98 protein-coding genes and 1 pseudogene (2 of these 99 cut by a window edge) are annotated in these 115343 nt (G+C 59.0%); 45 read left to right on the top strand and 54 right to left on the bottom strand.

All coding sequences use genetic code 11. The features are described from left to right. The 3 genes from EA473_RS08470 to EA473_RS08460 all read left to right on the top strand — a co-directional run. On the top strand, positions 1–1034 hold the 3' portion of the coding sequence (locus EA473_RS08470) for an MFS transporter (protein ID WP_124195226.1). It extends 301 nt beyond the left edge of the window; only the last 1034 of its 1335 coding nucleotides appear in the window; the start codon falls outside the window, past its left edge; it ends in the stop codon at positions 1032–1034. Positions 1035–1486: 452 nt separating this feature from the next. Then, positions 1487–2989, top strand: coding sequence for a globin-coupled sensor protein (locus EA473_RS08465; protein WP_124195225.1), 1503 nt, complete (start codon positions 1487–1489; stop codon positions 2987–2989). A gap of 94 nt (positions 2990–3083) precedes the next feature. Continuing rightward, positions 3084–3539 carry a universal stress protein gene (locus tag EA473_RS08460; RefSeq protein WP_124195224.1) on the top strand — a complete coding sequence of 152 codons (456 nt, stop codon included), beginning with the start codon at positions 3084–3086 and terminating at the stop codon, positions 3537–3539. Between the two features lie 84 nt (positions 3540–3623). Here the strand turns inward: EA473_RS08460 and EA473_RS08455 are convergent, their stop codons facing one another. Further along, positions 3624–4022 (bottom strand): hypothetical protein, encoded by a 399-nt coding sequence (locus tag EA473_RS08455; RefSeq protein WP_124195223.1) that lies wholly within the window; start codon positions 4020–4022, stop codon positions 3624–3626. A gap of 82 nt (positions 4023–4104) precedes the next feature. After that, entirely contained in the window at positions 4105–4530 is a 426-nt protein-coding gene (locus tag EA473_RS08450) for a universal stress protein (protein WP_124195222.1), read from the bottom strand. A 138-nt stretch (positions 4531–4668) separates the two neighbouring features. On the opposite strand from EA473_RS08450, the gene EA473_RS08445 reads away from it, so the two are divergent. The 3 genes from EA473_RS08445 (at position 4669) to EA473_RS08435 (ending at position 8221) form a co-directional block, all read left to right on the top strand. Continuing rightward, complete coding sequence (locus tag EA473_RS08445) at positions 4669–5184, top strand: universal stress protein (protein WP_124195221.1); 516 nt, start codon at positions 4669–4671, stop codon at positions 5182–5184. Between the two features lie 768 nt (positions 5185–5952). Then, a complete protein-coding gene (locus EA473_RS08440; protein WP_124195220.1) occupies positions 5953–7194 on the top strand; it encodes a glycosyltransferase in 1242 nt (413 codons plus the stop codon). Positions 7195–7312: 118 nt separating this feature from the next. Further along, complete coding sequence (locus EA473_RS08435; protein WP_124195219.1) at positions 7313–8221, top strand: universal stress protein; 909 nt, start codon at positions 7313–7315, stop codon at positions 8219–8221. A 24-nt stretch (positions 8222–8245) separates the two neighbouring features. Here EA473_RS08435 and EA473_RS08430 read toward each other — a convergent pair whose 3' ends face one another. Together EA473_RS08430 and ppsA are read right to left on the bottom strand one after the other, a co-directional pair. After that, a complete protein-coding gene (locus tag EA473_RS08430; RefSeq protein ID WP_124195218.1) occupies positions 8246–9220 on the bottom strand; it encodes a sugar phosphate nucleotidyltransferase in 975 nt (324 codons plus the stop codon). Between the two features lie 169 nt (positions 9221–9389). Then, positions 9390–11666 carry a pyruvate, water dikinase gene (ppsA, locus tag EA473_RS08425; RefSeq protein ID WP_124195217.1) on the bottom strand — a complete coding sequence of 759 codons (2277 nt, stop codon included), beginning with the start codon at positions 11664–11666 and terminating at the stop codon, positions 9390–9392. 194 nt (positions 11667–11860) lie between these two features. Between ppsA and EA473_RS08420 the strand changes: the two genes are divergently transcribed. Continuing rightward, positions 11861–13261, top strand: a complete 1401-nt coding sequence (locus EA473_RS08420) for an ADP-dependent glucokinase/phosphofructokinase (protein ID WP_124195216.1) — start codon at positions 11861–11863, stop codon at positions 13259–13261. 261 nt (positions 13262–13522) lie between these two features. Next, complete coding sequence (gap, locus tag EA473_RS08415; protein ID WP_124195215.1) at positions 13523–14584, top strand: type I glyceraldehyde-3-phosphate dehydrogenase; 1062 nt, start codon at positions 13523–13525, stop codon at positions 14582–14584. On the opposite strand, the gene EA473_RS08410 is transcribed toward gap, so the two are convergent. Both EA473_RS08410 and EA473_RS08405 read right to left on the bottom strand, forming a co-directional pair. Next, positions 14581–15960 carry a sulfatase family protein gene (locus tag EA473_RS08410; protein WP_124195214.1) on the bottom strand — a complete coding sequence of 460 codons (1380 nt, stop codon included), beginning with the start codon at positions 15958–15960 and terminating at the stop codon, positions 14581–14583. The genes gap and EA473_RS08410 overlap by 4 nt on opposite strands. A 183-nt stretch (positions 15961–16143) precedes the next feature. Continuing rightward, on the bottom strand, positions 16144–16587 hold the full coding sequence (locus tag EA473_RS08405) for a pyridoxamine 5'-phosphate oxidase family protein (protein ID WP_124195213.1): 444 nt from the start codon (positions 16585–16587) through the stop codon (positions 16144–16146). 458 nt (positions 16588–17045) lie between these two features. Here EA473_RS08405 and EA473_RS08400 point away from each other — a divergent pair, with 458 nt between their 5' ends. Together EA473_RS08400 and EA473_RS08395 are read left to right on the top strand one after the other, a co-directional pair. Beyond that, positions 17046–17435 carry a DUF7344 domain-containing protein gene (locus EA473_RS08400; RefSeq protein ID WP_124195212.1) on the top strand — a complete coding sequence of 130 codons (390 nt, stop codon included), beginning with the start codon at positions 17046–17048 and terminating at the stop codon, positions 17433–17435. Beyond that, a complete protein-coding gene (locus EA473_RS08395; protein WP_243645213.1) occupies positions 17428–17742 on the top strand; it encodes a HalOD1 output domain-containing protein in 315 nt (104 codons plus the stop codon). The genes EA473_RS08400 and EA473_RS08395 overlap by 8 nt, the downstream gene beginning before the upstream one ends. Here EA473_RS08395 and EA473_RS08390 read toward each other — a convergent pair. Both EA473_RS08390 and EA473_RS08385 read right to left on the bottom strand, forming a co-directional pair. Further along, positions 17666–18346 (bottom strand): IS6 family transposase, encoded by a 681-nt coding sequence (locus tag EA473_RS08390; protein WP_124195211.1) that lies wholly within the window; start codon positions 18344–18346, stop codon positions 17666–17668. The two genes, EA473_RS08395 and EA473_RS08390, sit on opposite strands and share 77 nt — an antisense overlap. Positions 18347–18610: 264 nt before the next feature. After that, a complete protein-coding gene (locus EA473_RS08385; RefSeq protein ID WP_124195210.1) occupies positions 18611–18889 on the bottom strand; it encodes a HalOD1 output domain-containing protein in 279 nt (92 codons plus the stop codon). Positions 18890–19091: 202 nt separating this feature from the next. On the opposite strand from EA473_RS08385, the gene EA473_RS08380 reads away from it, so the two are divergent. Further along, a complete protein-coding gene (locus tag EA473_RS08380; RefSeq protein ID WP_124195209.1) occupies positions 19092–19568 on the top strand; it encodes an Lrp/AsnC family transcriptional regulator in 477 nt (158 codons plus the stop codon). A gap of 182 nt (positions 19569–19750) precedes the next feature. Then, positions 19751–20104: a DUF7344 domain-containing protein gene (locus EA473_RS08375; RefSeq protein WP_124195208.1), complete on the top strand. Its 354-nt coding sequence runs from the start codon at positions 19751–19753 to the stop codon at positions 20102–20104. Positions 20105–20296: 192 nt separating this feature from the next. Here EA473_RS08375 and EA473_RS08370 read toward each other — a convergent pair whose 3' ends face one another. From EA473_RS08370 to EA473_RS08350, 5 genes are all read right to left on the bottom strand, one after another. Continuing rightward, positions 20297–20545, bottom strand: coding sequence for a hypothetical protein (locus EA473_RS08370; protein ID WP_124195207.1), 249 nt, complete (start codon positions 20543–20545; stop codon positions 20297–20299). 206 nt (positions 20546–20751) lie between these two features. After that, positions 20752–21177, bottom strand: a complete 426-nt coding sequence (locus tag EA473_RS08365) for an ester cyclase (RefSeq protein ID WP_124195206.1) — start codon at positions 21175–21177, stop codon at positions 20752–20754. Between the two features lie 267 nt (positions 21178–21444). After that, positions 21445–23973, bottom strand: a complete 2529-nt coding sequence (locus EA473_RS08360) for an efflux RND transporter permease subunit (RefSeq protein ID WP_124195205.1) — start codon at positions 23971–23973, stop codon at positions 21445–21447. 4 nt (positions 23974–23977) lie between these two features. Continuing rightward, a complete protein-coding gene (locus tag EA473_RS08355) occupies positions 23978–24379 on the bottom strand; it encodes a hypothetical protein (RefSeq protein WP_124195204.1) in 402 nt (133 codons plus the stop codon). A 177-nt stretch (positions 24380–24556) separates the two neighbouring features. Then, complete coding sequence (locus tag EA473_RS08350) at positions 24557–25468, bottom strand: ArsR/SmtB family transcription factor (protein WP_124195203.1); 912 nt, start codon at positions 25466–25468, stop codon at positions 24557–24559. Positions 25469–26179: 711 nt separating this feature from the next. Between EA473_RS08350 and EA473_RS08345 the strand changes: the two genes are divergently transcribed. The 3 genes from EA473_RS08345 (at position 26180) to EA473_RS08335 (ending at position 28243) form a co-directional block, all read left to right on the top strand. After that, the gene (locus tag EA473_RS08345) at positions 26180–26935 is read left to right on the top strand and encodes a sugar phosphate isomerase/epimerase family protein (RefSeq protein WP_124195202.1); all 756 of its coding nucleotides are present in this window, start codon (positions 26180–26182) and stop codon (positions 26933–26935) included. 185 nt (positions 26936–27120) lie between these two features. Then, a complete protein-coding gene (locus tag EA473_RS08340) occupies positions 27121–27612 on the top strand; it encodes a pyridoxamine 5'-phosphate oxidase family protein (protein WP_124195201.1) in 492 nt (163 codons plus the stop codon). Between the two features lie 169 nt (positions 27613–27781). Beyond that, positions 27782–28243, top strand: coding sequence for a universal stress protein (locus EA473_RS08335; protein ID WP_124195200.1), 462 nt, complete (start codon positions 27782–27784; stop codon positions 28241–28243). Positions 28244–28349: 106 nt separating this feature from the next. Here EA473_RS08335 and EA473_RS08330 read toward each other — a convergent pair whose 3' ends face one another. Further along, positions 28350–28775 (bottom strand): universal stress protein, encoded by a 426-nt coding sequence (locus EA473_RS08330; protein ID WP_124195199.1) that lies wholly within the window; start codon positions 28773–28775, stop codon positions 28350–28352. 168 nt (positions 28776–28943) lie between these two features. Further along, on the bottom strand, positions 28944–29429 hold the full coding sequence (locus EA473_RS08325) for a universal stress protein (protein ID WP_124195198.1): 486 nt from the start codon (positions 29427–29429) through the stop codon (positions 28944–28946). A 527-nt stretch (positions 29430–29956) separates the two neighbouring features. Here EA473_RS08325 and EA473_RS08320 point away from each other — a divergent pair. Beyond that, entirely contained in the window at positions 29957–32782 is a 2826-nt protein-coding gene (locus tag EA473_RS08320) for a cation-translocating P-type ATPase (RefSeq protein ID WP_124195197.1), read from the top strand. 80 nt (positions 32783–32862) lie between these two features. Here the strand turns inward: EA473_RS08320 and EA473_RS08315 are convergent, their stop codons facing one another. The 4 genes from EA473_RS08315 to EA473_RS08300 form a co-directional block, all read right to left on the bottom strand. Continuing rightward, on the bottom strand, positions 32863–33222 hold the full coding sequence (locus tag EA473_RS08315; protein ID WP_124195196.1) for a hypothetical protein: 360 nt from the start codon (positions 33220–33222) through the stop codon (positions 32863–32865). 56 nt (positions 33223–33278) lie between these two features. Then, positions 33279–33929 carry a hypothetical protein gene (locus EA473_RS08310; RefSeq protein ID WP_124195195.1) on the bottom strand — a complete coding sequence of 217 codons (651 nt, stop codon included), beginning with the start codon at positions 33927–33929 and terminating at the stop codon, positions 33279–33281. 74 nt (positions 33930–34003) lie between these two features. Continuing rightward, a complete protein-coding gene (gene fer, locus EA473_RS23055) occupies positions 34004–35251 on the bottom strand; it encodes a ferredoxin Fer (protein ID WP_124195194.1) in 1248 nt (415 codons plus the stop codon). A 487-nt stretch (positions 35252–35738) separates the two neighbouring features. After that, a complete protein-coding gene (locus tag EA473_RS08300; RefSeq protein WP_124195193.1) occupies positions 35739–36092 on the bottom strand; it encodes a winged helix-turn-helix domain-containing protein in 354 nt (117 codons plus the stop codon). Between the two features lie 209 nt (positions 36093–36301). Between EA473_RS08300 and EA473_RS08295 the strand changes: the two genes are divergently transcribed. The 3 genes from EA473_RS08295 (at position 36302) to EA473_RS08285 (ending at position 37910) form a co-directional block, all read left to right on the top strand. Further along, positions 36302–36553: a hypothetical protein gene (locus tag EA473_RS08295; protein ID WP_124195192.1), complete on the top strand. Its 252-nt coding sequence runs from the start codon at positions 36302–36304 to the stop codon at positions 36551–36553. 151 nt (positions 36554–36704) lie between these two features. Then, positions 36705–36956: a hypothetical protein gene (locus tag EA473_RS08290; RefSeq protein WP_124195191.1), complete on the top strand. Its 252-nt coding sequence runs from the start codon at positions 36705–36707 to the stop codon at positions 36954–36956. A gap of 459 nt (positions 36957–37415) precedes the next feature. After that, the gene (locus EA473_RS08285; RefSeq protein ID WP_124195190.1) at positions 37416–37910 is read left to right on the top strand and encodes a cupredoxin domain-containing protein; all 495 of its coding nucleotides are present in this window, start codon (positions 37416–37418) and stop codon (positions 37908–37910) included. Positions 37911–37979: 69 nt separating this feature from the next. Here the strand turns inward: EA473_RS08285 and EA473_RS08280 are convergent, their stop codons facing one another. Continuing rightward, on the bottom strand, positions 37980–38621 hold the full coding sequence (locus EA473_RS08280) for a dienelactone hydrolase family protein (protein WP_124195189.1): 642 nt from the start codon (positions 38619–38621) through the stop codon (positions 37980–37982). A gap of 99 nt (positions 38622–38720) precedes the next feature. Here EA473_RS08280 and EA473_RS08275 point away from each other — a divergent pair, with 99 nt between their 5' ends. Next, positions 38721–39359, top strand: a complete 639-nt coding sequence (locus tag EA473_RS08275; RefSeq protein WP_124195267.1) for a phosphoribosyltransferase — start codon at positions 38721–38723, stop codon at positions 39357–39359. A gap of 304 nt (positions 39360–39663) precedes the next feature. On the opposite strand, the gene EA473_RS08270 is transcribed toward EA473_RS08275, so the two are convergent. Both EA473_RS08270 and EA473_RS08260 read right to left on the bottom strand, forming a co-directional pair. Next, positions 39664–40569, bottom strand: a complete 906-nt coding sequence (locus EA473_RS08270; RefSeq protein ID WP_124195188.1) for a glycosyltransferase family A protein — start codon at positions 40567–40569, stop codon at positions 39664–39666. Positions 40570–40944: 375 nt separating this feature from the next. Next, complete coding sequence (locus EA473_RS08260) at positions 40945–42252, bottom strand: hypothetical protein (protein WP_124195186.1); 1308 nt, start codon at positions 42250–42252, stop codon at positions 40945–40947. A 128-nt stretch (positions 42253–42380) separates the two neighbouring features. Here EA473_RS08260 and EA473_RS08255 point away from each other — a divergent pair, with 128 nt between their 5' ends. Then, positions 42381–42986: a metal-dependent hydrolase gene (locus EA473_RS08255; RefSeq protein WP_124195185.1), complete on the top strand. Its 606-nt coding sequence runs from the start codon at positions 42381–42383 to the stop codon at positions 42984–42986. 52 nt (positions 42987–43038) lie between these two features. Here EA473_RS08255 and EA473_RS08250 read toward each other — a convergent pair whose 3' ends face one another. After that, positions 43039–44523, bottom strand: coding sequence for an AMP phosphorylase (locus tag EA473_RS08250; protein WP_124195184.1), 1485 nt, complete (start codon positions 44521–44523; stop codon positions 43039–43041). Between the two features lie 312 nt (positions 44524–44835). Here EA473_RS08250 and EA473_RS08245 point away from each other — a divergent pair, with 312 nt between their 5' ends. Both EA473_RS08245 and EA473_RS08240 read left to right on the top strand, forming a co-directional pair. Continuing rightward, positions 44836–45303, top strand: a complete 468-nt coding sequence (locus EA473_RS08245; protein ID WP_124195183.1) for an Hsp20/alpha crystallin family protein — start codon at positions 44836–44838, stop codon at positions 45301–45303. A 32-nt stretch (positions 45304–45335) separates the two neighbouring features. Next, positions 45336–46682, top strand: coding sequence for a TIGR00341 family protein (locus EA473_RS08240; RefSeq protein ID WP_124195182.1), 1347 nt, complete (start codon positions 45336–45338; stop codon positions 46680–46682). Positions 46683–46780: 98 nt separating this feature from the next. On the opposite strand, the gene EA473_RS08235 is transcribed toward EA473_RS08240, so the two are convergent. From EA473_RS08235 to EA473_RS08220, 4 genes are all read right to left on the bottom strand, one after another. Further along, on the bottom strand, positions 46781–47611 hold the full coding sequence (locus EA473_RS08235; protein ID WP_124195181.1) for a universal stress protein: 831 nt from the start codon (positions 47609–47611) through the stop codon (positions 46781–46783). A gap of 216 nt (positions 47612–47827) precedes the next feature. After that, positions 47828–48247 carry a universal stress protein gene (locus tag EA473_RS08230; RefSeq protein ID WP_124195180.1) on the bottom strand — a complete coding sequence of 140 codons (420 nt, stop codon included), beginning with the start codon at positions 48245–48247 and terminating at the stop codon, positions 47828–47830. Positions 48248–48446: 199 nt separating this feature from the next. Beyond that, entirely contained in the window at positions 48447–48851 is a 405-nt protein-coding gene (locus EA473_RS08225) for a universal stress protein (protein ID WP_124195266.1), read from the bottom strand. Positions 48852–48979: 128 nt separating this feature from the next. Then, complete coding sequence (locus tag EA473_RS08220) at positions 48980–49405, bottom strand: universal stress protein (RefSeq protein ID WP_124195179.1); 426 nt, start codon at positions 49403–49405, stop codon at positions 48980–48982. 298 nt (positions 49406–49703) lie between these two features. Between EA473_RS08220 and EA473_RS08215 the strand changes: the two genes are divergently transcribed. The 3 genes from EA473_RS08215 to EA473_RS08205 all read left to right on the top strand — a co-directional run bounded on the left by EA473_RS08215 (position 49704) and on the right by EA473_RS08205 (position 53262). After that, entirely contained in the window at positions 49704–51266 is a 1563-nt protein-coding gene (locus tag EA473_RS08215) for an ABC1 kinase family protein (protein WP_124195178.1), read from the top strand. Positions 51267–51668: 402 nt separating this feature from the next. Then, positions 51669–52508 carry a DUF4397 domain-containing protein gene (locus tag EA473_RS08210; protein WP_124195177.1) on the top strand — a complete coding sequence of 280 codons (840 nt, stop codon included), beginning with the start codon at positions 51669–51671 and terminating at the stop codon, positions 52506–52508. Positions 52509–53040: 532 nt separating this feature from the next. Then, a complete protein-coding gene (locus tag EA473_RS08205; protein ID WP_124195176.1) occupies positions 53041–53262 on the top strand; it encodes a hypothetical protein in 222 nt (73 codons plus the stop codon). 107 nt (positions 53263–53369) lie between these two features. On the opposite strand, the gene EA473_RS08200 is transcribed toward EA473_RS08205, so the two are convergent. Continuing rightward, the gene (locus tag EA473_RS08200; RefSeq protein ID WP_124195175.1) at positions 53370–54458 is read right to left on the bottom strand and encodes a BMP family ABC transporter substrate-binding protein; all 1089 of its coding nucleotides are present in this window, start codon (positions 54456–54458) and stop codon (positions 53370–53372) included. Positions 54459–55590: 1132 nt separating this feature from the next. Between EA473_RS08200 and EA473_RS08195 the strand changes: the two genes are divergently transcribed. Both EA473_RS08195 and EA473_RS08190 read left to right on the top strand, forming a co-directional pair. Next, a complete protein-coding gene (locus tag EA473_RS08195) occupies positions 55591–56433 on the top strand; it encodes a M55 family metallopeptidase (RefSeq protein WP_124195174.1) in 843 nt (280 codons plus the stop codon). A gap of 355 nt (positions 56434–56788) precedes the next feature. Next, the gene (locus EA473_RS08190) at positions 56789–58129 is read left to right on the top strand and encodes an MATE family efflux transporter (RefSeq protein WP_124195265.1); all 1341 of its coding nucleotides are present in this window, start codon (positions 56789–56791) and stop codon (positions 58127–58129) included. A gap of 731 nt (positions 58130–58860) precedes the next feature. Here the strand turns inward: EA473_RS08190 and EA473_RS08185 are convergent. The 6 genes from EA473_RS08185 to EA473_RS08160 form a co-directional block, all read right to left on the bottom strand. Beyond that, complete coding sequence (locus tag EA473_RS08185) at positions 58861–59916, bottom strand: ABC transporter ATP-binding protein (protein ID WP_124195173.1); 1056 nt, start codon at positions 59914–59916, stop codon at positions 58861–58863. Further along, positions 59913–61028: an ABC transporter ATP-binding protein gene (locus EA473_RS08180; protein WP_124195172.1), complete on the bottom strand. Its 1116-nt coding sequence runs from the start codon at positions 61026–61028 to the stop codon at positions 59913–59915. Before EA473_RS08180 ends, EA473_RS08185 begins: the two co-directional genes overlap by 4 nt. Before the next feature lie 6 nt (positions 61029–61034). Then, on the bottom strand, positions 61035–61952 hold the full coding sequence (locus EA473_RS08175; protein ID WP_124195171.1) for an ABC transporter permease: 918 nt from the start codon (positions 61950–61952) through the stop codon (positions 61035–61037). A gap of 1 nt (position 61953) precedes the next feature. Further along, positions 61954–63024 carry an ABC transporter permease gene (locus tag EA473_RS08170; protein WP_207890158.1) on the bottom strand — a complete coding sequence of 357 codons (1071 nt, stop codon included), beginning with the start codon at positions 63022–63024 and terminating at the stop codon, positions 61954–61956. 113 nt (positions 63025–63137) lie between these two features. Further along, positions 63138–64574, bottom strand: a complete 1437-nt coding sequence (locus EA473_RS08165; protein ID WP_124195170.1) for an aldehyde dehydrogenase family protein — start codon at positions 64572–64574, stop codon at positions 63138–63140. Positions 64575–64643: 69 nt separating this feature from the next. Then, positions 64644–65951 carry an ArgE/DapE family deacylase gene (locus EA473_RS08160; RefSeq protein WP_124195169.1) on the bottom strand — a complete coding sequence of 436 codons (1308 nt, stop codon included), beginning with the start codon at positions 65949–65951 and terminating at the stop codon, positions 64644–64646. A gap of 855 nt (positions 65952–66806) precedes the next feature. On the opposite strand from EA473_RS08160, the gene EA473_RS08155 reads away from it, so the two are divergent. The 3 genes from EA473_RS08155 to EA473_RS08145 all read left to right on the top strand — a co-directional run bounded on the left by EA473_RS08155 (position 66807) and on the right by EA473_RS08145 (position 72372). Then, entirely contained in the window at positions 66807–68258 is a 1452-nt protein-coding gene (locus EA473_RS08155; protein ID WP_124195168.1) for an amidase, read from the top strand. 347 nt (positions 68259–68605) lie between these two features. Then, on the top strand, positions 68606–70204 hold the full coding sequence (locus EA473_RS08150; RefSeq protein WP_165875234.1) for a thiamine pyrophosphate-binding protein: 1599 nt from the start codon (positions 68606–68608) through the stop codon (positions 70202–70204). A gap of 413 nt (positions 70205–70617) precedes the next feature. Continuing rightward, positions 70618–72372 carry an ABC transporter substrate-binding protein gene (locus tag EA473_RS08145; RefSeq protein ID WP_124195166.1) on the top strand — a complete coding sequence of 585 codons (1755 nt, stop codon included), beginning with the start codon at positions 70618–70620 and terminating at the stop codon, positions 72370–72372. Positions 72373–72698: 326 nt separating this feature from the next. On the opposite strand, the gene EA473_RS08140 is transcribed toward EA473_RS08145, so the two are convergent. After that, on the bottom strand, positions 72699–74018 hold the full coding sequence (locus EA473_RS08140; protein ID WP_207890157.1) for an amidase family protein: 1320 nt from the start codon (positions 74016–74018) through the stop codon (positions 72699–72701). Between the two features lie 425 nt (positions 74019–74443). Here EA473_RS08140 and EA473_RS08135 point away from each other — a divergent pair, with 425 nt between their 5' ends. Continuing rightward, positions 74444–75160, top strand: a complete 717-nt coding sequence (locus EA473_RS08135; RefSeq protein WP_243645217.1) for an HpcH/HpaI aldolase/citrate lyase family protein — start codon at positions 74444–74446, stop codon at positions 75158–75160. Between the two features lie 124 nt (positions 75161–75284). Here the strand turns inward: EA473_RS08135 and EA473_RS08130 are convergent, their stop codons facing one another. Continuing rightward, positions 75285–76088 (bottom strand): HpcH/HpaI aldolase family protein, encoded by an 804-nt coding sequence (locus EA473_RS08130; protein WP_124195163.1) that lies wholly within the window; start codon positions 76086–76088, stop codon positions 75285–75287. A 287-nt stretch (positions 76089–76375) separates the two neighbouring features. On the opposite strand from EA473_RS08130, the gene EA473_RS08125 reads away from it, so the two are divergent. Together EA473_RS08125 and EA473_RS08120 are read left to right on the top strand one after the other, a co-directional pair. Further along, entirely contained in the window at positions 76376–77608 is a 1233-nt protein-coding gene (locus EA473_RS08125) for an aminotransferase-like domain-containing protein (RefSeq protein WP_124195162.1), read from the top strand. A 116-nt stretch (positions 77609–77724) separates the two neighbouring features. Then, positions 77725–78711, top strand: coding sequence for a C-terminal binding protein (locus tag EA473_RS08120; protein ID WP_124195161.1), 987 nt, complete (start codon positions 77725–77727; stop codon positions 78709–78711). Between the two features lie 531 nt (positions 78712–79242). Here the strand turns inward: EA473_RS08120 and EA473_RS08115 are convergent. Next, positions 79243–80016 (bottom strand): IclR family transcriptional regulator, encoded by a 774-nt coding sequence (locus tag EA473_RS08115; protein WP_124195160.1) that lies wholly within the window; start codon positions 80014–80016, stop codon positions 79243–79245. 235 nt (positions 80017–80251) lie between these two features. Here EA473_RS08115 and EA473_RS08110 point away from each other — a divergent pair, with 235 nt between their 5' ends. Next, positions 80252–81472: an FAD-dependent oxidoreductase gene (locus tag EA473_RS08110; RefSeq protein WP_124195159.1), complete on the top strand. Its 1221-nt coding sequence runs from the start codon at positions 80252–80254 to the stop codon at positions 81470–81472. 252 nt (positions 81473–81724) lie between these two features. Here EA473_RS08110 and EA473_RS08105 read toward each other — a convergent pair. Then, positions 81725–82682 (bottom strand): annotated as a pseudogene (locus tag EA473_RS08105) (IS630 family transposase). Positions 82683–82827: 145 nt separating this feature from the next. After that, positions 82828–83277 (bottom strand): PaaI family thioesterase, encoded by a 450-nt coding sequence (locus tag EA473_RS08100; protein ID WP_124195158.1) that lies wholly within the window; start codon positions 83275–83277, stop codon positions 82828–82830. 159 nt (positions 83278–83436) lie between these two features. Between EA473_RS08100 and EA473_RS08095 the strand changes: the two genes are divergently transcribed. After that, positions 83437–83850 (top strand): universal stress protein, encoded by a 414-nt coding sequence (locus EA473_RS08095; protein ID WP_124195157.1) that lies wholly within the window; start codon positions 83437–83439, stop codon positions 83848–83850. 48 nt (positions 83851–83898) lie between these two features. Here the strand turns inward: EA473_RS08095 and EA473_RS08090 are convergent, their stop codons facing one another. The 15 genes from EA473_RS08090 to EA473_RS08020 all read right to left on the bottom strand — a co-directional run bounded on the left by EA473_RS08090 (position 83899) and on the right by EA473_RS08020 (position 102280). Further along, complete coding sequence (locus EA473_RS08090; RefSeq protein WP_124195156.1) at positions 83899–85071, bottom strand: MFS transporter; 1173 nt, start codon at positions 85069–85071, stop codon at positions 83899–83901. A gap of 77 nt (positions 85072–85148) precedes the next feature. Next, positions 85149–85946, bottom strand: coding sequence for an enoyl-CoA hydratase/isomerase family protein (locus EA473_RS08085; RefSeq protein WP_165875233.1), 798 nt, complete (start codon positions 85944–85946; stop codon positions 85149–85151). Positions 85947–86209: 263 nt separating this feature from the next. Continuing rightward, the gene (locus tag EA473_RS08080; RefSeq protein ID WP_124195155.1) at positions 86210–86980 is read right to left on the bottom strand and encodes an IclR family transcriptional regulator; all 771 of its coding nucleotides are present in this window, start codon (positions 86978–86980) and stop codon (positions 86210–86212) included. A gap of 118 nt (positions 86981–87098) precedes the next feature. Continuing rightward, on the bottom strand, positions 87099–87845 hold the full coding sequence (locus EA473_RS08075) for a CoA-transferase subunit beta (protein ID WP_124195154.1): 747 nt from the start codon (positions 87843–87845) through the stop codon (positions 87099–87101). Further along, a complete protein-coding gene (locus EA473_RS08070) occupies positions 87838–88752 on the bottom strand; it encodes a CoA transferase subunit A (protein WP_124195153.1) in 915 nt (304 codons plus the stop codon). The genes EA473_RS08075 and EA473_RS08070 overlap by 8 nt, the downstream gene beginning before the upstream one ends. Before the next feature lie 97 nt (positions 88753–88849). Continuing rightward, positions 88850–90838: a 3-hydroxyacyl-CoA dehydrogenase/enoyl-CoA hydratase family protein gene (locus EA473_RS08065; RefSeq protein ID WP_124195152.1), complete on the bottom strand. Its 1989-nt coding sequence runs from the start codon at positions 90836–90838 to the stop codon at positions 88850–88852. Between the two features lie 332 nt (positions 90839–91170). After that, positions 91171–93069, bottom strand: a complete 1899-nt coding sequence (locus tag EA473_RS08060; RefSeq protein WP_124195151.1) for a TRAP transporter permease — start codon at positions 93067–93069, stop codon at positions 91171–91173. A 68-nt stretch (positions 93070–93137) separates the two neighbouring features. Beyond that, positions 93138–94247, bottom strand: a complete 1110-nt coding sequence (locus EA473_RS08055; RefSeq protein ID WP_165875232.1) for a TAXI family TRAP transporter solute-binding subunit — start codon at positions 94245–94247, stop codon at positions 93138–93140. A 254-nt stretch (positions 94248–94501) separates the two neighbouring features. Beyond that, on the bottom strand, positions 94502–95653 hold the full coding sequence (locus EA473_RS08050) for an acyl-CoA dehydrogenase family protein (RefSeq protein WP_124195149.1): 1152 nt from the start codon (positions 95651–95653) through the stop codon (positions 94502–94504). Positions 95654–95867: 214 nt separating this feature from the next. Continuing rightward, positions 95868–97550, bottom strand: coding sequence for an acyl-CoA synthetase (locus tag EA473_RS08045; protein WP_124195148.1), 1683 nt, complete (start codon positions 97548–97550; stop codon positions 95868–95870). Between the two features lie 354 nt (positions 97551–97904). After that, complete coding sequence (locus EA473_RS08040) at positions 97905–98297, bottom strand: cupin domain-containing protein (protein WP_124195147.1); 393 nt, start codon at positions 98295–98297, stop codon at positions 97905–97907. Positions 98298–98446: 149 nt separating this feature from the next. Then, positions 98447–98827: a VOC family protein gene (locus EA473_RS08035; protein WP_124195146.1), complete on the bottom strand. Its 381-nt coding sequence runs from the start codon at positions 98825–98827 to the stop codon at positions 98447–98449. Between the two features lie 131 nt (positions 98828–98958). Beyond that, on the bottom strand, positions 98959–99921 hold the full coding sequence (locus tag EA473_RS08030; protein WP_124195145.1) for a fumarylacetoacetate hydrolase family protein: 963 nt from the start codon (positions 99919–99921) through the stop codon (positions 98959–98961). A gap of 223 nt (positions 99922–100144) precedes the next feature. Continuing rightward, a complete protein-coding gene (locus EA473_RS08025) occupies positions 100145–101431 on the bottom strand; it encodes an aspartate aminotransferase family protein (RefSeq protein ID WP_124195144.1) in 1287 nt (428 codons plus the stop codon). Positions 101432–101479: 48 nt separating this feature from the next. Then, positions 101480–102280 (bottom strand): enoyl-CoA hydratase/isomerase family protein, encoded by an 801-nt coding sequence (locus EA473_RS08020; protein ID WP_124195143.1) that lies wholly within the window; start codon positions 102278–102280, stop codon positions 101480–101482. A gap of 327 nt (positions 102281–102607) precedes the next feature. Between EA473_RS08020 and EA473_RS08015 the strand changes: the two genes are divergently transcribed. The 9 genes from EA473_RS08015 to EA473_RS07975 all read left to right on the top strand — a co-directional run. Then, a complete protein-coding gene (locus EA473_RS08015; protein WP_165875231.1) occupies positions 102608–104458 on the top strand; it encodes a hydantoinase B/oxoprolinase family protein in 1851 nt (616 codons plus the stop codon). Beyond that, positions 104455–106515 (top strand): hydantoinase/oxoprolinase family protein, encoded by a 2061-nt coding sequence (locus EA473_RS08010; RefSeq protein ID WP_124195141.1) that lies wholly within the window; start codon positions 104455–104457, stop codon positions 106513–106515. The genes EA473_RS08015 and EA473_RS08010 overlap by 4 nt, the downstream gene beginning before the upstream one ends. A gap of 208 nt (positions 106516–106723) precedes the next feature. Continuing rightward, positions 106724–107866 carry an acyl-CoA dehydrogenase family protein gene (locus EA473_RS08005; protein WP_124195140.1) on the top strand — a complete coding sequence of 381 codons (1143 nt, stop codon included), beginning with the start codon at positions 106724–106726 and terminating at the stop codon, positions 107864–107866. Between the two features lie 753 nt (positions 107867–108619). Then, complete coding sequence (locus tag EA473_RS08000; protein ID WP_341538989.1) at positions 108620–109141, top strand: acyl-CoA thioesterase; 522 nt, start codon at positions 108620–108622, stop codon at positions 109139–109141. Between the two features lie 258 nt (positions 109142–109399). Next, positions 109400–110155 carry an SDR family oxidoreductase gene (locus EA473_RS07995; RefSeq protein ID WP_124195139.1) on the top strand — a complete coding sequence of 252 codons (756 nt, stop codon included), beginning with the start codon at positions 109400–109402 and terminating at the stop codon, positions 110153–110155. Between the two features lie 194 nt (positions 110156–110349). Further along, positions 110350–111072: an SDR family oxidoreductase gene (locus tag EA473_RS07990; RefSeq protein ID WP_124195138.1), complete on the top strand. Its 723-nt coding sequence runs from the start codon at positions 110350–110352 to the stop codon at positions 111070–111072. Positions 111073–111191: 119 nt separating this feature from the next. Next, positions 111192–112916 (top strand): 2-oxo acid dehydrogenase subunit E2, encoded by a 1725-nt coding sequence (locus EA473_RS07985; RefSeq protein ID WP_341538988.1) that lies wholly within the window; start codon positions 111192–111194, stop codon positions 112914–112916. Between the two features lie 226 nt (positions 112917–113142). Continuing rightward, positions 113143–115149, top strand: coding sequence for an alpha-ketoacid dehydrogenase subunit alpha/beta (locus EA473_RS07980; protein ID WP_165875230.1), 2007 nt, complete (start codon positions 113143–113145; stop codon positions 115147–115149). A 16-nt stretch (positions 115150–115165) separates the two neighbouring features. Next, positions 115166–115343, top strand: partial view of an acyl-CoA synthetase gene (locus EA473_RS07975; RefSeq protein WP_124195135.1) — the 5' end (the start) only. The gene runs 1520 nt beyond the window's last position; 178 of the gene's 1698 nt are visible here — the first part of the coding sequence; it begins with the start codon at positions 115166–115168; its stop codon lies beyond the right edge, outside the window.

Below are 115343 nucleotides of genomic sequence, written 5' to 3'. Positions count from 1 at the left end.
CGCTCCCCGCCGTGACGGTCCTCGGTGCGACCCTGGAAGGAGGGTTCCTCGTCATGGCCGCAGCGATGGTGATCGTTGGGATCGGATTGGCCGTCGTTCACCCGGCCGGCTACCCGATGATCACGGACAACGTCGACGAGCGGAACAAGGGGAAGATCCTCGGCTTTTTCGGGGCCTCCTCGAAACTCGGCGACGCCGCGACGCCCGCTGCCATCGCCGGGTTGATCCTGGTGCTGTCCTGGGAGCAGATCATCCTCGCAATCGGGACGGCAGGCGTCCTCTACGGGATCGCACTCTACCTCGCACTCCGCAGCGACGAGTTCGAGACGATGCCGTCCGGGCAACGAACGGAGGGCGACGCGGGCGTGACGACGTCCGAGTTGGTCCGAGAGGAACGTCGAACCTTCCTCTATCCGATGACCGCGATTTACGTCTTTTTCGTCTCGAGTGGCGCGACGAGCCACGCCATCACCGCCTTTCTCCCGGCCTTTCTGGTCGCGGTGTACGCCCACTCGTTCGAGGCCTTCGGCGTCCACGTCGGCGCCGAGTCGGTGGCCAGCGGCTACTTCGCGCTGGTGTTACTCGCCGGTGCCGCGACGCAACTGTATCTGGGCGGGGTGACCGACGAGTACGACTCGCGGCTCGTGTTGGCCTGCTGTATGGGAGTCGCGACCGTCGGCATGGTGGCGCTCGCCCTCTTCGAGTTGCACCCGGCGACGCTGATCGCCGTGCTGTTCGTCCTCGGTGGCGGTCTCTACGGCGTCAACCCGGCTCGAGACGCGCTTATCAGCGACCTCACACCCCCAGCGTTCGAGGGGCGGGCGTTCGGCTACATCTTCACGGCCGCGACGCTGACCAGCGCAGCGTTTCCCACGCTCATCGGTTACCTCCTTGAGCATCTCGGGATGCGTTCGGGCTATCTCGTCATGTCGATCGGGACGGTGCTGGCGGTTGCCTGCGTCGCGTTGCTCTATTCCGATCGTGTCTACGTCCCGGAATCGGACCGTCGCACAGATCCCGAGGGATCGGACTGATACGGTCTGCTGTCGGCCATTTCTGGTGGTACCGTGACGTAGCGGTCCCACCGGTACATCGTCACAGCAACCCATATGAGAGAGGTCAGCGGTGATAACAACGGCTCTCGCGAGAGCGTGCGGACACTGGGAGAATCGCGAAACGTCGAGCGGGGACCGACGGGAGCCGCGAGCAATCGAAGGAAGTGAAAATCGCGGATACTGCGATCGGTGTGCAAACAGTTCGAGGTGGTGCCAGTGCCGTTCCAGGCGAGTACTGCGTTCGCGTCACGAACGGTTCACGAGATTGCACACCAGATCGCGGGACGAATCGGCGATCGGTGTGATAATCGTTTCAGTTGTTACTATATTTAGACCGTGACACCTTTCGACAAAGTGACTGTACTCGTTGATGTGTGTCCCGGCTTTCGGCCAGTGCTTATAACAGGCGATCAGCGATTATCATCTATGAGATGACAACCAGGGGCGAAGAGATAACCGCGGAAGTCAGACGAGACATTGACGGGGCGCAGTTGTGCAGTGAGATCGGTATCGACGAGGGGGAAATCGAATGGCGAAAAGAATTTACAGGGTTTGACTCAGCCGATCGCGAACGACTCGAGGAACTAGCGGGAGTGACTGAACCGGTTATCGACGACGCAGTCGACGAGTTCTACGACGTTCTCCAGGCGCACGACGAAACGGCCGAAATCTTCGATCGGTCCTCGAAAACAGTCGGCCAACTCAAACGAACGCAACGGGGATATCTCACCCAGCTTTTCGATGGGCAGTACGGCCGATCGCACTTCGAGAATCGGGCACGGATCGGACGCATCCACGATATCCTGGATCTCGGGCCGAAGATCTACCTCGGAGCGTACACCGTCTTTTACGAACACCTCATCGGGGCTATCGGCGACGATCTCAAAGCTGACGTTGCTCGGACACCGGACGGACGGGAGGACGGTTCGCTCGAAGCGACGGAAGCGATAGACGAAATGGAGTCTCGCGTCAAGTCGCTATTGAAGGTGATAACTCTCGACCAGCAGATGGCGATGGATACGTACATCCACTCCTACAGCCAGCGTCTGGACGCGGTCATCGACGAGCAAGACGAGTTGATGGAACAGGTCACCGACGAGATACAGGACCCGATGATGGAACTCGAGTCCTCGGTCGAGGACGTCGCGACGAGTTCCGAACGAATCAGCGAGGAGGCCCACGACCAGACCGAATCCATAGAAACGGTCGCCGGCGAAGTCGCGAACATGTCGGCAACCGTCGAAGAGATAGCTTCCACGGCCGAAGAGGTCGCATCGACGAGCGAACAGGCCGAACAGCGTGCAGCGGACGGTCGGGAGGCGGCGACCGAAGCGATCGAGTTGATGGAGACGATTGACGCGTCGACGGCGAACGTAGCCGCTGACGTCTCCACCCTGGAAGCCCGGATCGACGAAATCGACGAGATCGTCGAAGTGATCAACGATATCGCCGACCAGACGAATTTACTGGCGCTGAACGCGAGTATCGAAGCGGCACACGCCGGTGAAGCCGGTGACGGGTTTGCGGTCGTCGCCAGCGAGGTCAAATCGCTGGCCGAAGAGTCCCAGGAGTACGCGGGAGAGATCGAGCAACTGGTCGAAGACGTCACCGACGATACGGCCGACGCGGTGGCGAGTCTCGAGGAAACGACCCAACAGATCGATCGAGGTATCGAACAGGTGAACGACGCGATGAGTACGCTTCAGGACATCGCACACGCGGTCGAGGAGGCCTCGAGCGGGATACGAGAGGTTTCCGCCGCGACCGACGACCAGGCCGCAAGCACCGAGGAAGTCGCGTCCATGGTCGACGAACTCCTCGAGCAAGCCGACCACGTCGCCGAGGAGGTCGAACGCGTCGCCGTTGCGAACGAAGAACAGGCGACGAGGGTCAAAGAGATCGGCTCGTCAGTCAGCCGTCTCGCTGACGATTGACCCCCGCCGAGAGACGCCTCGACCGGACGCAGACAGCTTCGTACAGTATCGAGAGGGGGCCCATTTTTATACTCCGTGAGGACATCTCGAGTGTATGTACGAACGAATACTCGTTCCGACCGACGGAAGTTCCCACGCCGATGCAGCAGCGGATACAGCACTCGAACTCGCGTCGGCACTCGACGCGACGGTCGCCGCACTCTCCGTCGCCGAGACCGGTCCGCTCGGAGCCGTTTCGCTGCCCGGCGATACCGGAAGCGCCGAGGCGGTCCTCGGCGAGCGCGCAGACGAGTTCGTCACGCAGATCGCAGACCAGGCTCGAGAACGCGACGTCTCGATTACGACCGAGGTCCGTCAGGGAGTACCGGTTCGGGAGGTCCTCGAGTACGCCGAGGAGATCGATGCGGATCTGATCGTCATGGGAACGAGAGGGAGGGGAGGAATCAGTCGGATGATGCTTGGCAGCGTCACCGAAGGCGTGACCCGACACAGCGACTGTGACGTCCTCGTCGTCGGCCGAGACGGAAACGCCGTCTCGACCGCGCCGTGATCACTCCCGGCGAGTCCCCTTCTTCACGTCGATTCGCTCTTTTTGTCGTGGACTCGCCGAACATCGCAAACGCTTCGCGTTTGCTCAATCCCGGCGTGTGAGTGCGTTCGAACGGCGGCCGATCCCCCACCCGAACAACGCGAGGCCGGCGTAGATCCCGATCGCCTGGGGAACGTGGACGATCGGAACCGCCGCCGGAGTGAATCCCCACGCGTCGAGTCCGAGGCTCAACAGCAGCGAAACGAGCGCGATACCGAGGCCGATGTCCGCAGCGCGCATACTCGGGAGCGCACCCGGTGAAGAAAAGAGACGGCCGAGCAGATAGAACGTGACCGTGTACGGAATCCACCCGATCGCGAGATAGAGCACCGCCCGGTCGGGATCCGACGGGGTCTGTCGGGCCGCGAATCCGAGAGACGTAATCGTCGCCAACACGGCACCGACCAACAGGAGGTACACTCCGGTACGTCGGTTCGGAATCATCCTGTACACGTATGTATCAGTTGGCGTGATCAATATACCGATCGACGGTCCCGAGGACGTGTCGGCGCCGACCCGGAATCGGTTAACGAACGACGAGTACGGGAACCGGCGCTCGACGAACGACGGTTTCCGCCACGCTGCCGAGCAGGACCCGCGAGATTCCCTCTCTGCCGTGGCTTCCGATAACGACCGTGTCGTACGCCCCGTCCACAGTTTGCTCGACGATTGCGCGCTCCGGCTTTCCGACGACGAGTTCCGTATCCAGGGCATGGTCGTGTTCGTCGGCGATTTCGGTCGCCTCGTCGAGAATTTCCCGTCCGCGGTCGGTAGCCCTGTCCGGAGCTGAACGCCCCTCTTTTGACCCTTGAAACGCCGACCAATACCCCTCCGGCGCTGGAACGACGTACAGGGCGGTGATGTCGGCGCCGGGAAACGTGTCGAACGCGTACTCGAGCGCCTTCACCGACGGGGGCGAGCCGTCGTACGGAACGAGAGTTCGGTCGCTCATATCGAGTGGTACGCGATCCGTCGGTATAATACCCCCTCGGCGGTGGTAACCGCGATCGGTTCGCGGTTGGACCGGTACTGCGAGACAGGGTCCGTCCAGCCCCGCGGAGTTATTGACGAGGGCGTGGAGAAAGGACCCATGACGTTCGTCGTCCCCTTCGACGGATCGGAGCTCGCGGAAGCAGCCCTCGTGAGAGCACTCGAGTACGATCACGTCCTCGAGGAAGGTATCGTCGCCATCACCGTCGTTCCGGAACGCAAACGATACGCTCGAGAAAAAGGGTGGATCGACGAGGACGAGGCGTACGACGTCGATGCGGTCGTCGAACGGCTTCGAGAACAGGTTCGGGCCCTGGCCCCATCGGCGGCGTTCGAATACGAGCGGCTTCGCGAATTTCCCCCCGAAACCGAAATCGCCGGCCACATCGAACGACTGGCACTGGAACACGACCCGAGCGTCGTCTTCCTCGGCAGCGAGAACGTCGGACGTGTCGTCACGCCCCTGACGAGTGTCGGCGTCCACATCGCCGCCGATGACGCCTACGACGTCTTCATCGTCCGACAATCCGCGCCACCGAAAGTCGACGTGGTCGACCCCCACGCGGACTTCTATCAGACGACAGATTCGACTGGAGATGACGGTAATGACGACTGAGAAGGCTATCTGAGGAGGGCTATCGCCGCCAACCGGAGATCCCGAGGCCGACCGTCGACGGTACTGGTTTCCAGCAGTCAGTCCGAGACCGACCCGAGGGGTACTCGCCGTTTCGAGGAGTGTCGGCTTCGAGACCGGTGGCAGTGATCGATTTCGTATCGGTACGCACCCTGCCGGGGACTATCATTGGCACGGATACATCCAAATATCCGTACTGTCCGGTATCTGACATATAGATCACAATTGGGAAGCAGCGATCGTTGCCAGAACCTCGAGGGAAAGGCCCATTACATAAGTACCTGCGTAAATAGTGGATCCAGACCCGTCATATGACGGGAAGCGTTCCTGACGTGTCGGGTGCCACTATCGTGACAACCTGTGAATAATAACTCGCACTTCCAAGAGAACGGACTGATTGCAGTTAGGGATTATCGTAGGAGTTCATAGTTCCCCGCTGAAGAACCGAGACACAGTGTCGAAGGCCCGGTTTCGAGACCTCCGGGAGGCTACGATAATCCCTAAGTGATGGGAACGATGAACAGTACTCGACGTCGACGTCCCGATTGCTCACGCGCCGTGTGGGTGGGTTGTCCGAAGCAACGTACGACCCCACGTCGTTAACAGATGCCGTAACCGCCCGACCCAAGATGCAGTTTGTCCGAGACCCGACTCTGTTCTCCGGGTTCGACCGGAGAGTCGGCCCGATCATCGGTGATGTCTCCTGCCCCCACAACTGATACTACCGCTCGTGGTACGACGGACACGACGATGCACGCCCCATCACTCCCCGATCGAACGATCGAGGCCTACACCGACGTGACGGGCCACGGTCGACTCGAACGGCTCCGGTCACTCGCGGAAACGCTGGCCGACCGCCGGATACTCCACGTCAATTCGACCGCGACCGGCGGCGGCGTCGCCGAACTCCTCCGGTCGATCGTTCCGGTGTGTGAGGATCTCGAGGTCGGTACCGACTGGCTCGTCGTGGACGCCGACGACGACTTCTTCGAGGTGACCAAGGCGATGCACAACGGGCTCCAGGGCAGCGGACCCCCCCTGACAGGGGAAATGAAAGCGACCTACCGAGCGGTTACCGAGCGAAACGCTGTCGAACTCGACGAGGAGTACGACCTCGTCGTGATTCACGATCCGCAACCGCTGGGAATGATCGATCGGCTCGAGGAGACGATGCCGGACGCACCGATCGTCTGGCGGTGTCACGTCGACCTCACCGATCCGTCCGAGGAGTACCTCGCGTTCGTCTCCGAATACACGGACAGGGTCGATCACGCGATTTTCAGCCGATCGGCCTACGAAATCGAGATGGACGCCCCGACGACGATCGTCTACCCGTCGATCGATCCGCTGACGGAGAAAAATCGCTCGCTCGACGAGGGGACGATGGCGACAGAACGCGACCGGATGGATCCGCTCTCGTTCGACGCGCCGGTCGTGACGCAGGTGTCGCGGTTCGATCCGTGGAAGGATCAGTTCGGCACGCTCGAGGCGTACCGTCGCGCACGCGAGAGCGTTCCGGACCTCCAGCTCGCGCTGGCCGGGGGGATGGCCGGCGACGATCCGGAAGGGGAGAAGCTGTACGAGCAAGTCGCCAGCAAAGCGGTCGACGATCCGAACGTACACGTGGTGACCGATCTGCCCGATGCGAGGGTGAACGTCCTGCAGCGTCTGTCGGACGTCGTCGTCCAGAAATCGTTGCGCGAGGGGTTCGGACTGGTCGTCTCGGAGGCCCTCTGGAAGCGCACGCCGGTCGTCGGGTCGAACGTCGGGGGCATTCCGCTGCAGATCGAGGACGGGGAAACCGGCTATCTCGTCGACCCGGACGACGCCTCGGGTGCCGGGGACCGGGTCGCGGATCTCCTCGAGGACGATCGGCGTCGAGCGGAGTTCGGCGAAAACGCCCGAGAGCACGTTCGCGAGCGGTTCCTCTTACCCCGTCAGCTCGTCGATCTGCTCGAGGTTGTCGTCGACGCGCTGGATCGGTCGGGATGAGAGCGCCCCACCGTGGCGGACCGTCGAACGTCAGTGCGTCGAGCCGACGACCGAGAGACATCGAATCGCTCCCGTACCCCACACAACTATCCACTGCGGCGATGAAGACGTGACGGCTATGAGCCGGCCCATCGACTCGATACTGATACCCACGGACGATAGCGAGGGTGCCCTCGCGGGGGCGAAACGCGGAATTGCACTCGCATCGCGGACCGAGGCGGACGTACACGTTCTCTCGGTCGTCGACGTCCCCCACGACTCGGGAGAGCTCACCGACGCGGTCGACTCGCTCCGCTCGACGCTCGAGGCCGACGCGGAAGACGCAGTGGAAACCGTCGCGGAGATGGTATCCGCCCACGATCCGGATCTCGACGTGACGACGACGATCAAGCGAGGAACGCCGTTTCAGACGATCCGAGAGTACGCGAAGCGACGGGAGATCGACGTCGTCACCATGGGAACGAAAGGGCGGACGGGTCTCGACAGGGTCCTCCTCGGCAGCGTCACCGAGAACGTCCTCCGGACGGCGAGAACGCCCGTGCTCGCCGTTCCTCCGAACGCCGACACACCCGAGACCGGCGTCGGCGACGTCGCGTTCGACGACTTCCTCGTGCCGACGGACGGCAGCGACGGTGCTGCGATCGCGGCCGAGTGGGGCGTCGCACTCGCGAAACGACTCGAGTCGATGGTTCACGCGCTGTATTCCGTCGACACGAGCCGCGTATCGCGGGCGCAGGAGCCGGACGAAATGCTCGAGGCGCTCGAACAAAACGGAGAGGTGGCGATCGACGCGATTCGAGAACAGGCCGACGACGCCGGCGTCAGCGTCTCCGGGACGATCGCGACCGGCCCGCCGGTGGACGTCATCCTCACGGCCGCCAGCGAACGCGGCGTCGACCTGATCGTCATGGGGACGCACGGCCGAACCGGTATCGGTCAGTGGTTTCTCGGGAGCGTCACCGAGAACGTCGTTCGACAGACCGACGTGCCGGTGTTTTGCGTCCCGGTCAGTGCCGAGTCGCCGTAACGCCCCCCGCGATGCGCACCGCTATCAGCGCCGTGAATCGTTCGGAATCTGCGTGTACCCGCCGATCATCGCGCCGTGAAGATCGATCCCGCCGAGGGTTGCCCCCTCGTCGACGATCGAGCGGCGTACGGTCGTCGCCTCGAGCGTCACGTCCGGAAAGACTACCGCGCGTTCGATCGTGGCGTCGACGAGGGTCGCATCCGCCATCACGTGGACGTTCTCGCCGATCGTCGTGTTCTCGAGGGTCGCCGTCTCGTCGACGCGCGACTCGCCCCCGAGTCGCCAGGCGACGGCGTCGAGGTAGCTCTCCCGGGTGCCGATGTCGAACCAGGTTCCGTCGAACGCGTACGCGTAGGTCGGCTCTCGCGACTGGAGCCACTGGACGAACCAGCCCGGCTCGTCGGGATCGTTCCCCGCCTCGAGGTACGTCGGAAGGAGCGAGAGCGTCTCGCGTGGAAACGCGTAACAGCCGATGGAGACGCGCGTGCCGGCCGGCTCGTCGGGCTTTTCCTGGAAGTCGACCACGCGGTCGTCCTCGAGGTCGACGACGCCGTAGCTGGTCGCCCGTTCGGTCGAGCCGACGTCGTAGGCGGCGATCGTCGGCGCGTCGATTCGGTCGTAGTAGTCGAGAAAGCTCGCGATCTCGAAGTCGAAGACGTTGTCGCCGGCGATCACCAGCAGGTCGTCGTCTATCTCCTCGCGATCGATCAGCTGAGCCAGTGCGCCGACGACGCCGAACTTCTCGTCTTCTGCGCGCGTCTCTTCGATCGAGAGGCGCGGCTTCTCGTAGCCGCCTTCTGCGAGTTGCGCCTCGAAGTCGGGGGCGAACCGCTCGTTCGTGCTGACGTACACGTCCTCGATTCGCTCTTCCGCCTCGAGTTCGGCGTAGATGCGGTCGATGACGGTGGTCTCTCCGAATGGGAGAAACATCTTCGGCCGGTGTCTCGTGATCGGCCACAGTCGCGTGGCGTACCCGCCGGCGAGGACGACGGCGTCCATCGGCTCAGATCCCCTCCAGCAGATACGTGTCGGTGCTGTCGTCGGAACTCGCGTGAATCGCCATCCGGTTCGTGCTCATACGGATACGGGAGAGATCCCAGCCGTGACCTCCCACGCCACCAGTGGTAAACCTTTCATCGGTCCGCGGGTGCGATCGACGAACCGAGAGTTACGACTCCTCGAGTTCGGCGACGGTGAGCAGCGTCTCGACCGCGACGTCGGGTGACACCGAAATCGAATCAATCCCGGCGTCGAGCAGGAACTCGACGTACTCCGGGATCGTCGACGGCGCGTCGCCGCAGATGCCGACCGGTCGATCGTGCCGGTGGGCTTCCTCGATCAACGAACTGATCGACCGCGTGACCGATTCGTCGGTCTCGTCGAAAAGCGGCGCGAGCTGTTCGGAGTTCCGATCGACGCCGAGGGTCAGCTGGGTGAGGTCGTTCGACCCGATCGAGAAGCCGTCGAACAGCGCAGAGAACCGGTCCGCGAGGACGATGTTCGACGGCAGTTCCGCCATCACGTAGACGTCCATCTCCTCGCGCGAGAGGCCGTACTCGGCCAGCAACTCGAGGACGCGTTCGCCCTCCTCGGGCGTGCGACAGAACGGGACCATCACGACGACGTTGTCCAGTCCGACGTCCTCGCGGACCTGGCGCAACGCCTCACACTCCAGCCGGAACGCCTCGCGGAACTGCTCGTCGTAGTATCGGGAGGCACCGCGCCAGCCGATCATCGGATTCGCTTCCTCCGGCTCGTACTTCCAGCCGCCCTCGAGGTTGCGGTACTCGTCGGTCTTGAAGTCGCTGAGCCGAAAGAGGACGTCGTCCGGGTAGAACGCGGCTCCGATCTTCGCGATGCCGGTCCGCAACGCGTCGACGAATCGTTCCTCTTCACCGCGCTCGAGCAGTTCCAGCGGGTGGTAGCCGACGTGAGAGGTCACGATGAACTCCTCGCGTGCCAGCCCGACGCCGTCGACGGGTAGATTCGCGAGCGAGAACGCTCGCGCGGGATCGCCGAGGATCAGCTTCACGTCGGTGTCGGTCTCCGGGAGATCGTCGACCGCCTCTTCGGTGACGTCGTACTCGAGTTCGCCCTCATACACCCGCCCGACGTCGGTCGAACAGTCGACCGTGACGGCGGTGCCGTTCGCCAGCGTCCCGGTCGCGTCGCCGGTGCGAACGATCGCGGGAATGCCGAGCTCCCGCGAGACGATCGCCGCGTGGGAGGTCTTGCCGCCCCGGTCGGTCACGATCGCGCTCGCTCGCTTCATCACGGGAACCCAGTCCGGGTCGGTCATCTCCGTGACGAGAACGTCGCCCTCCTCGACCCGTTCCATCTCCCGGTGATCGTCGAGAACCCGAACGGGACCGGTCGCAACGGCGTTTCCGATCGCGATCCCCTCCAGTATCTCGTCGGCGGTTTCCTCGAGACTGTACGTTCGGAGGACGTTCCCCTCGGCCGCCCCGTGGACCGTCTCCGGCCTGGCCTGAACGACGAACAGCTCCTCGAGTTCGCCGTCGACGAGCCACTCGATATCCTGCGGGACGCCGAAGTGGTCTTCGATTCGGCTCGCGTACGTCGCGAGTTCCCGGATCCGGTCGTCCGAGAGCGCGAACTCCCCCTGGGCGTCTTCGGGGACGGACTCCAGTTTGGTTCCGCCGTTGCGCCGCACCATGCGCTGGGTCTTCCCGCCGAGTTCCTTCTCGACGATGCCGTTCGTCGGCTCGAAGACGACGTACCTGTCGGGGTCGACCACGCCCTGGACGACCGGCTCGCCGAACCCGTACGCCGCTTCGATGACGACGACCTCGTCGAAGCCGGTGTCGGGATCGAGGCTGAACAACACCCCGGAGGACGCCAGATCAGCCCGTCCCATCTTCTGGACGGTGCAGGCGAGTTTCACCGCGAGGTGGTCGAAATCGTTGTTCTCGCGGTAAGCGATCGCGCGGTCGGTAAATAGCGAGGCGAAACAGTGTTTGATCGACTCGAGCAGTTCCGTCGTTCCCGAAACGTTGAGGAACGTCTCCTGTTGGCCCGCGAAGGAGGCGTCCGGCAGGTCCTCGGCGGTCGCGGAACTCCTGACGGCGACCTCGGGATCGTCGATCTCTAGCCGACTTCCCAGCTCCTCGTAGCGCTCGACGATCGCGGTCTCGAGTTCCGCGGGCATCTCCGCGTCCGAGATCAGGCTGCGAACCCGCTCTCCGCGCCGCTGCAGGTCCGCGACGTCGTCGGCGTCCAGCCCGGCGAGCTCGGACTCGATCGCCTCGCGGATACCGGTCCGTTCGACGTAGAAATCGTACGCGCCAGCCGTCGTCGTAAAGCCCGGTATCACCGGGACATCGAGGTCTGCGAGCTCCCCGAGGTTCGCACTCTTTCCGCCGACGGACCCCGTATCGGCGCTGCTGACGTCCTCCAGCCATCGAACGAACGTGTGTCCTCCCATCGATCTATCGTGCTGACCACGTGGACGATAATAAGTCGGCGGGGGTCACAGAACAGACGGGTGCGGTAGTCACAGACCGTACGGGGCCCGGCGATCATAGACCGTACGGGCCACAGAACGTACTCCCGCATATCGGTGGAGTCTATCGAGGCACGCACAGCATTAACTCGCTGGCGCTGGGAGCACCCCGTGTCATGGCAGGCGATCACTCGCAGCTGGAGGCGGACGTACGGGCACTCGACGGACTGCCCGTGTTCGTCGCGTACAACGCGAACGTGGACGCGATCGTCCGGGTCGACGAGGACCTCGAGTCGTATCTCGAGCGGCCGCCAGACCCCGGCGACCGTCACCCGCCGAGTCCGCTGGCGTCGAAACGAAACCTCGCGACGGCGATCACGCACACGATGGCGGCCGGGCGGGGCGACGAAGTCGCGATGACCGACGAGTTCGCGGCGACGCTCGAGGCGGAGTTGAGCCCGGACAGCCAGCAGATGGGCGGCCAGACGGGGATCATGACCAACCTCGTCTCCTCGCTCGGTGGGGCCCCGATCACGTACACGTACCTGATCTCGGACAGACAGCTCTCGATGTTCGACCACCCCGACGCGGTGACGTATCCGATGGTCGAGGACGGCGAAGTGGAGTTCGTCCCGCTACGCGAGGCGGTCAACGCCGAGCGAACGAAGATCAACTGGGTGTTCGAGTTCAGAGTCGGCGACGAACTCTTCGACGTTCGAGCGATCGAAGACACCCGATTCATCGCGGCCTCGAGACCGCCGGAGTTCGACCTCGTCGCCGGCGACCTCGACGCGCACGTCGATCAGGTCGGCGAGGCCGTCGACGGGGCGTTGCTCGCCGGGTATCACAACCTCACACCCGACCACGTCGAGGAGGACTACGAGCAGGCACATCGGCACGCTCGAGACGTGATTCACCGACTCCGGTCGGGAAGCGAGGACGAACTGAAGATACACATCGAGTACGCCGTAACCCACGACGACGACTTGCGGGAGAGCATCTACGAGTGGATCCTGCCGGAGGCGAACGTCGTCGGCGCGGACACCCACGAACTCACCCTCCTCCACGAGGACGCCGGACTCGGCGTCGTCGACGCGCCACCAAGCGAGGAGACGCCGTTCGAACCCGACGAAATTCTCGACCATTACCGCATGCTGTCCGCGCTGCGTGAGGAACTCGGCGTCGACTGCGTCCGGTTACACGCGATGGAGTACCATCTCGCCGTGATGGACTCGTATCTCCCCCCGGCGGCAGTCGAGCGCGGACTGGAGTTCGCCGCCGTCAACGCCGCGACGAAGGCGGCGCTGGGTCACATCGCGTCAGCAGACGACCTCGAGACGGGGCTCGAGTACGAGCCCTCGGAGAACGGGAAAGAGGCGATCGAACTCCTCGCGGATCAAGTCGGCGAGACGGCCGACGGCGGCGTCCTCTACACCCCGACGGTCGCCGCCTGTCCCAACCGCGTCGTCGACGAACCCGCGGGAACGGTCGGCATCGGCGACATCGTCTCCTCCTCGAGTTTCGTTCTCGAACTCGCGGTCGCAAACGGCGACGAGGAGTCATACGGATCGCTGTGACGAGTTACTCGGCGCTCACACTCATACGGATTGCTGTCACTGTGTACCGGAGCGACCGGGCGCTGTCCCGCGGTCGCGCCGATAATGACTGACAGCAGTCCGTATCAAGCGGCCCACCGGTCGCAGGCACCGGTTGGCACGCCGATCGCGGGCACCGCTCGGCACACCGTCCCGTACGATCGGAGCCGTCTCGGTCCCGGGGCCAGAGCCATCTCGGTTCCGGGGCCAAGGACTTTACCGGCCGGTGTGGCCCAATCGGTTATGGGAACGTATTCCGATGACTCCAGCGGGTCGCTTCGAATCGGTCTGAACGGCTTCGGCCGAATCGGTCGAAACGTCCTTCGTGCATCGCTTTCGGACGAGCGCGTCGACGTGGTCGCCATCAACGACGTGATGGCCGACGACGACATGGCGTACCTGCTCGAGTACGATTCGGTCCACGGCCGACTCGAGGACGTCAAGCGAGAGGGCAACAGTTTGTTCGTCGGCGACCGAGAGATCCGCCTCCTCACCGAACGGGAGCCCTCGACGATTCCGTGGGACGATTTCGGCGTCGACGTCGTCTTCGAGGCGACCGGCCTGTTTCGGACGTACGACGAGGCGTCCGGACACCTCGAGGGCGGTGCCGACAAGGTGATCATCTCGGCGCCGCCGAAAGGCGAGAAGCCGATGCCGATGTTCGTCTACGGCGTCAACCACGAGACCTACGACGGTGCAGACGTCGTCTCGAACGCCTCCTGTACGACTAACTCCGTCGCCCCGGTCGTGAACGTCCTCGACGAGGCGTTCGGTATCGACTCCGGTTTGCTCACGACCGTCCACGCCTACACCGGCAGTCAGAACCTCGTCGACGGGCCGCTCGGGAAGCGCCGCCGCGGCCGGGCCGCCGCCGAGAACATCGTCCCGACCACGACCGGTGCCGCGATCGCAACCACCGAAATCCTCCCACAACTCGAGGGAAAACTCGACGGGATGGCGATGCGCGTTCCAGTCCCAAACGGGTCGATTACCGATCTCACCGTCGCCCTCGAAGCCGACGTCACGAAAGCGGACCTCGAAGACGCCGTCCGCAATGCTGCAGACGGCGACCTCGCCGGCGTCCTCGGCTACACCGACGAGGAGATCGTCTCTCGAGATATCGTCGGACTTCCGTTCGCGTCGTACGTCGATCTCGCGGGGTCGATGGTGCTCGAGGACGGTCTGGTGAAAGTACTCGCCTGGTACGACAACGAGTACGGGTTCTCGGCGCAGATGATCTCGCTCGCGACCCACGTTGCCGCGGAGTCGGGGATCATCGATACCCAACCGTCGACCACGCGCTAACGGACGTCGAATCGGTTGTCACCCGATTCGTGCGGCCACAACGCAATCTCGTCGTAGTCACCCGGCACGACGGGACCGTCGAGAAGCGGATCGTCCGTCGCGTCCATCCACTCGTAGAGTTCTCTCGAGAGCTCTCGTCTAACGTCCTGATACCGCGGTTCGTACACGACGTTGTCGTCTTCTTGCGGTGCATCGCGGAGATCGTAGAGTTCTTCGTACTGTCGCGCCGGAACGCCGTCGCTCTCTCGAACTTCGCGCCCGGATTCGCTGGCGAAGACGTCCGCCGGGAGGTACACTCTGGGGAGATGCCAGAAGTTTCGGATGTACTTGAATCGATCCGTCCGGATCGCACGGACGGGATTGTACATATCGTGCCACGTCATCTCGGCGAAGATGCGATCACGTTTCTCGTAGCTGTCGTCTTCGTCGTCGGTAACGAGCGCGGCAAAGCTTCGTCCGTCGACTGCGTCGGGAACGTCGACGTCGACGAGGTCGAGCACCGTCGGCAACACGTCGACGTTGCTGACGAGTTCGTCGTATCGCTCGCCGCCGTCGATGGCGTCGGGATACCGAAGCGCGAGTACCGCCTCGATTCCCGCATCGTAACAGGCACCTTTCGCTCGAGGGAACGCGATGCCGTGTTCGGTCGTGAAGATCACGAGCGTCTCCTCGTCGATACCGGCCGCGATGAGGGCGTCGATGATCGTCCCGACGCCCTCGTCGATCGCCGATACCATCCCGCGCATTTCCGCGAGATCCTGACGGATGCCCCGCCTGTCCGGCAGATACGGGAGCGGTCGAACCTCGTCGGGATCGTCGGCACCGTAATAGCCCGCGTCGAACCCGTATCGACCGTTTTCTTCTTCGACCCGATGACACTCGAAGAATCCGACCGACGCGAAAAACGGTTCGGCGTACGCCCCCGCCTCGAGAAACGAGGACACGACCGACGCCACGTTTCGAGCCCGGTTGGCCTGGTGGACCGCCGGCGAGACGCCCGGATAGAGGTTCCCTTCGGAGTGGACGTGATCGTACTCGAGTCGATCCGTATCCTGGGTGATGTGTTGGAGTCCGAAAAGGTGGGTCTCGTACCCGGCATCGCGGAGGTACTGGGGCAGGATTCGCTCGTCGTCGTGAAGCTCCCAGTCGCCGTGTGCGAGCCCCATGAGGCCGTTGACGTGGGGGACACACCCGGTCATGAGACTGCCTCGACTCGGCGAACACTGGGGTGCAGTCGTGAAGTGTCGTTCGAACAGCGCCCCATCGGCTGCGAGCGCATCGATCGACGGCGTTTCGATATCCATCCCGTAACAACCGAGGTACCGCCCGAGATCGTGGCAGTGGATCAGGAGAACGTTCGGTCGTGAATCGACCATGACTCCGGTCTACCACGGCGGGCGGGATAATTATGTTCCGCCTGATACGGATTACTGCCACTGTGTACCGGCGCACCCGCCGCCCAGGTCGCGGGTGCGCCGGCAATGACTGACAGTAAACCGTATGACAGACACTCACGGGCTGCCTGCGGTCTCTCCGGCAAACCGTGACAGCAATCCGTCTCACTCGGGGACGCTCTTTCGCCCCGTCAGCGTGTCCGGATCGAGGCGGAAGTCGTGGAACTCGATCTCGTCGCGTGGCCGGTCGAAGACGTCGACCGTCGGGATTCGAACCGCCCACATACCCTGTACCGCAACCGATTCGGGATGGGCGTCTGCCAGTTCCTCGAGCGTTCCGGTCGCAACGACGCTTCGCCAGCCGTCAGCCGTCTCGTCGTGCGTGACGAACGAAACCTGGTTCTCGATGAGAGCGTCCTTGGCGGTCCCCGGCGGAAACGAAAGCCGGAAGTAAAACGCCTCGTCCGCTGCATAATACCCGTACGATATCGGGAGCGATGCCGGCGGCTCGTCCGGTCCGGTCGCAAACGAGAGCACGCCAGTGCCACCGGTCTCGAGGAAGTCGTCGCGTTCGTCACCGGTCAGGGTCGTCCAGCGAAGCCCCGCCATAGCGTACAGCTACTACCGCGACGACGAAAAACCCCGGGGAGGACACACCTGCAATCAGGGTGTCATAGAACCGTTCGGATACTTGCTCTTGGGTACCTAATAACTGGTATGTGCAGGGGGAGCAGTTACCGAACCAGCTATCGATTTATCTGGAATGTGCCAAAAGTCGGCTGCTGAATATAGAGCATCAATGCAGTACGACGACTTCGTTTGTTTCATACCGAAAGTGGTGAACTATCTGCTCACTACACGTGCGAACTGAGCGCTGAGATTCCTGACAGTTTCATATGGTGTTCGGAGCGTCGTGCAAGATGTAAACTGAATATTTCGAAAGGCAGTTCAGTATATTGTTTGACTTATATGAGGTATGTGGCCAAAGAAGATGGGATTTTCATTCTCGGTAGTATGTTGTGTTATCGACTGGCAAGGCTGAAGAGGTTGGAGGGAAAAGGGATTGTATGTCTTTCAGCCCACCTAATGAGCAGAAATGGGCAGATCAATGGGATCAGTTATTTGACTGTCTTTCGGCCGAACCACGACGGGAGATCATTATTTCGTTGCGGGATGCGCCCCCGGATGAACGGCTTCCACTGCCTGACGCTGCAGAGTCGCCCAACCAATCAATGGAATCCGAAACGTTAGCCATCAAGCTACGACATCACCACCTTCCGAAGCTCGCCGACGCAGGATACGTTCATTGGGAGTCTGAACCGTTCTGTGTCCATCGTGGACCCAATTTTGCCGAAGCGGAATTCATCGTTGAGAAGGTGTTCGAATCGATAGAAGAGATCCCCGATTCCTTGCTCGAAAACTGTCGGGTTCTAGGGGAACTAGCTGCAGATGGCTGAGACTGACCTCGTCGTCAAAGTCGTCGAAGCGATAGCCAACGCGGATGGCGTGGATCAAGAAGAACTCGACCCGCTTTACACATACATCGACCCAGGAATGTTAGAGAATCTATCTGGGCGAGAAAAGGGCGAATGGAGCTTTACGTTCCAATATGCTGATTATCAAGTCACCATGACCCAGGACGAACAGATATTCGTTGACGGAGAACTGTATACCTCGGGGGCACTGTCTAGTTCAGCACCTCTTCGGCTGGTGTTCGGCCATTCAGCGCTTGATTCGGTCGATCGTGGTTGTAGTGGTGTCTGAAGCGTCTCAGCCAGCGGCGTGCGCTGGCTGGACTGCCCCGCCAGAAGGCGTGAAAGCGGTCGATTCGCATTGAGACTGTCTGAAACCACTTTTCGACGTGGTTTCGGTCGCTGTAGTTGAGCTGACCGCTCAATTCGTGGCGAGCGAGGGCAGTCAGATAGCCGCCTGCATCGACGAGAAACTCTGTCTCGGCAAGATCATGTTTCTCGGTGAGACGGTGCAAGAACGCCGCCGCGGGGTCAGTCCCGCGGCGGCTGTATACGTCGATCTCGAGCAGTAGCTTCGATTCTGTGTCGATCGCGGCGTACAACCACTTTTTCTCGCCGTCTACCTTGATTTGTTTCTCATCGACCGCGACCCGCGACGGCGCTGCCGTCGGCGGGTCGCTCTGTGCCGCCGAGAGTTTGTGTGTCCAGTTCCAGATTGCGCCGTGAGAACGGTCAATACCGAGTAATTCGAGCACTGCAACAACCTCCCGAACCGACAGTCCCATCGAATGTAGGCGCACCCCGAACACCCTGACGGGTGTCGGGGTGCGCTCGTTCTCCCAAACCTCATCACAATCCACATCTAAGGTCTCTCTGAGCAGGTTGGCGAGTTGCATAGGCACTTCTCGCCACCACCTGCTCATTCCTCAAACTCTCATCTAGACAGTGCCACCTCGGGCAAAGTGACGCGGTAGAAGATATGCGACCATACTTGATTCAATCACTTTGCTCTGGACCGGAATTCTTGCCAGGTTGAAGTCAGACTCTAAGTCCTGCACAGGTCTCCTACCAGTTAGGGGAAAGATCACAGCACGCATCGTTAGATTCTTCGCCTATACTGAACGTTCGACATTCCGAGGGAATTATTCCTCGAAGCTGGCTCACTGTTCGGCTACGGACTTGGGATTCTCCATCGATGCGTCTCCCTTCTGAGCCGAGACGCTCACTGTGGGCCCGTTCCGGATCTCAACTACGTAATCCAGGTACGTGAACTCAACCTTGACCTGGCTGGTGTTCGAGTCCGCATCCTCTTGAACGAGTGCGTCCAGTGCTTCTGGATTGACGACGCTGAACAGTGGTGGGGATAACTCGCTCGGCGAGACTCCCTCCTTCTGGGCTACCGCCTCGACCACCCGATACGACGGCGTATGGGATACCATCATCTACCGCTAGGCTGCGATGGTGTATATATGTTGGCTCGAAAATGCCGTTTTCGCAAATATCCCTCACAGATGTGCAAAAATCGCAGTTATCTGTTCGGGAAGGCAGTCTCAGTCCGTTGTCCTCGCCGTGTGAGACACCAAGGGTGGGATTCCCGCACTATGGACGAAGATTCATACAGACAGCGGGTCTGTATAACTCATGAGCGAAGTCGCACTCGACGACGTCGATCGCGGTATCCTGTTTTTGCTTCAGGAGGACGCACGGAACATCACGATCGCCGAGATTGCAGAGCAGGTCAACGTCGCTGCCAGTACCGTCCGCAACCGCATCGAAGATCTGGAAAAGACAGGCGTCATCGAGGGGTACTACCCGAAGATCAACTACGAGAAGGCGAACTACCCGCTGCACGTGTTGTTCGTCTGTAGCGCCCCCGCCGACGAGCGCGAAGAGCTGGCCGCCTCCATACTGGATCAGCACGGGGTCGTTGACGTCCGCGAGATGCTCACCAGCAAACGCAACATCTACGTCGAGGTCGTTGCCACGGACACCCGAGACCTGACCCAAATCACCAACGACCTCGCTAAGCGGGGCTTCAGTATCGAGTCCTCCGAAATTATCACCAACCACTACACCCGCCCCTGGGCGGAGTTCGAGTTCGAGAAAGACAAAGAGTAATCAGACCGGCAGACTGTCGAATTACTTGATGAAAGTGCAGAATTAGCGGATTATTGGGCGTGAAATGTGAAAATCCCTTCCCACGAGTTGCGTTTTCCCACAACTCTTTTGCGGATTGGCGCAAACTTCCAGAACGAGTCAGATGGGGCGGCGAGACAAGCCCATCTGTTCCTCGGCAACATATGACCGACCATTCATCACACGATACGACCGTTCAACGGGAGCGTGCCACGCTCGACGAACTTTTCGACGTCCTCAGCAAGCCCCCCCGGCGTCGCATCCTGACGGCGCTTGCCGACACGAATCCGAGCGAGGACGCCGAGTTCGTTCCACGGGACTTCGCCCCCAACGGGCGACGCGAGGACGTCTTGCCGAGGCTACACCACAGTCACCTCCCGAAGCTCGACGAAGCGGACTTTATCGAGTGGAACCCCCACTCGAAGACGATTACGCACGGGCCGAGCTTCGACGAGATCGAGCCACTCGTCGAGTTGATGATCGACCACGAGGACGAGCTTCCGGCAGATTGGCCGTAGATCGGAGCACGGTCGGCACTCACTGAACGAACTGATTGGTTACTGGCAGGAACACCATAACCGATTCAGAGGATGGGGTCAGGACGACGGGTTCGTTTGTTTCTCACTGAAACGGATGTGTCACCCGCTTAGTAGACCTGTGAACTGACCGGTGACCTTCAAAAGAGAAGAACGGTCGGACATAGACCTTGATTATTCAACTGATTCAAGAAATTCGTCCAACGTATCTGTGAGTTCATCAACCTCCTCTCCGTTGATTTCAGCCGAATACCGGACGATGAACACATCCTTCTCATCCGTATGGCGGGCCTTGTCAACTTGCTCAACGCCCTTCCAAATCCCTGTAACTTCAACTTGGCCGTGTTCGGCGTGGTCGTACGTTTCACCCCGATTCACGACCATATCAGAGTCAGAACCCGGCGGCTCGTCAGAATCATCCATAGACCCTATGATAGACACAGACGCTTGTCTCTGTTGGTGGATGCGGTATATTGTTCGCCTGCACTGATCGTTCACCACGTTCGTAGAGCGAACCGAAGCTTGTGAAACATTCGCGCTGTATATTCAGCAGAGACTGAACGTTTTACTCAGATTCTGTCAGAAGATGGCTGCTGAATAGAGAGGATATGCTCAGTAGCGGACTGATCTTAGCCGTCTGTAAGTCCAAGCTGGTCGAAGGACTCCTGTCGGTCGATGTACTCTCGGTGTTCTTTTATTTTACCATCTTCTATTTCAAATTTAGACATTCCTTTCATGTCGACTGTCCGTCCAGTCGCTGGGATTTCGTTGAATTCTCCCTCGTGGGTCATCGCATAGTTCACTTCAACCATTACTATCTCGTCACTAGCAAGAAGATCTATGATTTCCACCTGAACGTCGGGGAAGCCAGTCGTGACCTCGTGCATCCACTCTTCTAACCCCTCGTGTCCCTGTACCTCACCGTCAGGCATGCTTGGATGAGACACGACGACTGACTCCGAGACGAGGTCTGGTATCTTCGCGAAGTCCTGTTCGTTCCACATCTCTCCATAGTCTCTCACGAGTTGTTCGGTGTCTGGTTTTGCTTGTGCCATAGGTAGCCTGTCTCGCTACGTTGACCAAGCACATACCGTCAATTGGTGACGAATTTGTACAGGCTGCACGGGGAGCAACCGGTGAACGATATGCGCGTTGCATTCATTATTCTTTTCGTGATGGTTTGCTTAGATAAATTCAGAGGAGTGACCGATATAGAGCGTGTATCTCGCAGCGGTAGGCGTGCTGTTGGCCCTTATATTCGCGGCTGGAACGCTTCCGATTCGGATGTCAGCTGGCGAGAGAGGGAGTTACGGCCGTCCGTCTCAGTCCTGAGTGGACACCGCAACGTCAGAGTCTACGTCATCGACCGCCTGTTCGGTTCTCCCGTGGCGCGCCCACAGGTACAACAGACTCGGCAGGACAACCACGCTCGCGACAAACGCGGCGATCATCGCTAAGACGACCAACGTCGCGAAGTTCTGGAAGGACGGATCAGGGTGGATCAGCATGCCGACGAAGGCGGCGACCGAGGTCGACATGCTCCCGAGGAGCGCGCCGCCGGTGCCGGTGACTGCCGTCTCGAGGGCCTCGATGTCGGTTCGACCGCGGGCGCGCTCGTGTGCAAACCGGTCGCTGAGGTGGATTGAGTAGTCGATGCCGATGCCGATCACCAGGCTAACCAGCAGCGCCGTCAGGAAGTTCAGCGGGACGTCCAGCAGATACATCCCGCCAACGACGTACCCGAGGACGAGTGCGACGGGCATGGCCGTCAGCGCGCCGAGCGTGACGCTCCCATGTGCCCGCCGGTAGACGGCGACCAGCGTCAGGAACACCGCGCCCACGGCGAGGATCATCACGCGGACGATGCCGTCGGTGATCCGCTCGATCGCCGCATGCTCGGTGGTTGCCTCGCTGACAACGGTCGCCTCCAGGTCCCCGCCCTCGGCCTCGATCGCCTCACCGACCGCGAACAGGTTCGCGGCCCGGTCGCCGTCGATCGCCGGACCGTCGGCAGCCTGGGGCGGCCCGATCGCCCGCAACGACTGGTACTCGCCATCTTCGCGCTCGATCACCGCACTCGCCCGATCCGGGGCGACCTCGTAGAGGTGGTCGTACACCGCCTCGAGATCGCTGTCGGGGACACCGTCTCCGGTCGTGTCGGCGGCTTCGACCGTATCCGCGAACTCGTCGTTCTCGGCGGCGACCTCGTGGGTCACGGTCGTCGGCGTCTCGATGGTGTCGACGCGCCCCTCGGCGAAGGCGCCGCGATCGACGCCCTCGTCGACACCCTTCTCCAGAGCGTACAGCGCGTCGTCGTCGGTCACCGATTTCTCGACGAGGATCTGGACGCGGTCGCCCTCGTCGGCGGCGGCACTCCGGAACTGGTCGCCGACGTACTCCTGATTCGCCATCGCCTCGTTTTCCTCCCACCCCACCGGGCCGGGAAGCTCCTGCTTCCACTCGGCGACGTCGGGGTTTTCGGCGCCCATGGTCTCCTCGTCGAGGGCCGTCCAGGCAGCCGCACCGCCCGCCGCGACGAGGAGCGCGACGACGATTACGACGGGGGCCACTCGATGGGCCAGCGTCACCGTACTCGAGAGAGCCGGACCCACGTAGGACCCGGCGCCCAGCGGCCGCTTGCGGCGGTCCAGGCCGAGCCGCTCGAGAGCGTCGTCGATCGTGACCTTCAGCGCGGGCACTAGGGTGACGAAGATCACGAACGCGGAGACGACCCCGAGCGTGATCGCGATCCCGAGATTCCGCAGGGTGTCGACGGGATTGACGACGTTCGCCAGGAAGCCGATTCCGGCGGTGATCGTCACGAGTCCGAACGCGACCGTGACCGAGCGCAGTCCGCGCGCCATCGGGGGTCGAATCGCTTCGTCCGGTCCCCGCTCCTCGCGATACCGCGTAAAGACGTGGAACCCGTAGTCGATCGACAGTCCCGCGATCAGGACCGGGCCGATCACGACCGCGGGCCCGACCTCGACGCCGAGCCAGCCCAGGATGCCGAACATCCAGAGGATCGAGACGAGCACGCCCGCGAGCCCGACGACCACGTCGACGACGTCGCGGTAGGCGAAGGCAGCGACTGCGAGGATCAACACGAGAACGACCGGGAGGACCAGGAAAACCGTGTTCTCCATGCTGGTCTCGGACATCTCGTCCATCGCCGGTTCGCCGAGCGTGAAGAACTCGGAGTCCTCGCGGTCGGCGGCCGCGTCGGCCAGCGCGTACTGCGCGTCGGCGGGCGCCCCGCCGTCCTCGGTGGACGCGAACGCGAACACGACCTGCGTGCTCTCGGCCTCGGCGGTGCCCGGTTCGTAGTTGTTGGGCACCAGCACCTGGGCGCGGGGATCCTCGGCGAGCGTCGTCTCGACGAGGGCCGCGACCTCGTCCTCGTCGGCCGCCTCCAGGGCCGCGATCTGCTCGTCGATGCTGGCGTCGGGATCGTCGGCGGCCTGCGTCCCGACCAGTGAGGCGACGCTCAGGGTCTCGTCGTCGGTCCGAGCGTCCGCGACATCGTCGTCCTTGGCGACCGTCTGCTTGTACTCCAGCGTCGCGATCAACGCGTCCGCCGAAAGGGCGTTTCCACCTTCGCCTCGCACGTAGACGGGGAAACGTGCAGTCGGTTCCTCATCGTTCGCGTCGATGTCGTAGTTCGCCTGAATGTACTGTTCCGCTTCATCGACGTCGGTCTCGACGGCGCCGGCGAAGCCGCCGTCGCCGCCCATCTCGGCGTTCGTGATCCCGACGACCAGGCCCGCCGTGAGTACGAGGGCGAGGAGGACGACCAGATAGTTGTGCGTCGTTACGACGTCGGCAGTTCGATCGAGTAACGTTCGTAGCATGGTGTTAGCGTTCGCTGTCGGTCGTTCGCTGTCGATACGGCTCGTCGAGCGCTGCGACGGCGAGATCGTGGATCGCAGCGCCCGCGTGGGCAACCTCCAGTACGATCGTCGCCTTCCCGTCGGCGTCGGAGACGCGAACGATCAGCTCGTCGGACCGTTCGGTCGCCGACTCGACGCCGGGGATCGCCTCGAGGTCCATCGAGGGGACGCGATCGACCCGCAGCCGGACGGTCGCCTCGTCGTCGACCGTTCGTCCGTCGACCCGCTGGACGTCGATGAGTTCGCCGGCCTCCAGCACCCCGACACGGTCGGCGATTCGCTCCAGTACCGCCGGACGCCGCGACGCGACGACGACCGGCCGGCCACCGTATTGCTTCGTCAGGTCGTTCATCTCGAGTGCGCTCATCGCGTATCCGAACGTCACCCGGACTTCCTCTTAAGTATTATCGAAGAAATGACATATATCGCATCCAATTCAAAAGGAGCGTTGAGTAGATCCGGCGGTATTCTGAGCGAGTGACTCGGCCAATCTGCTCTTGGGCCGAAATCACTCAACAGCTATTGAGTAGGAAATTCGAAAAGATCAGTGATCGCCGACCGAGTCGCGTCGCACGCGCTCGGCACGCTCGACCGAGAGGTCGTCGTCGACGAGCAGTCGGAGGACGTTCTCGCCGACGCGATACGTCACTTCGTACGCGTCTGACGCGAGGCGTTCGGTGGACCACCGCTCGTCCATGACGCGCGGCACCATCTCGAACGTGCTCAGCGACGTGGTGTCGACACCATGATCCCAGTGGAAGGCGATCGAAGCGGGATAGGTGGCGAGCCATACCGACAGCGGGCCGTTGAATCTGGTCCAGCAGCTCTGGCAGCGTGCGATCGCGACGAACCGGAGCGGCTCGGGTGCAACGTCCTCGACGTCCCTGACCTCGATATCGTTGCTCCCCCCGCAGATCGCACAGACCCCGTCGCGGAACTGCTGAAAGTAGCTTGCAGTCCGCGTCTTCACGCTCTCGAGCACGGCGTCGTCCCCTCGATCCGTTACCTGCGCCGGGGTCACGGGGATGTTCCCGAAGCACCCTCCACACTCCTCACACCGGTGGAGCAACATCCTGTCCTCGACGTCCGTCACGAGCGCCTCGGCGTCACAGTGCAGGCAGCCCCCATCGGTCTCGAATGGCTCGAACTCGATGTCGCCTGCGTAAGCACCCGCGAGATACTGCCTGACGATCGCCTCGCCGGCGTAGGTAAACTTCCAGCCATCGTCGGTGTGCCGGAGGTACGTCCCGTCGAGTTCCTCGAGGTGATAGGAGAGTCGCGACGTCGAGTCGACCTCGACTCGATCGTACAGCGCCGAAAAGGACAGCTCCGGCATCGACCCGCCCGGTGAGAGCCCCTGCTCGTCCAGGGCCTCCGCGAACGCCCGCAGAATCGCGATCCGTGTGGGATCGGACAGCGTGCCGAAGGCCTCGGCCGCTGCCTCCTCGTCGGGCATATCGACCACGTTCGTGAACCACCAGTATTATGCTTCGGGTAGTACACCCGGAACCCACTGGTCGTTCTTCTGAACCGTCCTAACCGAGCCGATGGTCGCAATCGCCGATCGTCGTGTCGTACGGACGCCGTTCGAGTTCTGGCTTGGTGCCATCACGTCGGTCTTGCTCGAGCGGGTACAAGTATTGTTATAATATTCACATATCTGCTCCAGTACCAGTCTATCGCCGGAATGACCCGTACGTCCGGTAACGTAGGCCTATATACTTCATCTCATCCGCAGCGGTCGGCACCCGTGGAAGGAAAACTACCGGGAGTATAGTTCGGGTGGGTGTGTGCAATCTCTTTCATCCACACTGACCGTTCAGTCTCCCGCGTCGATTGGCCCCCAGTCCGTACGACATTCGCGCTGTATATCCAGCACGATATTCTGAATATCTCTCAGTCCTGATTAGACGAGTCAGCGTTCTACAAGCAGATATAGTGGACGAACATTCCAGGATTCCTGTACCGATGTACCGGCACACCCGCCGCCCGGATCGCGGGTGCGCCGGAACTGACGGACAGTAAACCAATCATACACCGACCGCCGATCCGTCTGGCGATCAGGTGTGGGATGACGTGCAGTGGTTACTATCGTGCGGTGTCGATTGACGCCACCTGGACGCCGATCGACGCCGTCTTTAAGAGCGGCGCGTCTCGTAAACTGCGTATGGACTGTGGTCTCACCGTCGGCGACTCGCTCGATCGCATGGCGCAGACGATCGACGGGTTCGATCTGGCCGAACTGTCGCTGGGCGAAGGCGTCGACACCGCCGAAATCGACGCCGACAGACTCGAGACGATACTCGACGACGCCGGTGCCGACCTCTGCGTCCATCTCCCGTTCAAGCAGGTCGTCGTGACGCCGGTGCCGGAAATCAACGAGGCGATTCTCGACTACCAGACCCGCCTGCTCGAGTGGGCCGGTTCGGTCGGCGCGAGGAAAGCCGTCCTCCACGGGACGGCCCGGAATCCACACGATACGGATCTTCGACCGCTGTTCGCTGAGCAACTCGAGGCGATCGCGACGGCTGGCGAGGAGTTCGGCGTCGAACTCGTCGTCGAGAACGTCGGTCACCAGAAACAGGGGCTCCCGCTTTCGGTCCTCGGAGATCTCGCCCGCGAGACCGGGACCGCCGTCTGTTTCGACGTCGGGCACGCGTATATGGAAGACGGCGACGACGGCGTCGATCGGTTTTGCTCGCGCTACGGCGACCTCGTCTCACACGTCCACGTCCACGACGCGCGAAGCCGGGGCGATACGCACATCCCGATCGGAGCCGGCGAGATCGACTACGACGTCGTCAGGAAACACCTCGCGGGGTTCGACGGAACCGTCGCGATCGAGGTGTTCACCGACGACCTCACGCTCCTCCGTGACACCGCGGATCGGGCACGTGCCTGTCTCGAGGGAGAGCCGAGCTAACGGCCGACGGCTTTGCGGTCGACAGCCCGTGATACGGATTACTGTACCTGTGTACCGGCGCACCCGTCGCCCGGGTTTCGGGTTCGCCGGTAATGATTTACAGTAAACCGTATGATAGAAACACGTGCCGAGTCGAGAGAGCGGTGTGCGAATTATGACCCTCGGTCGCGTGTGATACGGTAGGGATGACAGTCGACGAACTCACCGATTACGGCCTGGAACGGATGGACGACGACGATATCGAACGATTTCTCGCGACCAAAAGCCTCGGCGTCCTCGGGCTACCGACCGATGGGACCCCCTATCTGCTCCCGATGTCGTACGGGTTCGACGGGGACTCGCGACTGTACTTCGTGTTCGTCGTCGGCCCCGAGAGTCGAAAGGTCGATCTCACCGAACGGGCGGAGACCGTCAGCTTCCTCGTGTACAGTGCGGAGACGATGTTTCATTGGCGAAGCGTTCTCCTGACAGGGGCCCCTCGCCGTCTGTCCGAAGACGAGCAATCGGCGGTGACGGACGACGAGATGCCGACGTGGCGACCGGAGTTACTCGAGACGGCGAGCGAAACGGAACACGTTCGGATCTACGAGTTGACGGTCGACGAGTGGACGGGACTCCGACACGCGATCGAACCGCCGACGTACGCCCAGCGGTCCGCTCGAGCGCCATCGGAGTGAGTACACCACCCCGTCGCAGTCACGACAGCCATCCGGATTGTGGCGAACGAACGCCTCGAGGCGGGCGTGTCCGCGACGTCCGTCCCGCCTTCCACCGCCCTCGGAGGCGGTCCGGGTCCGGTCCACCCACCGGATAGGATTTTACGACTGCATGGGGTAGGAGTCGACGATGACTCACAACGTACTCGTTCCAGTCGACGGGTCGCCGCTGTCGATCCAGGCGCTCGAGTTCGCCCTCGAAGAGTACGACGACGCGTCGATCGTCGCACTCCACGTCCTCGATCCGTCCGATCCGGGCTACAGTTCGACAACCGAGGTCGACGTGAGGACCGAACCGGCATACGGCTCGGAGGAGTGGTACGAGCGGGCGGGCGAGGAAGAAGAACGGATCTTCGACGAGGCCCGCGAGGCGGCGGCCGAATACGACGTGGAGATCACGACGGACGGCGTCGTCGGCGAACCGGCGCGCGAAATCGTCGACTACGCCGAGGAACGAGACGTCGATCACGTCGTCATGGGGAGTCACGGTCGGACGGGAATAACGAGAGTACTTCTCGGAAGCGTCGCCGAGATGGTCGTCCGCCGGTCGCCCGTCCCCGTCACCGTCGTCCGCCACGAAGGTGACCAGTGACCGGCAGTGGATGGGGGGATCACCAGCGCAGCAGTTCGGTCGAAGGGGAAAGCCGCAGCGATCGAAGCCGGAACGGCGACGACGACTGTCTCCGGGGGAGCGATCGTCAGCGAACGACTGTCACCGGTACGTCCGCGCGCTTGACCACGAGTTCGGCCGTGCTCCCCATTCGAAGCCCGGGAGCACCGCTTTTGCCTCGACTCCCCATCACGATCTGGTCGGCGTCAGTCTCCTCGACGGCGGCAACGATCGTCTGGGCCGGCGAGCCGACACCCGTCTCGGTCTCGATCGTCACCTCGTCGACCTCGAGGGATGCTCGCGCGTCCTCGAAGAGCGCCGTCGTGCTCGATCGCTGGTCTTCGAGCCACTCGTCGGTCAACGGCGGTAACTGCTCTTCCCCGGGAGTCACCTCGAACGGATCGATCGCGTGAAAGAGGACGATTCGGGCGTCAGGAAAGGTTTCGATGGCGTACCGGAGCGCGGTCTGTGCGGAGGACGAACCGTCGTGCGGGACGAGAATCGATCGTGGCATCAGGTTCTGTGTTCGTGGCGGGTACTCCTAAAGCCACCTCCGAACGGACGGCGCATCTAGCCGACGCGTCGAGACGGCCGCGATGTCTGATTGTCAATCGGTCGCCCGCCAGTCCTGCTGTCGACCGGTAACGACTCAGAACGGACCGTCTGAATCGGGAGGGTGTGATTAGGCCTCGTCGACGTCGACGTCGTCGTTTGGCCCGGGAACGACGACGACCGGAACCGAAGCCGTCCGGACGACCCGGTCGGCCGTACTCCCCAGCAGTCGTCCCACACCCGTCTGCCCCGTCCGCCCGAGGACGATGAGATCGATATCGTGATCCTCGGCGTACCTATCGATCTCTCGAGACGGTCGACCCCGTCGGATGGCTCCGCTCACGTCGACGTCGTGGTCCTCGTAGGCCGACGCGATATCCTCGACGAGTCGTCGCTTGAGCTCCTCGAGTTCGGAAACGAGCGTGCTGTCGAACCGAAACGGAGCGTCGGTCGTATCGGCGACGGCGAGAACGTGGACGGTCGGTGCGTCGACACCCTCGGGAACGCCTTCGGCGATCGCCAGAGCCCGGACAAGCGCTTCCTCGGCAGCGGGACTCCCATCGGTCGGAACGAGGATCGAACGGATTGAATCGTCAGTGGGGGGAGGTGAAGCCATTCGAAACCGTACGCCGAACTTCCACCTGCAGTCGGTTAGCAGTTTGTATCCGCCACCACTCTGACCGGCAGTCCGACGACCGCTCGACCTGCTCCGTACGGTCCGAATAACGGGCGATACGATCGTCATGCTGCCGATTTCGAACAGTGCGGTTCGAACCACACACGACGTCGGGGAGTGAACGCGGCGAACGACGGACACGCCACAGTCGATGGGGTTCGCGGAATTCTCTCGGTTCCGGAGGGGGTGGGTGGGTGTCGCCTCCGGAACCGATCGGTCAGGGACGGAACCCGTTGCTGGGGGTATTAAGGAACGGATCGTCGTACGAGTCGCCACATGACCGCGCAGAGCGCTGGCATCGCCAGCACGGAGGTCGGTGGACGTCTCGGTTTCCGGCTGAGAGCGTCGGCAGAGCGGAGGACGGACGAGCGTCCGCAAGACGGCAAACTGAAAGGGCGGTCAGTTCGGGACGGTTCCGTCCGACGAAGCTGAGCGACGGCCAACCGATCGAGATCGAGATCACATCCGTGTCACAGTCAGAACGAGACCAGGAGCCGGCGCGAAGCGACCGACCCGAATCCGCGACGGAAAGCGAATGGCACTCACAGCCACTCGAGGCCGTCTACGCGACACTCGAGACATCTGAGGAGGGGCTGGACCCGTCCGAAGCGCGCACCCGCCTCGAGCGGGAAGGGGCGAACGAGATCGAAGCGGGAGAAGGGATTACGCCGCTACAGATCCTCCTCGAGCAGTACAAAACCGCGCTGATCTGGGTGCTCATCGTCGCGGCTGCCGTGATGGCAGCGGTCGGTCACACGATCGACGCGGCGGTCATCGCCGGCGTGGTGATTTTCATCACCGTCTTCGGCTTTCTGCAGGACTACCGCGCCGAACAGAGCATCCAGGCGCTCAAGGAGATGTCGACGACGTACGCGCTCGTTCGCCGCGGTGGCGAAAAGACCGAGATCGACGCCAGAAAGGTCGTTCCGGGGGACGTAATCTTCGTCGAGTCGGGCGATATCGTCCCCGCCGACGCTCGCTTGATCGAAGAATCGAATCTGCGCGTCGACGAGGCGGCGCTGACCGGCGAGAGCGTCGGCGTTTCGAAGGAAGTCGGAGAGGTAGACGAGGAGACGTCGCTGGCCGAACGCGAGAACAGCCTCTACAAGGACACCGTCGTCGAACGCGGCTCCGGAACGGCGGTCGTCGTCGAGACGGGTCCCGAAACGGAGATCGGCCAGATCGCGACGGCGCTCGAAGGAGCCGAAGAGCGCGATACCCCGTTTCAGGCGGAGATGGATCGCCTCGGGAAACTCATCGCGCTGGGCGTGATCGGCGTCGTCTCGATCATCGCGATCACCGAACTGGTGATCGGCGATACGCCGGCGTTGCAGGTCTTTCTGACGGCGGTCGGCATCGCCGTCTCGGCGGTTCCGGAGGGGCTCCCGGCGGTCGTCACGCTCTCGCTCGCGCTCGGGGCACGTCGGATGGCCGAGAAGAACGCACTCGTACGGAGACTGCCGATCGTCGAAGCCCTGGGATCGGTCGACGTCGTCTGTACGGACAAAACGGGGACGCTCACCGAAGAGGAAATGACGGTTCAGCGGATCGTCGCCAACCGCGAAACGTACGACGTGACCGGCACCGGGTTCGACGTCGACGGCGAGTTTCGCCGTAACGGCGAACCCGTCGACGTCGACCGGGTCGCCGAGGTTTTGCGCTGCGGGATGCTCTGTAACAACGTCGACCTCGGTACCCGCGAGCGTGACGGCGACACCGAACCGACGGAAGAAGGATCCGAAGAGCGGGAGCGAACCTACCTCGGAGATCCCACCGAGATCGCGCTGTTCGTCGCTGCACAGAAAGCCGGGTTCGATCACCGCGAACTCGCCGACGAGTACCCCCGTCTCGGGGAGGTCGAGTTCACCTCGGCGCGCAAGCGGATGACGACCGTCCACGAGACGCCTGGCGGAGAGCCGACCGCCTACATGAAAGGCGCACCCGAGACCGTCCTCGAGCGGTGCGACCGAGAACTCGTCGACGGTGAAATCGTCGAACTGACGGACGACCGACGGCGAGCGATCGAGGGACGAACCGAGGAGTTCGGTGAGGACGCCCTCCGCGTGATGGGGTTTGCCTACCGGCCAGACGTCCCCGACGCACAGACGCGAGAACCCGACGAAGACGTAGAACGGGAGATGGTCTTTCTCGGATTACAGGGAATGCTCGACCCGCCTCGTCCCGAGGTTCCGAACGCGCTCGCGGGCTGTCTCGACGCCGGAATCAACGTCGTGATGATCACCGGTGATAACGCCGTCACCGCACGAGCCGTCGGCGAGGACGTCGGGCTCCGGTCGACGACGGTGATCACGGGGCCCGAACTCGAGGGAATGAGCGACGACGAGCTACGGGACGTCGTCGACGACGTCGACATCTTCGCGCGCACCTCGCCGGATCACAAGACGCGAATCCTTCAGACGCTTCAGGGCAAGGGGCACACGGTGGCGATGACCGGCGACGGGGTCAACGACGCGCCGGCCGTGAAAAACGCCGACGTCGGCGTCGCGATGGGGATCCGCGGGACGGACGTCACCGAGCAGGCCTCCGACATCGTCCTGCTCGACGACAACTTCGCGACGATCCGAGATGCGGTCGAAGGGGGACGTCGGATCTTCGACAACGTCCGCAAGTTCGTCAACTATCTGCTGTCTGGTAACGGGGGCGAAGTGACGATGATCTTCACCGGGACGCTCGCCGGCCTCGGACTCGTTATCACGCCGATTCAGGTCCTCTGGATCAACGTCGTCACCGACGGCATCCCCGCGCTCACGATGGGCGTCGACCCCGCGGCCGAAGACGTCATGGATCGCGATCCCCGGCCACCGGAGGAAGGCGTCATCACCGAGCGGATCGTCACGTCGATCGTCGGCATCGCGATCTTCATGACGATCTGTCTGCTCCCGCTTTTCACTCTCAACTACTTCGGCGAACTGATCCCGGGCTACGACGTGACCGGTGCGCTGCTCGGCTGGAGCCCTGGCTACGAGGTGGGACGCGACCTCGCTCAAACGATGGTGTTCACCGGGTTCGTCGTCTTCGAAATCGTCCGCATTCAGGCGATCCGGTACCGGTACGGGCTCGGATTGTTCTCGAACCGGTGGCTCGTGCTGGCGGTCGCCGTCGCAGTCACGCTCCAGCTACTCGTTCTCTACACGTCGACCGGTCAACTCCTGTTCGACGTCGAACCGCTCCAGTTCGTCCACTGGCTGCAGATCGGACTCGCCGCGGTCGCCTTCGCGCTTCTCATGGCGATCTTCGTGAAGGTTCAGGATCGGTACTTCGAGCGGTACTGATACGGATCGCTGTTGGTCAATACCGGCACAACTGCAAGAGGGCTCACGATTGCGGCGGCAAATCAGTGCGGGAGACTGTATCAGTCGGCGGCCGCTCTCCCGTAGACGTCGTCGGTCCGCAGTTCGTACCACTCGAACTCGAGTTCTGCCAGTAGTTGCTGAAAGATATCACGCGAGGTGATCGACGACCGGCCGCAAGGGCCCGATCGTCCAGATCGGTGGAACGCGGGGCCACCGTCGGTAGCCGCCTCGATCTGCCCGATCCCCAGACATCGGTGTTGCTCGCGGTCGGGAATGGCGGGGGACTCGACGTCCTCACGCTGTCGGTTCCGCAGGTCTACAGCGTCGGCTACCCGGTTATCCAGGACCCCCTCGTCCGCGCGTTCGCCCTCGAGGGCGTTCTGGCGTTCGGGGTCGCGAAGATCGTCGCGACTCCCCACGATCGGGGTCCTCAAGCGGGGGTAGAGATCGACTCGAGGCGGTTGTTCGGAGCGGATTACAGATCCGGTGGATACTCACCGGTCTGCCGGTACTCGGAGACGACTGCCACGAACGCGATCACGTGGAGCGCGACGACGATGACGATCATCGCGAGGTAAAGCAGGTGGAGCGGATCGTCCGAGGGAAACCCTATCTCCTCGTACGGACGGAGATACGCCCGGTCGTAGCCGTGAACGGCCACGAGCCAGAAGATGACGTACGTGCCGTGGCTCTGGTGCCACTTCCAGGCTTTCGGGCCGAGATAGTCGTAGGCCTTGTTGTTAGACGTAAACGCCAGGACGATCGCGATGAGGACGGCAACCATGGCACCGAACGCCCACGGACTCATGTCGACGAGGTAACCGACGACGTCCCAGTCGCGGGCCCAGAAGACGAACAGGACGTGGACAACGGACCAGATAGCGAACCAGATCCCCAGCTCCGACCGCCAGTTCACGGGGAAGTTCCCGGAAAATCGACGCCTGATCTCCGGCCGAACGCGCACAAGCGGGCCGATAACCATCACGAAGAACAGGATGAAGAAGGGAACGGCAGCGACGACTCGCTGTCCGCCGTATCCGACACCCCACAACAGGACCGCCACGACGATGCTCCCGATCGCCACGCCCAGGTGATGGGTAGGTTCGTTGTTCGTGTCTGCCGTCATGGTATCGTCGCATCACGCAATTGTGACCACACGAACACCGATCTGTCAGATAAAGGTATCCCCAGTACGAGACCCTAGACGACACGATCCCGAAGCTCGTCGAGGTGTTTCGCGCCGTAGACCAGTTTGATCGAGTCGCTCGCCGGCGTGGCTACGCAGGTCAACCGGAACCCCTTCTGTTCTACCTCCTCCTCGGAAAGGCTTCGCTGGACGTCCATCTCGAGTTCGCCCTCGAGCAGGACGGCAGTACAGTTCACGCAGCCACCGGCCCGGCAGTGAAACGGCCAGCGGTGGCCGGCCGCCTCGGCTGCGTCGAGGACGTACTCGTCGCCGGCCACATCGAACGTACCGTGTGCCTCCTCGTCGAGCTCGGCTTCCGCAGCCCGCTCGAGGAGGTCGTCGTCCTCGAACGACCACCCTCGTTCGTCGACGACCCGGTAGTCGAGGTATTCGACGGTCACGCCTTCGGTTCGGGGAGCGCTGATGCCGATTACCGGAACGCCGGCGAAGCGGACGACGCGCTCGGTCGTGCTCCCGAGGAGGTATCGGCGTAGTCCGGTCTCGCCGTGGGTTCCCATCACGATACAGTCGGCGTCGTGCATCGCCGCAGTCGCGAGAATTCGCTGATCGACGCGACCGCTCGGGACCGAGACTTCGACGGCGTCCAAACGCGACTCGCGGACGCGCTCGAGCGCGTCGTCGACAGGTTCGAGTCCGACGTCGTCGGTGTCGTCACCGTCTGCAGTCGTATCCGCCACGTCGAACGTCATCGTCTCACCGACGGTCTTCTCGTCGCTGACGTGGACGACGTGGAGGCGCGCTCCGGTCTCGGCTGCGAGATCGATGGCGTGGTCGAGTGCCGCCTCCGCACTTCGACTCCCGTCGGTGGGGACCAAGATGCGCTCGAACTTACTCTCGAGCCTCGACTCCTCGTGGACGGTCGCGACCGGGATCGACGACTGTCGGAGCGTCTGTTCGGCGACGCTGCCGAGGAGGAATCGGCCGAGGCCACTGCGACCGGTCGTCCCCATCACGATCAGGTCAGCGTCGCGTTCGTCAGCCGACGCGAGGATTTCTTCGTGCACGTCATCGTCACCATCGCGGCGTTCGGTCGTCACCTCGAGATCACGGTCTCTCGCTCGGTCGGCCAGTACCTCGACCGCCCGGTGGCTCTCGTCTTCGTCGTCGCCGAGGACTCCGCGCTCGAGAACCGAGATGACGTGTAGCGACGCGCCGAATCGGTCAGCGAGTCGGGTTGCGTACGCTCCAGCGTCTTCCGATACCGAACTTCCGTCGGTCGGTACGAGAATCGTGTCGTACATCGGGGGGCCCTACCACGTTCGGGTAAAAGTAGCTGTAGTCCCCCAAGGCGGCCCTGAGCCCGCTCGAGTGGAGCCGTCGACCCCCAGTTCGGTGTCTCCGATCGGAAGCACCGCGACCCGATAGTAGTCGTTTTCGTCATTACACTCCCGCTCGCGAATTAGCGGCCAGCGCTGGCGATTCTGGCCGCTTGCGTACGAGCGGGGAGAACCGTTTCAACGATTACTATAGTGGAATCTTCGGTCGCTGACGTAGTAACAGCTACAACGATTGACACGCTGATCGCAATGTCGTCCTGCGATCGGGTGTGCAGTGACGTTCAGTAGCTACTATCGAGTATCGGCGATACGTCCAGACAACAGCGACCTCACGGCGGAGATGAACTGGAACAGTGGACGGTGGACCGTTTCCGGGTCAAACGCGGAGGAGACGGCCGGCCCTGTCTCGAGCCTGCTCTGTCAAAGGGGTTCAAAACTGGGACGTGGTTGGTCAGACCTCACAGGATAACCGCAGCCCGCTTTTGACGCACTCGATCTGTACTGGATCGTCGTACGTGATGGAGATACAGTCCATCGACTTCACGTACCGTGTCGCCATCGAAGATTGGTCTTCGTCTACTGGTGTTAGCATTCCGGCGTTCGTCAGCTTGTCCAGCTTTCGATACGCTGTGCTCGTGGGAATATCACACTCTGTCGCGATCTCTTTCGCCGTTTTCGGCTCTGTACACGCCAGGAACATCGCTCTGGCCTCGTCGTCCGAGACCGTCTCTACGATCGCCGGCGGGTCGCACCCGGTCGGCCGATCCTGGGCTTTCAGATTACATGGGAGTGGTCCGGGTGTCATACGTGATACCACGCGGACCAACCAGTTACAAGCCTCTGACGACTCCTGTCGCGTGGGAATAAGTGGGAGAATATATGGTGTCCGACCGACGTGATCGAGACGAACACTGACGACCCGGTTTCAGGGACCGGTGTGCTCTTCTGGCCGTGAGATAACGCCTCGAGCGACGCGTCGATCGTCTTATGTTTCATGGGAACATAGCACACTCTATGGGCTATCTGAACCTCAACTGGCAGTGCCGGCTATACGGCCACGACTGGCACCATCCCCAGATTCACGAAGTCGTCGTCACGGCCGACGACGGTCCCGTCTATCCGCTTCGGTGCATCCACTGTGCTGACGTCCAGCTACTCGATCGGGAGGGCAACGGCTGGCGTCTCGACGACGAGAACGGGCCATCGGTTCACGAGGATACGCTCGAGAGCGATCGCGAACTCGAGTCCGACTCCCGACGGCGCTGAACCGCCCACATCGAGCGTGTCTACACCGGGAATCGAGAGTGGAGGGAGACGCACGTCGACTACGAACCGATCACGACCGAATCCTACGGACTGGGAACGTGCGGGTGGTTTCTCCCGACCGGAGCCGTATCTCGTTACGAGGGGAGTACGAATGGTCGAACATTACGACAAGGTCTTGGCGGGCATCGCAGGGAGCCTCCTGGGCGGAGTACTCCTGGGACTCCTGACGTCCGTGAGCTTCAGCGCCGGGCTCTTCGCCGGGACGCTCGTGGCGACCCTGTTCGTCTACGACGCCATGTTCCGAAATCCGCCCCTGCCGCCGTCGGATCCGCGGGTCGCAGCGTCGGCGATCGTCTGGCACGCCATACTGTTCGGGGTAGCCGTCGCGACCTACCTCACATAGTCGGCGACGACGCGAGCGAACGGCGCGGATAGCGGATGGTATCCGCGTGTAACGGTTCGCGGGATAGTGGCCGCGTGTAACGGTTCGCGGGATAGTGGCCGCGTGTAACGGTTCGCGGGGTGGTTTTCCGTTGGATGGACGACAGTCTCGAGTCCCCTACGGTCGGACCGTGATACGGCTGATCGGCCAGTCGACAGCCACGTCGTTCGAAGGGCTCACTTGGTGCCCGCAAGGGCAGCTCTGTGCTCGAACGGTGACGGAACCTGCTTACTTTTCGTTCTCGTAGTAGCCGATCGACAGACTCGAGACACCCGTCTCGGGCGGTTCGACGGCGAGTGTTCGAAAAAAGAATCCAACCCGTCGCCGACGTTCGAGTGGCGGGTTCGAACGTTTCAGGACGTCGAACAGTCGTGCCCACGGTGTATTGGCTTTACTTTCTGCTTCAGTGTGGAAACGGCTATGAGAAGTGATCGGCGACCGTCTCGACGAACGTTGCTGCGGATCGGCGCAGCGGCGAGTCTCGCGATGCTCGCGGGGTGTCCGGACGACGAGGACGAACCCGCTGACGACGACGTGGACGATGAAGTAAACGACGAGGACGACGACGTGGACGAGGAGTGGGAAGATATCGGCGAATTCGTCTTCGAGGGACGAATCGAGGCCTGGACTGGCGTCGAACCCGCGATCATCGAGGGTGAAGACAATCCGACGCTCACGCTGATCGAGGGCCAGGAGTACGACTTCACGTGGATCAACGCCGACGGCGTGGTGCACAACCTCGAGATCCGCGACGGCGACGACGAGATCATCGACGACTACCAGAGCGAAGACCTCGGCGACGAAGGCGAAGAGACCACCCTCGAGGGCGTCGTCGCGTCCGAGGAGATGGACGTCTACATCTGTACGTACCACGAGACGACGCAGGTCGGCGATATAACGGTCGAGACGGGCTGATCGGTGGTGTTCGTGGGAGGCGGACTCAGGAGTGACTGTCGTGATCCCAGCGGGCGAGCGTCGATGGTATCACGCCACTGCGTCAGCGAACCAGTCGGCCGCCACGTCGGCGACCTCCTCGAGTTCCCCCTCGCTCTCGAAGAGGTGGCCCGCTCCCTCGACGACGTGGAGGTCGTTCTCGCAGGTGAGGTGCGCTCGTGCGTCGCGGTTGCGTTCGAGTACCTGTGTGTCTGCACTACCGACGACGAACAGCGTCGGCGCTCGAACCGCCTCGAGGGCTTCTGAGGCCATATCCACCCGCCCGCCGCGGGAGACCACGGCGTCGACGTCGTTCCCGAATCGTGCCGCAGCCCGCAACGCCGCCGCGGCACCCGTACTCGAGCCGAAGTAGCCGACTGGGACCTCTCGCGTGTCCTCGCGAGACCGCAGCCATTCGGTGACGGCAACCAGACGGTCCGTGAGCAACGGGATATCGAATCGATTCTCCCGATCCCGGTCCTCGACTTCGGTCAGGAGGTCGAACAGCAACGTGCCGAGTCCGCGACGACGGATGACGTCTGCTACGTAGTTGTTCCGGGGGCTCTTCCGACTGGAACCGCTCCCGTGAGCGAAGACGACGACGCCCGCTGCATCCGGTGGCACCTCGAGGGAACCCTCGAGTTCGACGCCGTCGACCGGGATAGTGACGAGTGAATCGGTACCGTGGGCCATATCTGATGCGACATCAGCAGTGATCTTGATGCTATGGGGCAGTCGGATCGATGGCCCACCTGTTTTTTGGTGTCTCGTCCCGTGAAACCGTTCGAAACGATGTCCGGGGCTCGACAGTTCACCGACAGAGCCGACGCCGGGGACCGCCTCGGCGAAACCCTTCGAGACCGCGGAGTGGACGCCGATATCGTCCTCGCCATCCCCCGGGGCGGGCTCCCACTGGGACGTGCAGTCGCGGACGCGCTCGAGGCACCGCTCGACGTCGTCGTCGCGAAGAAGATCGGTGCGCCGGGCAACCCGGAGTACGCCGTCGGCGCAGTTGCGAGCGACGGAAGCGTCTGGCGGAACGAACGGGCAATCGGCGGGACGCGAACCGACGAGGGGTACTTCGAAGAACGGCGAAAGATCGAAGCGGAGAACGCTCGACGAAAGGCCGAACGCTACCGCGGCGGGCGACCGGCACCCGATCTGGCCGGGAAAACGGTGGTCGTCGTCGACGACGGGGTGGCGACCGGCTCGACCCTGAGGGCGTGTCTCTCGAAACTCGAGCGATCCGACGCCGACCGGATCGTCCTGGCCGTCCCGGTCGGTCCACCAGGAACGATCGCCGACCTCGAAGCGCAGGTCGACGAGGTCGTCTGTCTCGAGACCCCTGCCGGGTTCAGGGGTGTCGGTCAGTTTTACGCGAATTTCACACAGGTATCCGACGAGGAGGCGATGGCCTATCTGGAACGTTGAAGGGGCTGGATAGTCCGGACGGTGGAACCGGTAGCCCCATCCCCGAAGATACCGACGTTGGCGACGCCGTTACGGAGGGGTGGTCGATCACATCCCCGACGAGAAACTGATCGGGATTGCCTCCACTGCAAACGTACGGACGACGTCGTTCGCGTCGAGCGATCGGGAAACTGCTTTAGCGGGCGCGGGTGCCAGAGGAGTGATACGGACTCCGACGCCGATTTCCTGCGAGGGCGAGTCCGGTGGTCCTTCGACACGGGAGGCCGAGGACCAGTCACGATTCGGTCGACGTGAAAACGGCGATCTACTCGAGGACGGTCACGTCGAACGTGTCGTCCCATCGGTACCGGCGCCCGCCCCAGACGAACGTCGGTCGGACGATTCCGGCGAGTCCGAAAAGCGGCGCGAGAACGAGCGAGGGGATCGCGAACAGCCACGTCCGCCGGTCGACGCCGAGTGCCCGGTACCGGTCGCGAGCGAGGTACGTAACGCCTGCGGCGACCAGCAACGGCGCGGCGAGTCCGGCCGCGATGACAGCCAGAAAGAGGCCGATGATCGCGAGCGATTTTCGGGGTGCAAACCGGTAAAAGATGGTCGCGAATCGCGTAATCCGTTCGTAGGTGACTCGAGGCCCGCCTGGGACGCAAACCGGATTGACGAGTTCGCGCGAGGCGACGACGTCGTCGGTGTACTCGGCGAGTAAGGCGTCGTCCGAGACGGTTCGGCGCAAGTCGGCCACGTAGCCCTCGAGGTCGATATCGCGCCGATCGACGGTGACACCGCCGCCCCAGGTCACCCAGTTCGTCCGGTCGACGACGAACGAGGCGACGACGATGCAGAGTGGTTCCAACAGTTTGAACGGGTACTCGTCGCTGTAGAAGACGGGAATCGCCGTCACCGTTCCGTGTTCCTCGCCGAGCCGTTTGATCGTCGCCAGCCAGTCGGCTTCGCGTTCGACGTCGTCGTCGGTCAGCACGATCCGGTCCTGAGACGCGTGCTCGAGCGCAAGTGCGACGGCGTTTGCCTTTCCCGAACACCCCTCCGGCTCCCCGGCGACGAGGAGGTCGGCCTGATCGGGCAAGTCGGCGGTCGCGACTGGATCGTCCTCGCTATCACAGACGACGAGCAGTTCGTCCTCGGTCTCGAGTTGCTGAGCCAGTTGTTCGCACGATCTCGTCCACTCGAACGTCGGGAGGATGACACTCGCCATCGGTGTCGGTACACCGATCGGACGGCTAACGGTTTCGGATCGCGTCAGTGTTTGTGAACGACGTGGCCCGTCTCCGACGACGACAGGGATTCGAGAATCGGCGCCGGACTCGAGTCGACGAAAGTGGCGGCCGACGGGGACACGTGGTCGACAGGCAGCCTCTCGTCTCGGATCACGTCACTGACACGGCCATTCCGGCCGGGAAGGAAGCAACCGAACGAAGACGACGCACTGGTACAGGGCGTTCGGTGCGGAGCAGTTCGGTCGTACTGTCGGACAGCAGTCAGTGAGACGTCGGTCACGAATTCGCGGCCGTCGCAATCGGAGACGACCGCAGGAGGGTGACCGACCGCCACATCGTTCTGTCCGATAGTATCACTCGGTTTCGGCCCACCGGTCGAACCGTTGTGAAATCGAGTCGGCGACGTCCGTGAGATACGCCGTTCCCCACAGCGTGACGATAATCGCGCCAACGGCGTTGAAGATGAGATCGACGATCGTATCGTGTATTCCGTACTGGGCGAGGACGGCGTCGAGGTCGAGTGCGATCGCGCTCTGGTCGATGACGAACTCGAGGATTTCCCAGACGACGCCGGCCGCAAACACGAAAATCAGGATGAAAACGCCCATCACCTTCGGCGGGATGAAGACGTGGTCAGTGTGGACGTGAACCGCTCGGAATATCGCGTAGCCGGTCGCGGCCACGACCGACGCCGACAGCGCATGGGTGAGGTGATCCCACGGATCGATAGCGTCGTACAACCCGGCCGAACCGAGCGCGTGGAGGAACACGGCCGTAGTGATCCAGAGGACGAGTCCGGCGTCCATCGGAAGGTCGTACTCCCGCTCGAGGAGCGCTGGAACGAACGTGATCACGAGCGCCACTGCGGCGTTAGCGATGGTCGGAAGGTCACGGACGTAGATCCCCCAGAGCAAGACGCCGACGAGGATGATTTGCATTGCACGGCTGGCCTGTCGCTGCCGTCGCGGCGGGATTCCGAGTGGGTCTCGAAGTTTCGGGGAAGGGGTCTGGACGGTCGATCCCGCGTCGGGCTCGACGCGGGGTTTCGGCGGGACGTACGTTCGGTCGGTCGGCAATTGGTTGCGGGATCTGAAGTACAGGTCGAACAGGAGGCCGCCGCCGATACCCGCGATTCCGGCGTAGCCGAACTCGATCATCACGTCGGCGTTGATCGCGTCCTGGGACCGACCGTCGAGCAAGAACGACGTTCCGAAGACGACGTCTGCTACCCACTGGAGGACGTTCCAGATCCCGGCCACCGCGAGCGTCGTCAACACCACGAGCGCGATGGCGAACGTATGATTCATCCGAAGCGCCGTAAACTGGTGGAGTTCGACGGCGATCAAAAGCGCCAGCGCGGCGACGGCGAGATACGCCGGAACGTCCGTCAGGAACGCCCTCCCCAGAAGCGCCCGCCAGAGGATCGGAACGGCGACGATCACGATTAGTTCCCACGGCGGCATGACACGCGGATCCCGGAAGGCGACGCTCGGGACCAGAACGATCGCGACGACCAGGAGTACGATGAACGTCCAGTCGAACGCCCCCTGGAGAAACGTCAGAACGGCCGTCAGTACCAGCACACAGACGAGCACCCAGCCAGCGACGGCGTTGGGGCCCGTTTCCGAGAGCAACGCGCCAAGCTCGTCCGTCCGTTCCATACCGGCAGTTCGAACTGGGGGGTCAAATTCGTGACCATCGGCGCTGCAAGTCGACGACCCGATCGGCGTTCTCGAACGGATCGGGGTGGGAAACGTTCATACGGTTTCGTCGCCTACAGAAGGACACGATGATGGCCACGACGCACGCGCTCTGGGGGATGGCGCTCGCACTCCCCGTACTCGCAACCGCTCCGGAGTACGCTCCGGCTGCGTTCCTCGCGGGACTCGTCGGCGGGTTCGCTCCCGACGCCGACATGTACACGGGCCACCGGAAGACGCTTCACTTCCCCGTCTACGCGTCGATCGCTGTGATCCCGGCCGCCGTGCTCGCCGTCCTCGTTCCGACGATGGGGACGATCGCGCTCGCCGTCGGTCTCGCGGCTGCGGCGTTACACGCCGTCAGCGACGTCCTCGGCGGCGGGATCGAGCTCCGACCCTGGCAGGGAACTTCCGAGCGGGCCGTCTACAGTCACTACCACGGCCGGTGGCTCCGACCGCGGCGCGTGGTCCGCTACGACGGTGCGCCCGAAGACCTCGCACTCGCCGGGGTTGTGGCGGTCCCCCTGCTCGCCATCGGGAACGAGGTCGTCACGGCGGTGGTCATCGCGCTTCTCGCCGTCTCGAGCGTCTACGTGGTGCTTCGCAAATCGCTGGCCGGAGTCGCAGCGCGGCTAGCCGGGTTGCTGCCGGCTCCCGTTCGCGAGCACGTGCCGGCGCGCTACCTCGAGACGTGACGGACGCGGAAACGACCCTGAACCGGAGGTACTGGCGACGATCGGCCACCGCTCAGCGTCGCTCGACGAGCGCATCCGTCTTGCTTCGAACTCGTATCGGCTCCAGTCGGTCGGCGAGACTCGCGGCCTCCTCGAGTTTAGCCGTCGTTTGAGCGTGAATCGTACAGAGCGGATCGCCGACGTCGATTTCGTCACCGGCGGACGGATGAACGACGAGCCCGGCTCGACCGTCGAGCGGCGCACCCGCACGGCGCGCGAGATCACAGAGGGCTCTGTTGTCGACGCGGGTTACGATGCCGGACCGATCCGCGCGGACGGCCGTCGACTCCGCTGCGGGCTCGAGATCGGCGTAACTGACGTCGGGAGTGCCACCCTGTGCGGCAACGATCTCCCGAAATCGTTCGAGTGCACGCCCCGACTCGAGAAGGTCGAGGACGTCCGCATCGACGCCACAGTGGTCGAGGAGCAACTCCGAGAGGCGGATCGATTTCAGTCGCAACGATTCCGGCGCCTCTTCGAGTCCCTCGAGTACCGCGAGGACGTCCCGCGCCTCGAGGACCGGACCGACGCCGCGACCGATCGGGTCCGCGCCGTGGGTGATCGCACAGCAGACGTCGATCCCGAGGTGGTCGGCGACGCGCTTGAAGTCGTCCGCGAGTCCGCGTGCGGCGGCGAGACTCTCGACTTTCGCCCCCTCGCCGTACGGAACGTCGATCACGACGTGGGTCGAGCCGGCACTTCGCTTCTTCGAGAGGACCGATGCCACGAGTTGTCCCTCCGGATCGATCGACAGCGGGTTCTCCGCACGGATGATTTCGTCGTCCACCGGCGAGAGGTCGACGCCGCCGCCCCAGACGAGGCAGGCGTTCGTCTCAGCGACGATCGACTCGATTTCGTCGATCGAGTGTTCGACGTCACAGAAGACCTCCATCACGTCGGCAGTGCCTGCCGGCGACGTCACCGCTCGGGATGACGTTTTCGGCATCGTCACACCCGCAGCCGCGACGATCGCGACCATGATCGGCGTCACACAGTTTCCCGCCACGCCGCCGATCGAGTGTTTGTCCGCGACCACCGGCGTCTCCCACGTCAGTTGCTGGCCGATCTCGCTCATCGCCGTCGTCAGGTGTGTGGTCTCTTCGAGCGAGAGGCCGTTCGCGTAGACGGCCGATACGTAGGCGCTCAGTTCGACGTCCGAGAGTCGATTCTCGTGGATGTCCTGCACGATTCGCTCGAGTTCTGTACGCTCGAGTTCGGCGTCGTCGAGCTTCTTGCGGATGGCCCCGACGGACGACGGCGAACCCGCTAACGTGACGGCGACGGGACCGCGAACGTGGTGCAGCGGCTCGGTGAGACCGACGGTGCCGTGTTCGACCAGCTCGTCCGTTCGTTTGACGATTCCGGTCGTCGTCCCCTCGGCCCACTCGATCCGAACGCGGTCGAGCGGATGCGCACCCAGTTCGTCCGCGTCGGCTGCGTGCAACAGGACGAGCGGTCGACTGGTGCCGATGTCGATCGTAGCGGTCTCGAGTTGCATTCGTCCGTTCGGACTCACCGAGTCGGTAAAACGGTGCCGGGCTGATCGTCGGTGGACGGGGCAGCGTCGACCGAGCAGCCGGAGGAACCGCCTCCGCGAGTGAGTCCCGCACGGTTCACTTCGCCGGCCAGCGGCCAACCCTGATCAGACCGCCGCGAGCAACCGATGTACGAGCGGATCGTCTCCCTCGAGCAGTGCGAGGCTGTGCGATCGGTGAGTGGGTAAAGACACCAGACGGGGTAGCCCCGATGAAACGTTTAACTCGACGGTCGGTGGACCACCTGTCGGGGCGCCACGAGTTCCCCGATACACATGACAACCGATGATAACCCGTTCAGAACCCTCGAGCGCCAGTTCGAGCGGATGCAACGCCAGTTCGAGGACGCCCTCGAGCAGTGGAACGGAGCCCAGTTCGGGATGTCCGGGACCGATACCGGGACGGCTTCGGGAATGGGTATCGATCTCGCAGACCGGGGCGAAACGTTCGTGCTGACGGCCGACGTTCCGGGCTTCGAGAAAGACGAGATCGATATCAGGCTGTCCGGTGACACGCTTCAGATCACCGCCGAGCGAGAGCAGGCGACGACCGAGGAGGGCGACGACGAGGCGTTCTACATCAAAAGCGAGCGCAAACGACAGTCGCTGAGCCGGTCGGTTCGGGTGCCGGACCCGGTCGACGAGAACGCCATCGAGGCGACGTACCGAAACGGCGTCGTGACGGTGACACTTCCCAAGCGCGAACCGACGGAGCCCACAGGACGACGAATCGACATCGAGTAAAATTATCCGTCCACCCGTGGTCCGCTCCGTCGATGCGGTACCTCGAGATCACCGTTTCCAGCGAGCATCGACGGACGGTCATCGACGCCCTCGACGACGAGGGGATCGAGTACGTCGTAACCGACGAAGCGAGCGCGAGCGGAACCGAGGACGCGGCGGTCGTTCGCTTCCCGCTCCCGACGCGAGCGGTCGAACCGGTCCTCGACCGACTGGCCGACGCCGGCCTCGAGAACGCCCGCGTCGTCGTGATCGACGCCGAGACGGTCGTCTCCCAAGAGTTCGACGAGTTACGGGATCAGTACAGCCACGGCGGGACGAGAGGCGAACGAACGTCGCGGCAGGTGTTGCGGACGAAAGCCGACGCGTTCACTCCGGTCTTCTCGGTCTACCTCGTGATGTTGCTCATCAGCGCCGTCGTCGCCACCGCGGGCTTGCTGTCGGATTCTCCCGCAGTCGTCGTCGGGTCGATGGTCATCGCGCCGTTGCTCGGGCCCGCACTGGCCGCGAGCGTCGGGATCGTCACCGGTGACGACGACCTCCAGTCGAGGGGGTTTCGGTATCAGACGATCGGCGTCGCCGTCGTCATCGTCGCCTCGATCGCGATCGCGATGCTCGCTCGACTGGGCGGGCTCGAGCCGGGCGGGGTCGACATCGTCGTCGTCGCCGAACTCGAAGAGCGGGTGTCGCCGAACCTGTTGTCCCTGGCCGTAGCCCTCGGGGCCGGTGTCGCGGGTATTCTCAGCCTCACGCGGGGGTTCTCCGAGGCGATCGTCGGCGTGATGATCGCAGCGGCACTGATCCCACCCGCGGCCGCCGTCGGCATCACGACCGCCTGGGGGATGTACGGCGCCGCCCTCGGAGCGCTCTTGCTCGTCGTCGTCAACGTCCTGTCGATCAACCTCGCCGCGCTCGTCACTCTCTGGGTCGCCGGTTACCGGCCCCAGGGTCTGTTCGAGGTCTCCCCCACCCGCACGCAAACCATCACGTACGCGGCGGTGTTCGGAATCGCACTCGTCGTCCTCGCGGCTCCGCTGGTCGGCGTCACCCTCCTCGAGTTTCAGACGACCCAACTGACGTCCACGACCGAGCAAGCGGTGGAATCGGTGCTCGAGGATCCAGAGTACGACGACGTCGAGGCCGAATCCGTCGAAGTCGTACTCGACGACGAGTATCCGATTCGGTCGGTCGATCGGGTCATCGTTACGGTTCGGAGTCCCGATCCCGGGCCGGAACCGGAACTCGGCGATCGAATCTACGATCGCGTCGCGACCGACACACAGGAGCCGACCGTCGTCGAAATTCGGTACACGGTCGGTGAGAAGCGAGGCGAAGCCGACGCGGACTACCTGCTCGTCCGGACGGCGGGAGCGGATCGCTGACCGATTCGAGCGCTCGAGTTCCACTGCTGCCGGAGAACCGTCGACACCGACGAGCCACTCGTCGATATCGACCGGAGAGACGAGTCGATGGAACCGTCTCACTCCGACGACTCGATCGACCGGACGGTCATCACGGGGACGTTCGCGTTCGGCACCACCCGCTGGGAGACGCTCCCGATGACGAGTCGCTCGATGCCCGACTTGCTCTCCGTCCCCATGACGATCAGATCGACGTTCTCGTCCGCAGCGTACTCGAGGATGGCGTCGTGTGGCGATCCCCGGACGAGCGTCCTCGTCGCGTCGACGCCGCGTTTTTCGGCCCGGTCCGTGACGGACGTGGTGACCGTCTGGCCGTGGGACTCGAACCGCTCTCGGAGTTCCGGAACGTCGGGGTCGACGTCGACCGCGTACAGCGCGTGGACCGTTGCGTCACAGGCCTCAGCGATCGAGAGCGCGTGTTCCACCGTTGCCGCCGAGCCGCTGGTCCCGTCGGTCGCGAGAAGCACATCGTCGGGGCGATTCGGCTCCCACTCGGCTTCCGGGCCGACCGTGAGCACGGGCACGCGTGCGTCGCGGATCACCTCGAGTGCAACGCTGCCGAGTAACGTCTGGCGTAAACCCGTTCGCCCGTGCGTTCCGACGACGATCGCGTCGATTTCGTGCTCGTCGGCGTACGCCAGAATCTCGTCGGCGGGCCTCCCGGTTCGAACGTTCGCCCGCGCGTCACACCCCGCTTCGGACGCCTCGCCCGCAACCGCCTCAGCGTCCGTCTCGCGACGCTCGCGTCGTGCCGAGTTGTCGCGTCCGTCTTCGACGACCGCCAGCCCGTGAACGGTCGCCTCGAGCGTGCTGGCGAGCGAGACGCCGATCGATACGGCCTCCGTCGCGACGTCGCTACCGTCGGTTGCGATGAGCACGTCGTCGTACATAGCCGTCCGTACGGCAACGATCGCCTTCGTTCTGTTGCTCGTCGCGAGCAACGGCCGATGGCCTAATACGGATTCCAGTGAGTTTTTTCCGCCGATCAGAGATCTGTCAAGTGATCATCGGTAAAACGCGACAACAATCCGTCCGAATCACAGTACTTTGTCGACGCGACGGTCTTACGAGTCGGGATAGACGGTTGTCTGAGTCGAGACGGACGCTCATACGGTCAGAACGGGACGATCCGACGTTCGGACGATTCGCTCGGCGACGCTCCCGATTCGGTTCGTCTTCGTGTGGCTCTGGCCCTGATAGCCGATGACGATCAGATCGGCGTCTAAATCACCCGCCTTCGTGCGAACCTCCTCCCATGGACGACCGTGACAGACGTTCCAGGTACACCCGACCCCGTTGGCCTCCGCCCGCTGGCTTACCTGCTCGAGGAGTTCAGCTCCCTGGTCCTCGAGTCGATCGAGCACGATTTCGGTGCTACTCAGGGCCGGTTCGCCGTATCGGTGCGTTTCGACACAGTACATCGCGTGGACGTCAGCGCCGTATCTGTCCGCGAGCGTCAACGCGTGCTCGACCGCACGGTTCGCCGGGTCGCTGCCATCCGTCGGGACCAGTATCGTCTCGTACATCGGTACGACGGAACGAACGTCGAAAGGATTCAAATAGGTCACACTAGCTCGGCTGATACGTCACAGTTACACACGTGATTCCCCTCCCCGGTGTAGACGCGATCAGCCCGATATTGTCATATTGCTGTCACATATGCGATCAACTCGGTGGCATCAGTTCGCTGGTACAGATGCGATCAACTCGGTTGGGGACCCGCAGTTACGTCGTTAGCACCGGTCGATCGGCAAATCTGACCACGCGTTCGGCTGTCGATCCGATTTCGCCGCCCGATCCACGTCCCCGATTACCGAGGACGATCACGTCCGCATCGATATCGTCGGCGTAGTTGCTAATCGCGACGTGTGGTCGGCCCCGGCGGAGTTCGGTCACGGCGGTGACGTCGCCTCGAGTTTCTACCTCCCGTAGCAACTCCGTCGCTCGCGCTTCTAGATCGTCCACGACGTTTTTGCTCCCGGAGAGGGCAGACTCACCGTATCGGCGGGTGTCGACGACCGAAATCGCGTACAGTTCGGCGTCGAACGTCGACGCGAGATCGAGTGCGGCTTCGACCGCACGATTTGCCGAACCACTGCCGTCAGTCGCGACGAGTACGCTCTCGTACATTCCGTCGATACCGACCACGATCATCTACAAATAGGTTTCAACGGCGTCCACGTCGCCGGGAGCGACGAGCAAGCAGAGAGAACCGAGACCGGAAGCTGCTCGAGGGAACGCCTCGATGGACCCCACAGCTATCGAACCACGGCGACGGGAACTGGCGACTGCCGAACGACGCGCTCGGCGACGCTGCCAAGCAACGCACTCGAGACGCGCGATCGGCCGTGACTTCCCAGAACGATCGCGTCGTACCCCTCGTCCGCTGCCAGGTCCACGATACGCTGGTCCGGTTTGCCCGTCTCGATCTCCGTCGTCAGTCCGCGGTCGTACTCCGCCGCCAGTTCGACCGCCCCCTCGAGGACCTCCGTCGCGTGGTCGTGGGCCCGCTCGGTTATCGGAAGCCGAATCTCGGGACCCTCGAGAATCGCCCAGTGACTGTCGGGGATCTCGACGACGTACAGGGCGGTCAGTTCGGCGTCTGGAAATCGTTCGAAGGCGAACTCGAGTGCGTCGTCTGCGAGGGGCGTGGCGTCGTACGCGACGAGGACGCGGTCGGCCATGGCGGACGTATTCGGGAGCAAGGTATAACGGTATGGGTCAATGCGGTGGTGCAGGTATAGTAACAACTGAAACGAGTTACACACCGATCGCCGACCTGTCTGGCGATCGGGTGTGCAATGGCTTTCAGTGGCTACTATAATTTCGAGGTCCCACTCGAGGGTACCTACCCGCGAACGGCCACCACTCGCCGTTCGAACGACAACAACCGACGGGAAAACCAGTCAGCTTTTAGTAGCGTCTCGGTCAACGAACGGTTATGAGTCGACATCGGATCGCGCGCACAGTCGGTTGCGGCCGATGAGATTCTACTATCGGTATCTCCAGGTCCTCGTTCGATTTCTCCCGATCGCAATCGCGCTTCTCAGGGATCGACGACGGTTCGTCCTGTTCGGTGGCTCGCGGTCCGTCTCCGAGTCAGTTCATCGCGAACGCGCCGAGCGATTGACCCACACGATGCTCGAACTCGGGCCGGCGTTCATCAAGGTCGGACAGGTTCTCTCGACCCGACCCGACATCGTCCCGCCGACGTACGTCGACGCCCTCTCGACCCTGCAAGACGAGGTGCCCGAGGAAACCGGCGGCGACCCGTTTGCCGTCGTCGAAGCGGAACTCGGCGATACGCTCGACCTCGAGACGGTGACGCCGATCGCCGGCGGCTCGCTCGCGTACGTCTACACCGCAGCGTACGAGAACGAACGGATCGCCCTGAAGGTTCGCCGCCCGGACCTCGTGGCGATGATCAAGCGGGACCTCCACGTCATTCGTCGGTTGCTCCCCCTCCTGTCGTTGTTCGCCGACGAACGCCAGCAGTATTCACTCGAGAACGCCGCCGACGACTTCGAGGAGATCATCCGCGACGAACTGGACTTCGAGCGTGAAGCGGCGGTGATGGCCGAAATCGGTGAGAACTTCGCGGACGACGATCGGGTGGTCATTCCAGACGTGTATCCCGCGCTGTGTTCGGATCGTATCATCGCGATGGAGTACGTCGAGGGGAGAAAGATCACGGACGACGACGCGCTCGCTGACGTGGGAACCGACGCAACCGAGATGGCGACCCTGATCACGCGCACCTATCTGCGGATGGGGCTCGTCGACGGTGTGTTTCACGCAGACCCACACCCGGGAAACCTCGCGGTCACGTCCGACGGACGGCTCGTCATCTACGACTACGGCATGAGCCAGCGGTTGACAGAACAAGAACAGGCCGACATCACCGCCCTGTATCGAACGCTCGTTCGACGCGACGTCGACGGACTGGTGAACACCCTCATCGCGCTCGACGTCCTCGAGCCGACGGTCGATCGCGTCGCGGTTCGACGGGTCCTCGAGCTAGTGATCGAAACCCTCGAGGGACGCTCCGAGATCACCTGGCGCGCGATCATCACCGAACTGTTCGCGATGCTTCACGACTTCCCGTTTCGAATCCCGCCGAACGTGATGTTGCTCGTCCGGGTCGGTACCGTCGGCGAGGGGGTCTGTCGGAGCCTCGATCCGGAGTTCGACTTTCTGGCGGTGACGCAGTCGTTTCTCGTCGACCACGGATTCATCGAGAGCGAATTGGAGGCGCTGTTCGAGGACGTCCGTGCCGACGTTCGCAAGTCCGCGCCGGTCGTGGCAGGACTGCCCGCCCGGATCGATACCGTATTCGGGCAACTCGAGCGCGGCGAACTCGTCGTCAGAACCGATCCCGTCGAGTCGGCCGACGGCGATTCGGGGGTCGGATACGCCGTCCTCTCGAGTGCGTTCGTCCTCGCGGCGACGCTGCTGTCGTTTCAGGACGCGGTGTACGCGGGGCTCGCATTCGCGGTCGCCGTCGGGTTCTTGCTGTGTTACGTGTGGGTTCGCCGGATCCAGTGAGCAGGCAGCATACATCAACCATAGTACCAATTGGAACCACTTACACACCCATCCCACAGCTGTCGTGCGATCGGTGTGTACATCGTTTCAGTTGATACTGTATTGGTCGAGTTGTGAGCCTCTATCAGCCAGTTACCGCTATCGACTTTCGGTCGACGTTCGGGGCATCGGTAGTCACCTCGAGTCAGATGGCGACCAGAACGAGGCCACGTTCGACTCGACGGCCGTGGACGTGATCGATAGCTCGAGGCGACGGGCAGGACGCGGACGTATCAGGTTCCTTTCACACCGAGTGGTTCGATCGGGGGGGTGCTAAAGCGGTGGCTATCGAGTTTCGGAACGCCTCGGCCTGCGCTTGCAACTGTTAGCACTATCACCGGTATTGTCGTTCGTGACACTTACATGACCGAAAATGGCGTGAGTCGACGACGAATTATACAGATCGGCGGCGGCCTCGTGGTGGTCAGTGGCGTCGGAAGCACTACGGCCGCGTCGAAGGACGACGAGCCGAACGGCCAGCCGACCGAGACCGTCGTCCAGACTCGAAGTGCACACCTCTCACCCGACGCACCCGACATCGACGTCTACGTGGACGGAGAATTAGTTCGCGAGAGCCTCGCGTACCGGACGGTCACCGACTATCGCGACCTCGAGCCTGGCACGTACACGATTCAGGTCGTTCCCGCCGGTGCAGACCTGGACGAAGCAGTGCTCGAGGAAACCGACGAGCTCGGCGACGTGGACTCCACTCTCGCAGCGATCGGCGAAGTGGCCGCCGAAAACCAGCCCCTCCAGGCGCTGTTTCTCGATGACGATAACAGCCCGATCGATCCGGGTACCGCTCGCGTTCGGGTCGTCCACGCCTCACCCGACGCGCCGTCGGTGGACGTCGTTGTCGGTGAAACCGGGGACGCGCTGTTCGAGAACGTCGCGTTCGGCGAATCCGGCTACACCGAAGTCCCGGAAGGCGAGTATACGCTCGACATCTATCCCGCGGGTGATCGAGAGACCAGCGTCTTCGAAATCGACGTCTCCCTCGCCGGAGGTACCGTCTACTCCGCGTTCGCGGTTGGCTACCTCGAGCCGGAGGACGCACCTGCGGATGAGCCGTTCGAGATCCTCCTCACGGAGGATTCCCTCCCTGATGAGGAGGACCTCGAGCCGGACGAAGAGGTGCCGAAAGAAGACGAACCCGAGAAAGATCCTGAAAAGGAAACGGCGTGTGAGGACAAGAAAGGGTAGTGACACTGCCTGCTACCCGTCGCGAAAAATCATCGCTACCAGTGGATGGTAAGGGTTTCACGCAGGCACACCCGAACGTGTGAGCAAACGTGATACGTCTGTGAAGGTCGAAGAACTCACGATGACACAAGTGAGTTGGTAGGAGCCCAGACTCGTCGGGACGTCACCCGAGTTCCTCGTCGAAGTACTGGTTCAGGGCGGGGACACTCCGGCGAACCTCCGAAAACCTATAGTACCAACTGAAACGATTTCCACACCCGATAACCAGACGGATCGGCGATCGGTGTGGAAATCGTTTCAGTTGTTATTATAGCGTGGGTGCCGGGGGCAGCCTCACTGACTCGTTCAGAGAACAGACCGGGGAAACGACGATTACTGGTACGGCCCGTCGCCGTGGGCGACCACCGTCGACTCTGCGGACGAGGTTTTCGAATCAACGAGCGAGTTCATCTCGGCCATCGAGTACGGGTACGAACCCACCTACCACAGCGCAGCCGCCAGCGTCGTCCTCCAGACGTTCTAGCGTGCGTTTATGACTGTCGACGGACTGACGCCAGAAACCGTGCGCGACGCCATCGCCGAAACCCAGTTCGAGAGCCTCTACGGTCCCGTTCAGTTCGGCGAAGACGGTGCCATCTCGAGAGAGATGGTCGTCTTCCAGTGGCAGCCGGATGCGGGCAGGCAACTCGTGTGGCCGAAAGAAATCAGCCAAGCCGATTCCATCTATCCGGCACCGACCTGGGACGAGCGGTGACTCGTCCTCGAGTCCCGATCTGAAGCACCTCCTCTCGTACGACGTCCTCCCCGCCGTGAACGCCAGGACTCTCTCGCTGTCAACGGTAACCGTTCCGCGCCCTCTCGCTATTCGGGTTCGTCGACGGTGTCGATTTCGAGCGTGTCGACGTCGAACAGGAGCGCCGCGTCGGACCAGTCCTCGAACGGCGTTCCGCGCCAGACGATCGCGTCGGCGTCTCCCTCGAGCAGACTCTCACGGCGGTCGATCACCGCTTCGACCACATCGTCGGGCACGTTCGGGCCGAAGTTCGAGATGGCGACGACGCCGTCGGCCATCGCCGGAAACGTTACGTCCGCCTCCCAGTCGCCGTCCCGAACGGCGTCGATCCGCTCGAGGTACAGCACGTCCCAGCTCCAGATCGGCGACGTGAGATAGTTCTCACCGCCGAACTCGGACATGTCGGTGTTGAAGCCGGAGCCCCAGACGTCGTTGTCTTTCGCCGTCTCGACGACGGAAGGGGAGTCCTGGTGCTGGGCCAATACGTCGACGTTCTCGTCGTCGACGAGCGCCTGCGCAGTCTCGCGCTCAGTCGGTGGGTCGAACCACTCGTTCGTCCAGCGCAGATGGACCGTCGCGTTCGGGTTGACATCCCGGACACCTGCGGCGAATCCATTGATATCCTGGAGGACGGTCGAAACTGGATTAGATGCGACGTACCCGATCTCGTCGGTTTCGGTCACGAGCCCGGCCGCGTTGCCGACGAGGTATCGTGCCTGATAGATCTTGCCGTAGTACGCACCGAGGTTCTCGGCCGTATGCGTCCCGGAGGCGACCTCGAACGCGACGTCGGGATACGCCTCAGAGGCGCGCTCCATCGCCGCGGTGAAGTCGGACGTCGTCCCGAAGACGACGTCGAACCCGTCGGCCGCGAATCGACGCGCGATATCTTCGACGTCCGTCGGATCGGCGTTTTCGACGTACTCCGCCTCGAGGGATTCACCCAGCTCGGCGACGGCCCCTCGAAGACCCTGGTGATGTGCGTACGTCCAACCGAGGTCGTCCGGCCGGCCGTCGTATATCCAGGCTGCACTGACGTCGGCCTTGAGACCATCGTCGAGACGGCCGATCGTAATCGATATCGCGGGCCCACCGACCGCACCGAGGAATCGTCGTCGCGACGGGTTCCACGTTCGCGTACGGTATGAACTTCTCATCTCACTCTCGCTGACACCGTCGAAACGGGTTAAATACGGACTTGAATATCCCGCTCGTCGAGCGGTCAAGTAGAGTAGACACTGTACTATTCGGTGCAGGTGAGATTCTGAATACCATAGCAGTCCGACTGTGTACACTACATACGGGTTCTGTCCACTATATGACTAGTATGATCGATGCATGTTACAGTAGTGCCCATTCTATTCAAGATAGAGCCGGCGAAATCTCGACAATCGGTCGGCGAATTGTGAAACCGGTCAACACCCAATCTCAGGGTATGAGTCCGCCTTTCTTTGCATTACCCCCAGTATCGTCGAACAGGTCGGTCGTCCTGATCGAAAGAGTGCAATCAGAGTAGTAACAACTGCAACGATTGATACGGGTTGCTGCATCTGCGTCCCGGAGCGACCGCGGGACGGCACCCGGTCGCTCCGGTAATGGCTTGCAGTAAACCGTACGACACACCAACCGCACGGCTCACGGCTCACAGCGTTCCGCGCTTGTATCCGCGTTTCTCACTCGTGCCCGCTCGTTTCGAATCGCGCTCTCATCGTGCAGTCAGGTGTGCAGGAGGTGCAGTGACTACGGTAGCCGTATCCACTGGCGAGAGACACAACATCGGATCGGTCGTGCTTCTGGGCCATCGGTGCAAGAACCCAACAGCCGGAGCGCTACCTCGTCGTTCACAACCGCGAGATTGAGTAAAATTTGGTGCAGAGGTATTGTACGATGAATACAAATCCAATAACCAGATCTATTGACAGCAATCTTAGCATCGAGGACCCGCGTCGACGTTGCCATCGACGTCTCCGGGGTGCTGCCAGCCGTTTCACCCGACTGCCAGACGCGTGTTAAGTCATCGCTACGCCGACCGACGTATCGGCGGGTCGAAGCTAACAGCGATTGCGTGATACGGTTTGCTATGACTGATTGCCGGTCGATCGCCCACCGTTCTGCGATCGACCGGTAAAGACTCATGGCAGACCGTATGAATGCAGACGGCAACCGCCGTGTGTTATCATCCGTGTTCGTTCCCGACATTCTTAATCTCCGCCGCGTGGCGGTGGCTGAGCAAATCCACGAGTGGCGTGTGAACTGGGTTTTTTATACCAGTAACTAATTACCTACGTTATGCGAGTGTTCATATCAGCTGATATGGAGGGGATTTCGGGAGTTACAACAGTAGAAGACGTCATCAAAGGCAATCCCGAGTACAAAAAAGCGCAGGATCGAATGGTTAGCGATGTGAATACGGTTATCGAGGGAGCCCTGGAAGCAAATGTAGAGACAATCCTCGTCAACGACTCTCACTCCACGATGAGAAATATACCGCCCGAATCTCTGCATCCTCGAGCGGAGTTGATCCGAGGCAATTCAAAACCGAAGTCCCAGATACAGGGACTCGATGAACGATATGACGTCGCGATGTTCGTCGGGTTTCACGCAAAGGCCGGTACAGAAGACGCAATACTCAATCATTCGTACTATACGAACGAGATTATATCCCTTCGGGTGAACGACGAAGAAGTGGGAGAGATAGGGTGCAATGCGAGGTATGCCCAATCGGTCGGTGTGCCAGTAGGGCTCGTTACAGGAGACGACAAGGCGACAGACGAAGCAAAACGAGAGATCCGTGACGTTAACACAGTAACAGTAAAAGAGTCAATCGATCGATTTAGTGGAAAACTATTCCCTCAAGAGGAGGTTCAAACGGACCTCAAGCGTGAATCGAAGAAAACTGTAAAAGAAGCGGAAAAAGGGAAGTTTACCCAATCGGCTCCTGCGGAGCCGACAGTGATAGAAATCGATTGGTCGACGTCAAATCAGGCAAGGTTTGCTTCCCGATTTGAAGGGATTCAACGGACGGGTGGAAGGACCACTCAGGTGGAAGCAGATACGTATTCGGAAGCGTATAGACGGTTTGTTTCGATGATGAGGGCGGGGGCTGCAGGAACGAACGAACAGTTTGGGTAGTGAAAACTGCGATCTGTGTGAGAAGTGCGTATATGTCGTAACAACTGCAACGGTTGACACACCCATCGCCGATCCGTCTGACGATCGGGTGTCGGACGACGTGCAGTGGCTACTGTAGTTACAGGCGTTGGGATAGGTCGTACGGTCGATCTGGTGGCAAATTTCGCAGATACACGTTCCGTCGATTGCTACCGAAATATCCGAGGGCGACCACCAGCCTAAACACGGTGTTCAATTCACAACTGCTATTACCCATTAGTCAGAAAATATTACTAAGGCTGAGTTTGCGTTAATGGAAGAGAAACGCCGTGTCTGGCGCATCTGGCGGCGAGTGTTTGGGCTGTCGTGGCCGGTGATGGCCGAACAGTTGCTCCGGACGCTCATGCGGACGACTGACCTCGTCGTCGCCGGCTTCTTTTCCCCTGCCTCCGTTGCAGCAGTCGGACTCGCCGACATCTATGCTCGATTCCCGATCCGATTCGGCATCGGTATCGGTGATAGCGCAATCGTACTTTCTTCTCAGGATACGGGCGCGGATGCGATTGCAAACCGAAATCAAGCCGTGACACAGGCGCTACTACTTGGAATTCTCGGCGGAATTCCCTTCATCGTCTTCGGGTTCTTTTTCAACGAGTGGGCGATCGACGTTCTCGGTAGTTTCACCGACGACGGAGCAATTACGGACGTTGTCGATTACGGCAGCACCTATCTCTTCGTCATCTTGCTCTCTTCGCCGGCAATTCATATCAATTTCATCGCCGCTCGAGCGATACAGGGAACTGGCGATACCCGTACGCCGATGGTTATCAACGGAGCTGTCAACGTGCTTAATATCGGGCTGACAGTCGCCCTGGCATTTGGTGTCGGCCCACTGCCTGAATTCGGTGTTATCGGGATTGCAGCCGCGACAGCACTCGGAGATACACTGGCCGCGATTGCGTTTTTACTTTTCATCCGGAGTTCGTTGAGTACACTGTCGTACGTGCGTCCTCGAGGAGTGACGATAGCCAAGCAGATCCTGATCATCAGTTGGCCCCGTATCGCCGAGGGCGTCTCCGAAATGATCGCGGAGTTTCCGTTCAACGCGATTCTGTTAGCGTTCGGTACCGAGGTCAACGCTGCATACCACATCGGTCGACGCATGTACCAACAGGTCGCATCACCCCTGTCTCGTGGATACGGTGTGGGAGCAAACGTCCTCGTCGGACAGTCGCTTGGAGACAACGATGCAGGTCGGGCGTACTACATTGGTTGGGCTGCGACCGGTCTGAGCATGGTATCCGTTGGCGGGTTTTGTGCACTCCTTTTCGTGTTCGCTGAACAGTTTGTCCTGATATTCACCCGAGATCCTGCGACCGTCGGGTATGCAACCGGATTCGCCCAGGCGTACGCTATCGCTGCCGTGTTGATCGCTGGTTATATTGCTCTCACCGGGTCGCTGCGGGGGGGAAGTGAGACGATTACGCCGTTCGTTGCCCGCCTGATTGGGACGTTCGTGTTCTTGCTCGGGTTCACCTACGTTGTGGGCGTTCAGCTCGGATACGGTGTCGTCGCAGCGTATGTGGCCGTGATCCTGGATTTCGTGTTTCGGGTCGTCTTCGTCGGAATCGTATTCTATCGTCGACGCTGGATCGACCGAGGGACGTCGATGATGCTCGACCGTGGAAGTCTCGATGAATCAGCCACTGAAGACTGAGACGAATTACCGTACCGATCTACCGGCGCGCCCAACAACTGGGTCGCGACTGCGCCGGCAATGACGTACAGCAAACCGGATGGGATGGACTGCTATGAATCTTTACCGGTCACAACCGCCGCGGGTCGAATGTATATCGATGGTCAGCTGGTCGACGACCGGTCGAAGAATGGGTAGCGCTCCGTTCTCATATCTCCCAGGGTTTTGATACCCCAGATTCGACCCCTGTAGCCGGTAAACTTAATAACATGTAACAATATGGTTCTGTTGCAAGGGTTGGACGTTCTGTCGTTGCCTCACGATGTTCGTCCGTTCGAGACACCAATCCCCTTGCAAAGTGAACACTGCCCGTTCAAGTCTGCCGATTGATTGCTGTGGGGTGAACCCAAGCGGTTCACCCACAGCACACCGTCACGAACAACCTGTGACCACGATTGCAGTTTTCCACACGGAATGAAAATTGTACAGAGTCCGTTTTACCACTCCGACACACGTCAGCAATCAGTGTATCGGATGGGGACTCACCGATCTCGAAAAGAGAGAGCATCGCGGACTGATACGGTTTGCTGTAAGTCGTTACTGGAGCGACCGCGGGACGGCGCCCGGTCGCTCCGGTTAACAGGTACAGCAATCCGTATGAAAGGGCAGACCCACTGTGGCAGATCCGATAGCCTGATCGAGGAAGTCGATGTGTTCTGGCCAGCGTTCAGGATGAGATTTTCAGCGACGTTCTAGTCAGTTCCACCCGGAGGGGCGTGCTCGAGTCGTTCTTTCGTTGATCGGTCTTTCCAGTGACATGAAACGGCATGGTCGGTCGCCCCCTCCAGGGGCGGCTTCTCGTTTTCACAGATGTCTCCAATGTACTCCGGGCATCGCGTGTGGAACGGACAACCGGAGGGTGGATCGATAGGATCTGGGGGATCACCCGTAAGAATGGTATCCTCTCTATTTGACTCGGAATCGATATTGGGAATGGCTTCGAGGAGTGCACGCGTATATGGATGCTGGGGATTGTCGTACAAATCATCCGTCTGGGCCTTTTCCATTATCTCTCCAAGGTACATGACGAAGACGCGATCAGAGATATGCTTGACCACTCGTAGGTCGTGGGCTATAAAGATCATAGAGAAGCCGTGGTCGTCCTGGATTCGCTTGAGAAGGTTGATTATTTGCGCTTGAACGCTTACGTCGAGCGCACTGACCGGTTCGTCCGCAATGATCAGTTTCGGTTTGACTGCCAGCGCACGAGCGATCCCAATACGTTGGCGTTGGCCCCCAGAGAATTCGTGCGGATACCGGTCGATCTGTCCCGGGTCGAGGCCGACTTCTCGTAGGAGCTGTTTTACTTGCTCCCGTTTCTCGGATCCAGTAGCGATCCCGTGTACCTCGAGCGGTTGACCGATGAGCTCGCCGATCTTGCGGCGTGGATTGAGCGACGAGTGTGGATCCTGGAAGATAAACTGGATCTCCTTTCGGAGTTTTTTTTCTTCCTTTCGGGATAGGGAGCTGATATCTTTTCCGTTGAAGAATATCGAACCGGACGTCGGTTCGTACAGACGTGAAAGCGTCCGACCGAGTGTGCTTTTCCCACAGCCACTTTCGCCAACCACACCAACTATTTCGTTCCGCTGGAGAGAAAGGGAAACGCCGTTGACCGCGTGAACGCTGTTCGATCGACCCAGAATTTTGTCTACGATACTGTCATCAGCAGGGAAGTGCTTCTTGACGTTTTCAGCTTTCAATACGGTATCGCCGTCCAGTTCGTTCTCCGCGATTGTACTGTTCATTGGCTCACACCTCCATCGATACTATCCGTCGATTGACTATCATAGAGACCGCTTTCTCGTTCCATGGTTGCTAACTGTTCGTCGTGCTCGGGGTCGTGTAAGTGACACTTCACTTGATGATTCGCCGATGAGCCCGCAAACTTTTCTGATTCGGTGGTACACTCTCCAAATTCGTAATCACATCGGTACCGATACGGACAACCCGGTTCCTTGTTCACGAGGCTGGGGACGTTTCCCTCGCTGACTGTCAACCACTCGCGATCATCTGAAAGACGAGGAATACACGCGATCAGGTCCTGCGTATACGGGTGCCAGGGATCTTCGATGATGGTTCGGACATCACCTGCCTCCATGACTTCTCCTGCATACATTACGGTTACGTTGTCACAGATTTCCCGAATAACACCCAGGTCGTGGGTTATGAATATGATCGAGACGTCGAACTCTTCGCGCAAATTCTCGAGTTCGGCGAGTATCTGTGCTTCGATAGTCACGTCGAGTGCCGTCGTTGGCTCGTCTGCGATGATCAACTCCGGGTCAGCAGCCAGCGCCTGCGCGATCATCGCTCGCTGTTTCATCCCACCAGATAGCTGGTGTGGGTAATCTTTTGCTCGCTCTTCCGGTGCGGGGATACCGACCTTTTCGAGCAGGGAAACGGCTCGTTTCCACGACGGCGACTGGGTCGACGTCCCAGTCACGTACTTTCGCCCCATCTCCCGCCAGAAGCTGTCCGATTCGTCCACATCACCATGATGCCGGACGACCTCAGCGATCTGTTCACCGACAGTGAGCACGGGGTTCAGACTCGTCGATGGGTTTTGGAAAATCATACCCATTTTCGACCCGCGGATTTGTCGAATCTCCTCGTCGGACGCCGACAACAAGTCCTCACCGTCGAACAGAATCTCGTCTGCATCGATCTGTCCGGTCGAATCGATTAGCTGTAATATCGAGAGAGCAGTGACGCTTTTCCCACTCCCGCTCTCACCGACGATCCCAAATATCTCTCCTCGGTCGATAGTAAACGAGACGTCGTCGACCGCAATCAACTCTCCTTCGTCCGTCGAAAAGCTCGTGGTCAGGTTCTTGACTTCCAAGATTGGCTCTGTCATGGCTACTCAGTCCTCCCTCGTTTGTTTGACGTCGAACGAATCCCGGAGTGCGTCTCCGTACAGATTGATTCCCAGCGTGGTGATTACGATCGCCAGGCCGGGCAGTATCGCGATATGCCAGGCGTCCATTATGTAGTCCCGGCCGTCCCCGAGCATCATACCCCAGGTGGGTGTTGCCGGGCTCACACCCAGTCCGAGGAACGAAAGGGCGCTTTCGACCAGGATCGCCCGTGCAGTGAAGATGGTGAACTGAACGATAATAGGTCCGACCATGTTGGGGAGGACGGTTCCAGACATTATACTCAAGTCACCCAATCCGATGTTCTTCGCCGCCAGGATGTACTCTTCTTCGCGTATTGCCAGTACCTCTCCTCTGCCGATCCGTGCAAAGTCATCGATGTAGGCGATCGAGATGATCAAAATCACGTTCGTGATGCTTCGTCCGAAGATCGAAATAATGAGGATTGCAAGTACCAGCCACGGAAGTGCCCACAATGCGTCGATAAAGCGCATGAGAACGTCGTCTACGAGGCCGCCGTAGTATCCGCTAATAACTCCGATAATTGTTCCGACGACAGCCGCAACACCGGTTGCACCGATACCGATTACCAGACTAATGCGTCCGCCATAAAGCAATCTGGAAAAGATATCACGGCCGTACGAGTCCGTTCCCAGAATGTGTTCTCCCGTCATGCCGGGCGCTATAAACGGCGTACCATCTATCGCCTGCGGATCGTGTGGTGCGACGATCGGTGCGAAAACCGCTAACAACGCGATTCCGACCACCGTCAAAAATCCTAATTGTCCCTTTCTGTGTGTAGTCGTTTCCCGGATTCGATCGAGAGCGATGCTATCGTTCCAGACGGTCTGTGTGTACTGCACGACCCCCTGAAATCTTCCAGTTGGTGGTTTTTCGTGACTCATATTAGTATCTGATTTTTGGATTGATAGCCGTGTAGAGCAGGTCCACGACGAGATTCAACATAACAAATACGAACGCGATGATGATCACGACCCCCTGTATGACCGGGAAGTCCCGTCGACTAATCGACTGGATGACCAGTCGTCCGATTCCGTTGATTCCGAAGACGATCTCCAGCGTCACCGTTCCACCGAGCAAGGCGCCGAACAACAGCCCACCCAGTGTAAGGACCGGTATCAACGCATTCTGCAGGCCGTGTTTGAACAGGATCAAGTTCTTGTCGAGACCCTTTGCCTCTGCGGTTCGCATGTAATCTTCGTTCAGCACATCGAGCATCGACGAGCGGACCATTCGCATCAAAACGGCACCACTCGAGATCCCTGCTGCCGTGGCGGGCAAGATAATACTCGAGAGCCAGGGTAGAATGCCCTCACTGATCGGATTGTACCCGAAAGCTGGCAGCAACTGGAAATGCCCTGCGAATATCAGAAGCAACAGGATGCCAGTAAAGAAGCTCGGTTGACTGAGTCCGATGAACGAGACGAACGTGACGATGTCGTCTTCGATACTGTATTGGCGTACCGCACTGATAATGCCCGCCGGAATGGCGATGAAAATTGCAATAATCATCGCCACTATCGCGATACTGATCGTCGGTTCGACGAGCCCGAAGATGGTGTCAGTTACGGGTTGATTCGTAAACAGTGAATTGCCAAAATCACCCCGCATGATACCACTCATCCACCTCACGTACTGGACGTATATCGGTTCGTTCAGACCGAGACTTTCCCGTAACTCTTGCATCGCCGCCGGATCTGCGTCTCTTCCCAGAATTAACACAGCGGGGTCGCCCGGAACTGATCGAATCCCGATAAAGAGGACTGTCGTGACCAAATACACAACGAGCAGCGCATGTGCGATCCGCTTGAGAACGTATCCCCTCAAGCCCATGGGATATCTCTGCCTCTCGTAGCCTTGGTTCTCATTCTCACATTCAGAACTGTTTGTACGAAGTATTATAAATCTTGTTCTAGTCAGGGGACTCCGGCGAGAGACGACGGGGGCTCCGACCACACAGAACTCCAAAAACGTCCCGAGGGTAGTGTTGGATACTCCGGGTGCCAGCTGTATCCGCGTGTGAGATGACAGGCGTTCACGAACGAGTATGCCACTACTCGACGTACTCTTCAGCCGATGTTGATCGAGAAGTTCTTGGTCTGTAAATACGAATCGAGCCCCTCCGATCCGCCTTCCCGCCCGATACCGCTTTCTTTGAAGCCGCCGAACGGAGTTCCCATTCCGCCACCAAACCACTCATTGACGGCGACGCCACCCGCCTCGATATCTCGAGCCACGGAGAGCGCACGTGTAACATCCCGGGAGAAAACGGCACCAGTGAGCCCGTACTTGGTATCGTTAGCGATTCTAATCGCGTCCTCGACGTCCGAAAACGGAATGATAGAAAGAACGGGGCCAAATATCTCTTCCTGGGCTATCCGCATACTGTGGTCGACGTCCGAGAAGACGGTTGGAGCGACGAAATATCCGTCCCGGTCGATCTCGTGTCCGCCGGTCTCGAGTGTTGCACCCTCTTCTTTCCCGATATCGATATACTCGAGTGTCTTCTCCAGCTGGTCTGTATTATTGAGTGGACCCATATCGGGGTCATCGATTCCCTTCCCCAGTTCGTAGGATTCCGCACTCTCGACTATTCGGTCGATGAATTCGTCGTAAACCGACTCGTGAACGAGCGCCCGGTCGGCTGCTGAACAGATCTGGCCACCGTTGTGGAAAATTCCGTTCGCAATCGAGGAAACAGCGGTGTCCATGTCGGCATCGGGGAGAACGATTGCAGGATTTTTCCCGCCGAGTTCGAGTGTGACGGGTGTGATCGTCTGTGCGGCGGACTCCATGACCGCTTTCCCCGTCGGAATACTTCCCGTGAACGTCAGGACATCAACATCCGGATGCGAGGAGAGAGACCGTCCGGCTTCAACACCACCAGCGACAGCGTTTACCGCACCGTCTGGGAGGGCTGTGCTGTGAGCGATCTCTGCGAGCCGAAGAGTCGACAGTGGGGTAGTCGGTGCCGGTTTGACGACGACCGTATTCCCGGCGACTAACGCAGGCGCGATGCCCCGGCCGGCTAAACTGATCGGGAAATTCCACGGAGTGATCTGTGCGCTGACACCGTACGGAACGCGAACGGTGAAATCAACATTACTTGCCCCCTTTGGTATACTCTTCCCCTCGATCTTGTCCGCCATGCCGGCGTAATATTCGAAATATCGTGCCGTGGTTTTGACGTTCGACCGTGCTTGAGAGATTGGCTTTCCCTGATCGAGGCTTTCCAGTTCTGCCAGTTCCGACTCGTTGTTTCGAATAGCCGACGCGATGTCGTGGAGGACTCTCCCCCGTTCGACAGGTTCCGTGTCCCGCCACGTCTGAAACGCGTTCGTAGCCGACTCGACAGCCCGGTCGACATCAGTCGAGGTACCCTCGGCTACGTCCGCAATTCGTTTTTCTGTGGCGGGATCGATAGTTCGGAAGTACTCATCGTTCGCCGGTGAGACGTATTCACCGGCGATGAAGTGATCGTACTCGCGCTGTTGTTCCGTCGACATTGCGTATGATGTTGCAATAGGTTTATTTATATCTACTGGCCGGTAGTGGATGAATATTGGCGGGACTCCTCAATCGGACGCAACGCCACAGTAATACATAATGATACGGGCGAGTGTTTTCGCGGTATCGGTAAGTGAAGTGACTGTAGTGTGTTCGTTTGGTCCATGGAGGTTTTCGCCGTACGGCCCGACAGACACCGCGTTTATGTCATAATAATTTTTATAAAAGCGTTCGTCCATTCCTGCATGACCGCCGACGAACTGCCCCTCATTGCCCGTCACGTCCTCTGCGGCCGTCTTCGAAACCCGTGCAATTCGTGAATCCAGCGGCACTTCGTGTGGTTCAGCCTGCCAGCCAAACCAGGATAGTTCGGGAGGATGCTCCGCCAGCCACTCGTCCCGAGTCGCGACGTTCGAAATCGTCCGTCGAATCTCTTTTCGAACCTGTTCGCGGGTTTCACCGGGCGGCCAGCCGATACGCCCCTCTAGAGTCACTTCACCAGGAACGGTCGATGGCCACTCTCCTCCGTCGATAACACCGATATTGAGATTCGTAACGTGGCCCTCGAGGCGTCGATCAGCCCGGTACGCTCGAGGATAGTCGATTCGGCCTTTTCGCGTCTCGTCGAGGTCGTTCAGAGACTGCAGGAGCAAGACGGCTTTATCCAGTGCGTTTACTCCCGCGTACGCCCGCCCTGCGTGGGCTGTGCGGCCAGGAACGGTAATTCTAAAGTACATAACGCCCGCGCTTGCGGTACCGATGTGTGGAATGTCGAGGGGCTCCGGGATGACGGCAGCGTCGGGCCGATAGCCGCGCTCGAGCGCAGAGAGGACCCCGCCGACGCCACCGGCCTCTTCTTCGATAGTCGACTGAAGAACGAGATCCCCCTCCAGGTCGACGTTAGCAGCCTGGAGCGCTTCGACTGCAGTGACGTACGCAGCGATACCCCCCTTCATGTCACAGCTGCCGCGACCGATGAGTCGATCGTCGTCTCGAACGAGCGTCCACGGATCACTGTCCCACTCGCGTTCGGTTACGGAAACGACGTCGATGTGGCCGCTCAGGCCGAGTGAATTCCCCTCACCGACCCCGTCGAGACGAGCCCCTACGTTCGGGCGGCCACCGTACCCGACTTCCTCGAACGTCGAGGTTTCGAAGTATCCACTGTGACCTCGAAGTCGCTCCGGATTCGGTTCCCACCGATCGACGGCTGCTCCCAGTGACTCGAACTTGTTCGCCATCACCTCCTGACCCGCTCGCTCGTTCCCTGTCACCGTTCGCTTTTCGACCAGTGTCGAAAGGAACTGGATCATACTCTCCTCGAGACGTTCGATCTCTGTATCAACGGCCTGGACTGTCTGGTTACTCACGGTCATTCGTATCCCTCAGTAGCGGTCGATGAAACCGCCTACGTTGTTCGACGTGGCTAGTAAGTCAGTGAGAGCGATATATAAATATAGCGGGGAAGCCGCGTACGGACATCAATCGGATCCGTGTCTGGGTGTATACCCGCAGTCGCGACACACCAGATAGTAATCACGTGGAACCTCCCCGCCACACTTCGAGCAGACATGTACAGGTATCGATTCGGTCGTGGGAAGGTCGTCTTCGAACGACATTGGTCTTACCGGAGAGAGAACGACAACGGAGTGTAAAATAGTTTCGTTTAATATAACAGGTTTGACTCGATGAGTGATCGGTTCGCTTGATCCCTCGCCACGATAGGAGCCACTGGCCATCACTGCACACCCGACCGCGAGACGGATCGGCGATCGGTGTACAAATTGGTTCAGTTGGTACTATAGCTGCGACAATCGCAAGCGCCGACGATAGGAGACGGTCGGAGACGGGCGATACGCAGTCGAGGCGATTGGTTACGGTCGGAGACGGCGATGTAATTTTCTGTCAGTCGGTACCGGCACAACTGCAGACGGCTCGCGATTGCACCGGTAACTCATTGCAGCTACTCATCCGAATATCTTGAACAGAGTGGAAATTGGATTACATTGGTACGTTCGTAAACCCACCGTCGGCTGTGTGAATATCTCTAACAAGACCCTTCCGCCGTTTCACCTAACCGAGCCTATCGGAACGGTCTCACGCCTGTACTCGAGCGGCCACATCGCTTACACGGGCCGCTGATTCCCGATGAGGAATACAATGCCGTTACTCGGAACGGGTATACCGATACCAAAGTATTTTATATTTTGTGCATTTAGTGAACGTTGCGCATGGCTTCAGATCTATGTTCGTCGAGTGCAGTAGAGCTCGCAGAGAAAATTAAAACGGGTGAGTTATCCTCCGTCGACGTCGTCGATGCCCACCTCAACAGAATTTACGAACGAAATGACACCGTCAATTCGTTTCTGACGGTAATGGAAGACGAGGCACGAACCGCTGCCCGCGAAGCAGACCGTGCTGTTCGGGACGGAAAACACCTCGGTCCACTTCACGGAGTGCCAGTCGGGATAAAGGACCTCTACGACGTCGCTGGCGTCCCGACGTCGATGGGCTGTAAGCTGTACGAAGACGACGTCGCCGAGGAGGACGGCGTCGTTGCAAAACGAGTCAAACAAGCCGGTGGTGTCATTATCGGGAAAACGAACACCTCCCAATTCGGGCGGGGTGGTAATACCAGAAACGAACTCCGCGATCCGTGTATCACCCCCTTCGACGAAGAACGAACTGCCGGGGGATCGTCTGGAGGATCGTGTGCGGCGACAGCAGATGGCCAGGTGCCGATCGCGCATGGGAGCGACGGTGGCGGGTCGATCCGTATCCCCGCATCGTTCTGTGGTGTCTATGGGCTGAAGCCGTCGTTCGGACGTATCCCGATGATAAAGCGGCCCGATGCCTTCGCCCACCACACACCGATGTTGAATATCGGCCCGATATCGCGCCACGTAGCCGATGCAGCCCTGATGCTCGACGTAATGGCGGGCCCACACGAGCGGGACCCGTTCAGTCTGCCGGCTCCAGCCACTCCGTACCTCGATGCGACTACGAACTCGATAGATGGACTGGATATCGCAGTTTGCAGGAATTTTACTAACTTCCCACTGCGCGAGGACGTCGAATCAGTAATCAACGATGCGGTATCCGATATCGACTCGAAAACCGGGGCCAACGTCGAGCGAATTCAGCTGGATTTCGACTACACACACCAGGAGGTCCTCGACATCATGTACAACTGCTGGAACGAGGTCCGACGGGCAGCATCCGACGAGAATTTCCGAAAGGAGCACACTGAAGAGGAGCACGCGGCGTATCGCGATGTTCTACAGCCCCACACGCAGTACAACGTCAAAAGCGGCCACGAAACTGGGGCTGTCGAATACAAGCAGACTCAGAATATCCGAACGGAAATCTACGATACGATCGCCGATATCTTCGAATCGTACGATCTCCTGATCTCGCCCGTCGTTTCGATCCCGGCTTTCGACAAGCGGATCAAAGAACCGGATGAAATAGACGGCGAACCGATTCCAGAACACGGATGGCACTACACTGCCATGTTCAATTATACCGGACACCCGGCAGCATCGGTACCCGCCGGGTTGACCCCCGAAGGGCTGCCGGTTGGACTCCAGCTAATCGGGCCCCGGCTGGCAGATAAAACCGTCATCGCAGCCAGTGCGACCATCGAAGACGTTCGTCCCTGGCACGACACCTACTCCATATAACCGGGTCGATTTGCCTCCGCGACAGCGGGCAGTTTCGTGCTCATCGAACTCGACCATAATCCAGTCTCTCACTTATCGAAGCCATGGGTACTTGGAATTCGATATCGGTCAATCACTCATCGCGGTCGACGTCTCATCCTCTCCGAGAAATCGGTACACGAGATCGTATGACTCTGCCTGGCAGTGTAAAGACCGACTCGAGTCGTCGGTCACTCGTCGACACCCCTGATCTGAACGACCGTTCTCGGAATTGGGCCGAAGAGAACATCAGAACACGCGCGAGACGAAGTTCGACGGAGAGCCATCCAGTCAAAAGGTTTATACAGAGGTCTAATAATAGAGGGTGTATGTCACGGACAACGGGTGGAAAAGCCGTCATCGAGCAACTAGAACGAGAGGATGTCGACACGATCTTTGGAATTCCAGGTGTTCACACCCTGGAGATGTACGACGCGTTAGTGGACAGCGAGATTCGGCCAGTCACGACGAGACACGAACAGGGAGCCGGATTTATGGCGGACGGCTACGCTCGAGCGACGGGCAACGTCGGCGTTGCCCTCCTGATAACTGGGCCGGGGCTGACGAATGCTGCGACGCCCATAGCTCAGGCGTACTCGGACTCCTCCCCGATGCTCATCATCTCGAGTCAAAATAAAGCAAACGAGATCGGTCACGCCAGGGGCAAACTCCACGAGTTGAAAGACCAGAAGGGAATGATGGACAACATCGTCGCCTACAGCGAGCGGGTCGAGCGGGTCAACGACATCCCCGACGCGATTTCCTCGGCGTTTCAGCACCTCGATGCACACCGTCCCCGTCCCGTCCATCTCGAAATCCCTATCGATATCCTGTCCCGGAAAAAAGCCGTCGAGCCAGTAGATCGAGAGAGCCACGTTCCGGAGCGGCCCGACGAAGTTCGACTGCGGGAGACTGTCGATCGAATGGAGAAAGCGGACAAGCCGTTGCTCATCGCCGGAGGAGGGACCACTAGTGCAGCGACCGCGGTACGGCGATTCGTCGAGCGGACCGAGATACCAGTAATAACCACGATCGCCGGAAAAGGAGTCGTTCCGAAGGACAGCCCGTACAATATCGGGTATCGCTTCAGACAACAGGAGGTCAGTCAGTTCATCGCGACGCGGGATCTGGTGTTGGCGGTAGGCACCGAGTTGAGTCCGATGGATACGAAAGAAGTGGAGTTCCCCGAAAACCTCGTCCATATCGACATCGATTATCGAAACTTCGGGAAGAATTACCCCACAGCGGTGAAACTGACCGCAGATGCGTCGGTTGCGCTGGAAGAATTACTCGCTCTCGTCGAGGAGAGAAACGTGACGTTCGGAACTCACAATCGAGAGCGGGTCGCCGACATCAATGCACACCTGGCCCAGAACGAACCCGATGGTAGTGGGGACCAGACGAAGCTGCGGATTATCAACACCCTCCGGAGCGCACTCGATGACGATGCGATAGTTGCAAACGACATGACCAAGGTGTGTTACAAGGCTGCGAGAGAGTTCCCGACGAATCACCCGGGGACGTTCATCTTTCCTCGAGGGTACGGCACCCTCGGCTTTAGCCCGCCGACGTCTTTCGGGGCAGCCATCGGATGTGACGACAGGCAAGTCGTATCGATCGTGGGTGACGGTGGATTCATGTTTACCGTACCGGAGCTATCGACAGCCGTCGAATACGATCTCAACGTACCGATCGTTCTGATCAATGACGGGGGCTACGGGGTTATAGAGGACACGCAGGTTCGTGACTACGGACGAAGCGTTGGAACTGACGTCGAGAATCCGGACTTCATTCAACTGGCGAAATCTACCGGTTCGGCCACGCAGAGAGTCGACGTGGATCACGTCGAATCCGAACTTCCCGCGGCGATATCGGACGCGTTCGATCGTGACCGGCCGACCGTTATCGAGATACCGGTAAACTTCTAACGGCGGTCCAATCGTGAACCGATGAACGAAGTCATGCAGTGTGGTTCGGTTTCGCTCATCACTCGACGGTTGGAACGATACTATAGTAATCGTCGAACCAATTGTCCCAGCTCGTACGCAGACGGCCAACGCCACCAGTGCTGGCCGCTGATTCGCATGTGGAAGTGCAACGACCGAAAACGACTACGATAGGCTCATCCACGAATCGGAGCGGAAATTGTCGTACGTAGCGAGTACATCACCGACCAGATCGGATGGTTGATTCAGCGACTACCAGACGGGATAGCGCTGCTGGGCTACGGTGTGCATCCCTGCCCTCCCGTATCGGTGTCAATTTGTCCTAATATCTCCGCCCCCGTACTATCAGTATAATTAAGGTAAGTTTATAAAGTGTCGACAGGTTACATCATGACATGGCATTGGATGATGTTAGCATGGAAGATGTCCAGGGGCCAGTAATTGATCGCAGAACGTCGATGAAACTACTCGGTGCAGCAGGACTGGCCGGACTGGCTGGTTGTACGGGTGACGAAAACGGTGAGAACGGTGGGAACGGCGGAAACGGTGGAAACGGTAACGGCGGAAACGGTAACGGTGGGGCCCCATCGTCCGGTGGAGTCGCACGAATCGGATTGAACCAGGACCACATGGAACAGGGAGATGCTGCACGGATCTGGGGCGAATCCGAGTGGCCGATTCAGTTCCACGTATACAACTCCCTCCTGCGGCTGAACGAAAACCAGGAGATCGAAGGGGAACTCGCCGAAGATTGGCACAATCCGGACGACTCGACGTACGAGTTCGAACTTCGTGACGACGTCGATTTCCACAACGGGGACCACTTCACTGCCGAAGACGTGAGATGGCACATCGAGCGAATCGAAGAGATGGACGATACGCCCTACAACGAGGTCGACGCGATCGAGTCCATCGAAGTGCCAGACGACTATACGATTAGAATATCACTGGAAGAGCCATACGTCCCGTTCATCGTCTACCTCATGGCACCGGAAGGGGTAGGGACGATCACTAACCAGACGGCCTACGAGGACGATCCGGAACATTACCAGCAGTATCCCGTCGGGACGGGACCGTTCGAACTCACCGATCGAACGCCGGGAGAATCGGTAACGCTGGAAGCGTTCGACGATTACTGGGATACGGACGATGACGGAAACAGTCTCCCGTATCTGGACGGGATCGAGTACCAGTTCATCCCGGAACCGAGCACCATGTGGACTGCCGTCTCTTCCGGCGAACTGGATCTGGTGAACGAAAACTCGTACGACCGTGCCGACGCAATAGAAAATCACGACGATCTGGTCCTGGATACGATGTCGAAAGGGGCGTACAAATCCATTCAGATGCTCTGTAATGATGCAGCGAGCGATGAGTGGGAAGAGCTCGCTCAGATCGTCGCTCCGGACCGGGAAGTGACCGACAAGTGGGAAGACGAGGATCTGGTGACAGACGATCCGCGGGTGAGAAGAGCCATCGCGCTGGCAATCGACCGACAGGAGGTCGTCGATACGGCGTGGTTCGGATACGGTGAACCCGCCCACAGTATGCTGGTTCCCACGATGGGGCCGTTTTTCGAACGCGAACCCGAGAACGCACAGCAGTACGACCCCGAGGAAGCGGAACGACTCCTCGATGAAGCCGGATACACTGGCGACCCACGGTTTACGGTCAGCATGCTTGGGTGGCAGACGGCATGGACCGAGCGATTTGCCGTCGTTCTCCAGGAACAACTGGCGGACGTCGGAATCGAAGCCGAAATCGACATCCGATCGGGCTCCGAAGCGTTCGACGTGTTACTCGACTTCGAGCACGAGCTGTTCCTGTACGCCGCGGCGAACCTCTTTACGGCCACAAACCACATGAACAACATGTTCATGACTCCGGTCGAGGGAGCACCGAACGGGTCGAGAAACCGACAGCTCTGGCGCGACGAGGAGTTCGACGAACTGTCCGAGGCTGCGATGACGACTCCCGACATCGACGAGCGATCGGAGTATATACGGGAGGCAGAACAGATCCTCCTCGAGGGAACGCCCCACGCATGGGTCGTTCACGACGATGTGGTCCGTGCGAGAAATGCCAACCTTCAGGGCATCGATCAGGTGGCGTTGATGGAACGACTGCACACGGCCTACTTCGCCGACTGAGCCGAGACGAAGCCTCCATGCCGTAACGTCCGACACTCACCTGCCGTTCCGCCGAGAACGCGACGGAGTTTTCGTCGACTGGTGAACTCGTGAACCACGGCGAGTACCTATAGTAGCCACTGAACGTCATTGCACACCCGATCTCCAGACGGATTGGCGATCGGTGTGTACATCGTTTCAGTTGTTACGATAGCTACAGCGACAATGATCGACTCATACGGTTTACTGCAAGTCATTACCGGAGTGACCGGGTACCGTCCCGCGGTCGCTCCGGTAAACAGTTGCAGCAATCCGTATCAAGCCGTCTCAGAAGAGGGAAGCCGTCGTTACCGACGTAGCCGTTCGATCATTCGAGCACCCGCGAGGGCTCGTTCGTCCTCGTAGGCGGGTGCAGCAATTTGAGCCCCGACCGGAAGTCCATCCACTCGTCCGACGGGAACAGTCACTGCCGGCGTGCCCGCTAAATTAAACGGCCGCGTGTTGCCCGACGTACTCGGTTCGTCGTCGAGATCCGGCGCAACTTCTGGGGGGAGCATCGGCGTCGTCGGCGAAAGGAGCAGATCGACGTCCTCGAACACTCCTTCGACTTCCCGTCGGTACTCCATCATCATTCGCTTGGCGGCCGCATACAGTTTCCCCTCGGTTTGGTCATCGAGGTACGAGTGCGGGAGTTTCTTCTTCGTGATTATCTTATTGAACCCGTCGTTCTGGAGCTTTTCTAAGAAGTGGTGGGAAACCGGATCGAACGCCGCCCCACCGCCATAATTGACCCCGTGGTGTTTTATTATCCAGGTCAACTCTGGCCCTGAAAAGTACGGAGGCAGAAAGCTCAATTCGTTGTCCAGTTCTACGTCCACAACCTCACAGTCGGTTTCCCGTTCTAGTTCCCTGGCGACGTCTGTAACTCTATCACGGACATCGTCGTCTGACTCGGCAAAAAACGACTGCGGAAGGCCAACGTCGAACGACCGCTCTCGATCCAATGTATCAACGTCTATACTGATATTCCGTCCGTAAGAATCGGGATCACGATGGTCGGGGCCGGAAATAGCATCGAAAACGTGTGCACACGCTGTAACGGTCCGTGTGATTGGACCCTTCGTCCCTAACGTGTTCATCGTCGACACTGATCCATACCCAGGAATCGTCCCAGGCGATGGTTTCATCCCGACGAGACCGTTGAACGCTGCGGGTATTCTAACACTCCCTCCGGCGTCGGCACCGATCGAAGCGTCGACCAGTCCACTGGCCACTGCGACTGCACTCCCACTTGAGGAACCACCCGGAACTCGATTCCGATCGATCGCGTTGCGAACGCGACCGAGTTCACTGACTTTTCCCACGCCCAGTGCGTACATATTCGCTTTCCCGGTGATCGTCCCACCTGCATCTAACAACCGCTCGACAACGGGGGCATCGAAAGAGGGAACGTACGCATGATCTTCTAGTCCACACGTCATCGGAAGATCGCGAACGGCGATACTATCTTTGATGGCAAACGTCATCCCCGAGAGCTCTCCGTCTCGGCTCTCGGTCCGGGGTTCGTCGTAGACGTACACCAACGCATTGTACTCGTCGTCCGATCTGTGCCCGTGTGACTCACCCTGTGGCGGCGACAGAGCGTCGACGTCGAATTTCCCTCTCATAGCAGCGGATTTCTCGAGTGTGTGTTCGACGACGTCGTCCGCACTGCAGAAGGATAGCTCCTCGGCGAGTCGTTTGATTCGCTCCGATTCTGAGGTCGAATTGACCGTATGATTATCACTACAGTCTGAATTGTCCATGAACAGTGTATGACGACGACCAGTAATAAGTTTGACCCAGATAGCCGGTAAACGGTACGGGCCACCCAGAGAAGTAAGGGAAGTACTGGTTTCACGAGCACAGAAACCATAGAGTGGGGACTGCAACGATTGGTACACGAATCGCACAACGATCACCCGACCAGGTGTGCATCGGGTCCGCCAGAAGTCCACTCCAGCATCCGAATGGTGGGTTGGGAGTGTCGACGGGAAGTAGTATTCTGTGACAGTTCGGAAACCTTTATATTCCGACTAACCAATTGAGAGATATGTCCCGATCGTTGAGACGGAGCCTTCAGTACGCGCCCGCAGATAATCACGAGAAAATTCAGTTCGCTGCCGACAGTAATGCCGACGGTGTGATCCTCGACCTCGAGCATTTAGTTCCGGCCTCGAACAAGGACAGTGCACGGTCGAACTTGACCGACGTGATCAACGATACAGTTCCCGAGTCCAAAGAAACCGTCGTCCGGATAAATGGAATCGACTCCGAGTTCTGGCTTGCGGATACGGGAGCAGCGATCGATGCCGGAGCAGATACCATACGGCTCCCAAAAGTCGAACAGCCGTGGGAGATCAAGACAGTCGTAGAAACCGCAACGCAACTAACCGATTCGATACCCGAATTTCTCGTTCAACTCGAGACACCACGTGGCGTTGCGAACGGAGTCGATATCGCGCGTGAGTGTGGGAACTATTCGGCGGTCACTGGAATCAGTCTCGGGATCGGTGACTACACCAATTCGATCGGCGTGGAAGATCACACGCGAGAACTACGGGCACACCTCCTCAACAGGATAGCTGAATTCGCAGCGATCGGCGATATGGAAGCCCTCGGCTACGTTCATAAGGACCTCGAAAATCTCAGGGAGAGCGCCGAAATGGCGAGAGATCTCGGTCACGTCGGCCAGCCCGTCTCCTGCAAAGTAGACTCTGGGGAATTTATCGGGGTTCTCAACGATGTGTATTCGGGGCCAGATCAGTAATCAGTCGTCTCGCCACTGCAAGCGGCATACTGGTTCGACCGCAGATCTACCGAGACCGAGACCGAAACTAGGAAGGGCTGTACTGGGACGATCGAATCCGGGAGTGTTTCCGCGTGCTCGTCGTTTAGAACGGATATTCCAGGCCTTCTAACCCGTCCACGGCCGCGTCGTAGCGTTCTTGCATTCGCTGGCGAAGAATGGGGAGATCCCGTCCGATCGTCACGATCTGGTATCCTGCATCGACTGTTTCCTCGATCCCATCGTAATACACCGTCCCGCTCGACAGTGGAACGTCGTATTCCAGTGCCGTCTCTTCCAGGTACTCACGGTGTTCCCATATGCGCGGATCCGAAGAGTCATCGATACCCAGTGAGATCGAGAGATCCCCGGGTCCGGTACGAACGAACCCTAACTCGGGAATAGAGAGGATCTCTTCTAGGTTCTCGATTGCCTGTATCGTTTCGATCATAACGCCCAGACAGACTGAATCGTCCTCGACGTCACGAAGGTTTTCGATGTCTTTGCCATAAATCGTCGTTCGGGCGTGACTCCCACCCCGTTTCCCGGGTTCGCCCTCGTACGTGAATTTAGTCGCCTTGACTGCTCTTCTCACTTCCTCGGGGGTCTCGACACGCGGTAGAAGGACGTTCCGAATACCGGAGTCCAGAACTTTGCGGATCATATCCGGGTCGCTACCGGGAAGCCTCACGAGAAGACTCGTGTCCGCGACTTCTGCCGCTCGAGAGAGGTTCGCCAGCGATTCACTATCAAAAGGACTACAGCCTCGATGTTCCAGATCGACCCAGACGAAGTCGAGGCCGATATCACCACAGAGTTCGATGACCATCGGGGAACTGGTGTATGCTACTCCTCCGAGAACGACCTGGTCGTTCTCGATAGCGTGTTTGATCCGGTTGTTGTATATCATGCGATTTAGCAACTCGAAGTTGCTGTCTACTGCTAATTGTCTCTATGGCATAAATATTTTGTCTGGTAAATACGACGACGGAAAATGTCGTTTCCCGATCGGCAGTGTCAGTCATCGATCTTCGGTCCGAGTTATTCGAATCGCAGTTCAATCATTTACGCCCGTACGATTATAAATTACTGTTCACTACGTTCGAGTATCTACAACAGCTCCGACCGAGCCAGTATCCGGTATAAACCTCCCGTACCAAAAAGAACATTATAGAGTGATCTGATCTATCAAAACGGATGGCTGACAACATCGACGCCGGACCCACTGACTGCGACCCAGTATCTCTGATGACGGATACGGCACAGGCGAACATCAACCGATCCAAGTATGGATCGTGGCGGTCGATCGGAACGGCTGAAACCACTTCGCTCACGTCCGGCTTCCCGTACCCGGAATCGTTCCCAACCGACCAGTTGGTAAAATCCATTCAGACAGTGTTCGACGAAGAAGGGGACCAGGCCCTGCAGTACGGCGGTGGCGAGTACGCGGAAAAATTGGAGTCGTGGATCGCCAGCCGAGAGGCAGACCGCGGCATCGATCTCGAGGAGTCCAATGTGTTGATTACAAATGGAGCGACGCACGCAATCGATACCACCTGTCGAGCGTTTTTCCGACCTGGAGACACCCTGATCACCGAGGAACCCACCTTCCTGGGGTCCATTCGCACGTTCAAAAATCTGGGAATCAACGTCGTTGGGACTCCACTCGACGGGGAGGGACTGGACGTCTCTGCACTCGCTTCCGAACTCGAGTTGCGCCGGCACAACAATGAACCACTCCCAAAGGCATTGTATACGACCCCGAGCTTCCAGAACCCGACTGGAACCACGATGCCAAAACGGCGACGTGAACGCCTTCTGGAACTCGCTACGGAGTTCAACTTCGTCGTAATAGAAGACGACGCGTACCGCGATTTACGCTACGAGGGAGACCCGGAGCCGCCGTTGGCTGCTCTCGACGACTCGGGTCGCGTGATTCGCATCGGGACGTTTGCGAAAACGATCGCACCCGGTGTCCGACTGGGATGGCTGGTCGCAGCAAAGCCAGTTCGAGAAGCCATAGAAACGCTATTCGCTGGTGGGAAGAACACGTTCACGCGAAGCGTCGTCGGCCACTACTGTGCAGACGGGCATTTCGCTGACTCCGTGCCCACTCTGAAGGCCGAGTACGCCAGGCGGAGAGACCTGATGCTGGACGCACTCGAGTCACACATGCCAGCGAACGTTAGCTGGAGCGAGCCGAGCGGCGGTTTTTTCATCTGGGTAGAAATCGACGACGAGATCGCTATCGACGAGTTACTCACCGAGGCCATCGAGGAGGGCGTAAGCTTCCTTCCGGGTCCAATGTTCTACCCCCACGATGGTGGGGAAAACGCGTTCAGACTCTCGTTCAGCCACGTCGAGCCATCCGAAATCGAAGACGGAATTCGGGCACTGGGAACGGCAATTCACCAGCACAAGAGCCACTGATACAGTCTACTGCACGCATTGCCCGGAGCGGGCCACAGTCCCGATCGCCTCACTGTCCGAACCGAACGACCGATGGCCACCACAACATTTATCATTTGAAATTTGTGAATAGCAGTATGCGTGTCGTTGTTACCAGACGGATTTTTCGCGGGGAATCACCGTACGATGACGTCGTCGAGGCGGCCGGTGGTGAGCTCGTGTACGCCGATTGCCACACAGAAGAGGACGCAGTTGCGGTCTGTGAGGGAGCGGACATTGTTGTCAGAGGGTCGGTGCCAATCACCGAGCGGGTAATGGAAGCCGCTGGAGAGCTACGATTGATACTCGTCCCTGCAGCGGGCTACGATTGCGTGGATATTCGAGAGGCCACTTCGAGAGGGATTCCCGTCTCGAACGTACCAGAGTACGCCCCACGGGACGTTGCCAGCCACGCGATGTCGCTGGCGCTCGCAGCTGCTCACGACGTCGTCCGGTGTGACCGAGACATGCGAGACGGGCCAGGATGGGAGCGAAGAAGGATCCATCCGATTCACGGGAAAACCTTCGGCATCGTAGGACTGGGGCGGATCGGTCGCGAGATCGTTTCGATGGCACGTGGAATGGGAACGGACGTAATTGCCTACGATCCCTACCTCCCCAGCGATATTTTCGACCACGTCGGGGTAGAGCCAGTCGAGTTTGACGAACTTCTCGAGCGATCCGAGTGTATCAGTATTCATGCACCCCTGACGGATACGACCCGAAATATGTTCTCCACGGAGGCGTTCAGCCGTATGCGAGAGTCCGCAATTCTGGTCAACGCTGCCAGGGGCCCGATCGTCGACGAGTCAGCTCTCGTCGACGCGATCGAAAACGGGGATATTCGGGCCGCAGCACTCGACGTATTCGAAACAGAGCCACCGACGGACTCACCGGTACTCGACTGTGAACGTATCGTCGTTTCTCCTCACATGGGGTCGACCTCTCCGAGTGCGAGGCAAGGCATGATCAGGGGTGCCCGCCAGGAATTGAAACGTGCACTGTCCGGCGAACCCCTCGAAAACGTCGTGAACCCGGAAGTGTTTCAGTACACTGGAGATCAGGCTTTTACCCCTGACGAGTGAAGCCCAGGTTGGGACGTGTCCTGTACGCGTTTTAGCCATCCCAGTGGAAAGGAACAGGGATACTGACGGGAACTGTGCCCGTCGATGACGTAGATCGGTATGTGTGCAAATCATACAGGTGAGAACTAATATATAGTCCTTGATAGTTAGGTGTAACCACGGCCCACGGTTAAACGACCGGACCCGCAGGGCACGTTCTTTCCGCTCGTGATCGGGATATATTCCGATCGTGCGGGCCGCCGACTCAGAGAGAGACTATTGACTCGAGGGTGCGATTTTTCACTACTGGATCGATTATTCGCTACAGTAGCCACCGCACGTCACCGCACACCCGATCGCGGGACGAGAGCGCGGTTCGGAGTGAACGGAGTGAGCGAGAACCGCGGGATTGCGAACGGGGAACGTAGTGACCCGTGAGCTGTGCGATCGGTGCGTAGCTCGTTTCAGTTGTTACTATACTATAGTCCCGTGTCGCGAGCAGTATTCACACGTCATAGATAATACACCACCGATCCCCCACATGAGTTACACTTACTGATTACTCGACATTTCGAGATCAACCTGGATCGTATTCGTTGCATCCATCAGGTGTTTTTTGATCTCGGTGTCCATATACGATTTCTCGAGTCTCGTCGACGGGCCAACAACGCCGATCGAACCGATCACTCGACTTTCAGTGGCAATTGGGGCAGCAATGCAATGAATGCCAGTCACGGATTCTTCTAAATTATACGCCACCCCCTCGTCCCGTATCTGTTCGATCTGGCCCATGAGCTCGTCCCTGTCGGTTATTGTATTTTCAGTTCGCTTCGGGAGGCCGTGTTTATCGAGGATTTTTGCGATTCGACTCTCGGAGTACTGTGAGAGTATCGCCTTTCCGGAAGCGAGATAGTGGATTTTGCTGACTTTTCCTTCTCGCGTTCCGGTCACGATTGCGTTGTCGCCCTGTGCCCTGTAGATGTGAAAGCAGAGACCGTTTTCTTCCGTGTAGAACCAAACGGCTTCACCGGTTTTTTCGGCGAGGTCGTCCACGCGGGGACAGACGTACTCTAACGGCAATCGCTGTTTGGCCTCCATTCCGAAATCCAGAAAGCACATACTTATCTTAAATTTCCCACCTTCTCTCAACAGATAGTTCCCCTTTTCCAGTGTTACCAGATATCGGTGGATGGTACTCTTAGAATAATCCAGTTTCTTGGCGAGTTCTGTCGGGGTCGCCTCGCCTAACTCCTTGATTTCTTCGAGTATTTCGAAAGTCGTCTCTGTCGTGGTGACAGGCCGATCGATGTCGTTCTCATTTAGCATGGTTGATAAACATTGTAATTGATAATAAATGTTGTTCTAAATATTCGAACAGGTGCATGCAGTGTAATTTGTTACCCAACCGTATGGAGATTCATCGAGCGCAGACGAGTGAGCCAAAGCAGGCAACTGATCCCAGCTCACTTCACCCGTTCTGGTTCGACGAACCACCATAGTAACAACTGCACCGATTGACACACCCATCCCACAGCTGACGTGCGATCGGGTGTGCACTGACGTGCAGTGGCTACTATACCCACCCGAGCAGAACATTTATTATCACTGTGCAGGTTCAATATGCATGCAACCAGACATAACTGTCCTCGGTGCCGGGGTCAATGGCACCTCCACCGCGCTTGCGCTTACACTCCTCGGATACAACACCCAGATAGTTGCAGATCAGTTCGCCTATGAGGAGCAACATCGAGACCCTCGTTTTTCCTCCGCGTACGGTGCAGGTGCCATTCTTCCATACTCGGTCGGCATGGACAGCCTGGATGAAACCTTCGAGGAGAGTCAGACGGTTTTTCGGCTGTTAGAGGAGTTGAGCGTTCTTGGCGTCCGGAAGAACGACCACTACTGGATCGACGAGGAAGGGCGTGGTCCTTCGAACGCCCCGAAGTACCTCGACGGATTCCGAAAAGTCGAATCGCCGAACGCCCTTCCTCGACGGACGGGTTCAGAACACGTGACGGACTTTACTGCCGAGATGCTTTTCGCCGATATGCCGACGTACATGGAAGGGTTGTACAGGTTGTATCAGGCGGCTGGAGGGAGTATTCGAAAGCGAACCGTGACACGCACAGATCTAACCGAAATGCCCGGACTACTGATCAACTGCACTGGGCTACGGAGTCCGGAATTGTTCGAAGACAGCGCACCGTACCACGCGGCACGTGGCCATCTCGTCACCGCACAGCGTGCACCGATTCCGAAACTCGATGGAACGATGATTTCGTACTCCTACTCCGTCGCAGGAGATCGAAAAGGGGTCTACTGCTTCCCCCGAATGGATGGGATAGTGATGGGAGGAACACATCAGTCAGTCCCCTACCGGCCGGACGAGAAGCCGTGTTTCCCACCCCTGAACGAACCGACCACGAAAATCGGGGGGACGGAGGTTCCGAAACGCATCGTAGAATTGAACGCCGAACTCCTCGCTCAACTGGGTGTAGACGTAGAGCGATCTGACCTGGAAGTCTCGATCGGCTACCGACCGCTCCGTGACCCCGAGGGAGACGGCGTACGCGTCGAACTGGCCGAAGAATCGTGTGGACCGGTCGTCCACAACTACGGCCACGGTGGTGCGGGTATCTCGGTATCCTGGGGGTGTGCGATAAGCGTAGCACGGCTCGTCCGTGAAGCAATTGGTGACAGGGAAGTCCCCCCCGCTCCAGTTTCACGACCTGCACCGCTGCTTCCACTCTATCGAACACTAACCAAACATATATGCGAATAATACATATCAACATATGGTTGTGTAGAGCGAACGGGAACCTCATTTCTGTCGGGAACGGGGTGATCGGTTTTGGTCACGACGAAGCTGAGCGAGAACTATCGGCGTCAGCGACACGCAGGTGACGGCAAGGCGGCGTTTAGGGACATTACCTCCCCGATCAGCGTCTACTGATAAAATTGACCTCCGATGGCCAGTTTGCAGGGCGCATCCCACGGTACGGCGGGCCGTCCACACTGACCACTATAGTAGAAATTAGAGATGATTGCTCACCTCTAGCACAGGGAATCGATCAATAGCTGTATCAATCGCTGTTGTGAGCTCGGTGAGTGAGTCAAAGAAGCGGTTGCTGAGAGCGGCTTGGAGTTGTCTTCAGCATTCTTCGACAGGATTTAGCTCTGGCGAGTATGCCGGTAGCGTGACGAAAGCGAGGTCATCACGGACCTGACGGGCGACGCCCGAAAATACGGCTCTCCATCCAACACAATAATCAAATCGTCTTCAAACTCTTTGTATAATGTGAAAATGAGATGTTTGCGTGAGCGGCGGTTACGTACTCTTTGAATCGCGCCCAAGAGACACGTTCAGTCGCGTTGACCGGACAATTCGACAGACGGCCGCGTGCCGCGGGGAAACCACGCGGAACGCGGCTCAACTTGCACGGATTTCTTGGTTTGGTCGATATAGGTTACTGTGGCGTCCATCTCCCGCCGCTTTTTTTGAACTCCTCTCGGATCGTTTCTTGCTCGTCAGCATCGGATACGGCAGCTGCACGGCGTGACTTTTGATAGCTCAATCCTGCTTCTTTGAGCAACCGCCGGCAACTCGGGATTGAGTACTCGATATCGTAGGTGTCATCAAGATGCTATTGGACGAGCGCCGGCGTCCACGCCGGTGCGTCGATCCCAACTTCCTCAGGAGGTTCGTGGACAGTTGCTTCGAACTGTTCTTGATCTTTTTCCGAGAGCTTTGGGCTTCTCCCAGATCGGTTAGCATCAGTAACGGCCTGCTCAAGCGACTCATCAGTATCGAGTCGCTTGAGCCAACTATAAATCGTTCGTCGCTCCACCCCGTACCACTCGGCTAGTTCAGTCTGCTCGACGCCGTTTTTGTACGCTATTGCGGCTAAAAGCCGTTGTGTCGGCTTCTTTCCGTACACGTTGTCGAGAGCATCTTGCAACTCTTCGACTGAGATATCGCCGAGGTGATCCACTGTTTATTTCGGCACTCCACGAATGAATAGTCCTAACGGTTATTATAGACGGTGCAACTAAAGTAAATGGGTCGGTTTTAGAACAGAGCTTTCTATCGTTCGCTTTCAGATTCGATCAGCGTATCCGAACATGACGCCACACTGTTCAATCATCTGTATCCCGGAAAATTCGGTATGTCGTATCACCGCGCGCAACTACTTGATCGTCGTTGGTATCCGCTTGTTTGATCGTCGCCTCGGCAAACCCTACTGCACCACCAGCACGAACAACGGTCGCGACAAGCCTCAGGTTGGTCGTAGCCGGACTTACGTACGTGACGGAGAGGTCAGTCGTGGCGAGGCCTGCCGCAATCGGATCGTCGAACGTCGATCGTAAAGCGAATCCACAGCCGGCGTCAATCAACGTTGCAAGGGCACCGCCGTGGAGACTTCCACTACTTCCCTGGAAGGTGTTCGCGATGTCGTCATTATACGGCATCGAGAGTACGGTCCGACCGCGATCGGTACGCACGTGTTCGATATCCATATTTGCGAGGAACCCGTGTTGGTCGATCATTTGCTCGAATATATCCTGGTCTACTGATTCACTCGTCATGCGTATACCATCACCAGACAGGTTTTGGCTGCGCCGTATTAACGATGCTGAATCAGCCCACTTATGTCGGGATGCGGACGCGAAAGTACAGAGAGGGTTCCTTACTGTGCCGATTTCAGTGGGAAAGGTAATTATAGTATAACTCGCCAATAGATACACATGCCAGTCGTCGCAGCCATCGCTGACTCATCCGATAGCCGTATCGTCGAAGAGGCCGAGAAACTAGCAACGGCATTCGATAGGGAACTTCACGTCGTTCACGTCATCTCTATGGGGACGACAGACGCGGACATCGGAGGTGTTTCCGACGACTCTTCAGATCGGCTGAGAGAAATTGCTAAAGAGAGAACCAAGGCGGCGACAGAGGGAGTTTCCGATGATCCCATCCACGTCGGACTGGTAGACAGCAACCCGAGTCAGAGAGTGATTTCCTACGCCAGCGAAGTCGACGCAGAGTACATCGTCATCGGTGGGAGAAAGCGAAGCCCAACCGGAAAAGCGATTTTTGGGAGCGCCGCTCAAAGCATCCTCCTCAACGCCAACCGGCCAGTACTGTCTATTTTCAGCAATTAGATACTGGCTTGTACGATCACCTGTACGCGATTTTCTGTATACCGAGAATTAAAGCTCAAGATTGAAGAGAACGTTTGCGAGGATAGCGAGGACGACAACCCCGAGAAGAAGGGCTACAGAACCGAACGCCACTGACCAGCCAAAAAAGTCGGCGAGAACGCCGACGACTACACTGCCAAGAGCACCGATAAGCATGAACGTCGAGCGAGCGAGTCCATAACCGATCCCCCATTCTGATTTGTCCAAAACGTCCGTGAACCGGACTTGAATGATCCCCGCCCAGCTGATGCCAAGGCCGAGCAGTGTCAGTCCGGCGAACAACGTGTACAACGTGGATCCCCAGATGAGGAGGACGAATCCGATCGATGCGAGGGACAAATTCGCGATCAAAACGACATCCCGAGAGAAGATATCTGACAATCGGCCCGAGATTGGTTGGAAGATAGCGGAGAGAAAGAAAACGACACCGAACGTTACTCCGGCTTGCTGGGTAGTGAACTCCTTGCTCTCGATCAAGAACGTGGGAAAAAACGTGGTGATCGCGTTGAAAGCAAATACTGCGGCGGCTCCAATGAGAATTGAGAAAGCAATCTTCGGTCGCGAGAGCAGATCGATCATCGTCGAGAGCGCAAGACCGTCCATGATCGAACCATCGACGTCGGTTTGCTGGGGTTTCACCACCCACGAAAAGAGGAGCAATACGACGAACGTGATCGTTCCAAGGAGGATCGCGCCTCGCCAGTTGTACCAGACAGCGACCTGAGCCGCGGCAATCGGCGCGATTAGCCCAGCGAATGCCCCACCGGCAGTTAAGAAACCGACTGCCTGGCCGGTGTTTTCGAACATCTTCGTCAACAACAGCGTAGCAGCAGAGAAGTACAAACCCGTCCCTGCACCCAGAAGAAGGAGGAACACCCCAAAGAGCGGAAACGATGGGGAAAACGCGGTCAGCAAACTTGCAACGCCAGTAAGCCCCAGAGCAACGAGAATGACCAACCGCTCTCCAATGTGACCTGATAGAACACCGCTCGGAAACTGTCCAAGTGCGTAGGCAGCCCACATACCCGTCAGAACCAGTCCGATCTCGGACATCGAGACAGTAAAAGTCGACGCAATATCAGGAACAAGCGGGCTGATTACGAGGCGGATGCCCATGAGGCAGAAATTGGCGACAACCGCGATGACGAGAACATTGTAGTGATACCGCCAGTGGTCGTACATGAGAGTTCGTTATCAGTCTCTATCAGCAGCGCGTGGTTCGAATCCAAGTGCATCGCTGTCCATCTTCGAATCAAGCGTCATTTCCCGGAGAAAGATGGATCCCGTCCCTCGAGGAAGGCCTCGACTCCCTCCTCGTGATCGGCCGTAGTCAGCGCGATTCCCTGTGCCATGGCCTCGTCTGTAACGGCGTGATCGATCGATTTCTCGAGTCCTTCACGAATCAGTTTCTTGTCCTCGACGAGGGCGACGGTGGGCCCCGACGCCACGGTATCGACGAATTCGTCGACTGCATCGGAAAATTCGTCGGTCTTATAGACGTGGTTTACGAGGCCGAGGTCCAGCGCGCGGTCGGCATCAACGATTTCTCCGGTGAAGACGAGTTCCTTTGCAACGTTCTCGCCGACGACGCGCGGAAGGAGATAGGAGGTTGCCGAATCAATCGCGAGGCCAACGTTTCGAAAGCTGAACCCAATTTTTGCATCCTCGCTCGCCAACTGGACGTCACAGGCCAGTGCGAGGGTGGCCCCTGCACCGACCGCTGGACCGTCGATCGCTGCGACAACCGGGAGCGGGAACGTTGCGAGTCGTGTAATGACGGCGCTCGTTGTTCGTTCGAGATCCCGAATCTCCGCCGAGATATCGATGGTATCTCGTTCGTGGCGTTCTTTCATCTTCTGAACGTCACCGCCGGCCGAAAACGCCCCGTTCGCGCCCCGGACGACGACACAACGGGCGTCACTCTTCTCTACGGCGTCTAGTCCGGCCTGAAGGTCGGCGACCAAGTCTCTCGAGAGCGCGTTGTACTTGGCGGGGTCGTTGAGTTCGACGGTCGCAACACCCTCGTCGAAACGCATTGTCACCAGATCGTTCGGCATACTGATATCCGGAGAATACTTCGCTATCCGCTTAAGTGTTGTCGATTGGGCGATCGCGGTGACGGGCTCGAAACGATCGCGCGACCGGCAGACGTTCGGATCGAAACGGGAAACAGGTACCGGGAGCGCAGGAGTACCGACGGCGAACAAGTGCCAGGAGGTCGATCGCTAGTACTCCGACAAGCGGCGACTGCGGGGCCGAACCGGCCTGCGGCGCCGAATTCGACCCTGCAGTTCAGGCCTGCCAAAGCACCAGAGAAGTGTTACGGATGTCTGAGTCCGAGTTCGATATCGTTGACCGCCCCGAGAAGCATCTCTGGAATCTCCTGGGTTAAACGGTCACCGAGCATTCGATTTGCGGCTCCGGCAATGCTCAGCGAGGCGTGGACTTCGTCGTATTCGTTTCTGATCGGAGCACCGACACCCCGTAGCCCCTTGATCGATTCCTCTCGGTTGACTGCGTATCCGCGTTCCCGGATCGTCTCCAGTTCGTCGAGGAGGGTATCCCTGTCGGTGATTGTGTTTTCGGTTCGGGGGATCAGATCAGCGTTGTCGAGTATCGCATCGATGTGTTCCTGTGGTTGGAACGCGAGGATCGCCTTTCCGGCAGCGTACGGGTGGAGTTCGCGGCGCTGTCCGATATGGATATCCGTACTGATCGGATATTTTCCTTCAACTTTGTAAACATACACGCAGTGGGGGCCTTCTTTCACCACACACCAGACGCGTTCGCCCGTATCCTCGGCGAGCGTGTTCATGCTCTCTTTGGCGACAGCGTACACCGGATCTCTGCTCCGCCGGCGGATCCCGTATTCGAGAAACCGATAGCTGAGTTGATACTCGTCCTGTGTCTGTGCGATGTAGCCGCTTTCTTTCAACGTTGCAAGATGCCTATAGACGGTGGTTTTCGGGAGCTCGACGTCGCGTGAAATCTCCGCGAGCGTCGCGCTACCGAGCCTATCAATGGACTCGACAATTTTGAACGCCTTCTGAAGCGCTTTGATCTGATGTTGCGAGTTGGCATCGTTTCCCATAGTGGAACGTTTGTCGGTACGTTATATATTCCCTGGGGTTAACAAAGACCGGGCAACTCGAGCATAAAAGACTTTCCTCCCGAAAGTATCACGATCTCATCGGAAAATCGATAAAAGATCAACCAGTATACCGGCGGTTTGGATCGAGTCTGTTCCGAATGATATCGAGTTCTTTCTCCTTCGGTTCGGCCGTTTCGTCGACACCGTCGAGGCTGAGTTCCCAACCGGTCGCCTGCTGAACCTCGTCCGGTCTCACGCCGGGGTGGATCGATTCCACGTTTGCGTCACCACTCTCGTCGAAACGCATTATCGCCTTGTCAGTGATAATCGCTTCGGGGCTCCCGGACCTCGTCGGTTCATCATCGGTGGTCACGTGACCCGGGCTGGTAGCAAAATCGACCGACTCCGGAAGACGACGGGGTTCGTGTGGGGTAATGATGACAGTTCGATTGGCATTACTCGCGATTTCGCAGGCTCCACCGCTTCCCGGCAAACGAACGGTCGGATCATCGTAATCGCCGATGACGGTCGAGTTGATATTGCCGTATCGGTCGATCTGTGCGCCGCCGAGAAAGCCCACGTCGATCCGACCTGCCTGAAGGTACTTGCAGAAGACATCGTACAGAGAGACGATGCTCCGGGAACCACCAGCGAGTTCCGGATCGCCGATCGAAAGCGGCAGTTCGTCGAATGTCGTGTCGATCGTGCCGGATTCGTAGATCATCGTCAGGTTCGGGGCGTGCAACTGTTTTGCCAGTCCACAGGCGAGCGTCGGAACGCCGATTCCGACGAATACCGCGTCATCATCGTGAATCTCCCTGGCCGCGCTTGCAACCATGAGTTCTGACTTGGTGTACTCAGTCATGCGTCGTTCCCCCGGTGTAGGCCCCGACGTTGGCTGGTGCCGTGTAGGTCGCTTCCGGTTCAAGAGATTGCAACCGACCGACGCCGAGCTTCTCGAGGTACTCGGTGTGGTCGTCGACGGCGTACACCCACTCGTCGAGCCACTCGAGGAGGCGCTCGTGCGTAGCAGACGCGTTTTCCCAGGCTTGGTACGCTTCGTTGTCCCGGTTGTAGTACCCCTGTGCATACGACGGGTGTGCACCGTACGGTTCCTCGACGACGTAGTCGACGAGGTGTCCGGGAATCCGCGTTCGATTTGGATCGCTCGCGATTACCGATTCGTCGACGAGCTCTTCGACTGCAAGAACGACCCGATCAGCCGCGTAGGCGGCGTCAGGTATCTCCCCGGTGATTCCCCACAGGTGCGCGTTACCCTCCCGGTCAGCACGTTGGGCGCGAACTACCGAAACGTCGGGCTCCAGAGGCGGAACGACGTAGATTCTGTCGTCACCGTAGGGATTATCAATCTTCCTGATCGTGTCGTTGTGTTCGGGAAGCGTCGACCCCTCGAACGTACGAACCGGAAGGAACGGCAACCCGTGGGCACCGGCACGCAACCGAGCGGCCGTGGCGGAGTGGGTGTATTCCTCAGTTCGGATCTCGTTGGGTACGCCGTCCTCGACGGCTCTACGAAACGCGTGGAGGCTACCGACGCCCGGGTTCCCGGCCCAGGAAAACAGGACCTTCTTCACACACCCCGCCGCAATCATGCGATCGTAGACCAGATCTGGCGTTGCTCGTGCGAGTGTCAGATCTTCGAACCCTTGACGGATGATCTCGTGACCAGCGGCGAACGGTATGAGATGGGTGAATCCGGAGAGGTAGAGACAGTCTCCGTCGTGTATCGTTTTGGAAATTGCTGTACGCATATCGGTTACTTTGCTCACAACCCTAACACCTGTGGCGATACATCGGGTTACACCCACCTATATCCTTCGCCCGACGCACCCACCGGGGCCAGCACGATTACTCGCCAGTGAATTCCGGTTCACGGTCCTCGAGAAACGCCGCCGTGCCTTCCGCGACATCCTCGGTGCTCTTGAGTAGTCCGTATCCCTGGCTCTCGAGCAGTAACGCCGCTTCGTAGTGGACGTCCTGTCCACCATTAATAACTTTTTTCGCAACCTCAAGGCCGACCGGCGGTCCCTCAACGATGTCCGCGAGGAACGCTTCGACGGTATCCTCGAACGCGTTTGGCTCGACGGCCCGATTGACGAGTCCCCATTCCTCGGCCGTTGTCGCATCAATTTGGTTGCCACGATAGACGAGTTCTTTCGCACGCGTTTCGCCGACGAGTCTAACCAGACGTTGCGTGGCGCCGCCACCAGGAATGAGTCCGAGCCGTATTTCAGGCTGGCCGAACGTCGAGTCAGTCGTAGCGATGCGAAGGTCGCAGGCAAGCGCGAGTTCGCAACCACCGCCGAGACAGTAGCCGTCTATTTTGGCTATCACAGGCCGTGGGAAGTCGTAGATTTCCTCGTGGAAGGATGAAACGTCCATAACGTCTACAGGGCGTTTTTGTTCGAATTCAGTAATGTCTGCGCCAGCACAAAACGCCCGATTCCCGGCCCCTTCGATCGTCACGCATCGAATTTGATCGACGTCAACGGTTTCCAAGAGATCGAGACACTCGTCTTTGAGGTCGATCGATAGAGCGTTCAATCGATCCGGACGATCGAGTTCGATTTCGAGGACACCGCGTTCAGTCACGGTGTAGTTGATCGTCCGATATTCGCTTCCCCCATCGGTCGCATATTGATCTCCGTCGGTGGCTTCGACGTCGTCGTACTCGTAGAAGCCAGAGCCAGCGTCAACGCCGGTATTTCCGGCATCGACAAGTCTCTCGAGGTGGGGTGCGGGCTCATATCGGGGGGCATCGGTTTCCCGAGAGAGCGTACGGAGCTTCTCAAGAACAGTGTCAAGTCCGATCTCGTCGCCGCGGCGACACGGTCCCTCCGGGAAATTCGTTCCGAGACGGGATCCGATATCTATGTCCTCGACTGTGGCCACGTCGTTGCCGACGAGTTTCGCCGCCTCGTTTACCATTCGAGCCTCGACGCGAAGGGTGTCGAATCCCTCGCAGTCATCGGATTCGTAGTCGGCTCCCGGACCCGAGTCGTACTCGTAGTACCCTTCACCGCTCTTTCTACCGAGGGTACCTTGTTCGACTTTTCGTTCCATTATTGGAGGGACCGGAATATTCGCCTCTGTGCGAATGTGGTAGTTGACGTCGATGCCAGTGAGATCGGACAGTTCGAAAGGGCCCATCGGGTATCCACGACGGTGAACCATGGCAGCGTCCGCCTCCCGAACGGTTGCTATCCCCTCCGAAACCATCCACGCCGGTTCGTCGATAAATGGCTCCAGAATGGAGTTCACGACGAATCCGCGAACGTCTTTCCGAACCTCGATCGGCGTCTTTTCGATCGACTCGACAAAGGACATGGACGCCTCGACGGTTTCATCGCGGGTCGCATCCCCCCGGACCACTTCGACGAGTTCCATCTTGACCGGCGGATTAAAGAAGTGCATCCCGACGACATCTCCCGGTCGTTCAGTCGCACTCGCTATTTCCGAGATCGAGAGTGAGGACGTATTAGTCGCAAGTATGGTCCCGTTCGGTGCCAGATCGTCGAGGTCCGAGAAAATTTCCTGTTTGAGGGAGAGGCGCTCTGGAGCGGCTTCGACGACTAGATCGGAGTCAACCACCGCCTCTTCAAGGACGGAAGTGGTTCCAATCGCCTCGAGAGCCTGCGCCGGGGAGACGTCGATGGAATCGCTTTCCTCGAGTTTCTCGAGGCTGGATTCGATGTTGTCGATCGCATCCGCCAGTGCATCAGCGTCGACGTCGTGGATCGTCACATCGTATCCAGCGATCGCGACGACTTCTGCGATACCGTGGCCCATCGTGCCGCTACCCAATACTGCGACGCGTTCGATCTCTTCGCTGACCATGATATCCGTTTGTGGTGGGCAACTATCTATGTCTTTCGACGGGTTGGGTCGGTGCCCGGGAGATTCTACGCTATAGTAACAACTGGAACGATTACACACTGATCGCACAGCTCACGGATCACTACGGTCCTCGTTCGCATCTTCGCATTTCTCACTCGTCCACTCGCTCGCGGGTCGTTCCTCCCCGCTCACCATTCCGCGGTTCTCGCTCGCTTCGCTCACTTCGAACCGCGTGCACTCCGAACCGCGCTCACGTCGTGCGATCAGGTGGACATCGACTTCCAGTAGCTACTATAATTCTACAAAATACGGAATTCGACGGCAGTAACGCCTCAAGCAATGAGGGCAATGATCTGGCTCGAGAAGAGGATCAAGAACGCAGTTCCGAACAACGTCGAACGGATACCGATCCGGGCGGGCCTGTCCCACCTGGAGAACGAGGAGAAGAGAACGTAACAAATGATCACGAAGCCGATCATCGTTTGAACGAAGGTGATCGCGGTATTCCAGCCATCGATGAGAAGCAGTTCCTCGTTGAACGCGAAGATGTACGGCAGTAAGAACAGCGGAATCGAGATCTTCGCCGCCGTGAGGGCTGTTTGGATGAAGTCTGCTTCCGCAATCTGAGAAGCGATAGCCGGACCAAGCGCGATCGGAGGTGTGACGGTGGCGAGCATCGCGAAGTAGAACACGTAGAAGTGTGCCGTGATCTCGGCGAAGCCTACTTCGACCATAGCGGGGGCGATGAGCGTCACCGTAACCAGGTAGGCCGCGACGGTGGGCATTCCCATGCCCAGAACGATCGCCGAGATCATGACGAGTACGAGCAACAATATAACGCTACCAGCAGCCAGCGAGACGATCGACAGGGAGATCCGATACCCCATTCCGGTGTAGTTGAACGACGTAATGACGATACCCATACCGGCGAGGATAATCGTGAGGGGTGCCATTCTGACCGATCCAGTGACCAGTCCTCGGATCACTTGGACAGCGAACTGCTTAAACTGTGCTACGATGTCGTCGCTGACTACAGCCAAGACGCCCAGCTGACTGATCCCGAGTATCGCGATCGCATACACTCCGGAAATTCCCGGTGGATAACGAAGTTCAACGAGCATGTAGATGAGGGCAATCAGAGAGAGAGCCATCGGTGTTCCCTTCTTGATGATCGTGTTTCTGTCGATCTCCCGGTCGACGTTAAGATCCGAGGGATAGTTCGTAACGATCAGATGAACCGAGACCATAATCGCCCCGTAGAACAGCAACGCCGGAATTGCAGCGGCAATAATAATATCCGCGTACGGGATTCCGAGAAAGTTCGCCATGATGAACGCAACCGAACCCATGATCGGCGGAAGAACCATCCCCCCCGTTGACGCACACGATTCGATCGCACCGGCCAACCGACCCGAGAGGCCCCGTTCTTTCATCAGTGGAATGGTAAACGAACCCGTGACTGCGATGTTCGCCATTGGCGACCCGGTAATCGAGCCCATCAACATACTCGCGACGACCGCGGTCTGTGCAACCCCGGATTTGACCAGACTACCGAAGAGGAATCCGATATCGAATAGAACCTCGAGAAAGTCCAGCTCTTCTATCAGACCCGCCCACAGCAAAAAGATGAAGATCCACGTCCCGCCAATCTGTGAAATCATGTGGTATACTCCGGTGAATTCGAGCGTCGTCATGGACACCCAGTTCGTCCACGAGTCGCCGCTGTGGTTCAGAATTCCCGGGAAGTACTGGCCGTAGACTGTGAAAAATATCACGAACAGGACGACGCCCGTGATGATGTTTCCGAACGCTCGGTGGGTGGCCACGACCGTGGCGAAAAGGATACCAGCACCAGCGAGCGTGTCGGCGGTAGTGTAAATGGCGAACCGTTCGTAAGCGAGTGCGTCGTACATGACCTGAACGTAGAGGATACCAGCGATTCCCGCGATCATGGCCACCACGAACACGACGTTCTTTGCCCACGTTTTATAACTCCAGTTGTCGACTGACGGTACGCGATAGGCTTCGAGTAGGAAGTAGAGGACGAACATTAGACCGATGTACGCGTTGGTGTATTCTACCTCGGTGACCGGACGAGTGTACAGGAAATAGATACAGAGCGTGCCAGTAAACACTCCGACAGCGAAGATCAGCTTATCTGTGAGTGTCTCGAGTGACGGGCTGTATCTATCGGATTCCTGATCTACATACTCTTTTTCTACAGTGTTCATTCTTATGGGTGTGTGGTCGCAATCCGTAATAATAGTTCGGGGAAGACAACGGGATGAACGCCGGTACGTTACGGCTGTTCCGGATAATCGATTCCCGCTTCCTCGAAGTATTCGATCGCCCCGTCGTGGAACGGTGTCCCATCGGGAACACCCTGAAAGTCGTGGCGACCATCGCCAATACCGAACAACTCAAGATGGGCGTGATAATCTCCGAGCGCCTCCTGATTTTCCAATACACTAGAGACGAACTCATAGACCAAATCCGAATCTGCGTCCGCACGAGCGACGGTCGTCGACGGGAGTAGTATACCGTGGGCGTCTCCCAGTGGATGTGGAGGATCGACGTTACCGATATCCTCTCCGTGAACTTCACCGAACTGGATGTGACCATACTCCTCCTGAGTAGCATCACGTACGTCTTCCGGGATATCTACGAACTTGAGATCGAGTTCTTCGAATGCCGGTGCAACTGCACCGGAGACGGATTCCCCGTTCGTTATGATGAAGTTCTGTGCATCCACGCGTTGGCCGAGCATCGCCTCGTTTCGTTCGTCGAAAGTGTGGAACTCCCATGTCGCGTCGATGCCAGCGGCTTCCATCATTTGCAGGAGCTGAACTGTGTTTCCGCCGCCTTGCACGTCCAGTCCGACGGTCATCCCCTCGAGGTCGTAGATCGTCTCGATGTCGTCGTTTTCGGCGTACGTTGCGATAGTGTTGGTCGGAATGTGCATCGGCGGCAGCGTGCTGACAATGTCGTTTTCGAGTTCACCCAACTCGCCATCCTCTTCGAATTCCCCCTGACCCCGAGGTTGAAGATATGGAAGATAATGGTATGACGCGGCCAGATCGCGCTCACCCTGGTTCACTCGGTTTATATTCGACACGAATCCTGGCGAGAGGACCGGATCGAGTTCTAGTTGATCCGAATGGTTAGCGACTTCAGCAGCGAACGCTTCGGTGTATGTGTTGATGAATGACCCTTCTGACGACCCCCCGATAACCCAAGTCGTCGCTCCATCATCATCATCCCCGTTTCCATTGCCACTGCCGTTCCCATCGCCATTTCCGTTCCCGTTTCCGGTGTCGTCATCTTCCCCGAGACAACCGGCAATCATCGTACCGGCGACGCCGATACTCGTTGCTTTCAAAAACTTACGCCTGGTGTTATCTATTGCCATACCTCGTATCGTCATGTACAGTACGGGCATATAATACTAATTAATATACTCTTATGATTTGTATCTGAATATTAGTAGATCCCTCGAGACGGTGCTATTGAGAATTAGTAGAACTCAGGAAATTACCACCCCCCGCTGACCTACCACGTCACACGAGTTCTCGCGGTCAATCGGGTGGCAGCAGCACTGAAACGATTCACACGGCGATCGTACAGCCCGAATGCGACGGGCTTCGTTGACGTCCAGTGACGACGTTAACTTCGTGTAGCAGGATGCGACCCGCGCTCGAGTTCCGCGACGATTCCCTCCTTCTGGATCTCGTCGGTCCCGGCGGCGATCCTGCGTCCTCTGGCCAGACGATAAAGATACTCGAGTTCGTGACCTTTCATGTACCCGTTCGCCCCGTGGATCTGTAACGCCTCGCTGACGACCGCTTCGACCATCTCCGAAGAGTGAAGTTTTGCGATCGACGCGGACAGACGCGTCGGAGCGCGACCCTCTCTGACTGCATCTCTAGCTGCACTGTGAGTGAGGGCTCGTGACGCCTCGATCCGTTTGAGCATGTCCGCTAACTTCCAGCCGATTCCCTGGAAGTCGCCGATCGGTTGATCGAACTGCGTTCGGTCGCGCGAGTACTCGTAAGCCTTCGAAAACGCGCAGGTCGCGATTCCGGTCGCAAGCGTCGAGCTTCCGACCCGCTCCCAGTTGAGCGCTCGCAGTTGTTCTTTGAACTGGGATCCGTGGACGAGCACGTGCTCGTCCGGTACGTAAACGTCATCGAGAAACAGTTGCGTCTGGGTGTGACCTGCCATGTTGGTAAAGTCCTCTCCGCATCTCACCCCGTCGGCCTCGAGGTCCAGCAGGAGTGATCCCATCCCATCCGGGAACTGTGCCCAGAGAACGACGGCTGACGAGTCCGACATTCCGCTAAGCCAGGTCTTCTCACCGCTGAGTACGTAGCCATCGCCCTCGGGTTCAGCGGCTGTCGTCATCGACTGTGCGTCGGATCCAGCCTCGGGTTCGGAGATCGCGATGCCGATCCGCGTATCCCCGGACGTCACCCGCGGCAGGTACTCCTCTTTAACAGATTCAGAGCCGAGTTCGTGTACAGACAGCGGCCCGACCAAATGCAAGCTGTAGACGACGTCAGCCGTGTCGGGACAGTACTGGGACAATGCCTCGATCAGCAACACCGCCTCGTACTCCGTCATCCCACCACCACCGTACTTCTCATCGAAGTTAACACCGATGAACCCGTGCTCTGCCAGCGTCTCGATGTTTTCCCACGGGTGTTCGCCCTGCCACGTGAACGCCTGATCAGTGAATTCCTGTTCTGCAATCTGTTCGACCGACGAAACGAGAAGCTGTTGCTCATCGGTCAGCCGGTTTTCTATTGATTGATTCATCGACGGGATGTCGATTTCCGGTGTGATTAAAGATTACGGTCAATCCTCCCGGCTGTGATACGGATTGCTGTACCGACGCACCCGCGACCCGGGCAGCGGGTGCATCGGTATTGACGTACGGGAAACCGTATGAACCGTTTGATCCGGTCGGCGACTTGAGAGTATTGACGCGTGACACGGGTGTTCGGTTTCTGTACCCGACAATGAACGATACTCAGTCGGTCTCCTCTTTTAATGGCTCCCGTCGAATCTTCCCGGTGTACGTCTTCGGAAGACTCTCTATGAACTCGATCTCCCGTGGGTACTCGTACTGTGCCAGTCGATCTTTGACGAACTGCTGAATAGATTCCCGTAGGCTCTGGGACGGTTCGCTATCGTCCGTTACCACGACGAACGCTTTCGGGATCGTACCACGAGTCTCGTCCGAAACGCCGACGACACCGCAGTCGTCTACTGCATCGTGTTTCACCACGGTATCCTCGATTTCCTCGGGGCCCATCCGATAACCAGAGCTAATGATCACGTCGTCTTTTCGGCTCTTGAACGCGTAGTATCCGTCCGTCGTTCGGGTACCGAGGTCTTCGGTCAGCAACCAACCGTCGATGATCTTATCTGCCGTCGCATCCGGATCATTCCAGTACTCTTTCATACAGAAGAGGTTTCCCTCGTACTCGACGGCGATTTCCCCGACTTCGCCGGGTTCTGAAAGTTTGTTTGTCGTTCCACGCTCAACCAGCCCAACGTTGTGGCCAGGAATCGGACGACCCATGAAACCGTCGCGACCGATACCGAGAGCGGTACACTCGCCGATGAACCCACAGACCTCAGTCTGACCGTAGCGTTCGTGGACCGTGACCCCGTCGAAAACCTCGTTGAGTGTCCTCCGGGTCTCCTCAGTCACTGCTTCGCCGCCAGTGGAGATGTTCCGAACAGTGTCGAGATCGTACTGAGCGGACGGATCGTTGACCCGGGTCAGCATTCGAAGTGCCGTTGGCGGGGCGTGTACGTTCGTCAGTTCGTGGCGCTCGATCTGTTCGAGAGTGGCCTCAGGGTCGAACTCCCCGCTTTCGTACGCCAGGACCGGTTTTCCGTAAAACAACGCCGGGAAGACGATCACAAACAGCGTACCGAGCCAGCTCCAGTCTGAGGGGGCCCAGAAACGGTCATTCGGTTCGAGCGTCAGATTGCACGAAGAGAGCACGAAAATGGGGAGACTTCCGAGGACAAACCGGTGAGCGTGAAGTACCCCCTTTGGTTTTCCGGTGGTTCCGCTCGTGTACGCGATGATGGCGTCGTCTTCCGGGCTCGTAGGAACCGTCTCGAACTCCGGAGAATGGGTGTCTAATACGTTCCGGTAGCCATCTTCGTCGGGTTCGGTCGTTACATCGCCCAGAACGATCGTCCGCTCGAGCGATGGAACGTCCGATTGCACCTCGCGGATCGTATCGAGATTGGATCGTTCGACGAAGCAAACGCTGGCATCACAATCGTTGAGGCGATACGCCATCGCATCCCGGCCAAAGAGCGTGCTCAACGGTACTGACACCGCACCGACTTTCCACGTTGCCACGTGAGCGATCAATGTCTCCGGTCGCTGGGAGGCGTTAATCGCGACCCGATCACCACGTTCGATTCCGAGATTGGTGAGGTAATTTGCGAACCTATTTGTCTCGTCTCGCAACTGGCGGAAGGTAATCGTCCGCTCGTCGGGAGTCGTGTTCTCAGCGTCGTGGAACAGAGCGATTCGCTCTGGGTCTGAGGCCCATCTGTCGACGACGTAATCGGCGATGTTGAACTGCTCGGGGGCGGTCCAGTCGAACCACTCGTATAGTTCGTCGTACTCCTCCCAGTCCCGAGTATAGAAGTGATACTTATCTAACCTCTCAACTTTGCTCATCGGGGTTCTATTTGGGGTTCTGGTATTTTGGCATTATGGTTGTTTCGAAAACGGCTGTTCCTGCGATACTTACCGTTCCCGACGAAAAGGGGGGTTTCCGTTTTGACGGCTCTGCAACGCCCCGTCAACGTCTACAGACCGAGCGCCCGAACACGGTATCGAGGTGATGTGACCCCGCAGCGTCACACCAGCGAGTCCAACCAAGTCGAACCAGTCGATGAGAGGGAACGCCACTATCAGCGACGCTTGTATGATGTGCGGATTTTGGACTCCTCATACGGCTTACTGTGAGTCATTTCCGAAGACCGGTCGCCGTCCCGCGGTCGCTCCGGTAAACAGGTACAGCATTCCGTATCAGACATCCTCGACGTCTTCAACGATCGTGATACCTTCCTCTGAACCGGGCGGAATTTTCGGTGCTGATACCGATAACAAGTACGCAGGTTCGTCGTAAGTGTTCTCCGGATAGTGTTCCTTGTTCGAGGGCGTATAGAGAATCGTTCCGGGACCCGCCTCGACAATCTCGTCTTCCATATGGATGTCCAGTTTCCCATCTAGAATAAGATAATATTCCTCGCCCGGCGGGTTGTGGTAGTGTCGCGGACCGCGTTCGCCGGGATCGAACCGGAAAACGCTCATTCGAACGTTCTCCGATCCGAAGGTATCACTTACAGCGAATCTTGTTCCGTAGTCGAAGCTCTCGTCTATCGGTAATTCGGTATACTTCTCCCAGCCCATTTCGGACATACAAATCACGTTGTACGTTATCGTATAAGTATGTCCCGGATCTTATATCGAAAGGAAGTATCGGTTGGTGCTATCCGGTGTGCACAAGCACGCGCTCAATCACTACTCCCACAAGTTTACCACCGATCGACGAGCGCTTGGAGCGACCGTTACCTGAACTCGACGAGTTCCACTAGGTACCCGTTTGGATCCTTGACAAATGCGAACCGGTTGTTCGTCTTTTCGAGCGTCGTGGCCCCCTTAATGACCGGACAGGTCGAATCTCGATCGATGCGCTCGACCGCCCGATCAACGTCGTCTACCTCCACGGCGACGTGATCCATCCGAGTATTCGGTGGCTCGGCTCCGTCGACCGGACGCTTGAACTGGATTTCGGTCCCGGACTCGTCGGCAATGTAGTAGTTATGTACGTTTCGTTGGTACGAGGATCCCTCGAACTCCCTCGAGTAGTCAAACCCGAGTACCTCTTGGTAGAAGTCCATTGACTGTTCGAACTCCGATGCCCATAGACACACGTGTGCAAATCGCATGAGACGTACCTGAACGCCGGCTATTATATATCTATCGACGGGGTTAACGTGTCACAGATGACGAAGTAGTCCAAAAGGTGGTCTTTCGGAATTCGCCGTTCGAAGTGCGTCAGAGCCACCCCAGCGCCCTATCAAGGCGAGCCGATCTCGTGTTCTAACGTTCCGATCACCTCGGCTTCGAGCGTAATTAGATCGCCGGGTTCAGGCCACCGGCCGTTTTCCGGACCCGATCCGCCGCCGACCGTTCCGCTTCCGAGGACGTCGCCAGGTTGTAGCATCTCGTGTTTCGAAGCGTGTGCGACGATCTCGTCGAACGAGTGATACATATCACCCAGGTTACCGACACAGTGGGTTTCGCCGTTGATTCGCAAGCGCAATTCGGTGTCGTCGATGTCAAGTTCGTCGGCGGTTACCAGAACCGGGCCGAATCCGTTCGCGAAGTCTTTGGCCTTCGACGGACCGAGTCCGACACGACGTTCCTTACTTTGAATGTCCCGGGCGCTGAAATCATTGAAAAGGGTGAATCCAAACACGTGATCCATAGCCTCCTCTACGGGAATGTTACGGCCAGGCATTCCGATCACGGCGGCGAGTTCGAGTTCGTAATCCAGTTTCTCGGTGTAGGTCGGCCACTCGATCGTTTCTCCGGGGGCCAGGACACTATCCGGATTACCCTTGTAGTAGACCGGAAGTTCGTACCACTCGTCCGGGATTGAGGGCGCGAAGTGGCCGATATGATCTTCGAAGGCGATGAAGTCGCGGATGGAGTTCGGACGCGGCAAGGGGCTCAACAGCCGAACGTCGTCGAGACCGTACTGATACTGGGCCGCGGACGGTCCCGTTTCAGCGTCCGTCCCGTCGACGAACGACACTGCCTCTTCGGCGGCTTCGCGTGCACGTTCACCAACTTTCAGAAATTGGAGCATATCTGGTGGAGCGATAGCGTTCGCCAGCCGTTGGGGGGCCTGTTCACCCCGCTCCGCCAGGAGGCCGGCGTATCCTTCCGTGACGTCAACGAGCGTTTCCTCGCGCAGAACGCCGACGCGGCGTTCGGTGCCGACTCTGGTTCGAACTTCAAAACTTGCGAACTGCATTACTGTACAGTGTCGTATCAAGGGTACATAAAGTTGGTTGTGGGGTAGGCGACTGGGAAACTGGATCTCGGGTACGATCCGTTTCTCATACGGTTTACTGTACGTCAGTACCGACGCACCCGCCGCCCGGGTCGCAGGTGTGCCGGTACATCGGTACAGCAAACCGTATCAGTCGAACGAACTCGGTTCGGCTCGCCTCTCACGTCGATTGCTGGTCCCCTCGCTACACGTTCGCCGCTTCGACTGCCTCGAGTGCGGTTTCGAACGCGTCACAGAACGTGTCCAGTTGCGCCTCCGCCATCGGTGTCGAGAGATTACCCATGCCACGAGGAGCGATAAACACTTCCTCCGTTCGCATCGCCATGAACAGGATCCGTTTCGCGACCTGATCGTCTGGAACGTCGTCCCACCGATCGATCGGCTCATCCGCGAAGTGCACCTGGAAAAACGAACCGTCGCCGGTAACGGTGAGCGGAACGTCGACTGCAGAAGCGATTTCCGTCACGCGCTGGCGAAGCGTCGCGCCAAGCCGATTAAGGTCCGAAATGGCTCCCTCATCGAGCATGTCGAGGGCGGCGACGCCGCCGGCCATCGTCGCCGGATTGGCCGTGAACGTTCCGCTGTGAACGACCGACCTGCGCTCGGGATGGCAGACATCCATGATCTCGCGGCGGCCACCGAACGCGCCAACGGGAAGTCCGCCACCGATCACTTTTCCCAGTGCCGTTAGGTCCGGTTCTACCCCGTACCGCTGCTGAGCTCCACCGGGTGCCAGCCGCAGAGTTTGGATTTCGTCGAATGCTAGCAGCGTTTCCGTATCCGTCGTAAGGTCTCGAGCCGTCTCGAGGTACTCGGTCGTCGCGGGGATCATGCCACCGGCACCGAGTATCGGCTCGAGAACAAAGACGGCAAACTCCTCGCCGTGCTCCGCGAAGACGTCTTTCAACGCGTCCACGTCGTTGTACGCCACCGTCTCCGTCCCTACGTTTTCCGGGTGGCGACCGCGGTGATCCGCCGAGGGGAGCCCGACGTCGACCTCGGGATGGTGTCCGTGGTAACCGCCGTCGACCTTGAGGACGCGTTCTCGACCCGTAGCCGCTTTTGCGACTTCGAGGAGCGTGAGCGTTGCCTCTGTCCCGGAGTTGGCAAAGCGAACAGATTCGACAGATGGAACTCGATCAACCAGTCGCTGGCCAAGTTCAGTTGCTACCTCCGTCGGCGCTCCGAGTGCATTTCCGCGTTCGACCTGGTCGGTGATCGCGTGGACGATAGGTTCCGGAGCGTGGCCATGGACCGCCGTGGAGTAGTTGTTTAGGAAATCGAGCAGGACCTCACCGTCCGCGGTCGTCAGCGTGTACCCTTCAGCGGACTCGATGAAGGAAGGATACGGCCTGTGGTAGGTCGCTGCCCGCGTATCTCCCCCAGGAAACACGTCGGTAGCCTCCTCGAATAGATCCCTCGAGTTCGACGTTCGGTCACGGTATCGATCGATCAATCGTGAATCAGTCATCGGATTTTCAGTCGTGAATTTGTCAACGAGTCGTGCACCAGGTAACGGTTAGTCCCGTTCCGAAGCGCTCGGGAAATCCGGTTCGCGCCCGGCGAGGAACGCTTCGACGGCCTCCGTGTGATCGTCGTGTCGCTGGCTCAGGGCTTCGAATGCGAGTGATTCTAGCAGGTAATCGTCGACTCCCTGCTGAAGCCACTGGTTCAACGCGAGTTTTGTGTAGCCGATCGCCGTCTGCGGCCCTGAAAGCAGTTTGTCCACCATTTCGTCTACCTTCTTGTCCAACTCTTCATGGGGAACAGCGTAGTTGACCAGACCGAGTTCGGCCGCCTCGTCCGCGGGAACGAGTTCACCGGTCATCAGCAACTCCTTGGCTTTGTTCATCCCAATGAGGTGTGGCATAATAACCGTACAGCCATCTCCCGCGACGAGTCCCGCTTTCACGTGTGTGTCGCCGATTTTGGCCTGTTCGCTGGCGACGATGATGTCGCTGAAGAGCATAATCGTCGCGCCGAGACCTGCAGCGTGTCCGTTGAGCCGTCCGATAATTGGTTTGTGGCAGTTGAGCATGTCCCGGATAAGGTCGACGTCCTGGCGGTACATCTCGAAGGCTTCGGGCATGCCGCGAGCATGTTGTTCTTCCAGGTAGTTGAAGTCGGCTCCAGCACAGAACGCATCGCCGTTACCCGTGAGAACGATGACCTTCGCGTCCGAGCGGTACGCGTCCTTGAAGACGTGCGTGAATTCCTCGTGGGCCGTGGCGTTGATCGCGTTCGCGGCCTCTGGCCGATCGATCGCAATTCGGAGGACGTCACCGTCGAGTGAGACGTCTAATGTTTCGTAATCGCGCATCAGTACGGATGGTAACCCGTAGCGCGGAAAAACTTTTCGGTGGTACCATTCGCCGAAAGAGCGGGAACAGGACCGCTTGAGCCGCAACAGCAGTAACTCGAGAGTGGAATCCGCCGGAACGAACAACGATCGCTCGAGAGGGGAATTCGACCGAGGGAGACGGCAAATGACCAAGAAATGGACCCATCACGATCCGTCCCAGAATCGATCCGTTGTCGAAGACTGCCTACGTCGGTGGATTTTTCTGTGTTGATTCGACTTCATTCTGTTACATCATGTATAATTATAGACATAACCACTATTACCGTGGGTGGGAGTAGCTCTCGCATGGGAGACGACGCAGCTTCCGACGGCGACAGCGATGTCGTCGCCGATAAAACGGATGGAGACTCGGTAGAAGACAACGATTACGGCATCGAGCCGTATCTGATGACAGTGCTGTCGAAGAAATTCGAGATGGCCACTCGCGACATGACTCAGTCGCTTCTCCGATCAGCGCGCTCGGGCGTGATTTCGGTGGCGAGAGATTTTTCGTCAGCAATTACGCTGTTCGACGGGCGACAGTTCATGATCGACGAAGGACTACCGGTTCATCTCGTGAACGTTCACTTCGTGCCGCGCCGTACACGAGAATTACACGACGAAATTCGCCCAGGAGATTGCTTCCTCACGAATTCGCCGTACGCAGGCAACACCCATCACGCGGACTACACCCTTCACGCTCCTGTCTTCTACGACGACGAACCGTTGTTCTGGGTTGTCAGTCGCGCACATCAAGCGGACATCGGGGCTAACGAACCGAGCACCTACTTGCCGGACGCCGAAAACGTCTATCAGGAGGCGATGCACTTCCCGTCGGTCAAAGTTCAGGAGGACTACGAGGACCGCGAGGACATCGTCAGGATGTGCAAGTTGAACATCCGCGCAGGCGACACACAATGGTATGGGGACTACCGAGCCCAAATAGCGTCGATACGAACCGGCGAAGAGCGGATTCGTGACCTCTGTGACCGGTACGGTCCAGAAATGATCAAACAGTTTTCGAGAGCGTGGTTGCAGTACGGGGAATCGATGATGCGCGACGAGATTGGTACGCTCCCGGACGCAACCGTCGAACACGTATCACGTCACGACCCCGTTCCGGGTGCGGAGGAGGGAATTCCGGTACGAGTGAAGCTGAGCATCGACCCGGACGAGGAACGAATCATAGTCGACCTGACCGACAGCATGGCGAACGTTCCTGCCGGGTTCAATCTGACCGAGGCAACGACCGTCGCCGGTGCCTATGCCGGTGTGTTCAACAACGTCGACAGTAACACGCCCCGAAACCACGGAAGCATTGACCGAATCTCAGTCAAAATGAGTAAGGGGACCGTCGTCGGGGAACCGGAGTATCCAGCGGCGACTGCCACGTCGACCACGAACGTCAGTGGGGTACTCTTCAATGCGGTGCAAGCGGCGTTCAGTGAACTGGGCGAGCCATACGGGCTCGCCGAAGGCTGTACTGGGATCCCGCCGAACGCTGCGGTGATATCGGGAACCGACTTCCGACACGACGACGAACCCTACGTCAACCAGATCATCCTCCGTGGCGGTGGTGGACCAGGCGTGTACGGGCACGATGGATGGGTGATGTACGGCCTGCCAGGTGCGGCGGGCGTCATGCATCGGGATAGCGTTGAAATCGACGAACGAAAGTTCCCGATTCTCATCGAGCGAAACGAAACCCTTCAGGATACGGAAGGGGCGGGTCGGTTCAGGGGGGCACCGGGATCAGTTTGCGAGTACGGGCCCCGAAACGATCCGATGACGGCAGCGTACATCGCTGATGGTATCGAGTATCCACCACAGGGCGTCCAGGGTGGCGGCGAGGGTGGCTCAGCGGGGGCAATGAAAGTGACAGCAGACGGTGACGAGGTCAAACTACCAGGAACAAGCGTCGTCGAGATCGAACCCGGCGAACGGATTCGAGGCATAATCTCCGGTGGCGGCGGGTATGGCGATCCCCTCGAGCGCAATCCCGAAGCGGTCAGAAAGGACGCCGAGGAAGGACTGATCTCTCTCGAGCGTGCGCAAACGGTGTACGGCGTCGTTCTCTCGAAGCAAGGAGACGTCGTCGAAATCGACTGGGAAGCGACAAGGCGCTCCCGAAACGGCGACGGCGGGGGGGTACAATGACCTTTCAACTGGCATCGGACATCGGGGGAACGTTCACCGATCTCTTCGTCTGCGACGAGGAAGGAGTGACGAACTCGTACAAATCACCGACTACCCACGGTGACCTTCCGGACGGATTGCTCACCGCCATCGAGAAAGCGGCAGTTGATCATGGGTTGTCGCTCGAAGAATTTCTCCAACGAACTGACCGATTCGTCCACGGAACGACTGTCTCCACGAACGCGATAATCGAGGGCGAAACAGATACGACGGGGCTAATCGTCACCGAGGGGTTCAAAGACGTTCTGTGGCTCCGCGATGGAGGGAAAGAAGACCCCTACGACTGGGACCGTGATTATCCCGATCCATTCGTTCCTCGAGCACTCACTGTCGGCGTCGACGAGCGAATAAACGCTGAAGGAGAGTGCGTTACACCGCTCGACGAAGCGGAGGCAAGATCAGCCGTTGAGCGGTTGGCTGACCGAGACGATGTCGAAGCAATCGCGGTTTCGTTGCTCTGGGCGCATGTCGAACCTCGTCACGAACGGCGCATCGGCGAGATTATCGAAGACGTCGCGCCCAAGATACCCTACTCGCTCAGTCACGAGGTCAATCCGGTCATCCGGGAGTACCGAAGGACGTCATCGACCGCGATCAACGCGTCACTGACTCGGATCGCGTCGAGCTACCTCGCGGATCTCGAACGCCGGTTGAACGACCGCGGGTTCGAGGAGGAACTGCTAGTTATCACCGCAAACGGCGGTGTACTGGATCCCTCGGAAGTCCGGGAGACGCCAATCTGGACGGTCGACTCGGGACCAACGATGCTCCCGGTCGCGGCGGCGGAGATGACGGAAGCGGAACTCGGACGAACGGACGCGATCGCAGTCGACATGGGCGGCACCAGCATCGATATCGGCGTCGTCGATGACGGCGTCATTCCGCGGACCCGGGACGCGACCGTCGGCGACGATTACCTCCTCGGTATCGAAAAGATCGACGTCACGAGCGTCGGGGCCGGCGGCGGGAGCATCGCGTGGGTCGACGAAGGACGGTTTCTCCATGTGGGACCCCAGAGCGCGGGTTCCGTCCCTGGACCGGCTTGTTACCAGCGTGGCGGAACCGATCCAACAGTAACAGACGCCGCATTGGTACTCGGTTATCTGAACGAAGAGTATTTCCTCGGTGGGACGATGGACGTGGATCGGTCAGCCGCACGGGAAGCGATTCGTGACGAGGTCGCCGAACCGTTGGACGTTGACGTCGGAAGTGCCGCACACGCCATCTATGCAGGAGCGATGCAGGAATCTGTCAACGGAATCGAAGAGCTAACGATCGAGCGTGGAATCGATCCCCGCAATTACGTACTCTTCGGCGGCGGCGGAACCTTCGGCCTCTTTGCCGTTGGTATCGCCCGCGAGATGCAGGCGAATTCGGTCTTTCTGCCGCGCGAGGCCGGCGTCGTCAGTTCGGTCGGGGGGATCCTCTCCGACGTTCGCCGGGATTTCACGGCAAGCCAGTTCGGTCGGAGTGATCAGTTCGATTTCGACAACGTAAACGATGTGCTCACCACCCTTCGTTCGGACGCCGAAGCGTTTCTAGACCGGATGAACGTCGCCGACTCGAACCGGTCGCGAACCGGCTTCGTCAGCGCACGATACCCCGAACAAATCTGGGAACTAGAAGTCGAACTTCCCGTCGAACGAATCACGTCCGAAAATCTTGACGCGCTCGTTGAGCAGTTTCACGAGAAACACAAGGACGTCTACGGGTTCCGAATGGAACAGGACGTTGAGTTCCTCGACTGGCGGATCGAAGCGGTAGGAAAGGTCGACGCCGGAAAGGGGGTCGTCAGCGGTGGTGAGCCGACGTCGGACCCCGTGACGCCTCACGCACAACGTAACGCGTACTTCGACGGTGGGACGGTAGAATGCGCGGTCTACCGAGCTTCCGCACTCAGGCACAGTGACGTAATAACCGGACCGGCAATCCTCGAAGCCGAGAATACGACCGTCGTGTTGCCACCCGAGAGCGAACTATCGGTTACGACCGGCGGAAACTATCGAATTACGCCGTAATCCCCACCTTTGGGCTGGGTTCGAATTACCCCTCGTACGAGATTCAGGGTATTCCTCACGCACTATCCCCGAGTTCGCTCCTTGAGTAGTCCTCAAGCCGACAATCAGGGAGGCTGCGTACAGACAACAATCGACTTGCACAGACGTGCGGGCTGTCTTTCTCACGTCGGTATCCTTATTATGGCACGACGGAAAGCTGAGGCCAGTAATGTACGATCTGACCAACGAGCAACGGATGATGGTAAACGCCCTCGACGACCTGGCGAGAAACGAATTCGACGAGAAGGCGTTCACGTGGAGTGACGAAATTCCGTGGCGGAACCTCGAAACTCTCGCCGACCACGGGTTTCTCGGCATCAACTTCGACCCGGAGTACGGGGGAGCCGGAATGTCGGAGTACGATGCCCTGTTGATGGCGGAGGTCGTCGGCCGTGTCTGTCCTGATACCGCCCGTATATTCAACATTCAACACACGGTCGCGCCAAGGCAGATAGATTTGTTCGGGACTGCAACTGCGAAGGAAAAGTACCTCCCCGGCGTAATCGACGGTGAGAGTCTCGTGTCCGTCGCCATCTCCGAGCCCAGCGCAGGATCCGACATCCGATCGATGTCAACGACCGTCGAAGAAGTCGAAAGCGGATACCGAGTGGACGGTCAGAAAACCTGGATCAGCTTCGGGATGGCAGCGGATGCGGCGGTCGTCTGGGCCAAGTTCGACGAAGGGATCGGCACCGTGGTCGTAGACTTGGATAAAGAAGGCGTCGAACTCGAGGCGTTTACGAACATGGCCGGACACACCCAGGCGCACTATTACTTCGACGGCGTTCGAATCCCTGAAGAGAATATCCTTCTGGACGGTGACGAACTCGGGGGCACACAACTAAAGGCGCTCAACTGGGAGCGGCTCGGAATCGCAACGAAATGCAACTTCATCGCCGCAAACGCGCTGGAGCAGGCACTCGAGTACGCACAGAATCGGACGCAGTTCGATCAACCGATCGGCGACTTCCAGGGGATCGAGTGGAAACTCGTCGAGATGGTAAAGCAACTGGAGGCCTCTCGTGCCCTGACCCATCAGGCTGCACGCCGCGCCGTCGAAATGGATCGATTCCCGACTCGGATGGAGGCGTCCATCGCAAAGCTCTACGCAGCGCGTATGGTCGACCACGTTGTCGACGAGGCGGTGCAAATAAACGGAGCGAATGGGTACGTGCGAGGACACGAACTGGAGTATCTGTATCGTCTCGCCCGCCTCAATCGGATCGCGGGCGGGACAGACGAGATACAACGAAATTCGATCGCCACTCAACTCAAAAAGAACGGCGTTCCGTCCGTCGTTCCCGACTCGTGAGTAAGTCAGGTACGCGACGAAAGTTGCAACCAACGGGTTTCTGATCGGACAGCAATCTGTTGATTGGTAACAAGCCGCGTTTCACGACGTGGAACATCGTCAGGGGTGCCCAATCACGTCTTCGATCGATCGCCGACAGTTGATCGATACTCGCGTGGATCTTTGACGATCAAAGAGGAGAAAGCCAGCCCCAACTCGACCGTATCGTGATCCACCAGGCTCTCTCAACGCGATGACTCCCGCCGGCCACCATTTCACGATGTGAAATAGTCGGGACGGTTCAGAAGCGGAGGCACCGAAACAGCTTCGCAGATATCGTATCAGTGACGACGAAACCCTCAACTCGGTACAATTGAAACCGTGGCTGGACCGTCACGTGTCGCTCACCCTTTGCACTAGTGCCATTGGAAACAATACATTACAAAGGTACGGTCGTAAAAGCTGATGTCCTCACTGGATATCAACGATCTGATGGCCGGGCGTTCGGTAGGCCGAGTGGTTAGAGGGTTCCGGATGGTGGTACACCTTGACCGGCACAGTATTTACAAAAGTACTCTTGTAATATTTCATAAAGCGAAGACTCAAACAGCGTTTCGGAGCGAGCCGTATCTTTGGAAGTTCAGTACGTTATTTTGTATATTTATATCGTTTGCCATCGTTATGAGGTAATGATCATACGAACACACACTTTCCCACCAACGATTCGAATACCGATCGTTGGGGGTTATGAGGACTCAGTATGTATTTCACATTATGAAACAAAGGGTTTCCGGGCAGGGTGTTGCACCCCTTACCAGCGATTCCCGCATGGTGTTGCCGAAACACTATTGCGCGTTCAATCCAACGGATTCGAATGTGACATCGTACAATTACGAAACCGAAATTCAGACGCGTTATCGCGACATCGACGCGATGAACCATGTGAACAACGCCGTGTACGCCAGTTATCTCGAGGCTGCACGCCTGGAGTATTTTCGTGACGTCGTCGGTGAACGATTAGAGCGAACCGATACTGTGATTGTGAGACTGGCTATCGACTATACAGCCCCGATTGAACTCGATCAGGACGTGCTCGTCGCGCTCGGCGTCGACAATATCGGCGAGAGTAGTATCACAATGGAGTACGAGATACGAGCAGACGGGGACGTGGCTGCGACAGCTCGAACAGTGCAAGCGATTCGCGACGACGATGACGGAACGTCGACTTCCGTTCCCGAGCACTGGCAAGAACAAATAGCGTGCCATGAAATCGATTACGATAGCGAACTCGAGTAAATATAAAGTGCGCCCCTATCTGCCATCCATCAGTTGATTCGGTCGCCAACAGGGCACCGTTCCGCTTTGATTTCGGCGACTACTCATAGGGATTATCGTAGGAGTTCATAGTTTCCCGCTGAAGAACCGAGACACAGTGTCGAGGGCCCGGTTTCGAGACCTCCGGGAGGCTACGATAATCCCTATCAGTTGTAACCGGCGAGAACGGGGAATGAACACCACAACAAATAATATACGAGGCCACTTTGGCAGAGGTAGATGTCATCGAAGATTGTAGAAAACGGCTTCAATGATTCGAGAGCGCTTGTGACCGGTGCGAGTTCGGGGATTGGCCGTGCAACAGCACGGAAGTTGGCATCGCTGGGTGCTGACGTAGCGATCGCGGCACGCAGCGAGGACAGCCTCGAAACCGTCGCGGAAACGATCGGCGAGGAAGAAGACGGAGACGCACTCGCAGTTCCAACTGACGTAACCGACGAAAGTCAGGTCGAACGAATGGTATCGCGGACCGTAGAAGAATTCGGGGGGTTAGATGTCGTCGTCAGCAACGCCGGCACGGGCCGGGGCGGTCCGATCGCAGAGATGACGACCGAAGATTACCGAGCAGTCACGTCAGTCAATGTCGACGGGATGTTCTTCACGGCCCGTGAAGTGACACCCCACCTCATCGAGTCGACAGGAAACCTCGTACTCGTCGGAAGTTCGGCTGGAAAGTTTCCCCGGACAGAATACCCGGTCTACGCCGCTTCCAAGTGGTGGACACGAGGGTTTGCACTCAGCCTCGCCGGTCAACTCGGCCGTGAAAACGTCTCCGTTTCGGTCGTGAATCCTGGAAACACGCGAACGATGTTCGGATCGGAGTATCGGGACGCGAATCGAAATTCATACGACGAGGGGGAGGCGCTCGAGGCAGAGGACATCGCCGACGCCATCGCGTACGCTGCCTCTTGTACGGCTCCGGCGACCATCGGCGAAATCGACGTGGTAAATCGAGACGCGTTTTCGGGGATGTAACTCACAATTTGCCGTTGAAAGTCCCGGTCGCCAGTGAAATGATAAACGTACCATCACAATTTGCCGTTGAAAGTCCCGGTCGCCAGTGAAATGATAAACGTACCGTTGTGAATTCGATTACTGGTCGCTTCTGGTTTCGGCGAACTACGATCGTACAAACGCTTAAGACACTCCTATCCGATCGTTAGGACACCATGGAATCCGAAGAGCGGTTAAAAGAAAACGTTGCAATTATCACCGGCGCGAGTGCCGGAATCGGACGGGCAACGGCACGCGAACTCGCCGGACGCGGAGCCGACGTCGTTCTGATGGCGCGGGGGGAAGATCGACTCCAAGATGTCGCGGACTCGATCGAGTCGGAGACGGGCGCGAGGGCGGTAGCGGCACCGGGCGACGCCACAGACCGTGACGACGTCGAAGCCGCCGTCGGGGCCGCAGTCGACGAATTCGGTAGTCTCGACGTCGCCATTAGCAACGTCGGGAGAAGCAGCGGCGGAACGATAGACCGAACATCGGTCGAAGACTTCGAAGTGATGCAGGCGACCAACGCCCGCAGTAGTTTTCTAACGACCACAGCCGCGCTGCCCCACCTCCGAGAGTCTGGCGGGAATCTCATTTTTGTCAGCAGCTACGCCGCCGAATATCCATATCCCCAAAATCCTGTGTACGCTGGCACAAAAAGTTGGATTCGAGGGTTCGCACTGAGTCTCTTCGCGAGCGAGGGAGAACGAGGGGTTGGCGTCACGGTTGTCCACCCATCGGAAGTCAGGACGCAAGTTTGGGCAGACAAATACGACGAAGGGGAAATTACCGAACCAGAGGAAGTCGCTGAGACGATCGCGTTCGCTGCGGAACTGGAGTCCTCCGCGGTACCAGAGCTCTCGCTGTACCGCCGGAATAAGTTATCCTTTTTTTAACCTAACTGGACGTGTAGGGGCGGTAATCGAAGGGGCCCTTGCAGGATCAGAACCGTTCGAATCCAACCACGGGAGATCCAGAGCTACTCTAACAGTCGTGTGCGGCTAATCTCACCGCAATGCGTATTCTTTTAACCAAGTATTCGGAACATCGGGCAAGAATGGGATATCTCATCCGCATGCCTCAGCTAGGGATGTCAATGGACAAAGGTGAAGTTCTGAGCTGGGAAATCGACGAAGGTACTTCGATAGACGAAGGCGAAGTGATCGCCCTCGTTGAATCCGAGAAGACGACAAGGGAAGTGGAAACTCGAGAGGCAGGATCGCTTCGAAAAATTCTCACCCCAGAAGGAACGACGGTTTCGCCGGGAACCGCGATGGGTATTCTGGCAGACCCGGACGAGGATCTCTCGACGTTCGAAGACGAACTCGGACAACCCCTGAGCGAAGCTGTGATCGAGAACGGGGGGACGACCGGATCGGAGGCCGAGGTATCCGCTTCGGGATCGCCGGACGAGGCAAGTTCGGAGGGTGGAAACCAGAGTGGGGAGAAAGCAAACCAACACTCCACGGACGTTCGCGCGACGCCGGGTGCCAGACGGCTCGCCGAAGAGCGGAGCGTGAACCTTACGACCGTTTCCGGCACCGGACCGGGCGGCGTCGTAACTGAAGACGACGTTGACGATCACCTGGAAGCCACCGAGGACGACGCCGCGGCGACGAGGACAGTTCGCGAGGTCGCGGAGACGTCGGGTATGCAAGAGACGGTCGGACGACGGCTCGGTGAGAGTTATCGGAATGCCGTCCACGTCACACTGAACCGTTCGTTCGACACCGAGGTCCTCCAAAACGTCAGAGAAGCAGCGAAGAGTCGAGGAGTGGACATTTCGCTGACAGATCTCCTGATCAAATCGGTTGGAAAGTGTCTGAAATCCCATCCCGAGTTCAACGCAGTTTACGAAGACGGCGAGCACAAACTCATCGACGAAGTGAACGTCGGTGTGGCGGTTGACGTCGAAGATGGCCTCGTCACGCCGGTCGTTCCGACAGTCACCGAAAAAAGCATCGAGGCCGTCAGCACGGCTCGCTCAGAGCGGACCGAACGGATTCAGTCCGGGGATTTCACGACGGACGACCTCACGAACGGAACGTTCACGATTTCGAACCTGGGACCGCTCGGCGTCGACAACTTCGATCCGATCATCAACCCGCCGGAAATCGCTATCCTTGGCGTTGGCCGGATTCGGGCCGACGGAACGATGTCACTAAGCCTGTCGTTCGATCACCGAGTGGTCAACGGGGCCGACGCCGCTCGATTCCTCGACAGTCTCGTCGACATGATGACGGACACTGCATGCCTCCTCGAGTTCTTTTCTGAGGGCGTCACGGTCCAGCCCGGACCAGCCGAAATCCCGGAAACCAACGAGATAAACGCTGATCTCTCAGATCGAGAGATTCAAGTCGAAAACCAAAGAGAGTTTGCAGGCCGATACCACACCGTGTACGGGTCAACGACGTTCGATGAACCGGAATCGGTCGGTGGAACGGGAACTGCACCATCGCCGGTCGATCACCTCCTCGGCGCGCTCGGTTCGTGCGTCTCGTTGACACTTCGTCAGGTGGCCGAAAACGACGGTATCGAAATGGGAGGTATCGCTTGCAACGTAACCGGTCAACCAGAGAACGGTCCGCTGGAAGCGGTTGACATCGACCTGCGACTCGAGACAGACGTTGACGATACGACGATCGAGAAGGCGGTTACCAAGTCCGAGCGGGCCTGTTACGTCAAGCGCTCCCTCTCCGACGACGTCTCGTTTTCGCTCGAGTGGGGACGGATGAGTTGATCCGGCCTGCTGTACGTCGTTGGCGGTACAGCCGCGACCGTCCGGTGGTCGCATCGGTTAATCGGTGCAGTAAACCGTATAAGTTGCCGATCAATCGCTGTGATTTGTCCTAACCGGTCGAGGTAAACGGAAGAATGCCGGTTCGAAGAACGATCCGATGCAGTACGGAGCGACAATTCCGTTTGCCCTCGCATTTATATACGATGAGTCGGAAGATACGGTTGCTATGAGTTCCCAAGAGGAGCAACAGTCCGACCTCGACGATCAGGATCGGATCGAGTTGCTGCGTACGATGCGACGGATTAGGGAGTTCGAATCCGAGATGCAGGTCCGATTCGCCGACGGCGAAGTTCCCGGGTTCCTCCACCTGTACATCGGTGAAGAAGCGATCGCGGTGGGGGTCGAACAGGCGCTCACCGAGAACGATTACATCACAAGTACCCACCGGGGCCACGGACATTGTATTGCACGGGGTCTCGAGACGGACCGAATGGCTGCCGAACTGTACGGAAAGGAGACTGGATACTGCAACGGCAAAGGCGGATCGATGCACATCGCCGACGTCGACGCCGGGATGCTCGGCGCGAATGGAATCGTCGCCGGCGGCATTCCAATTGCCACCGGAGCGGCGTTGTCTTCTAAAATGCGTGATAGTAACGAGGTTGCAGTCTCGTATTTCGGCGATGGGGCGCTCTCCCAAGGGGCATTTCACGAAGCGTTCAACCTCGCTGGACTCTGGAACCTTCCGCTCGTCGGGATCATCGAGAACAACCAATACGGGGAGATGACCGGCATCGAGGACCACCATCCGGCAGAATCAGTCGACGATTTAACCGTTTACGGTGAACCATACGGCGTGAACCGCGTACAGGTAGATGGGATGGACGTCGAAGCCGTCTATAGCGCGGCGTCCGAGGCCGTCGAGCGAGCCAGAGCCGGCAAGGGGCCGTCCCTCATTGAGTGTATTGCGTATCGGTTCGAAGGACACCACGAGGGTGACTCGGAGTTCTACCGCGATGAAGACGAACTGAACGAATGGCGACAGAAGGATCCGATTCGAACGTATCCGCAGGAACTCATCGACCGAAGCGTGCTCACGGAGTCTGAGTACGAGGAGATAGAACGCGAGATCGAAGCAGAGATCCAGGACGCGGTCGACTTTGCACGCCAGAGCGATCAGCCGGCACCGGAAGCGGCCTACAACGGTCTCTACAGCGACAACGTGAACGCCAACGAGAGTTCGGTTCCGCAAAGCGGAGACACTGAAGAGCTAACCGTCCGCGAGGTGATCAGTCAAACGCTCGGCGAGGAGATGGAACAAAACGACCGCGTGTTCCTCCAGGGAATCGATGTCGCCGGTCGCGGCGGGACGTTCAACACCCTCGAAGGTCTCGCCGAACGGTTCGGAGAAGACCGCGTCCGAAACACTCCTATCAGCGAAGTCGCAATCGTTGGAAGTGGTCTCGGTGCAGCCGCAACAGGGATGAGACCCGTAGTGGAAGTAATGTACTCCGGGTTTTTGGGCGTTGCCGGTGATCAGCTGCTCAACCAGGTCGCGAAGATGCGGTACATGTTCGGCGGGAAACTGGATATTCCGCTTACAATTCGGACCCAGAACACGATGGGATACGAAGCCGCCGCACAACACTCACAGGCCCTGCACAATTGGATCGCGGCAATTCCCGGTATCAAAGTGGTTTGCGCCTCGACGCCGGCCGATACGAAAGGACTGCTCAAAGCGGCCGTTCGGAGTGATGACCCGGTAATGGTATTCGAGCACTCGGGAGTTTACAACCGCTCTGGTCCCGTTCCGACCGATGAGTACGTCCTTCCCATCGGCGAGGCTGCGGTCGAGCGTGAGGGCGAAGACGTCACGGTCGTCGCCACACAGGTACAACTCTGGAACGCCCTCGAGGCGGCAAAACGACTCGAGAGCGAAGGAATCAGCGTAGAAGTCGTAAATCCCAGAACGATCGACCCACTCGACGTCGAGACGATAGCGGCCAGCGCTAGAAAGACCGGACGATGTGTCGTCGTCGACGATACACCGCTCAGTTTCGGGATGCAGTCCGAACTGTCGTCGAGAATCTCCGAAGAGGCGTTTTTCGATCTCGATTTCCCTGTCCAGCGCATCGGTATCGACGACGTCCCAACGCCGTTTAGTCCGCCGCTCGAACAGGAAGTCGTTCCGGACGACGAAGACATCGCAGAAACCGTCCGGAAACTCACTTGATCCCCCCGCTCTAGCTATGGATCGACTCGACACCTACCACTTCTACGAACGGAGGTGGGCAAACTACTCCGAACTCCGCGAGTGGTTCCAGTGGGAGATTCCCGACCGGTTCAACAAGGCGACGTACATCTGTGACCGATGGGCAAACGCGGACGAGAGTCGCGTCGCCGTCTACGCCGATGGCCAACAGACGG

The organism is Natrarchaeobius chitinivorans (genome assembly GCF_003841505.1).
GTDB lineage: Archaea > Halobacteriota > Halobacteria > Halobacteriales > Natrialbaceae > Natrarchaeobius > Natrarchaeobius chitinivorans.
Note: the sequence above shows the minus strand (reverse complement) of the source record. Positions and strands in the feature narration are given on the sequence as shown.

What these genes read in the sequence shown, in the direction of transcription:
- EA473_RS08450 (WP_124195222.1), bottom strand. Translation starts at nt 4,530, where the DNA reads ATGAGCGACCGAACTCTCGTTCCGTACGACGGCTCGCCCCCGTCGGTG.
- EA473_RS08400 (WP_124195212.1), top strand. Translation starts at nt 17,046, where the DNA reads ATGTCTTTCAGCCCACCTAATGAGCAGAAATGGGCAGATCAATGGGAT.
- EA473_RS08045 (WP_124195148.1), bottom strand. Translation starts at nt 97,550, where the DNA reads ATGAGCAAAGTTGAGAGGTTAGATAAGTATCACTTCTATACTCGGGAC.
- EA473_RS08260 (WP_124195186.1), bottom strand. Translation starts at nt 42,252, where the DNA reads ATGGAACGGACGGACGAGCTTGGCGCGTTGCTCTCGGAAACGGGCCCC.
- EA473_RS08145 (WP_124195166.1), top strand. Translation starts at nt 70,618, where the DNA reads ATGGCATTGGATGATGTTAGCATGGAAGATGTCCAGGGGCCAGTAATT.
- EA473_RS08345 (WP_124195202.1), top strand. Translation starts at nt 26,180, where the DNA reads ATGGACTGTGGTCTCACCGTCGGCGACTCGCTCGATCGCATGGCGCAG.
- EA473_RS08185 (WP_124195173.1), bottom strand. Translation starts at nt 59,916, where the DNA reads ATGAACAGTACAATCGCGGAGAACGAACTGGACGGCGATACCGTATTG.
- EA473_RS08350 (WP_124195203.1), bottom strand. Translation starts at nt 25,468, where the DNA reads ATGCCCGACGAGGAGGCAGCGGCCGAGGCCTTCGGCACGCTGTCCGAT.
- EA473_RS08230 (WP_124195180.1), bottom strand. Translation starts at nt 48,247, where the DNA reads ATGTACGAGACGATACTGGTCCCGACGGATGGCAGCGACCCGGCGAAC.
- EA473_RS08300 (WP_124195193.1), bottom strand. Translation starts at nt 36,092, where the DNA reads ATGACACCCGGACCACTCCCATGTAATCTGAAAGCCCAGGATCGGCCG.
- EA473_RS08245 (WP_124195183.1), top strand. Translation starts at nt 44,836, where the DNA reads ATGACAACCGATGATAACCCGTTCAGAACCCTCGAGCGCCAGTTCGAG.
- EA473_RS08355 (WP_124195204.1), bottom strand. Translation starts at nt 24,379, where the DNA reads ATGAGCGCACTCGAGATGAACGACCTGACGAAGCAATACGGTGGCCGG.
- EA473_RS08465 (WP_124195225.1), top strand. Translation starts at nt 1,487, where the DNA reads ATGACAACCAGGGGCGAAGAGATAACCGCGGAAGTCAGACGAGACATT.
- EA473_RS08055 (WP_165875232.1), bottom strand. Translation starts at nt 94,247, where the DNA reads ATGGCAATAGATAACACCAGGCGTAAGTTTTTGAAAGCAACGAGTATC.
- EA473_RS08155 (WP_124195168.1), top strand. Translation starts at nt 66,807, where the DNA reads ATGGCTTCAGATCTATGTTCGTCGAGTGCAGTAGAGCTCGCAGAGAAA.
- EA473_RS08460 (WP_124195224.1), top strand. Translation starts at nt 3,084, where the DNA reads ATGTACGAACGAATACTCGTTCCGACCGACGGAAGTTCCCACGCCGAT.
- EA473_RS08335 (WP_124195200.1), top strand. Translation starts at nt 27,782, where the DNA reads ATGACTCACAACGTACTCGTTCCAGTCGACGGGTCGCCGCTGTCGATC.
- EA473_RS08455 (WP_124195223.1), bottom strand. Translation starts at nt 4,022, where the DNA reads ATGATTCCGAACCGACGTACCGGAGTGTACCTCCTGTTGGTCGGTGCC.
- EA473_RS08015 (WP_165875231.1), top strand. Translation starts at nt 102,608, where the DNA reads ATGGGAGACGACGCAGCTTCCGACGGCGACAGCGATGTCGTCGCCGAT.
- EA473_RS08410 (WP_124195214.1), bottom strand. Translation starts at nt 15,960, where the DNA reads ATGGTCGATTCACGACCGAACGTTCTCCTGATCCACTGCCACGATCTC.
- fer (WP_124195194.1), bottom strand. Translation starts at nt 35,251, where the DNA reads ATGTACGACACGATTCTCGTACCGACCGACGGAAGTTCGGTATCGGAA.
- EA473_RS08005 (WP_124195140.1), top strand. Translation starts at nt 106,724, where the DNA reads ATGTACGATCTGACCAACGAGCAACGGATGATGGTAAACGCCCTCGAC.
- gap (WP_124195215.1), top strand. Translation starts at nt 13,523, where the DNA reads ATGGGAACGTATTCCGATGACTCCAGCGGGTCGCTTCGAATCGGTCTG.
- EA473_RS08240 (WP_124195182.1), top strand. Translation starts at nt 45,336, where the DNA reads ATGCGGTACCTCGAGATCACCGTTTCCAGCGAGCATCGACGGACGGTC.
- EA473_RS07980 (WP_165875230.1), top strand. Translation starts at nt 113,143, where the DNA reads ATGAGTTCCCAAGAGGAGCAACAGTCCGACCTCGACGATCAGGATCGG.
- EA473_RS08195 (WP_124195174.1), top strand. Translation starts at nt 55,591, where the DNA reads ATGCGAGTGTTCATATCAGCTGATATGGAGGGGATTTCGGGAGTTACA.
- EA473_RS08280 (WP_124195189.1), bottom strand. Translation starts at nt 38,621, where the DNA reads ATGGCCCACGGTACCGATTCACTCGTCACTATCCCGGTCGACGGCGTC.
- EA473_RS08090 (WP_124195156.1), bottom strand. Translation starts at nt 85,071, where the DNA reads ATGTACGACCACTGGCGGTATCACTACAATGTTCTCGTCATCGCGGTT.
- EA473_RS08435 (WP_124195219.1), top strand. Translation starts at nt 7,313, where the DNA reads ATGAGCCGGCCCATCGACTCGATACTGATACCCACGGACGATAGCGAG.
- EA473_RS08340 (WP_124195201.1), top strand. Translation starts at nt 27,121, where the DNA reads ATGACAGTCGACGAACTCACCGATTACGGCCTGGAACGGATGGACGAC.
- EA473_RS08270 (WP_124195188.1), bottom strand. Translation starts at nt 40,569, where the DNA reads ATGGCGAGTGTCATCCTCCCGACGTTCGAGTGGACGAGATCGTGCGAA.
- EA473_RS08050 (WP_124195149.1), bottom strand. Translation starts at nt 95,653, where the DNA reads ATGAATCAATCAATAGAAAACCGGCTGACCGATGAGCAACAGCTTCTC.
- EA473_RS08030 (WP_124195145.1), bottom strand. Translation starts at nt 99,921, where the DNA reads ATGCAGTTCGCAAGTTTTGAAGTTCGAACCAGAGTCGGCACCGAACGC.
- EA473_RS08200 (WP_124195175.1), bottom strand. Translation starts at nt 54,458, where the DNA reads ATGAGAAGTTCATACCGTACGCGAACGTGGAACCCGTCGCGACGACGA.
- EA473_RS08040 (WP_124195147.1), bottom strand. Translation starts at nt 98,297, where the DNA reads ATGTCCGAAATGGGCTGGGAGAAGTATACCGAATTACCGATAGACGAG.
- EA473_RS08235 (WP_124195181.1), bottom strand. Translation starts at nt 47,611, where the DNA reads ATGTACGACGACGTGCTCATCGCAACCGACGGTAGCGACGTCGCGACG.
- EA473_RS08325 (WP_124195198.1), bottom strand. Translation starts at nt 29,429, where the DNA reads ATGGCTTCACCTCCCCCCACTGACGATTCAATCCGTTCGATCCTCGTT.
- EA473_RS08080 (WP_124195155.1), bottom strand. Translation starts at nt 86,980, where the DNA reads ATGGGAAACGATGCCAACTCGCAACATCAGATCAAAGCGCTTCAGAAG.
- EA473_RS08115 (WP_124195160.1), bottom strand. Translation starts at nt 80,016, where the DNA reads ATGCTAAATGAGAACGACATCGATCGGCCTGTCACCACGACAGAGACG.
- EA473_RS07995 (WP_124195139.1), top strand. Translation starts at nt 109,400, where the DNA reads ATGTCATCGAAGATTGTAGAAAACGGCTTCAATGATTCGAGAGCGCTT.
- EA473_RS08140 (WP_207890157.1), bottom strand. Translation starts at nt 74,018, where the DNA reads ATGAGAGGGAAATTCGACGTCGACGCTCTGTCGCCGCCACAGGGTGAG.
- EA473_RS08215 (WP_124195178.1), top strand. Translation starts at nt 49,704, where the DNA reads ATGAGATTCTACTATCGGTATCTCCAGGTCCTCGTTCGATTTCTCCCG.
- EA473_RS08225 (WP_124195266.1), bottom strand. Translation starts at nt 48,851, where the DNA reads ATGTACGAGAGCGTACTCGTCGCGACTGACGGCAGTGGTTCGGCAAAT.
- EA473_RS08165 (WP_124195170.1), bottom strand. Translation starts at nt 64,574, where the DNA reads ATGTCGACGGAACAACAGCGCGAGTACGATCACTTCATCGCCGGTGAA.
- EA473_RS08295 (WP_124195192.1), top strand. Translation starts at nt 36,302, where the DNA reads ATGGGCTATCTGAACCTCAACTGGCAGTGCCGGCTATACGGCCACGAC.
- EA473_RS08405 (WP_124195213.1), bottom strand. Translation starts at nt 16,587, where the DNA reads ATGGCGGGGCTTCGCTGGACGACCCTGACCGGTGACGAACGCGACGAC.
- EA473_RS08430 (WP_124195218.1), bottom strand. Translation starts at nt 9,220, where the DNA reads ATGGACGCCGTCGTCCTCGCCGGCGGGTACGCCACGCGACTGTGGCCG.
- EA473_RS08365 (WP_124195206.1), bottom strand. Translation starts at nt 21,177, where the DNA reads ATGGCACAAGCAAAACCAGACACCGAACAACTCGTGAGAGACTATGGA.
- EA473_RS08395 (WP_243645213.1), top strand. Translation starts at nt 17,428, where the DNA reads ATGGCTGAGACTGACCTCGTCGTCAAAGTCGTCGAAGCGATAGCCAAC.
- EA473_RS08440 (WP_124195220.1), top strand. Translation starts at nt 5,953, where the DNA reads ATGCACGCCCCATCACTCCCCGATCGAACGATCGAGGCCTACACCGAC.
- EA473_RS08275 (WP_124195267.1), top strand. Translation starts at nt 38,721, where the DNA reads ATGTCCGGGGCTCGACAGTTCACCGACAGAGCCGACGCCGGGGACCGC.
- EA473_RS08445 (WP_124195221.1), top strand. Translation starts at nt 4,669, where the DNA reads ATGACGTTCGTCGTCCCCTTCGACGGATCGGAGCTCGCGGAAGCAGCC.
- EA473_RS08290 (WP_124195191.1), top strand. Translation starts at nt 36,705, where the DNA reads ATGGTCGAACATTACGACAAGGTCTTGGCGGGCATCGCAGGGAGCCTC.
- EA473_RS08025 (WP_124195144.1), bottom strand. Translation starts at nt 101,431, where the DNA reads ATGACTGATTCACGATTGATCGATCGATACCGTGACCGAACGTCGAAC.
- EA473_RS07985 (WP_341538988.1), top strand. Translation starts at nt 111,192, where the DNA reads ATGCGTATTCTTTTAACCAAGTATTCGGAACATCGGGCAAGAATGGGA.
- EA473_RS08380 (WP_124195209.1), top strand. Translation starts at nt 19,092, where the DNA reads ATGAGCGAAGTCGCACTCGACGACGTCGATCGCGGTATCCTGTTTTTG.
- EA473_RS08385 (WP_124195210.1), bottom strand. Translation starts at nt 18,889, where the DNA reads ATGGTATCCCATACGCCGTCGTATCGGGTGGTCGAGGCGGTAGCCCAG.
- EA473_RS08330 (WP_124195199.1), bottom strand. Translation starts at nt 28,775, where the DNA reads ATGCCACGATCGATTCTCGTCCCGCACGACGGTTCGTCCTCCGCACAG.
- EA473_RS08205 (WP_124195176.1), top strand. Translation starts at nt 53,041, where the DNA reads ATGACTGTCGACGGACTGACGCCAGAAACCGTGCGCGACGCCATCGCC.
- EA473_RS08180 (WP_124195172.1), bottom strand. Translation starts at nt 61,028, where the DNA reads ATGACAGAGCCAATCTTGGAAGTCAAGAACCTGACCACGAGCTTTTCG.
- EA473_RS08100 (WP_124195158.1), bottom strand. Translation starts at nt 83,277, where the DNA reads ATGACGAGTGAATCAGTAGACCAGGATATATTCGAGCAAATGATCGAC.
- EA473_RS08150 (WP_165875234.1), top strand. Translation starts at nt 68,606, where the DNA reads ATGTCACGGACAACGGGTGGAAAAGCCGTCATCGAGCAACTAGAACGA.
- EA473_RS08285 (WP_124195190.1), top strand. Translation starts at nt 37,416, where the DNA reads ATGAGAAGTGATCGGCGACCGTCTCGACGAACGTTGCTGCGGATCGGC.
- EA473_RS08070 (WP_124195153.1), bottom strand. Translation starts at nt 88,752, where the DNA reads ATGCGTACAGCAATTTCCAAAACGATACACGACGGAGACTGTCTCTAC.
- EA473_RS08310 (WP_124195195.1), bottom strand. Translation starts at nt 33,929, where the DNA reads ATGACGGCAGACACGAACAACGAACCTACCCATCACCTGGGCGTGGCG.
- EA473_RS08190 (WP_124195265.1), top strand. Translation starts at nt 56,789, where the DNA reads ATGGCCGAACAGTTGCTCCGGACGCTCATGCGGACGACTGACCTCGTC.
- EA473_RS08390 (WP_124195211.1), bottom strand. Translation starts at nt 18,346, where the DNA reads ATGCAACTCGCCAACCTGCTCAGAGAGACCTTAGATGTGGATTGTGAT.
- EA473_RS08360 (WP_124195205.1), bottom strand. Translation starts at nt 23,973, where the DNA reads ATGCTACGAACGTTACTCGATCGAACTGCCGACGTCGTAACGACGCAC.
- EA473_RS08010 (WP_124195141.1), top strand. Translation starts at nt 104,455, where the DNA reads ATGACCTTTCAACTGGCATCGGACATCGGGGGAACGTTCACCGATCTC.
- EA473_RS08370 (WP_124195207.1), bottom strand. Translation starts at nt 20,545, where the DNA reads ATGGATGATTCTGACGAGCCGCCGGGTTCTGACTCTGATATGGTCGTG.
- EA473_RS08095 (WP_124195157.1), top strand. Translation starts at nt 83,437, where the DNA reads ATGCCAGTCGTCGCAGCCATCGCTGACTCATCCGATAGCCGTATCGTC.
- EA473_RS08420 (WP_124195216.1), top strand. Translation starts at nt 11,861, where the DNA reads ATGGCAGGCGATCACTCGCAGCTGGAGGCGGACGTACGGGCACTCGAC.
- EA473_RS08020 (WP_124195143.1), bottom strand. Translation starts at nt 102,280, where the DNA reads ATGCGCGATTACGAAACATTAGACGTCTCACTCGACGGTGACGTCCTC.
- EA473_RS08035 (WP_124195146.1), bottom strand. Translation starts at nt 98,827, where the DNA reads ATGCGATTTGCACACGTGTGTCTATGGGCATCGGAGTTCGAACAGTCA.
- EA473_RS07990 (WP_124195138.1), top strand. Translation starts at nt 110,350, where the DNA reads ATGGAATCCGAAGAGCGGTTAAAAGAAAACGTTGCAATTATCACCGGC.
- EA473_RS08375 (WP_124195208.1), top strand. Translation starts at nt 19,751, where the DNA reads ATGACCGACCATTCATCACACGATACGACCGTTCAACGGGAGCGTGCC.
- EA473_RS08135 (WP_243645217.1), top strand. Translation starts at nt 74,444, where the DNA reads ATGTCCCGATCGTTGAGACGGAGCCTTCAGTACGCGCCCGCAGATAAT.
- EA473_RS08255 (WP_124195185.1), top strand. Translation starts at nt 42,381, where the DNA reads ATGATGGCCACGACGCACGCGCTCTGGGGGATGGCGCTCGCACTCCCC.
- EA473_RS08085 (WP_165875233.1), bottom strand. Translation starts at nt 85,946, where the DNA reads ATGCCGAACGATCTGGTGACAATGCGTTTCGACGAGGGTGTTGCGACC.
- ppsA (WP_124195217.1), bottom strand. Translation starts at nt 11,666, where the DNA reads ATGGGAGGACACACGTTCGTTCGATGGCTGGAGGACGTCAGCAGCGCC.
- EA473_RS08120 (WP_124195161.1), top strand. Translation starts at nt 77,725, where the DNA reads ATGCGTGTCGTTGTTACCAGACGGATTTTTCGCGGGGAATCACCGTAC.
- EA473_RS08125 (WP_124195162.1), top strand. Translation starts at nt 76,376, where the DNA reads ATGGCTGACAACATCGACGCCGGACCCACTGACTGCGACCCAGTATCT.
- EA473_RS08175 (WP_124195171.1), bottom strand. Translation starts at nt 61,952, where the DNA reads ATGAGTCACGAAAAACCACCAACTGGAAGATTTCAGGGGGTCGTGCAG.
- EA473_RS08065 (WP_124195152.1), bottom strand. Translation starts at nt 90,838, where the DNA reads ATGGTCAGCGAAGAGATCGAACGCGTCGCAGTATTGGGTAGCGGCACG.
- EA473_RS08160 (WP_124195169.1), bottom strand. Translation starts at nt 65,951, where the DNA reads ATGACCGTGAGTAACCAGACAGTCCAGGCCGTTGATACAGAGATCGAA.
- EA473_RS08075 (WP_124195154.1), bottom strand. Translation starts at nt 87,845, where the DNA reads ATGACTGAGTACACCAAGTCAGAACTCATGGTTGCAAGCGCGGCCAGG.
- EA473_RS08210 (WP_124195177.1), top strand. Translation starts at nt 51,669, where the DNA reads ATGACCGAAAATGGCGTGAGTCGACGACGAATTATACAGATCGGCGGC.
- EA473_RS08130 (WP_124195163.1), bottom strand. Translation starts at nt 76,088, where the DNA reads ATGATATACAACAACCGGATCAAACACGCTATCGAGAACGACCAGGTC.
- EA473_RS08060 (WP_124195151.1), bottom strand. Translation starts at nt 93,069, where the DNA reads ATGAACACTGTAGAAAAAGAGTATGTAGATCAGGAATCCGATAGATAC.
- EA473_RS08220 (WP_124195179.1), bottom strand. Translation starts at nt 49,405, where the DNA reads ATGGCCGACCGCGTCCTCGTCGCGTACGACGCCACGCCCCTCGCAGAC.
- EA473_RS08250 (WP_124195184.1), bottom strand. Translation starts at nt 44,523, where the DNA reads ATGCAACTCGAGACCGCTACGATCGACATCGGCACCAGTCGACCGCTC.
- EA473_RS08000 (WP_341538989.1), top strand. Translation starts at nt 108,620, where the DNA reads ATGAAACAAAGGGTTTCCGGGCAGGGTGTTGCACCCCTTACCAGCGAT.